Source organism: Candidatus Dependentiae bacterium, from assembly GCA_040878395.1.
Taxonomy (GTDB): Bacteria; Babelota; Babeliae; order Babelales; family Vermiphilaceae; genus JAKBEL01.
This window is the reverse complement of sequence record JBBDMI010000005.1, coordinates 18,851-134,193: the sequence shown is the minus strand read 5'-3', so window position 1 is coordinate 134,193 and position 115,343 is coordinate 18,851. Positions and strand designations below refer to the sequence as shown.

85 protein-coding genes and 1 tRNA gene (1 of these 86 cut by a window edge) are annotated in these 115,343 nt (G+C 35.2%); 47 read left to right on the top strand and 39 right to left on the bottom strand.

Annotation, left to right across the window (positions count from 1 at the left end; translation table 11 throughout):
• Both WD055_02030 and WD055_02025 read left to right on the top strand, forming a co-directional pair.
• On the top strand, positions 1–1,759 hold the 3' portion of the coding sequence (locus WD055_02030) for a M3 family metallopeptidase (GenBank protein ID MEX0848980.1). 329 nt of this gene lie to the left of the window's left edge; the window shows 1,759 of its 2,088 coding nt (coding positions 330–2,088); its start codon lies off the left edge, out of view; the stop codon is at positions 1,757–1,759.
• Positions 1,760–1,851: 92 nt separating this feature from the next.
• Positions 1,852–3,195, top strand: coding sequence for a hypothetical protein (locus tag WD055_02025; protein ID MEX0848979.1), 1,344 nt, complete (start codon positions 1,852–1,854; stop codon positions 3,193–3,195).
• 12 nt (positions 3,196–3,207) lie between these two features.
• On the opposite strand, the gene WD055_02020 is transcribed toward WD055_02025, so the two are convergent.
• Positions 3,208–3,897, bottom strand: coding sequence for an HD domain-containing protein (locus WD055_02020; GenBank protein MEX0848978.1), 690 nt, complete (start codon positions 3,895–3,897; stop codon positions 3,208–3,210).
• Positions 3,898–4,102: 205 nt separating this feature from the next.
• On the opposite strand from WD055_02020, the gene WD055_02015 reads away from it, so the two are divergent.
• Positions 4,103–4,672 carry an RING finger domain-containing protein gene (locus tag WD055_02015; protein MEX0848977.1) on the top strand — a complete coding sequence of 190 codons (570 nt, stop codon included), beginning with the start codon at positions 4,103–4,105 and terminating at the stop codon, positions 4,670–4,672.
• 490 nt (positions 4,673–5,162) lie between these two features.
• Here the strand turns inward: WD055_02015 and dps are convergent, their stop codons facing one another.
• Positions 5,163–5,651 carry a DNA starvation/stationary phase protection protein Dps gene (dps, locus tag WD055_02010; GenBank protein ID MEX0848976.1) on the bottom strand — a complete coding sequence of 163 codons (489 nt, stop codon included), beginning with the start codon at positions 5,649–5,651 and terminating at the stop codon, positions 5,163–5,165.
• Positions 5,652–5,699: 48 nt separating this feature from the next.
• Positions 5,700–7,355: an alkaline phosphatase family protein gene (locus tag WD055_02005; GenBank protein MEX0848975.1), complete on the bottom strand. Its 1,656-nt coding sequence runs from the start codon at positions 7,353–7,355 to the stop codon at positions 5,700–5,702.
• Positions 7,356–7,524: 169 nt separating this feature from the next.
• Between WD055_02005 and WD055_02000 the strand changes: the two genes are divergently transcribed.
• Both WD055_02000 and WD055_01995 read left to right on the top strand, forming a co-directional pair.
• Complete coding sequence (locus tag WD055_02000; protein ID MEX0848974.1) at positions 7,525–8,100, top strand: hypothetical protein; 576 nt, start codon at positions 7,525–7,527, stop codon at positions 8,098–8,100.
• Positions 8,097–11,699, top strand: a complete 3,603-nt coding sequence (locus tag WD055_01995; GenBank protein ID MEX0848973.1) for a mechanosensitive ion channel domain-containing protein — start codon at positions 8,097–8,099, stop codon at positions 11,697–11,699. Before WD055_02000 ends, WD055_01995 begins: the two co-directional genes overlap by 4 nt.
• Before the next feature lie 44 nt (positions 11,700–11,743).
• Here WD055_01995 and WD055_01990 read toward each other — a convergent pair whose 3' ends face one another.
• Positions 11,744–11,959 (bottom strand): hypothetical protein, encoded by a 216-nt coding sequence (locus WD055_01990; protein MEX0848972.1) that lies wholly within the window; start codon positions 11,957–11,959, stop codon positions 11,744–11,746.
• A 162-nt stretch (positions 11,960–12,121) separates the two neighbouring features.
• On the opposite strand from WD055_01990, the gene WD055_01985 reads away from it, so the two are divergent.
• From WD055_01985 to WD055_01970, 4 genes are all read left to right on the top strand, one after another.
• Complete coding sequence (locus WD055_01985) at positions 12,122–13,195, top strand: hypothetical protein (protein ID MEX0848971.1); 1,074 nt, start codon at positions 12,122–12,124, stop codon at positions 13,193–13,195.
• Between the two features lies 1 nt (position 13,196).
• Entirely contained in the window at positions 13,197–14,522 is a 1,326-nt protein-coding gene (locus WD055_01980) for a metallophosphoesterase (protein ID MEX0848970.1), read from the top strand.
• Between the two features lie 46 nt (positions 14,523–14,568).
• Positions 14,569–21,714 (top strand): ABC transporter substrate-binding protein, encoded by a 7,146-nt coding sequence (locus tag WD055_01975; protein ID MEX0848969.1) that lies wholly within the window; start codon positions 14,569–14,571, stop codon positions 21,712–21,714.
• 105 nt (positions 21,715–21,819) lie between these two features.
• Positions 21,820–28,773 carry an ABC transporter substrate-binding protein gene (locus tag WD055_01970; protein MEX0848968.1) on the top strand — a complete coding sequence of 2,318 codons (6,954 nt, stop codon included), beginning with the start codon at positions 21,820–21,822 and terminating at the stop codon, positions 28,771–28,773.
• A gap of 49 nt (positions 28,774–28,822) precedes the next feature.
• Here the strand turns inward: WD055_01970 and WD055_01965 are convergent, their stop codons facing one another.
• Entirely contained in the window at positions 28,823–29,248 is a 426-nt protein-coding gene (locus tag WD055_01965) for a hypothetical protein (protein MEX0848967.1), read from the bottom strand.
• Positions 29,249–29,689: 441 nt separating this feature from the next.
• On the opposite strand from WD055_01965, the gene WD055_01960 reads away from it, so the two are divergent.
• The 3 genes from WD055_01960 to WD055_01950 all read left to right on the top strand — a co-directional run bounded on the left by WD055_01960 (position 29,690) and on the right by WD055_01950 (position 34,352).
• On the top strand, positions 29,690–32,074 hold the full coding sequence (locus WD055_01960; protein ID MEX0848966.1) for an ABC transporter substrate-binding protein: 2,385 nt from the start codon (positions 29,690–29,692) through the stop codon (positions 32,072–32,074).
• Between the two features lie 189 nt (positions 32,075–32,263).
• Complete coding sequence (locus tag WD055_01955; GenBank protein ID MEX0848965.1) at positions 32,264–33,661, top strand: prolyl oligopeptidase family serine peptidase; 1,398 nt, start codon at positions 32,264–32,266, stop codon at positions 33,659–33,661.
• Between the two features lie 283 nt (positions 33,662–33,944).
• Positions 33,945–34,352, top strand: a complete 408-nt coding sequence (locus WD055_01950) for a hypothetical protein (protein MEX0848964.1) — start codon at positions 33,945–33,947, stop codon at positions 34,350–34,352.
• A gap of 25 nt (positions 34,353–34,377) precedes the next feature.
• On the opposite strand, the gene WD055_01945 is transcribed toward WD055_01950, so the two are convergent.
• From WD055_01945 to WD055_01905, 9 genes are all read right to left on the bottom strand, one after another.
• Positions 34,378–35,238 carry an IS982 family transposase gene (locus WD055_01945; GenBank protein MEX0848963.1) on the bottom strand — a complete coding sequence of 287 codons (861 nt, stop codon included), beginning with the start codon at positions 35,236–35,238 and terminating at the stop codon, positions 34,378–34,380.
• Positions 35,239–35,406: 168 nt separating this feature from the next.
• Positions 35,407–36,729 carry an ankyrin repeat domain-containing protein gene (locus WD055_01940; protein MEX0848962.1) on the bottom strand — a complete coding sequence of 441 codons (1,323 nt, stop codon included), beginning with the start codon at positions 36,727–36,729 and terminating at the stop codon, positions 35,407–35,409.
• Positions 36,730–36,739: 10 nt separating this feature from the next.
• Complete coding sequence (locus WD055_01935) at positions 36,740–37,186, bottom strand: hypothetical protein (protein ID MEX0848961.1); 447 nt, start codon at positions 37,184–37,186, stop codon at positions 36,740–36,742.
• 219 nt (positions 37,187–37,405) lie between these two features.
• Complete coding sequence (locus WD055_01930; protein MEX0848960.1) at positions 37,406–38,668, bottom strand: ankyrin repeat domain-containing protein; 1,263 nt, start codon at positions 38,666–38,668, stop codon at positions 37,406–37,408.
• Positions 38,669–38,813: 145 nt separating this feature from the next.
• Positions 38,814–39,113: a hypothetical protein gene (locus WD055_01925; protein MEX0848959.1), complete on the bottom strand. Its 300-nt coding sequence runs from the start codon at positions 39,111–39,113 to the stop codon at positions 38,814–38,816.
• Positions 39,114–39,133: 20 nt separating this feature from the next.
• A complete protein-coding gene (locus tag WD055_01920) occupies positions 39,134–43,426 on the bottom strand; it encodes a hypothetical protein (GenBank protein ID MEX0848958.1) in 4,293 nt (1,430 codons plus the stop codon).
• 57 nt (positions 43,427–43,483) lie between these two features.
• On the bottom strand, positions 43,484–45,562 hold the full coding sequence (locus WD055_01915; GenBank protein ID MEX0848957.1) for an AAA family ATPase: 2,079 nt from the start codon (positions 45,560–45,562) through the stop codon (positions 43,484–43,486).
• Positions 45,563–45,591: 29 nt separating this feature from the next.
• Entirely contained in the window at positions 45,592–46,188 is a 597-nt protein-coding gene (locus WD055_01910; GenBank protein ID MEX0848956.1) for a hypothetical protein, read from the bottom strand.
• Positions 46,189–46,227: 39 nt separating this feature from the next.
• Positions 46,228–46,560 (bottom strand): hypothetical protein, encoded by a 333-nt coding sequence (locus WD055_01905; GenBank protein MEX0848955.1) that lies wholly within the window; start codon positions 46,558–46,560, stop codon positions 46,228–46,230.
• A gap of 320 nt (positions 46,561–46,880) precedes the next feature.
• Between WD055_01905 and WD055_01900 the strand changes: the two genes are divergently transcribed.
• Complete coding sequence (locus tag WD055_01900) at positions 46,881–49,304, top strand: ABC transporter substrate-binding protein (protein MEX0848954.1); 2,424 nt, start codon at positions 46,881–46,883, stop codon at positions 49,302–49,304.
• Between the two features lie 361 nt (positions 49,305–49,665).
• Here WD055_01900 and WD055_01895 read toward each other — a convergent pair whose 3' ends face one another.
• Positions 49,666–50,931 carry an ISNCY family transposase gene (locus WD055_01895; GenBank protein MEX0848953.1) on the bottom strand — a complete coding sequence of 422 codons (1,266 nt, stop codon included), beginning with the start codon at positions 50,929–50,931 and terminating at the stop codon, positions 49,666–49,668.
• Between the two features lie 281 nt (positions 50,932–51,212).
• Here WD055_01895 and WD055_01890 point away from each other — a divergent pair, with 281 nt between their 5' ends.
• Together WD055_01890 and WD055_01885 are read left to right on the top strand one after the other, a co-directional pair.
• Positions 51,213–52,634, top strand: a complete 1,422-nt coding sequence (locus WD055_01890) for a prolyl oligopeptidase family serine peptidase (GenBank protein MEX0848952.1) — start codon at positions 51,213–51,215, stop codon at positions 52,632–52,634.
• Positions 52,635–52,705: 71 nt separating this feature from the next.
• Positions 52,706–53,080, top strand: coding sequence for a hypothetical protein (locus tag WD055_01885; GenBank protein MEX0848951.1), 375 nt, complete (start codon positions 52,706–52,708; stop codon positions 53,078–53,080).
• Positions 53,081–53,171: 91 nt separating this feature from the next.
• Here the strand turns inward: WD055_01885 and WD055_01880 are convergent, their stop codons facing one another.
• Positions 53,172–54,350, bottom strand: coding sequence for an ATP-binding protein (locus WD055_01880; GenBank protein ID MEX0848950.1), 1,179 nt, complete (start codon positions 54,348–54,350; stop codon positions 53,172–53,174).
• A 12-nt stretch (positions 54,351–54,362) separates the two neighbouring features.
• A complete protein-coding gene (locus tag WD055_01875; GenBank protein MEX0848949.1) occupies positions 54,363–54,788 on the bottom strand; it encodes a hypothetical protein in 426 nt (141 codons plus the stop codon).
• A 159-nt stretch (positions 54,789–54,947) separates the two neighbouring features.
• Here WD055_01875 and WD055_01870 point away from each other — a divergent pair, with 159 nt between their 5' ends.
• On the top strand, positions 54,948–55,373 hold the full coding sequence (locus WD055_01870) for a hypothetical protein (GenBank protein ID MEX0848948.1): 426 nt from the start codon (positions 54,948–54,950) through the stop codon (positions 55,371–55,373).
• 347 nt (positions 55,374–55,720) lie between these two features.
• Here WD055_01870 and WD055_01865 read toward each other — a convergent pair whose 3' ends face one another.
• Positions 55,721–57,064 (bottom strand): TolC family protein, encoded by a 1,344-nt coding sequence (locus WD055_01865; GenBank protein ID MEX0848947.1) that lies wholly within the window; start codon positions 57,062–57,064, stop codon positions 55,721–55,723.
• On the bottom strand, positions 57,065–58,297 hold the full coding sequence (locus WD055_01860) for a copper oxidase (protein MEX0848946.1): 1,233 nt from the start codon (positions 58,295–58,297) through the stop codon (positions 57,065–57,067).
• Between the two features lie 498 nt (positions 58,298–58,795).
• Between WD055_01860 and WD055_01855 the strand changes: the two genes are divergently transcribed.
• The gene (locus tag WD055_01855) at positions 58,796–59,854 is read left to right on the top strand and encodes a leucine-rich repeat domain-containing protein (GenBank protein MEX0848945.1); all 1,059 of its coding nucleotides are present in this window, start codon (positions 58,796–58,798) and stop codon (positions 59,852–59,854) included.
• On the opposite strand, the gene WD055_01850 is transcribed toward WD055_01855, so the two are convergent.
• From WD055_01850 to WD055_01815, 8 genes are all read right to left on the bottom strand, one after another.
• A complete protein-coding gene (locus WD055_01850; GenBank protein ID MEX0848944.1) occupies positions 59,851–61,371 on the bottom strand; it encodes a hypothetical protein in 1,521 nt (506 codons plus the stop codon). The two genes, WD055_01855 and WD055_01850, sit on opposite strands and share 4 nt — an antisense overlap.
• Positions 61,372–61,383: 12 nt before the next feature.
• On the bottom strand, positions 61,384–63,036 hold the full coding sequence (locus WD055_01845) for a hypothetical protein (protein ID MEX0848943.1): 1,653 nt from the start codon (positions 63,034–63,036) through the stop codon (positions 61,384–61,386).
• 15 nt (positions 63,037–63,051) lie between these two features.
• Positions 63,052–64,452, bottom strand: a complete 1,401-nt coding sequence (locus WD055_01840) for a hypothetical protein (protein MEX0848942.1) — start codon at positions 64,450–64,452, stop codon at positions 63,052–63,054.
• Positions 64,453–64,527: 75 nt separating this feature from the next.
• Complete coding sequence (locus WD055_01835; GenBank protein ID MEX0848941.1) at positions 64,528–65,040, bottom strand: hypothetical protein; 513 nt, start codon at positions 65,038–65,040, stop codon at positions 64,528–64,530.
• Entirely contained in the window at positions 65,037–65,744 is a 708-nt protein-coding gene (locus WD055_01830) for an N-acetylmuramoyl-L-alanine amidase (GenBank protein MEX0848940.1), read from the bottom strand. The genes WD055_01835 and WD055_01830 overlap by 4 nt, the downstream gene beginning before the upstream one ends.
• Positions 65,735–67,918: an ATP-dependent RecD-like DNA helicase gene (locus WD055_01825; GenBank protein ID MEX0848939.1), complete on the bottom strand. Its 2,184-nt coding sequence runs from the start codon at positions 67,916–67,918 to the stop codon at positions 65,735–65,737. Before WD055_01825 ends, WD055_01830 begins: the two co-directional genes overlap by 10 nt.
• A 15-nt stretch (positions 67,919–67,933) precedes the next feature.
• On the bottom strand, positions 67,934–68,656 hold the full coding sequence (locus tag WD055_01820) for a hypothetical protein (GenBank protein MEX0848938.1): 723 nt from the start codon (positions 68,654–68,656) through the stop codon (positions 67,934–67,936).
• 33 nt (positions 68,657–68,689) lie between these two features.
• Positions 68,690–70,312, bottom strand: coding sequence for a hypothetical protein (locus tag WD055_01815; protein MEX0848937.1), 1,623 nt, complete (start codon positions 70,310–70,312; stop codon positions 68,690–68,692).
• Between the two features lie 304 nt (positions 70,313–70,616).
• On the opposite strand from WD055_01815, the gene atpE reads away from it, so the two are divergent.
• The 8 genes from atpE to WD055_01775 all read left to right on the top strand — a co-directional run bounded on the left by atpE (position 70,617) and on the right by WD055_01775 (position 75,219).
• Positions 70,617–70,859: an ATP synthase F0 subunit C gene (gene atpE, locus WD055_01810; GenBank protein ID MEX0848936.1), complete on the top strand. Its 243-nt coding sequence runs from the start codon at positions 70,617–70,619 to the stop codon at positions 70,857–70,859.
• Positions 70,860–70,902: 43 nt separating this feature from the next.
• On the top strand, positions 70,903–71,247 hold the full coding sequence (locus WD055_01805; protein MEX0848935.1) for a hypothetical protein: 345 nt from the start codon (positions 70,903–70,905) through the stop codon (positions 71,245–71,247).
• The gene (locus WD055_01800) at positions 71,234–71,728 is read left to right on the top strand and encodes a hypothetical protein (protein ID MEX0848934.1); all 495 of its coding nucleotides are present in this window, start codon (positions 71,234–71,236) and stop codon (positions 71,726–71,728) included. The genes WD055_01805 and WD055_01800 overlap by 14 nt, the downstream gene beginning before the upstream one ends.
• A complete protein-coding gene (gene atpH, locus WD055_01795; GenBank protein ID MEX0848933.1) occupies positions 71,725–72,261 on the top strand; it encodes an ATP synthase F1 subunit delta in 537 nt (178 codons plus the stop codon). Before WD055_01800 ends, atpH begins: the two co-directional genes overlap by 4 nt.
• An 8-nt stretch (positions 72,262–72,269) precedes the next feature.
• Complete coding sequence (atpA, locus tag WD055_01790) at positions 72,270–73,772, top strand: F0F1 ATP synthase subunit alpha (GenBank protein MEX0848932.1); 1,503 nt, start codon at positions 72,270–72,272, stop codon at positions 73,770–73,772.
• 25 nt (positions 73,773–73,797) lie between these two features.
• Positions 73,798–74,493 carry a hypothetical protein gene (locus WD055_01785; protein ID MEX0848931.1) on the top strand — a complete coding sequence of 232 codons (696 nt, stop codon included), beginning with the start codon at positions 73,798–73,800 and terminating at the stop codon, positions 74,491–74,493.
• A gap of 77 nt (positions 74,494–74,570) precedes the next feature.
• A tRNA-Arg gene (locus WD055_01780) sits at positions 74,571–74,647 on the top strand.
• Between the two features lie 356 nt (positions 74,648–75,003).
• Positions 75,004–75,219, top strand: coding sequence for a GIY-YIG nuclease family protein (locus WD055_01775; GenBank protein ID MEX0848930.1), 216 nt, complete (start codon positions 75,004–75,006; stop codon positions 75,217–75,219).
• Positions 75,220–75,416: 197 nt separating this feature from the next.
• Here WD055_01775 and WD055_01770 read toward each other — a convergent pair whose 3' ends face one another.
• Positions 75,417–76,061: a hypothetical protein gene (locus WD055_01770; protein MEX0848929.1), complete on the bottom strand. Its 645-nt coding sequence runs from the start codon at positions 76,059–76,061 to the stop codon at positions 75,417–75,419.
• A gap of 232 nt (positions 76,062–76,293) precedes the next feature.
• On the opposite strand from WD055_01770, the gene WD055_01765 reads away from it, so the two are divergent.
• The 4 genes from WD055_01765 to WD055_01750 all read left to right on the top strand — a co-directional run bounded on the left by WD055_01765 (position 76,294) and on the right by WD055_01750 (position 80,717).
• Positions 76,294–77,190 (top strand): SAM-dependent methyltransferase, encoded by an 897-nt coding sequence (locus WD055_01765; GenBank protein ID MEX0848928.1) that lies wholly within the window; start codon positions 76,294–76,296, stop codon positions 77,188–77,190.
• 102 nt (positions 77,191–77,292) lie between these two features.
• Entirely contained in the window at positions 77,293–77,613 is a 321-nt protein-coding gene (locus WD055_01760; protein MEX0848927.1) for a hypothetical protein, read from the top strand.
• Between the two features lie 411 nt (positions 77,614–78,024).
• Positions 78,025–79,023, top strand: coding sequence for an IBR domain-containing protein (locus WD055_01755; protein ID MEX0848926.1), 999 nt, complete (start codon positions 78,025–78,027; stop codon positions 79,021–79,023).
• A gap of 245 nt (positions 79,024–79,268) precedes the next feature.
• Positions 79,269–80,717 carry a hypothetical protein gene (locus WD055_01750; protein ID MEX0848925.1) on the top strand — a complete coding sequence of 483 codons (1,449 nt, stop codon included), beginning with the start codon at positions 79,269–79,271 and terminating at the stop codon, positions 80,715–80,717.
• A gap of 37 nt (positions 80,718–80,754) precedes the next feature.
• Here the strand turns inward: WD055_01750 and WD055_01745 are convergent, their stop codons facing one another.
• On the bottom strand, positions 80,755–81,423 hold the full coding sequence (locus WD055_01745) for a ribulose-phosphate 3-epimerase (GenBank protein MEX0848924.1): 669 nt from the start codon (positions 81,421–81,423) through the stop codon (positions 80,755–80,757).
• Between the two features lie 252 nt (positions 81,424–81,675).
• Between WD055_01745 and WD055_01740 the strand changes: the two genes are divergently transcribed.
• The 4 genes from WD055_01740 to groL all read left to right on the top strand — a co-directional run bounded on the left by WD055_01740 (position 81,676) and on the right by groL (position 85,166).
• A complete protein-coding gene (locus WD055_01740) occupies positions 81,676–82,335 on the top strand; it encodes a hypothetical protein (protein ID MEX0848923.1) in 660 nt (219 codons plus the stop codon).
• Between the two features lie 120 nt (positions 82,336–82,455).
• Positions 82,456–82,935: a VOC family protein gene (locus WD055_01735; protein MEX0848922.1), complete on the top strand. Its 480-nt coding sequence runs from the start codon at positions 82,456–82,458 to the stop codon at positions 82,933–82,935.
• A 242-nt stretch (positions 82,936–83,177) separates the two neighbouring features.
• The gene (locus WD055_01730; protein MEX0848921.1) at positions 83,178–83,468 is read left to right on the top strand and encodes a co-chaperone GroES; all 291 of its coding nucleotides are present in this window, start codon (positions 83,178–83,180) and stop codon (positions 83,466–83,468) included.
• 51 nt (positions 83,469–83,519) lie between these two features.
• Entirely contained in the window at positions 83,520–85,166 is a 1,647-nt protein-coding gene (gene groL, locus WD055_01725; GenBank protein ID MEX0848920.1) for a chaperonin GroEL, read from the top strand.
• A 478-nt stretch (positions 85,167–85,644) separates the two neighbouring features.
• On the opposite strand, the gene WD055_01720 is transcribed toward groL, so the two are convergent.
• Complete coding sequence (locus WD055_01720; protein MEX0848919.1) at positions 85,645–87,135, bottom strand: hypothetical protein; 1,491 nt, start codon at positions 87,133–87,135, stop codon at positions 85,645–85,647.
• Complete coding sequence (locus WD055_01715) at positions 87,128–88,693, bottom strand: hypothetical protein (GenBank protein MEX0848918.1); 1,566 nt, start codon at positions 88,691–88,693, stop codon at positions 87,128–87,130. Before WD055_01715 ends, WD055_01720 begins: the two co-directional genes overlap by 8 nt.
• A 152-nt stretch (positions 88,694–88,845) precedes the next feature.
• Between WD055_01715 and WD055_01710 the strand changes: the two genes are divergently transcribed.
• Both WD055_01710 and WD055_01705 read left to right on the top strand, forming a co-directional pair.
• On the top strand, positions 88,846–90,093 hold the full coding sequence (locus WD055_01710) for an urea ABC transporter substrate-binding protein (GenBank protein ID MEX0848917.1): 1,248 nt from the start codon (positions 88,846–88,848) through the stop codon (positions 90,091–90,093).
• 2 nt (positions 90,094–90,095) lie between these two features.
• Complete coding sequence (locus WD055_01705; GenBank protein ID MEX0848916.1) at positions 90,096–91,139, top strand: cache domain-containing protein; 1,044 nt, start codon at positions 90,096–90,098, stop codon at positions 91,137–91,139.
• Between the two features lie 600 nt (positions 91,140–91,739).
• Here WD055_01705 and WD055_01700 read toward each other — a convergent pair.
• Positions 91,740–92,633 (bottom strand): aldolase, encoded by an 894-nt coding sequence (locus WD055_01700; GenBank protein ID MEX0848915.1) that lies wholly within the window; start codon positions 92,631–92,633, stop codon positions 91,740–91,742.
• 107 nt (positions 92,634–92,740) lie between these two features.
• Between WD055_01700 and WD055_01695 the strand changes: the two genes are divergently transcribed.
• Positions 92,741–94,720 carry a copper-translocating P-type ATPase gene (locus WD055_01695; GenBank protein MEX0848914.1) on the top strand — a complete coding sequence of 660 codons (1,980 nt, stop codon included), beginning with the start codon at positions 92,741–92,743 and terminating at the stop codon, positions 94,718–94,720.
• A 293-nt stretch (positions 94,721–95,013) separates the two neighbouring features.
• Positions 95,014–95,682, top strand: coding sequence for a class I SAM-dependent methyltransferase (locus tag WD055_01690; protein MEX0848913.1), 669 nt, complete (start codon positions 95,014–95,016; stop codon positions 95,680–95,682).
• Here WD055_01690 and WD055_01685 read toward each other — a convergent pair.
• Together WD055_01685 and WD055_01680 are read right to left on the bottom strand one after the other, a co-directional pair.
• Positions 95,675–97,306, bottom strand: a complete 1,632-nt coding sequence (locus tag WD055_01685) for a penicillin-binding protein 2 (GenBank protein MEX0848912.1) — start codon at positions 97,304–97,306, stop codon at positions 95,675–95,677. The two genes, WD055_01690 and WD055_01685, sit on opposite strands and share 8 nt — an antisense overlap.
• Entirely contained in the window at positions 97,299–97,571 is a 273-nt protein-coding gene (locus WD055_01680; protein MEX0848911.1) for a hypothetical protein, read from the bottom strand. Before WD055_01680 ends, WD055_01685 begins: the two co-directional genes overlap by 8 nt.
• A gap of 114 nt (positions 97,572–97,685) precedes the next feature.
• Between WD055_01680 and WD055_01675 the strand changes: the two genes are divergently transcribed.
• Together WD055_01675 and WD055_01670 are read left to right on the top strand one after the other, a co-directional pair.
• Positions 97,686–98,714 (top strand): phytase precursor, encoded by a 1,029-nt coding sequence (locus WD055_01675; GenBank protein MEX0848910.1) that lies wholly within the window; start codon positions 97,686–97,688, stop codon positions 98,712–98,714.
• Positions 98,715–98,807: 93 nt separating this feature from the next.
• Positions 98,808–99,452 (top strand): dienelactone hydrolase family protein, encoded by a 645-nt coding sequence (locus WD055_01670; protein MEX0848909.1) that lies wholly within the window; start codon positions 98,808–98,810, stop codon positions 99,450–99,452.
• A gap of 416 nt (positions 99,453–99,868) precedes the next feature.
• Here WD055_01670 and WD055_01665 read toward each other — a convergent pair whose 3' ends face one another.
• Positions 99,869–100,651 carry a beta-1,6-N-acetylglucosaminyltransferase gene (locus WD055_01665; protein MEX0848908.1) on the bottom strand — a complete coding sequence of 261 codons (783 nt, stop codon included), beginning with the start codon at positions 100,649–100,651 and terminating at the stop codon, positions 99,869–99,871.
• Between the two features lie 180 nt (positions 100,652–100,831).
• Between WD055_01665 and WD055_01660 the strand changes: the two genes are divergently transcribed.
• Positions 100,832–101,248 carry a hypothetical protein gene (locus tag WD055_01660; protein ID MEX0848907.1) on the top strand — a complete coding sequence of 139 codons (417 nt, stop codon included), beginning with the start codon at positions 100,832–100,834 and terminating at the stop codon, positions 101,246–101,248.
• Between the two features lie 57 nt (positions 101,249–101,305).
• On the opposite strand, the gene WD055_01655 is transcribed toward WD055_01660, so the two are convergent.
• Positions 101,306–101,692, bottom strand: a complete 387-nt coding sequence (locus WD055_01655; protein MEX0848906.1) for a hypothetical protein — start codon at positions 101,690–101,692, stop codon at positions 101,306–101,308.
• 74 nt (positions 101,693–101,766) lie between these two features.
• The gene (gene bamA, locus WD055_01650) at positions 101,767–104,520 is read right to left on the bottom strand and encodes an outer membrane protein assembly factor BamA (protein ID MEX0848905.1); all 2,754 of its coding nucleotides are present in this window, start codon (positions 104,518–104,520) and stop codon (positions 101,767–101,769) included.
• Positions 104,521–104,860: 340 nt separating this feature from the next.
• Between bamA and cysS the strand changes: the two genes are divergently transcribed.
• Positions 104,861–106,195, top strand: coding sequence for a cysteine--tRNA ligase (cysS, locus tag WD055_01645; protein ID MEX0848904.1), 1,335 nt, complete (start codon positions 104,861–104,863; stop codon positions 106,193–106,195).
• Positions 106,196–106,244: 49 nt separating this feature from the next.
• Positions 106,245–107,396, top strand: coding sequence for an ATP-binding protein (locus tag WD055_01640; GenBank protein ID MEX0848903.1), 1,152 nt, complete (start codon positions 106,245–106,247; stop codon positions 107,394–107,396).
• Between the two features lie 37 nt (positions 107,397–107,433).
• Here WD055_01640 and trxA read toward each other — a convergent pair whose 3' ends face one another.
• The gene (gene trxA / locus WD055_01635; GenBank protein MEX0848902.1) at positions 107,434–107,754 is read right to left on the bottom strand and encodes a thioredoxin; all 321 of its coding nucleotides are present in this window, start codon (positions 107,752–107,754) and stop codon (positions 107,434–107,436) included.
• 77 nt (positions 107,755–107,831) lie between these two features.
• Entirely contained in the window at positions 107,832–108,347 is a 516-nt protein-coding gene (locus WD055_01630) for a hypothetical protein (protein MEX0848901.1), read from the bottom strand.
• A gap of 169 nt (positions 108,348–108,516) precedes the next feature.
• Here WD055_01630 and WD055_01625 point away from each other — a divergent pair, with 169 nt between their 5' ends.
• From WD055_01625 to WD055_01605, 5 genes are all read left to right on the top strand, one after another.
• A complete protein-coding gene (locus WD055_01625; protein MEX0848900.1) occupies positions 108,517–109,209 on the top strand; it encodes a Bax inhibitor-1/YccA family protein in 693 nt (230 codons plus the stop codon).
• 9 nt (positions 109,210–109,218) lie between these two features.
• Positions 109,219–110,862: a cache domain-containing protein gene (locus WD055_01620; protein ID MEX0848899.1), complete on the top strand. Its 1,644-nt coding sequence runs from the start codon at positions 109,219–109,221 to the stop codon at positions 110,860–110,862.
• A gap of 24 nt (positions 110,863–110,886) precedes the next feature.
• Positions 110,887–112,437: a hypothetical protein gene (locus tag WD055_01615; GenBank protein ID MEX0848898.1), complete on the top strand. Its 1,551-nt coding sequence runs from the start codon at positions 110,887–110,889 to the stop codon at positions 112,435–112,437.
• Positions 112,438–112,463: 26 nt separating this feature from the next.
• Positions 112,464–114,194 (top strand): Ig-like domain-containing protein, encoded by a 1,731-nt coding sequence (locus tag WD055_01610; GenBank protein ID MEX0848897.1) that lies wholly within the window; start codon positions 112,464–112,466, stop codon positions 114,192–114,194.
• Between the two features lie 149 nt (positions 114,195–114,343).
• A partial coding sequence (locus tag WD055_01605) for a hypothetical protein (protein ID MEX0848896.1) occupies positions 114,344–115,343 on the top strand: 1,000 nt, incomplete at its 3' end.

Sequence of the window (115,343 nt, the reverse complement as noted above, 5' to 3'; positions counted from 1 at the left end):
TCCACAAGAAGATATACGAGAAGCGGCTCATGAAGCTTCAGCTAAAATAAAAGCATATGTTGTTGATGTGATGAGTAATAAAAAATTGTATGAAGCATTCAAAGAGTATATTGATGGCAACATGCAACAAGAAACATTAACAGATGAGCAGCAGTACTTTTTAGATGAAAAGATGAAAGAGTTCAAGCGCAATGGCCTTGAATTGTCTGATGATCAATTAAGTCGGGTTAAACAATTAAAAAAAGAGATTAATCAATTAAGTCAGGATTTTTCAAAAAATATTGCTGCCGATAGCAGTGCTATCATTGTTAGCAAAGATGAACTTGCCGGCCTATCGGATGATTTTATCCATGGACTTAAAGTAACAAGAGATGGCAACTATATTGTCGGTGTTGATTATCCTACATATCATAATGTAATGCAAAACTGCACCAATGCACACACTCGCAAAAAACTGTATCTTGCATTTTCAAATCGTGCATATCCTGCAAATGAACTTATTCTTAAAGATATCATTGCAAAGCGTGATCAATTGGCAAAGTTGCTTGGCTTTGAAAGTTATGCACAACTTGATCTTGAAAATCAAATGGTACAATCGCCTGAACGAGCACAATCATTTTTGAATCATTTAATTATGCGTGCTTCCAAAAAAGAGGCGCAAGAATTTGCCGATATGACTGCCGCATTGCCTGCAAGTTTTGAGCTGGTTGAAAACAAACTTTATCCGTGGGATATTGCATTTGTAAAAGAACAGTATAAAAAACAAAAATTTGCTGTTGATGAACTTGAAATAGCTGAATATTTTCCTGTGGAAAAAACAATTGAAGGGCTGTTATCTATTTATGAATCATTCTTTTCATTGCGTTTTGAAGAGGTGGTTGTGCACAAGCTATGGTCCAATGATGTGCGAGCTTTAAAAGTATATGATGTCAAGACAGATCAATTGTTGGGTTATATTTTAATGGATCTGTATCCTCGTAAAAACAAATATTCTCATGCATGTAATATCACTATCGTACCAACAGTGTTTGGTAAAGATAATAATCCGAATGTTGGTGTGAGTGCTATTGTTGCAAATTTTCCAAAAGCACAGGGTGACAAACCGCCATTGCTTAAACGTGCAGATGTGCAAACTTTTTTTCATGAGTTTGGTCATGCATTACATGGTATTTTGGGTCGTACTCATATGGCAAGTTTATCCGGTTATGAAACAAAAGTTGACTTTGTTGAATTGCCATCTCAAATGTTAGAAGAATGGCTATGGGATAAAGATATGCTCACATTAGTCAGTGAACATTATCAAACGGGTGAACCGCTATCAGATGATTTAATTGATAAGATTTTAGCAGTAAAGCATATCGATACCGGTCACTTTGTGCAAAGACAAAGTTTTCTTGCTCTACTTTCTTTAGCTTATCACTTGCCGGGTGAGGATAAAGATGTGCAAGAAATACAAAAGAAATTGCGTGAAGAAATTATAGTACATCAGCATGTAATTCCTGAAGCACATTTTTTTGCATCTTTTGGTCATCTGACTGAATACGCAGCAAAATATTATGGTTATTTGTGGTCAAAGGTTTTTGCGCTTGATATCTTTGCTCAAATCAAAAAGGATGGTTTGCTCAATCCTGAAATAGGACAGAAATATGTCAACTGTGTTATTGGCCGTGGCGGCAGTGTTGATCCGAATGTAATGCTTCGTGATTTTCTTGGTCGTGAACCGAATGATACAGCATTTTTTGCCGATATGGGATTATAGAAAATAACCTGATTTTACTAAAGCTTTATTTTTGTTTTATTTTTGCCTAGTATTGGGTGCGAATAAAAAATAATCTTAAATAAGGGTTTATCATGCAAAAGAGAAAATACAGTTTGCTGTTATTTGTATTCATTGCATCGGTTTCATTTGCTGCCGATACACAGCTTGATATAGTTGGTGTTGAAAAAGTAACTGATGATGAAGTTAATATTACCCTTGATGGTGATGCATTTAGGTTACATCGAAATCATTTGACATTAAGTGAAACATTTGAGCATATGTTCAAGGATACAAAAGGAGTAGATTTAAAAGATAGTTTGCAACAGTTTGTTTTGGGTATTGACAGTAACAATACAAAAAATACTATTCGTGCCTTGTCCTTATTGACTAAAAGCAGTTTTTTAAATGCGGCATTGCGTTCAGAAGAGTCTCAAGGGTGTTTGCAATCAAAAGAGCTTTTAAATCTGATAAAGAGTGAGTTAATGGGTGCTTTGGATTTTCATTGCCGGACTGATGATACTTTAATCGTTCCTTTGTTGGGTGCGGATTATTTGCATATCGGTTTACTTGTTGAAGCTTGTTCATCCTTGTTTGCTCATAGAATTTCATCTAAGTCTCATATGCAAAAATATGTAGATAAAGATATTGATGCAAAGTTTGATCAGTTGCAATTGGTTAATGCATTAGCACCGGAATTACAGACGTTAATTGCTCAGAATATTCTTGAGATAGATGGTGATTCAAAAATAAAGCTGTATAGGAAAACCGGCCTAAGATCTTATATTGCATCTTTTCCATATTCTCAAATAACATTAAATCCGGATAGTAGCTATTTTATGTCCTCTTCTGAAAATGATGAAATGAATATTTTGAGTCCGGAATATAAAGATGTAAAGCATGTAAAAGTTAAACCAGGTGATCTGCATGTTTGTGAAAAAGGGCCATTTATATTTAAATTTTCTTGGGATTCGGTTGATGTCTGTACTAAAAGCGGCAAAGTTATAGGCGAGTTTAATCGAAATTCAACGCGATTTTTTCCAGATATTGTTTTAGATAAAAAGATAGATTTGAGTTCAGCAGATACTTTAATTATTGCAATGCGTGATGATCAAGATCATAGTGCTGATGGTCCTGACTCTCGGGCTTCTATTAGAGGTTTTACTCTTAATGAATTAGGTTTACCTAATATAGGTACTATTATTGATGTTTCAAGTTTATTCGATATTGAGTCTGTATTGCATACAAAATGCAGTACTATTTTTGCAGCAATGAATTTAATAGCTCTTTTGAAAAAAGATGCAAATCCTATTACTACTCAAGAGGATTATGCATTGTTTAATACACTTCCTGAAGAGATACAAAGGTATTTCAGAATTGATCCATCTTTAATTGATGATGAAGATCAACCGGAAAGAAAGCGAGTGCGCACTGAATAAAGAAATGATCAGCTATTGTTGTTCAATGGCTGATTTAAATTGATCTAATTGCGCTTCAAATTCATCTATCAATTGCGCAATACGTTTATCAGTTTTATGTTTTTTTGCTAAATTTAATACGGAACTATAAAACCATATTTGTTCTTTTGGGTCAGCTTTAAAATGTGTAACGCCATGGTGCATTCCTTGATTAAAACTCCATAAATTATGAATTTTATCAGCTAAACTAATAGCAAGTACATTCAGTGGTGCGGAGCTTAATTTTTCAAGGTACTCATCTTTACGTATTTTCCATGATAATTTGTTGCCATCGTTATCTGTTTTAGTCTCTGAAAGATTCATAACTATGTCAGCAATTTCAACACCCATATGTTGTTTGAGCTGTTCATAACTGAATGTTTGATTGTCTTTATTGCCATCTTCAATGATGTCATGTAAAATGCCTGCTGCAACAGTTACATCATCGAATCCTGCTCGTTGTAATATAAATCCTACTGAAGTTAAATGCATTAATACAGGTGTTTTTGGTTGCGTATTATCTTTAAAGTTAAATGGGGCAGTGCGCCATTGATCACGGCGATAAGTGTTTTCATGCCATTGGGCAGCAAGTTCGAGAGCTTTTTCGATTAATGGGCTGAACAGTTGATTTGACAGGCTAATATTTGAAATAAGTGTCATGATAAGTAGGCCTTTTTTATACATACTATTTCCTTTCTTCTATGTTCAAAGAAATTTTAATTACATATGTAGCATATGCGATATCATGTGGCAAATTATATTGTTTTAAAGTATTGGAAATTCAATTAGAATTTTATCTATTTGTATTACTATACATCCATTTGATTTAATCGTTTTTCAGGGATAACTTGAGAGTATCATGAGGTTATTAACTTTGGAGGTTTTTATCATGTTAAAAGAGACATTCTGTGCAATGCTGATAGCGTTGTCTTCGTTATATCACCAGTCGATCGAATTCATTAAGCCGAAGTATGAACAAACAGTACAAATGGTTAAACGGTATATTAATCAAACAAAATTGTGCGGTGTGTGCAAAGGCGAAATGAGTAAAGATGAACAAGATATAATTGCAACCGGTTGTAATGGTGATTTTCATGTGTGTCATACGAACTGCATGAAGAAGTGGGTTGAGCAAAATCGTTTTGATTGTCCTACTTGTAATGTTCAATTAAGTTCAACAGATATAGATCATGTTTTATCAATTTTGAATGATGGTGATGCAGATCCTGCTACTATTGAAACGGTTGAATGTTCAATATGCTTGGATTCATGTGACGGTGTGTGGCCATATAAAGTTACCTTGCATTGTACTCATGGTGAACATAATTTTCATGCTGACTGTCTTTATGATGCAACGCAACATAACTTGAACAGCTGCCCAAATTGCCGATCAGATATTAATGATGAAGATATGCAGATGCTAAAAGATGCTTATCAATTTAAACATTCTGAACTATAAAAATATATAAAGTTATTTATCTTACGCACTCACAGATTTAATAACTTATTTTAGAAGAAACTCTTTTTAAAATAATTATCACATAGCTTTTGAATAGTATGTGATAATTATCTAAGTAAAAAATAAGTAAATTTGCCCATTTTGTCATCCTCGAAGGGGATCCAGCGGAAACCGGTGTGATCTAGAGGAATACTTGGCAAAAAAAGTTTGTTCATTTAAAAATTGAATTGGTTTCTAATGTTTTTAAATTTTACTTTATAATATTCTTTAGACAATGCACATCATTAACCAAGACTTTATTAACATTAGGCCGGTCATCGCTGGATCCTCTTCGAGGATGACAAAATAGGTAAATTGCTTTGTTTTTTGCACTTGGATTATTACATTCTATTTAAGAATTGTTTGAACATACTTGATGACAAAATGGGCAAATGTATTTCATCTATAGTGATCATTGCTATACAAAAAATTTTTAAAAACTGTTCACATATTATTTTTGTAAATGAGCTTCTAAGAACCAAAGATTCTTGTCAAGAAGTCTTGTCAAGGCGATATAGATATCAGCAGTGGCTTCATCACCAAGGTCCATAGCTTCTTGAGTATTTTTTCGAGCTAATTCGCCAAGAATAGCAAAGTTGTGTGATAGATGTTCAAGGTGATCTTTTGCAGCATAAATATCAATTGGATATGGACGTAATTGACTGTTTTTTACTACTTCCGGCAATGTACCCAAAGCAGTACCTCCCAATGCGGTAATGCGTTCTGCTACAATATCAACTTGATCTTCAACCTCTTCTGCTATTTCATCAAACAGTTTATGCAAGGCGATAAAATTCATTCCTTTGACATTCCAATGAGCATTTTTTATTTGAGCATACAAATCAGAGAGTGATGCTAATGTTTTATTCAAAACCGCTGTCAATTGAATGCGATTTTTGTCAGAAAGACTATTGCTGCTATGATGTAATGGTAGCGCCATAAGATTTTCCTTTAGATTATTATGGATTTTATAATATATAAAATTTATTTAAAAACAGGGGTCCTCTTTGAATATAATGCCGGGCAAGATATCAGCAGTAGATGCAGATGGTCTGGGCGCTTCAAGAATGTGTGCTAATGTCGGTGCAAATTGTGTATTGGTAACACGTTCATGAATTACTTTCCGTTGATAGTTTGCTCGTTGATAAATGATTAATGGAATATGTGTATCATACTCATATGGGCTTCGATGTCCGGTTCCCTTTGGGTGACGTGTGACATAGTTATATGGATATGACTGCACAATAAAACTGCTGCTGCGACCTGCAAAAAGTTGATTTTTAAAATAAGATTCGATGCTTCCCGGAGGTAGGTATAGTTTTTGTAATTCTTTAAGTGTCCAAATTTGTTTGATGCCCGGTTGTTTGCAAATAAATGATTTAATTTCTTTTTTAATCTCTTTGCGTTTCTTTTTTTCAAGTGATTTGAGTAATGGATCATTTACGTATAAATTGCTGCCATTTAAAAAGATAGCGACATTTTCCAGATCAAATTTCGCTTTTATATGTGTATTCAGTTGTTTTATAATTTCCGGTCCCATGATGCGGCGAGCGCTGAAGTAACCTTCGTCTCTGAGCTGTTCGGGTATTGGGCAAATACCATGATCAGAAGTCATAGCCCATAAAATATTTCGTTTGCGTGTTTTTGTATTAACGCAATCCATGAATTTTTTCAGTTGTCTGTCAAAGTGATATATCATATCAATCACTTCAATGCTATCGGATCCATAGCTATGGCCCAGTTTATCGAGTGCGCTTGGCAGTACCCATAACAACATTTTTTCATCTGAATTGCATTTGCAAAAATGTTCATCAATACATGCAAGTGCGGCATCAAATACCAGTTGATTTGCTTGAGGTGTTTGCATGAACTCTTCGTGTTGTTTGTTTTTTTCACTCAAGCAAAAGGATCGGTTTATCATTGTTTTGCCCGCTTGTGTACCTTTATAGTTGTGTGCATTTGCAAATCGATATGCTGCAGGCAAACATCCATGTTGCAATTGCCAGATGTATTTTTGATTTTTAATTTTTTTGCGTGCATTAAAATTTTTTAGCCAAGATGGCAATTCATTATAATACGCTTTACTTGAAGTGAACATACCGGTTTTGGGATCAAGCCAAATTGCTTTTCCTAATTTATTTGCAGCACAAATAGCAGATCGACTTTTACCCGAAACGGCAAAAACATTATAGTTTTTGTGTTGTTGTTTTTGCATAACTAATTGGTCTGAAATACCATCGACCATGATATAATGTGGTGATTTGCCATAATCAAGTAAGCCATTGGGCCCAAAAACAGCAGCACGTTCTGCTGTATCATCATCACAATTCACACGTTCATATTTTTGGTTTGCCCATGCATTATTAATAATGCCATGTGTTGCCGGCACGGTTCCTGTGTTTAATGTTGCATGTCCCGGTCCGGTTGCAGGCCATGCATAAGGTGTATGTGCTTGTGTATAATATATTCCTTCATCGACTAAAAATCGTAATCCTCCTTTGAGGTATGGACGTGTTTTTTCTAAGTTGCGCAATGCGCATTGATCAAACACCACAACAATGGTCAGTTGTGGTGCTTCGGCACATATTGCTGTAATGTAGGTGAGTAAAATAAGAAATAAATAAGGCACATTTATTTTCTTCATAAAAATATCCTTTTATATGGGTAATTATTTTTAAATCTATGGTAATTGCTTGATAATAATCAATGATTTGTAATCAGAGATTTAATTTCACAAAGTACTAGCTTCTCTGTTCTGGTCACGTTAAGATGGTATAAAAGATTGTTACTGCAATAAAAAATAAGAAAAAGAAATGAATAGACATTTTGGTATTATTTTAAAACATTATGCACCCAAAAAAAATAAATGTGCGCTGTTGGATGAGAAATTGGGACGTATAACCGGTATAGTTATGCATGATAAATTGAGTGCCGGTACCATACTTCAGTATGAACTTAAACAAAAACAACAATGGTATATAATGGAACAGGTTGAGATTATTGATATGCCATTTGCGCTAGCGTCTCACGATATGCTTTTTTTGCATTATATTTTGGAGATGTGTTACCATTTTCTTCCTGAGGGATCCGGCCAAAGTCGTTTGTATGATTTGCTTATTTTTATGTTTAAGCATCAACGGTTTTGTTTACAGCAAAAAAAGCGAGTTTTGTGTGTGATGTTAGCTTTGCTTGATTTATATCCAGAAGATGCAATTGTGTCTAGTGCGTATTTATATGCTTTAGCACAAGAGCCTTTGGAGAGGATGATTAATGCCAAGATTGATGTAAATGTTGAAAAAAATATCTCTGGATGGTTATATCAATGTGTACGGGTGCACACGGATGCACAACAATTTAAAACAATTCATTTTCTAGATGAGATTAGATGATGATAAAATTATTTTTTTTATTAACCAGTTTGCTTTCGGTATTAGTATCGCCAACAGTTTATGCTGGTAGTTTTTTGAAAACGACGGACAAACTTTTTATTTCAAAACGTGAAGCCAAAGAAAAAGAGCTTGAGGATACAAAAGAGCAATTAGGGTTACTCAATAAAGAGATTGAAGAACATAGTCCTAAAGTTGATGATCTACTGCAGGAGATAAAAACTGATATTACCAAGACTAAAGATGAGTTGGCAAATGAGCCGGAAAACGAATTTTATTCGCAGAAATTGGTGTATCTGAATGATCGTTATCAGGCATTAAAAGATTATCGTCAAGCGCGTGAGCAGTTGGTTTCAGATTATCAAGAATTAATACAATTGTTACAGGGTTTTATTAATGACCCGGATCTTGATAGATATCGTCAAGAGTTGTCTGTTGCAGAACAGATAGCATTTTCATTTGAAGATTTGCGTAAAATGAAAGAAAAGATAGATGCAAAAAAAGATTCAATAGAGCAATTGCAAAAAAAAGAGATCAATACGCAAACTGAAATCAAAAGTAGAGAGCAAGCTGCAGCAGCATTGGTGAAAGAGTATAACGAAAAAAAAGAAGAACAAGAAAAGGCTGAAAAAAAAATTGATGCAACGTTTGATTTAAGTGTGCAGCAAAAACGTGAGCTGACCAATTTAGAGTTTGCATTATTAGGCACCAAAAAAGATGTTGATAAGCTGCAATTAAAAATATTGCAGCTGCGTATCAAGTTCTTACGCATTAAGATTGAGTTAGAAAAACAGCAATTGAATATTCTACAAGAGCTGTTTACACGCATAAGGCAATCTTCAATTCGTATTAGTGAGGCAGATGTTGCTTTTGCTCGTGATGAACTTGAGAAAAAAAGGCAGGAGCTCAATGCGGTAAAAATTGACACATATGAGCCTGAAAGAGAGGAAATTAAGCAGCATATAGCAGAAAAAAATGAAGCTGTTGTATCATTGAGTAAGCAGTATAACATTCCACTGAACGAAGAGCTTGACAGCTGGTTGATATTTCCAAAACAAACGAGTGCTGCTTATATTGCTTTCTTAACTGTTGCTCGTGCTAATGAAGCAGCTAGAGCTTCAAAGTTGCGTTTGGAAAATTTAGAAGCTCAAATTGATTTAAAAGATCAGACATTATTATTAGAACGTATAGAAACAGATATTAAATCTTCATTTTATAAAATGTATGCCGGCAAATTTGTATCAGAAGAAAAGATTTTTGAGGAAATTAAAAAATATGAAGTTAAATTATCTGATATAATGGCAGATTTGTCTCAATTAGAAAGTAAAAAATCGAACGTTGAAATGTTGCTTGGCACTGCGAAAAAAGCTTCGGATAATATTGCGCAAAAACGTCAAGAAATTACAGAGCAAAAAGATGTATTATTTAAGAATAAAATAAAAGAATATTCACAGGCTCTTGAACTTTTGAATGCATCCGAAGATTTAGTCAAACAGCAAGTGAAACGTCTGAATGCAATACGTGGCATTTATAACGATACCGTGTTGAAGTTATTAAAAACTGAACAACAGATTAAATTCACGATAGAAGAGTTGCGAGCCTCCTCACGTAGCATTATTTGGGACAGGCCTGAGGATGCAATTTCCTGGCAAGGAGTAAAGAATGTAGTTCCTGATCTTGAAACATTTATTTATGATGTGCGTTCATATGTTATGCATTTTGATATTGCTTCATTGATTTATAAAGTTAAAGGGCTCTTTAAAGAGCAATATAGTTTTGCCTATTTTGTTGTTTATATCATTTTGTGGATTGGTCTGCTTATCTTGTTGTGGATTTTTCTGCCAAGAGTTCGTGACACATTTTATATGTGGGCTAAGGGTAGAAGTTTTCCGCGGTTATTCTTATTTTTAGCTGATTTTATTGCCTTTATTCTACGCTATTTTGTGCTTATTACTTTTTGGGTTTCGTTATTCTTGGTATTAAATTTTTATGTGATTCCTGATCCATACCCATATATTATCTTTTATTTGTCATCTATTCCGTTGTTATTGTATATTGCATATCGTTATGTTCATTATTTTGTTTCTAGAAATGCTGCGCATAATTATACCTTTATCACAAAAGAATATATAACTCGTTTTATCAATTGTCTTTCTACATTGATATATGCAACTATTGTTATTTTCTTTTTCCGTGAAGCATTTATTTTGGCAAACTATCCAAAATCAGAATTACCTAATATCTTGAAAGCGCTTAATATTATTATTTTGCAAATTTCAGTTATATTCATGCTCACCAAGGAATTGGTTCTTAGTTTTATTCCGCGTGTTAATGATATATGGATTTGGCTTCGTGATAAAGTAGATCATTACTATTACTTTATCCTTATTGCTTTGATTACGATTATTGTAATGATGAATCCTTATGTTGGATTTGGTCGACTAGTGTTATTTATCCTTTCACGTGTTGTATATACATTTCTATTGATAGGTGTTTTATTTTGGCTCCACGGATTGGTTAAACGTTGGTCCTCAGCATTTTTCTTTTATACAGATCAAGAATTGGTAAAAGAGCGTTTTCCTGCTGCCAAGACATGGTATGGTGTTTCAATTATCGGCATTTTGTTCAGCTTTGTATTTATTGCAGCTCTTGTTGTCGCTAAAATTTGGCAATGGCCGGAACAGTTACAAAAAATAAAAGAATTTAATGATATTATCAATTGGCTACAAACGCCGTTATTGCTTTCACAAACTGAAAGTCCTATCTCGATGTATACGGTTTTGCAGTTTATCTTTTTTGTATTGGCCGGCTTTTTGGCTGCGGTTGCAATTAAGCGTTTTGTACTAAGCCGTATATTTGATGTCTTACTTGTAGATTCGGGTGTTCAAAATACGGTCAATAGTTTGATGCGCTATTTGGTAATGTTAATTGCAATTCTACTTGGACTGAATGCTGTTGGTTTAGGAACACAAATAAATGTAATGCTCGGTGCATTATTATTTGGTTTAGGTTTTATAATTAAAGATCCGGCAGCAGATTTTTTTGCTTATTTTGTGATTTTAGTACAGCGTCCAATAAAGATTGGTGATTATATTAAAATTGATGAAGAAGTAGCTGGCGTAGTGAGAAAAATCACACCTCGTTCAGTCGTTTTACGCCGTAAGAATAGTACTATGGTTATCGTCCCTAATTCATATGTTACGAGTCGTAGTATAGTTAACTGGAATTATATTAGAGGCTTTATTGCGTGTAATGATATATATGTAACGTTGGCTTATAGAGAAGATCCGGTAAAAGCAAAAGAAATATTTGAGCGCATAATGGAAACGAGTCCATATATTTTAAAAAATCCTAAACCTATTATTCGCTTAGATGATTTTGGTCCGAATGGTTATGAGTTCATGTTGCGTGGTTTTGTGAGTTCAAATTATACTCTTGATCAGTGGGATATTGCTAGTGGTATTAGATTTCAAATCGTGAAATCCTTACGTGAAAATAAAATGCAGATGGCCTTGCCAATTCGTTTGATGGTTAACTATCAAGCAAGTCAATATGAGCAAGGTGAAATGCCGGAAACAACACCTGAGCAGATGAAAGAATAACGTGAATTTGCCTATGGCAAAAACAAATTCACGTTTAATATTTTTTATTCAGGTTTTTTGCGTTTAAGTAATTTTTGGATAACTTGTGGGCCACCGCACAATATAAAACCATATCCAAGCATTGCAATAGAAATAATGATAATAATTATTCCCATTCCTTGTGTTAAGACCCCCAAAGTATGTAAGAGTAAAATGGTACCGGTTATGATAAGTAATATTCCTTTACATGGACCTGAAACTGATCCCCAGCAATTAAGCATATCAACTCTCCTTTTTTATATGCGAATAATATATTAAAAAGTACAACGTTTAATTGTCTTTAGACAATAGTTTTTAGATTTACTATGTACCATTGACTTTGTTTTGTAATACGTATCATTCTTATTGGTGACCTACCAATGAGATGTTAAAGGAAAAAAAATATGGTAATGCGCGATAGAGTGCTGAAATTTTTTGCCGAAGTCGTGACTCTTAAGTATCAAATTGTTGCTTTGATAATTACATCATTTATGATTGTATTATTTGCTGTTACGCCATTTTTGCGATTTGTATCGTTTGAGCCTAGTCCTGCAGTTTTTTCTGTTACACCAAAAAAAGTAAAAGAGTGGGGTGGGAACACAACTGAAGTTGCGGTTGGTTTGCATATTACTAACTTTCCTGAATTTGATCTAACAAATAATCGTTTTATGTTTGATGGTATTATTTGGTTTGAGTTTGATCCTGCACTTGTTTCTTTAGAAACAGTTGAAAAGTTTTCATTTGAAAAAGGGGAAATTATAAAAAAAACTACCTCCGACACAAAGGTTATTGAAGGTAAATTTTTTGCGCAATATAATATTACGGTAAAGTTTACCACTAACTTATCATTTGAATATTTCCCCCTTGATGACCATAGAGTATTTATATCGCTCATCAATAAATTTGTTACTCCAAGTGAAATTGTTTATTCATCTTATATTTCAGGTTTCACCTTATCCGAGGATATTTTTGTAGCAGGTTGGAGAGTAGTTGGGCATAATGTGGTAACCGGATATTCACAAGCGAATTTGGATACCAGTGATAAACGTAAAGTTGTGTTTAATCCAAAAGTTATATTTTCAATGGATTTTGAGCGATCCGGAGTTTCGCAGGTATTCTTTATATTTTTACCACTATTTTTGATGTTTTTTATTGGGATTTTTTCTTTTTCATTCGATGCTGTTCAAGAGCGTCGATTGGTTTTGCCTCTTTCATTGGGTAGTGTGACTGCAATTCTTTCGTATCGATTTGTTATTCAAAGAATGTCTCCGGTTGCAGGTTATTTTTTATTAAGTGATCATATATTCTCTCTTTTTTTAACTTTTGCTTTTATTGGATTTTTATTAAATATTGTAATGATTACTTATGGAAAGATTGAACCATGGGTGATAGTACTACGTGCAATGGTATTAATATTTTTCCATGTATTGTTGATTGGTTGGTGGTATTATTTGTTATACGTTTGGGCTAGGGTTTAAGATGAAACAAATAATATACCTTTTATTAATATCGGTATTCCTATTGAGCAGTGTATTCTATTTTTTGCCTATTTTTATTGATACTTCACCGAGCCATATTTTTAATACATTAACCGAAGCGCAACAATATGCAGAGCAATTGGATGAGTATCCTCCTATTGACAATACTACCTGGGCTAATCCAGATTATGGTAAGTTTTTAAAGCGGTTGGTGCCTACAGGTTTGGATGAATTCATGTATACATTTAAAATTAAACCATGGCCTTTATGGCATATACAGGGATTTGATGAGTTGCTTTCTAAGGTGGTAAATGAACGAGAGAATGATGGGTACATTGGACGGTTTATTTTAAAAATGAATCCTTTAAAAGGTAGCTCGTTTATTATTTGGGGTGATCTTCAAGGAGCATTTCATTCATTGATACGTACGCTAGTGGAATTAAAAATAAATAATGTTATTAATGATCATTTTGAAATTATGAAACCGTATGTATATTTTGTGTTTAATGGTGATGCAATAGATCGATCGCCATTTTCTCTTGAAGTATTATCAGTTATTATGCGTCTAATGGATCGAAATCCAAATAAGGTATTTTATATTCGCGGTAATCATGAAGATCGTGAACATTGGAAAAATTTTAATCTTAAACGTAACTTAATTATTCGTGCGGCATCAGTTTCTGATGAAGGAATTCCTCTCGGTACCAAAATAAGCAAATTTTTTAATACGTTACCGCTTGCTTTGTATTTAATTGGTCAAGAAGATGAAGAGAGTATGAATATTGTGCGCATTTCACATTTTGATCGAAGTTCAACAGAACTAGATGAGGAAAATTTTAGTGGTTTTTTTCAAAGAAGTGGCGGTAGAGAAGTAGCTACTTTTAAATTAAGCAATGAAATAAACTCAGGTGAAAAGAAGATCAATGTGCGCGCTATTATAAAAGGTGAAAGTCGTTCTACCACATATCGTCCAACATTGGGGTTGTCGCAATTGGAAGCAGACAAAGGTGCAACGGCTTGGACAATGCTTTCAAGTCCAACAGAAACTTATAGGCATTTACAGGATTTTTATTTTGATACATTTGCAGTGCTCGATATTGGAAAGAAATTAAACGAATGGATGATTACTTTATATAATCAAGATGTTCGTGAACTTCTTGGTTTTAAAAAAGTCGCAATGTATAATTTGGTTACCGGTTTGAGGGATTTTAAAACTGAAAGATCTCAGGTTGTAGATGATTCATTTATTCAAGTAAAACGAGAACTGCAAAATGTTGCTGAAAAACAACAAGAGTTGCGTGATATGTGTCCGGCAGCAGCTAAATAGGTAAAAAAAGATAAAGCGGCGTTGTCGATAAAGAAATGAGAAAATAATGAAAAAAATATATACTATTATTTTATTGCTATCCTTTAATGTAGCTGCTCAGTTTGATTCATTGTCAGATATTATTACTTATGCAAAAGATCATGAAGAATACCCTTCAATTGATAATGATGATTGGAGGCATCCTGATTATACCTCTTTTTATAAGCAACAAAAAAAATCGATTTTTTCACGTTTATTTTCTTATTTAGGTTTTGAACGTGACGTTGAGTTGGTCAGTACTTTTGAGCAGTTACTCAAAACGGTTACAGATGAACGCATTGCGCGCAATATGAAGGGTGCATTTGTACAAAAAATAACTCCGGATCCGCAAAATAAATTTATAATTTTTGGAGATCTGGACGGGGCATTGCATTCATTTGTTCGTGACCTGCAAGAGTTAGTGCGCTTAAATCTTATAACAGAAAATTTAATTATTAGTGACAATAGTTATTTGGTATTTAACGGAAATGTAATTAATTCGTCTGCTTATAATATTGAAACATTAACGGTGATCCTCACTTTGATGGCAAGAAATCCTGATCGGGTGATATATATTCGCGGTAAGCATGAAGCGCAAAGAGAATTGCGCAATATAGTCTTGTATAAGCAATTAGAATTTCTGAGCCCTTTAAACTCAGAAGATGTTATGCAGACTGTTTTTTCATTTTTTGATACCTTACCTTTAGCTTTGTATGTAGTGCAGTCAAATCGAGCATTAAAGATTTCTGCGCATATGGATACATACGATGAAAAAACAGTATCCCAATTATTAGTAAATAATGTGGATTCTGAGATTATGCATGTGCAAAAGGGGCAACAAAATGCGTCACAAGATGTCGTGCCGATTGCTATTGAAGCTACAATTGTGCCATCAGACTTTTCACGCAGTTTGGGTCTGAAACGTTTGATCGGTCCACCTTTGACATGGACAGTGCTTTCAAGCCCAACAGGAGCACACCGGAGGTTGGACTCTTTTTTTAATGATGCATTTGCGGTGGTTGAAACGGCATTACGTTTTGATAGTTGGACTATTGCGCTTTATTTTAATGATCTGCGTAAAAATAAAGGATTTCAAGTATCCGGTTTGTATAATATTTCAACAGGAATGCTTGTCTCGGGTGATGCTATAAATTTTTTTGATGATGAACAAATAAAGGATCTCCAAAAAAAACTGAATGAGCAAAAAGATGTTTTAAAAAAAATGGAAGATGAGTGCAAAGAGGGCGGAAAAGAGCAAAAAAAAGAAAAAACAGCAGCAAAAAATGATGATATTGCAGTTCAAGATGGCGTGCTTGTTCTGGGTTCTACGCTGGATCTTTCAAAAGGGTTTAAAGATGCAGGGAATAACTACAAATCAAGTTTAGTCGCGGCATTTAATGATGTAAATGAGGAAGGAGGTGTGCATGGTCTGGAGTTTAGAAATGTGATTCTTGATGATCATTATGAACCAAAGCGTGCGCGTCAAAACATGCTCAAGCTTCTCAATGATATAAAAACCGATATCATCTTTTTACCCGCAGGCACACCGACGCTTAAGGCAAGTTTGGATCTCATTAAAGATGGTAAAATTCTTGCTTTATTTCCGACAGCACAGTCAAGTATTTTTCGGCAGCCGGATTTAAAATACATTATTAATGCTACGGTATCTTATTTTGAACAGGGAAAAGCTTTAATAGATTATGTGTTTAAGGAGAATAAACCTAAAAAAGTGGCTGTTTTTTATCAAAATGATGACTTCGGTAAAGATGTTTTAAATGGGGCAAAAGAGGCGATTAAAAAATATACAACCGACGCAATGGTTGAGCTGCCTTATAGTCGTAATCAAGTTGGTTTTTCTGAACAAAAAGAGGTAATAGTCAACGAGGATCCTGATGTTATTATTTTTGCAAGTGTCCCAATTGCAGGATTGTCTTTTATTAAAGAATTGGGCACAAACTTTTTATCACAAAGACGTTTGCTTGGCATATCTGATATGGGTGAGGCTGAAGTTCAAGATTTTGTTAAAAGCAAAGGTTTAACATTCACGCATTCAAGTGTGTGGCCCAGTCCGCGAAAAAGTGATCTGCCGTTGATGAAAGAGTTCAGAACATTTGCAAAAAATAATAATTTGGAAGTAAGTAACAGTTCATTGGAAGCATATGTTGATGCACAGATTTTTTTCTATTTACTCAAACAGATTGATGGGCCAATAAATAAAGAAAATATTATTAAAGCAGCTGAGAATACGAAAAATGTTGACTTTAAAGGATTTAAGCTGAACTTTAATCCACAAACAAGAGTGCTTGAGAATTCATTATGGATAAATCCGGGCGATGGATCAGAGTGGATTTCAATACAAGTAGAAGTTCCTGAGACAGAAGATGTGCCGGATAGTTCCGTGCCGGATGATTCCGTGCCGGGTGATTCTGTTTTTTCAGAGTCAGATAAAAAACCTTCTATAGCGGTTCGTAGTGATGCGATTGTTTTGGGTAATACGTCTGATTTTTCAAAAGGGTTAAAAGCTTTTGCAGAAAGTTTAAAGAGTGGTATTCAGCTGAAAGTTGATCAGATAAATAAAGAGGGCGGTATTAAGGGAAAAATATTGCAAATGATTTATTTAGATGATGAATATTCTCCGCAAAAGGCGCTTTCAAATGTTGAGACATTTATTAAAGAGATTAAGACTGACCTATTGCTGCTTTGTTTAGGGACGCCAACATTAAATGGTTATCTTGATTTGATTAAAAAGCAGGAAGTATTGGCACTGTTTCCATATACCGGTGCAAGTGCATATCGTAAGCCTGATTTGACTAATATTATTCATTATAGGCCTTCATATGCTCAAGCGATGGCAGAAGTCGCAAAATATATTGCTCAGAACTATGAAGCTCGAAGATTTGTTTTATTTTATCAAGAAAGTATTGGTACTGAACCGCCTGATGCTATAAAAAAAGTGTTAAAAGAAAATTTTGATATAAGTGATGTTCTAGCGATTTCTTATGTAGAAAATGATCTTGATTTTTCATCAAAACTACAAAAAATAAAAGATTTTAATGCGGATGCTTTTGCCTTTATTGGTCCTCCTATTTCTGCTCAGGGATTAATTCGCCAAATTGGCGTTACAGAGCTTGTAGGTAAAAAACTGTTTGGACTTGCTGCATTAGAAGAAAAAAGCTTTAAAAGGTTTGTAAAAGAAAAAGGTTTACATTTTATTTTGCCAAATATAGTGCCTGATGCTCAGAAAAGTGATATACCACTTGCTCAAGAGTTTAGACAAGCTACTAAAAATAAGGCGGTGAAAGTTGATCAGGCAGTGTTCGAAGCTTATCTTTATACCGCATTGACCGGGTATTTATTAGATCAAGTTGAAGGTGAAATAACCAAAGAAAAAATAATAAAAATGGCAGAGGGATTGCAGAATTTTGACTTTAAAGGTATTTTACTTACTTTCGATCCGCAAACTCGTACGTTATCTAATAACATTTGGATTAATACCGATGATGGTACGCCTTGGAAAAAAATTGAGTTAGAGCGTATTGAGCAGGTGTCGGAAGAGGAAGCAAAAAAAGAGATCGGGCCTAAAGAGAAAGAAAAAGATTCAGTCGGTTCGCGTGAAGCTTTAGGTGTAAAAGAAGATGTTATTGTATTTGGGTCAACACTTGATTTGAGTAAAGGAATAAAAAAGATTGGACGTGCAGTAAGATTGGGCACAGAAGCACGACTTAGCAGAATTAATGAGCAGGGTGGTGTTAAAGGAAAAAGATTTCAGGTTGTGTTTTTAGATGATGAATATACGCCAGGTCTTGCTCAAAAAAATATAAATACATTTTTGCATGAGATAAAAACTGATTTAACGCTGAATTCTTTGGGAACGCCAACGCTTGTTGCTTATCTTAATTTAGTAAAAGAGGGTAAAATTTTAGTGTTGTTTACCCCAACAGGAACCGCTTTATTTAGAGATCCGGAATTAACACATATTATTAATTTTAGGGTTTCATATTCTCAAGAAATTAAAGCAACAACCGATTATATGATAAAAAAATATAATGCAAAAAAAGTGGTTCTATTTTATCAAAATGATGATTTTGGTTTGCAGACCAAAGAAGCTGCCAGAAAAGTATTAGAAAAAAACAATATCAGCGATGTTCTTGAAGTTCCTTATAATCGTAATGATGTGATGTTTAAAAAGCATGTAAAAACAATATTGGAGTTTAAACCTGATACTATTGCATTTATTTCGACGCCAATTGCAACTCAAGAGTTGATGCGTCAAATGGGAGTGACTTTTCTTTCGGATAAACATTTGTATGGAACTTCAGACTTAAGTGAAAATAGTTTTCAAGATTTTCTGAAGGAAAAAGGTATAACAGTACTTATTCCTAATACTGTTCCTGATCCGGCCACCAGCGATATACCTATTGCTCAAGAGTTTAGAAAAGATGCCCAAAAAAATGATGCTCCAATTACCGGCTTTGCATTTGAGGCCTATATAAATACTGCTTTGATTGCGTATATTATAGACCAAATTGAGGGTGATATTTCAATTGATGCGATTATTAAAGCTGCTGAAAGCATTAAAGATGTTGACTTTAAAGGTTTAAAGTTAAACTTTAATGATAATACGCGTGAGCTTTCATCTCAAATATGGATATCAAAAGGTGATGGGTCACCGTGGACAGAAGTGGCTGTTGAACCGGAAGAGATTGAAGCGAAGGTTGATAAACAGGAAGTTGCTGAAGTAACTCCAACTGATAAAAAGGTTGAAGAAAAATATGAAACAGAAGTTTCAGAAAGTAAGGAGTTGCCGTCTGTTGTTACTCCTGAACAAGCAGAACAGGCTGCTATTGCAAACAAAAAACCACTCCTTGCGGTTCATAAGGATAAGATCATATTCGGCTCAACGATGGATTTGGAAAAAGGGGCAAAAAATCAAGGTAAAGCTATACAGCAATCATTAAAGATTGTTGCCGAACAGATCAATCAACGTGGTGGCATTGATGGCAAGCAGCTTGAGATGCTTTTTTTAAATGATGATTATGAGCCAATCAAAGCACGTGCAAACATAGATATGCTTTTGAATAAAGATCAAACAGATCTTATTCTAAGCTCGCCTGGGACGCCTACGCTAGAAGCCTATTTAGATCTAGTAAAAAACGGGACGTTGCTTGTTCTGTTTCCACTTATGGGATCGGGAATATGTAGACATCCTCAACTTAAAAATGTTATTAATTTCCGCATTTCTTATGCACAAGAGATAAAAGCTGCGACACAGTATATGATAGATCAGGGTGCAGGAAGGTTTGTGTTGTTTTATCAGGATGATGCTTTTGGTAAAGATCTTTTGAAAGCCGCACGTATAGCTTTGAAGAAGAATAATGTTTCAGAAGTTCTAGAGCTCCCTTATAGTCGTAATAATTTAAGTTTTAATGAACAAGTAAAGCAGATCAAAGCGTATAAGCCGGATACTATTGCGTTTCTTTCGACTGCTGTTGCGTCACAAGGTCTGATTAGGCAGATTGGAGTAAAAGGTCTTACCGGCAAAAGAATATATGGAAACTCTGATTTAGGAGAGGTGCCGTTTCAGAGCTTTATTAAATCCAAAGGGTTAAAGACTTATGTGCCTAATGTTGTTCCTGATCCTGAAAGAAGCAATATTGAGATTGCTCAAGAGTTTCGTGAGGCTGCAAAAAAAGAGAGTATGTCAATCGACACGGTTGGTTTTGAAGCATATATCAACGCCTTTTTAGCGGAGTATTTACTTTCAAAAGTTGACGGCCAGTTAACGAAAGAGAAAATTATTAAGGTTGCAGAAAGCATTAAAGACGAAGACTTTAAAGGGTTGAAGTTGAACTTTAATCCGCAAACTCGTGAGCTGTCATATCATATGTGGTTATCAAAAGGAGATGGCTCGCCCTGGACTAAGGTTGAAGTTAAACCGGAAGAAAAATCTGATGAAGAAGATATACAAGTTGAAGAGCCCAAAGATATGCAAGTTGAAGTGCCAAAAATTGAAGAGTCCAAAGATATACAAGTTGAAGTGCCAAAAATTGAAAAGCCCAAAGATATAAAAAAAGTTGAAATGCCGAAAGATGATAAACCTGCATTGGGTGTAAGTGCTGATAAAATATTATTTGGATCAACACTTGATTTGAGCAAGGGAGTAAAAGATTTAGGTATGGCTATAAAGGGTGGCACTAACATGTTCTTTAACCGGTTGAATGGGCAGGGTGGTATTAAAGGTAGACAATTTCAGGCTATATTTTTGGATGATGAATATGTACCAAGACTTGCGCGTGATAATATTGAAAAATTTTTGAGTGAGATTAAAACGCAGCTCATTTTGAGTCCTTTAGGAACGCCTACATTGACCGGTTATCTTGATTTGGTCAAGGAAGGAAAAGTTTTAGTCTTTTTCCCGACAGCGGGTATTCGCGATCCGGACTTAACGCATTTGATTCATTTTAGAGCATCATTTGCGCAAGAAGTTATCGCAACGACTGAGTATATGATCAAAGAGCAACAGGTACAAAAACTTGTAGTCTTTTATCAAAATGATGATTTTGGTATTCCACCCAAAGATGCCATATTGAATATATTGAAAGAAAATAGTTCGGTGAAACATTTAGAAATTCCTTATAATCGAAATGATGTTGCTTTTCTTAGGCATGTAGAGCAGATTAAAGCATTTAGTCCTGATGCAATTGCTTTAGTAGTGACACCTACTGCAGCAAAAGAGTTAATACGCATCCTTGGGGTAGCATTCCTTTCTGATAAAAAAGTCTACAGTGTATCGACTCTGTGGGAAGAAAGTTTTCAGAAATTTTTAAAACAGAAGGGATTGCATCTCTTTCTTACGAGCGTTGTTCCTGATCCTCATACAAGTGATATTGAAATAGTTAAGGAGTTTAGAAGGGATGCAAAAAAAGCTAATATTCCTATTGATACGGCCGCTTTTGTAGCTTATATTAATGCTGCTTTAATTGTTTATATTATAGAGAATATAAAAGGTGAAATTTCAGTTTATAACATTATACAGACGGCGCAAAATATAAAAAATGTTGATTTTAAAGGACTACAGCTAAACTTTAATGATCAAACACGGGAGCTTGCTACGCAAGTTTGGTTATCCAAAGGTGATGGATCACCGTGGATTGAGTTGAAGTTGAATCGTTAAAAGTTGTAAAAAGATAAAAGAAAACTATTGCTAAGCATTGCTCTTTTGCGTTTAAATTACCTTTGTATTGTTACAGTTTGTTAAAATGCACACGGTGGATCTATTATGCGTCGATTGTTACATACCATTGTTTTAGTATCTTGTTTGATTCCGTTTTTTGCATTTGGATCATTCGATACATTGTCTGAATTGATTGCTTATGCACATCAATTGCCGGAGGCACCGGAAAATGAATATATAGATCCTTATAAACCGCAGTATAACAAGTTATATAAATCACTGAGCTCTCGGGAAGAATCTAAATTATTTTCTGAATTGCAAAAAAGATTAAAACGTTTGGCAAAAGATCGTGAACTTAAAGGTTTTTATGGTGATTTTGTTCAGAAATTTTATATTGACGTAGAGACAAAGTGGTATATTTGGGGCCCTTTACACGGTGCTTTTCATTCGTTGATTCGATCGTTAGAAGAAATGCGTGAACAAGGTGTGATTAATGATAATTTGCGTATTATTAAGCCTAGATTCAATGTAGTATTTAATGGAAATATATTAAATTATGCACCATATCAGTTAGAAACATTGTCTGTTTTATTGAGCTTGCTTGAAAAGAATCCGGATCAAATGTTTATCATTAAAGGAGCATTTGAACAAGTCGATAGATGGCGAAAGAGTAATTTTAAAGATGAGTTGATTAATCGTATTGGCCATGAAAATGAGATCTCTTTTTCAAAAGAGATCGATACCTTTTTCAATACCTTTCCACTTGCTTTGTATTTAATTTCAACAGAAAATGATGTGGTACGTATTTCTTTTTTTAAAGATCATCCATTATTAACAGAAGAAAAATGGAATTTCTTTTTTAATCAAAAAGTTACAGAGAGCAAGAAGATTAAGGATATTCCAGTTTCGGATGAAAAAGTAAAGATAAAGGCTCGTATTATTGGTCATGCGGTTAAGGAGTACCCTTATGAAATTCAGAGTTTGACCTATGCGCAAGAGGATGGTATACACACATGGCAGCTTTTTTCTAGCCCATTGAAACTATTTCAGCAAATGTTTAATTTTTACGAAGATGCAGTGGCTGTTTTGACAACAGGAAAATTTTTTTTCAATTGGAAGATTGCATTGTATCGCCATCAATTAGGTGGTCTTAAAGGATTTATACGAGCGCGAGAATTTAATCTTGCTACGGGAAAAGAAGAGTTCACTGCCGATCAAGAAGAACGGATCGCCAATTTGAAACAGAACATTCAGCTTGCAGAACTTGAGCAAGAACGATTAGATAAGCTTTGTCAGGAAACGGTATCTGAGCAAGCAGATGTTGAGCTAAAAAAAGAGCTATTGGAAGAAGAAAAAATTGTTCGAGTAAAAAAAGAAGAACCAAAAAGCACAGAAATGGCTTTGCAGGGCAATACTTTAGTGGTTGGGACGCTGCAAGATTTAAGTAAATCGCTCAAAGATCTCGGTGTGCCGTTTCGTAACGCAATGTTATTGGTGATTAATGATTTTAATGATGAAGGAGGCGCTCATGGTTTAAAAATTCGTATGGTGTCACTTGATGATCAATATAGTTCTAAAAAAGCACGAGCGCTTGTAGAGCAATTCCTTGATGTGTATAAAACAGATATCATATTAGGCGCGCAAGGAACGCCAACGTTAACTTCATATTTAGATTTGATAAAAGAGAAAAAAATTCTTTCAATTTTTCCTTTTACCGGCGCTTTTCATAATATGGTTTTGCCTTATTTTATTAGATTGCGAGCTTCGTATGTTGATGTTGGAAATGCGGTAACCACATTTATGATTAAAAATAAAGGAGCAAAGAAGTTTGCTTTTTTCTATCAAGATGATCAATTTGGAAAAGATAATTTAAATGGTGCATTGAAAGCATTAAAAAAAGCAGGAATAAAGGAGTATTTAGCGGTACCTTATGATGCGCATAAACCGAATCTTGAAAAGCAAGCGAATGATATTAGGCAGTTTAATCCTGATGCGCTCGGCTTGTTGAGTGTTCCATTTTCTTCAGAAAAGCTGCTTAATAGATTTGATATTAAATGGTTGCTTAATGTCATGTTGTTTACCAATGAGTTTCACGGTATAGAACAATTTAAAACATTTATACAAAAAAAAGGCAAAACCGTAACATCTGCACATGTATGGCCGAATCCAAAAACAGCTGATATGCCCATTGTCAAAGAGTATAGAGCGCGTATGAAGCGCGCAGGTTTTCCTCTGAATGATTCCACATTAGAAGGATATATAACGTCATCGGTGTTTTTAGATATATTTAAAAAGATGGAAATGCCGTTTACCAAAGAACGTTTTATAGATCAAGTGCATAGTGTCAAAGATTATGACTTTAAAGGTTTAAGGTTAAACTTTAATCCAAAGACAGGTCAGCTATTTAATACTATCTGGATAGACACCGGGGAAGGACAATGGATAAAACAAGAAAAGATTGATGATCAAACAACATCGGAACAAAAAATTGAAGAACAAGTAGGGGTTGCGTCTGATAGGTTAGTACAAAATGGTGTACTGGTTTTAGCTAATACTTCGGACTTTAGTAAGGGGCTTAAGCACATGTCAGATGCGTTAAGAAGAGGCATGGATTTAAAGCTTAATGAAATAGCTGCACAAGGGGGTATTAATGGTGTTAAATTGCGTATGTCATATTTAGATGATGGTTATGTTCCCAAACGTGCATTGAATAATGTAAAGGTATTTTTAAATGATGTTGGTACCAATCTTTTGGTTGCCTCAGTTGGTACACCAACACTGGAAGCATATGTCGATTTGGTTAAAACAGGAGAAGTTGCAGCTATTTTTCCTTTTACCGGTTCAAGTACATTTAGAAATCCTACATTTAAGTATATGATTCATTATCGATCTTCATATGATCGTAATGTTTCAGAGATAACAAAAAAAATTGTGGAGAGATATAGTCCGAAAAAAGTTGCATTATTTTATCAAAATGACACTTTCGGTATTGTGCCGGCACAGGCAGTAAGAAAGGTGCTGAAAGAGAAAGGAGTCACTGATATTTTAGATGTTTCTTTTGAGCGTAATAATGTAGATTTTGGTGAACAGGCTAATAAGATTGAAGCATTTGATCCTGATGTGATTGGATTCTTTGGTCCGTCGATTTCTGCTGAAGAGCTTATCAAACGAATGGATTTAAGAAAAGTATCACAAAAAATCCTTTATGGACTTTCTTGGATGACCGGTGATTTGTTACAAAATTTCTTGAGAAGTAAAGGCCTGAAAATGATCATTCCAAATTTAGTGCCTAATCCTAAAACAAGTAATGTACAAATTGCAAGAGAGTTCAGAGAGGCTGCCGATAAAGCAGGCGTTTCTTTAGATCCGAATGCTTTTGAAGGTTACATTAATATTTCACTTTTGGCTTATTTAATTAAGCAAGTGGAAGGTCCGATTACCACTGAAAAAATAATAAAAGTAGCTGAACAGATAAAGGATCTTGATTTTAAAGGAATATCATTGACCTTTGATCCTAAGACGCGGGTGCTTTCTCATCACTCATGGATTGATTTTGGCCAAGATGAATGGGAAAAGGTGCAAAATAACATCCCAGAGCCATCAAAAGAACCGGAACAGGATGTGCAACCTGATATAAAAGAAGATGAAATAGTAGAAGTTCAACAACTTGAGGCTCAACCTACGATTGAAACAAAGGTAAAGGCTGGTGAACAACCGGAAATGGCATTGCAAGATGGTATATTATTTTTAGGAAATACGTCTGATTTTTCCAGAACGTTAAAAAGTTATTCTGAGAATTTAAAACAGGCAATGCTATTACCAATTAGAAAGGTTAACCAAGGGGGCGGCATTAATGGGATGCGTTTGCGCGTTGTATTTTTAGATGATGGTTATGATGGTAAATTAGCGCGTGAAAATGTAAATAAACTGTTGAGCGATTTCAAAACCGATATTCTTCTTGGTGCTATGGGAACACCGACATTGCAAGGTTATCTGGATTTAGTTAAAGATAAAAAAGTGCTTTCTGTTTTTCCTAATACCAGTTCATTTCGTGATGCCGATCTTCCCTATTTAGTGCATTTGCGTGCATCGAACTATGATATGGGTTATGCAGTAACCAACTATGCACTTAAAAATAGTGAATCAAAGCGTTTTGCTTTTCTGTATCAAGATGATTCTTTTGGTAAGGAGATGCTCAGGGGAGCGCAATCTGCATTAAAAGAGGCCGGCATTACTGAATATGTAGCACTACCGCATGAGCGCCATGATGCTAACTTTAGGTTGCAAGCGCAAGAAATAAAAAAGTTTGATCCTGATGGGATCGGTTTTTTCACCAATCCATTGCCGGCTGAGCTGTTGATTAAAGAGCTTAGAGCGGAGTTTCTTCTTGGTAAGATGCTCGTAGGTAGTGAACTTATTAACTTACTGAATGAGTATGGAAAAAAAAGAGGAATAAAGTTTGTATTGCCTTCAGTTGTGCCTAATCCGCATGAAAGTGACCTTGCATTTGTACGGGAATATAGACGCTTGATGAAAAGAAACAGTTTGCCGGTTAATGTTGCAACGTTAGAAGGGTACATGAACGGTATAGTGTTTATTGAATTATTACGTCAGATGGATGGACTATTCAGTAAAGAGAAGTTTTTAAAAACGGTCAATAACATTAAAGATTATGACTTTAAAGGATTAACATTAAATTTCAATCCAAATACGCGTCAGCTTATGAATACTTTGTGGTTAAATACCGGTGGTGATGAGTGGATAAGAAGAGATTTAAATGGTAAAGAATCGATTGCAGAAAAAGAGGTGGAATCACCGTCGCTAAGCGAACAACCATTGCCTAAGACAGAAGAAATTGCATTACAAGATGGTATATTGGTCATTGGAAATTCATCGGATTTTTCAAAAACATTGAAAGATTGGTCTGAGTTCTTAAAAAGTGGTTTAATGGTGCCAATTAATGAAGCCAATAAGGAAGGTGTTAACGGGATGCGTTTTCAGATTGTTGCCCTTGATGACGCTTATGATGGTGATAAAACACGCGAAAACATAATGACATTATTAAATGATTTCAAAACAGATATCGTGATTGCCACTATGGGAACACCGACATTAACCGGTTATATTGATTTAGTAAAAGATAAAAAAGTTTTTTCAATTTTTCCACACACTAGCTCATACCATACCGATGCATATCCATACCTTCTGCATTGGCGAGCATCCAATTTTGATATGGGCTATGCAATGACAGATTATATAATTAAAAATAAAGACATTAAACGTTTTGCATTTGTTTATCAAAATGATCTGTTTGGCAAAGAACTGTTTGACGGTGCAAAAAAAGCATTGGAGCAAGCAGGAATTACGGACTTTTTAGCGCTGGCGCATGAACGGCATGACGTTAATTTTAATACGCATGTGCAGGAAATAAAGAATTTCAATCCGGATGCTATAGGATTTATGACGAATGATTTCCCCACAAAATCGATAACAAGAGCATTGGGCGCACCGTATCTTTTTGGAAAAACGATTTTTGGTGATCTGGTGCTGAGTAATTTAGATGATTATTTTAAAGAGATCGGTATTACAGCAATATATCCTTCAGTGGTTCCTAATCCGAAAACCAGTGATCTTGATATAGTCAAAGAATATCGTGAGCAGATGATAAAAAATAAACTTCCTTTGAATTTAGCAACGTTGGAAGGATATATAAATAGCGCAGTGTTTCTTGAAATAATTTCAAAAATAAATGGTCCATTTACTAAGCAAGCATTTTTGAATGTTTATGAAGGATTTAAAGATTATAACTTTAAGGGTCTGATCTTTAATTTTAATCCAAAGAAACGTCAACTCATGCAAACTATTTGGCTCAATACGGGTGATAATAATTGGATTAGAAAAGATTTAAATGATATAGAGCCGGTTGCAAAGGAAGATGATAAATCGTCATCATTGGACAATCAGTCAGTGCCCCCTGAAACCAAAGATATTGCATTACAAGATAACGTGTTGGTGGTAGGAAATATTACAGATTTTTCCAAAACATTCAAAGGTTTTAGTCAATTACTCAAGCAAGGAATGGAAGGTCCGATTAATAAAATAAATAGCACCGGCGGCATCAATGGTATGAAAATTCAAATGGTTTATTTAGATGATGCATATAATCCAAAAAAAACATTGCAAAATGTTAATACATTATTGAATACGGATAAAACTGATATTTTATTAAGTGCTCATGGCACCTCAACATTGGATGCTTATATTGATTTAATTAAGCAAGAGAAGATTCTTTCGATTTTCCCTATAACCGGATCATTTCGTGATGCCGGATTAAAAAATCTTATTTTCCTGCGAGCATCTTTTGTTGATGAAGGGCATGCTTTGGCAAAGTATATCTTAAAAAGAGATGAACCATTGCGACGGGTAGCATTTTTTTATCAAGATGATCAATTTGGAAAAGATCTTGTGAAGGGCGCACAAGAGGTGCTGCAAAAATACGATACTATAGAATTCAAAATGGTACCGTATCATCGAAACATTTCTCAACTGAAAGAACAAGTAAAAATGATTGCCGATTTCAAACCGCAAGCATTGTCACTTTTCGGTTCTGATGTTGTTGCGCAAATGCTCATCAAAGAGCTGGGCACAGATCTGCTTTTTGATACATTATTGTTTGCAAATCGCAGTATGGGTAAAAAAAGTTTTAAAAAGTTTGTTGCCGATAAAGGATTGCATTTAGTCGTTACTCAAGTGGTTCCTAATCCTGAAACGAGTAATCTTACAATTGTGCGAGATTTTCGCCAATATGCGCAAGATGCAAATGTCCCTATCGATTCAATTGCGCTTGAAGGTTATATAAATGCGGCATTGTTTTTGGATCTGCTTGAAAAAATAGATATGCCGTTTACTAAACAAAAGTTTATTCAAGCAGCTGAAAATATTAAAAATTATGATTTTCAAGGATTGTTATTAAACTTTGACCCTCAAACTCGCCAATTGCTGCACAGCCTTTGGATAGATAATGGAGAAAAAGAGTGGGAACAAATCTCTGTCGATTAATATGAGAACAAAACTATAGTTTTGTTCTCATATTGCATAATAGCTTTTGTTATTTGTTTTGTCGTTCAGATCGTTTGATATATTCTTGAACTGCTAGCTCAAGTTCGTTTACTTGTGCGTTGGTATACTGTGATGTTGCCCAGCTTGCAAAGAAAATAGTAACAAAGAAACATGATAGATCTCCTGAAATATTAATGCTACCAGGGATTGGGGCTGCTATGCTATGTTCGTATTTATAACGAAATTCTGGATTAACAGCAACGGCACCGAATAGTGCTGCAATTGATAGAGTTGATCCTATTATACTCCATTTTTCAACAGCGCTGACAGCATTGTGACGCGTTTTCCAAGTGGCTAAATCATATTCTAGTTTTTCAGCTACATTGCCGAAATTAATATTAGGGATTTCATGTGTATAAGATAGAGGGGTTATGGCGCAGAGTGTGACTAACATATATGCTTTGCATGTTTGCATGGAATTCCTTTTATGAAGCTAATTTAAATATGTAAATAGTGTAAACGTAATTTATATGAATGCAAGATGGAATTGAGTATTTAACCAATGACATAAATATTTTGAATGATATTCTGTATGTTATATATGGTTACATTTTTTAATTACAGGAGTTTCTATGCGCAAAAAATTTCACGTCTTTTTTTTAAGATTTTAGTCTCACATGTATCTGAACCAGAACAGCGGTATAGAGAACTTTTTTGTGTTCAGTCGCCCAGATGTTTTCTATTTGAATACTTTAGTTGTTTTGACAGGGAAAGGCAGATGGAGTGCTGTTTTTTGTTGACTCTTTGTATCAAAAACAAAACTCTTGCTTAATTATCTTATTTTACGTTTAAATTACACTATTGAGTAATGTAGCAAGAGGTTTCGGAAATGATAATTTTGTATATATTTTTGGCTATGTTGACGTCTGGTGTACAAGCATCTTTTACAACACTGAATGAATTTTCACAGTATGCGGATGCGATGCCGGAGTATCCTGCAAATGATATAGAAGATTGGCATAATCCTGTATACAGTTCGTTTCATAAACAGATGCTGCCTTCATTAGTACAAAAAGTGGGGGATTTTTTTGGGTTTTCTACCTATAAAGTATTTCCTATTGAGACATTTAAGAAATTACTTGATGAGGTAGAGGAGTATCGCCAAAAAACCTATTCACGTGGAAGATTAATACAAAAAATGACGCCACTTCCTGACAGTTCATTTATTATTTGGGGTGAATTGAATGGAGCTTTTCATTCTTTTGTGCGGTGCTTGCAAGAGTTGCAACAACAAGGTGTCATCGATAATGAATTAAATATTGTGCAGCCGGTTACCTATTTTGTATTTAATGGTGATGTGGTTAACAAATCGCCGTATATCATTGAAACGATGACATTGATTTTACAGTTAATGAAAAAAAACCCAAAAAAGATTTTTTATCTTAAAGGGGACTATGAGGATAAACAACAATGGATGCAAGCAGGGCTTGGGCGTGAATTGACCGTACGAGCACGAGAATTTTCAACTGAAAAAGTTCCTTTTGCCGACACATTGCGTAATTTTTTTGGGACCTTGCCACTTGCATTATATCTCATTCCACCTGAGCAAACAGATAAAGAAAAAAAAGTTGTACGGATTTCATTTTTTGGTCCGGAAGTTAATGAACTTGATGAATCCGATTTTCCTTTCTTTTTTGATCTGTATTCCAAGCCGATAATATCTTTATTGCAAAAGACGCGCCAAGAAACTGATGTAAGTGCACAAGTTGCAGCATATATTTATGCAGAAGATCGTTCTACAAAATATACACATTCAAATGGTTTGGCTTTTATTAGTAAAGATAAACAGAATACACAGTGGTCAGTCGTTTCCAGCCCCACCGCAAGTTTTAGACGTTTATATCAATTTTTTGATGATGCATTTGTGGTACTAAAAACAAAAGAGCAACTTTCTGATTGGACATTGACTTTGTATCATCAAGATGTGCGCACTTTTGATGGTTTCAAAAAAGAACGTCCGTTTTATCTTATTTCCGGTGAGCAGATTCCTGATAAGCAGCAGCTTGAAATTACTCAGTTGCAAGATGAATTAGTAAAAATTACCAAAGAAAATAATGAACTCAAAGAAGGGTGTGTTCTTGTGCAGCAAGAGCAGCCAAAACAAGAAGAACTGAAAAAACAGGAAGCTTCATTGATGCCAAAAACAATCTCTGCTTTACAAGATGGCAATTTAGTTATTGGAAGTACTATGGATTTATCAAAGCAGCTTAAAAGTTATTCAGAATTACTTCGACAAGGATTGGATTTGTCGATTGATAAGTTCAATAAAGATGGCGGTCTGGACGGCGCTAAAATTCAGATGATTTATCTTGATGATGGTTATGAGCCTGAACGTGCGCGTACAAATGTTGAGAAGCTTTTGAATGATTTTAAGACTAATGTGATTTTGGGTTCTATGGGTGCGCCAACTTTAGGAAGCTATATTGATTTAATAAAGAATCAAAAGATATTTGATATATTTCCTAATACAGGTTCGTTTCGAGATTCTAGTTTAAAAAATTTATTACATCTTAGAGTGTCTTATTTTGATGCTGGTCGTACAATCACACAGTATGTTATTGAAAAAAATTCAGCAGCAAAACGTTTTGCTTTTCTTTATCAGAATGATGAATGGGGCCAAGATCTTTTAGATGGTGCAAAAACAGCATTAGCTGATGCTGGTATTGCAGATTATCTTGCAATTGCATATCATCGTAATGATGCTAGTTCATATAAAAAAGCTTCGGAGCAGATTGAGGCGTTTAAACCAGATGCTGTTGGTTTTTTCGGAGCTCCTAGGGTTGCAAAAGATGTAATAAGAAGTATGAGTGGAGATATTCTTACAAATAAAATTTTATTTGGTGATACAGCTCTTGGCAAGAAAGATTTCATTAATTTTATTAAAGAAAAAGGATTGAATCTTATTATTGCACAAGTAGTTCCAAATCCGGAGACCAGTAATTTGGAGATAGTCAAAGAATTTCGTGAGGATGCAAAAAGTGCTGGAGTTCCTATAGATGTAGTAAGCTTAGAAGGCTACATTACAGCAAAAGTATTTTTGGATTTATTAGGGAAAATAAAAGGTAAACTTAGCATTGAAAATTTTATTAATGAAGTGGAAAACTTAAAAAATTATAATTTTAAGGGGTTGAAGCTCAACTTCAACCCTCATAATCGTCAAATATTGCATACCGTTTGGATGAATGACGGATCAAAAAAATGGACGAGTCGAGATGTTAAGTCATTTGAAAAATATCAGTGAATAAATAAAAAATTGTTTTTTTAATAGCAAGTTGTTTCCTTTACTTAAAAAACGTGATTATATTCCTTTATTCTTTTTTAATTCTAATTGACATGAAACCCTGTTCTTTGTTATTATTAATTATAATAATATAATAATATGAGTTATAGGGGTATTATAGTATATTATAGTCACAGTAAAGGGGCTTTTATGAGTCAATTATTACTCACTTTAGCTATTTTTATAATTTCTCCTATACAGGCTGCTGTGAATGCGAGAACATTATTAGCTAGAATTGCGCCTGTAGTTAGTGCATCAGGGCGTTCGTCTATGCCTGTGTTACATTCTACAGTGTCATCTCGGGTAAAATCAACTTTGGCAAATTCGGGGCTTAATTTATCTATGCAAAATCAAAGGCAGCCTTTGTCATCGCATTCGCAACAGGTTAGTTCATTTAACCAGCAAATACCTATGATTAGTTCAGATATAGGAGCAGCTTCAGCTGCTCATCAGAGGTTGGCTAAAAGTGGGCAGGTTACTCTTCGTCAAGAAAAACCCAGTTTTTTAGAAAGATATCAAGAGCAAATGTCATCTATTAGTGATTTTTTTAATTTTAAAGATGATAAAGATTATGTTTTGGATGAGCTTGTACAGGCAGAAGATTATGATATTTCTCCTAAAAAAGAAGTAGAATATATTAAGACACTAGAGGAATATGTTCCTGATAAATATGAAGACTTAAACCCTTTGCAAAAAAAATTAGAAACATCTGAATCGTATCAAAATTTTTTAGAACAATTGAAAAAGACAAAAGATGTGGCATTCAAAAAAATTACTTATGAAGTTGATGGCCAGCCAGTTGTTGGATTTGCCTTGTTGCCAAAAAAAACAAGGGCGAATGGAGAAAAGCATCCATTAGTTTTAAGCATGCGGGGTGGATTCAATGGTGAAGGAGTTTTTCATGAATGGGCAAAAGTAGATTTGCCTTGGATTATGAGACACTATGCTTTTCTTGCTCAAAATGGGTATGCAGTATTGGTTTCACAATACCGAGGTGCTGAGGGTAACACTAATAAGGATGAATTCGGTGGTGCTGATGTTAACGATGTATTAAAGCTATTTGATGTTGCAAAAGAGATGGGAAATATTGATCTTGATAATGTTTCATTAAATGCATTTTCGCGTGGTACGGTTATGTTGTATAAAACTTTGCAAGCGTTAAAGGGTAAAATTCCAATAAAAGCAGCCATTATAAAAGGTGGAATTTCTGATCTTCCCACTTTTTTAAAAGATGATCCAAAATATATCAAACCAATTTTAGAACAAGCGCGTCCTGATTTTAATGAAAATGCACAACAAATAGCAGAAGATATTTCGCTGGTTCATGGTGCAGAAGTCCTAAAAGATATTCCGACATTGGTAATGCATAATGAAAATGATAATGTTGTGCCTATAGGCTTATCTCAAAATTTGGTGACAAAGCTTAAAGAGCAAGGTTCTGAATATGCCTTTAAGTTTTTCCCAGGTAAACATCACCAAATTTTAGAGCACAATGACGAAGTTCAAAAGTTAACACTCGATTGGTTGAAAAAGCACGCATCTGAGTAGATTAATTAATTTAAATAATGGTGGTTGATATGAATATACAAATATTTTTTACGTTATGAGGATTAAGCAAAGAGTTTTGGAGTCTCGGTAATGATAATTTTGAAGAATCATTGTGTGAATCTCAACGTTTAGGTACTGCAATGAACTGGTTCGATCGCGAATTGAGGGAGTAGGCTACTAAATTTAATGATGAAATGCAAAGTTTAACTAAAGAGTGGTTTAGGAAGAATGCTAAATAGATAGTTTAATTAAAAACAATGTATAAATATTTAAAGGTTTTTTTATGAATAAACAGATAATTTTTACAGGTACTTTTTCATTACTAATGATTTCATGTGTACAAGCAGCATGGAGAAGCCCAGCTGTGTTTTTGGCTAAAGTTCCTAAAACATCACAAGCTAATGTTGCAAATTTTTTACGTTATCGAAAAGGATTGAGCGAAAAGTTTTTGGGTCTCGGTAATGATAATTTTGAAGAATCATTGCGTGAATCTCACAGTTTAGGCACTGCAATGAACCGGGTCGATCATGTGTTAAGAAAACAGGGTATTGAATTTGATGCAACTAAAGATTCACCAGATGATTTTGTTAAAGCGCTTGAACCAAAAAAAGTAGAAGCGCTAGATAAGCATCTTCGTGGTGGAGATAGGCATCTTCGTGGTAGTACGCAATTAGAGAATTCAGCTGATTAGTAAATAACGTGAGTTCGATAATTATTTAAGCGCTTATTTCAATAAATCTTTCCTTGAAGATTGCCGGTTTATTTTCTCTAAAAGAATAAGCTGAAATAGTTGCACATACATGTACAACAAGAGACATTGGACTTCTGAAGTTAACATTTTCTAAGTTATATTGGGCCTTTAAAATACCGATTACAGATTCAATCACCCCTCGCTTTCTTAAAAGAAGTTTATCAAATAGATCCATCAATTTATTTTTCATGTTTTTACGAATTCGATGTATTAATTGTATTCCTTTGCTATAAAGTCTTTTGAATCCGCCGATATAGCCCTTGTCGCCTACCAATTTGCCGTACACTTTATTGTCTGTAAGTTTGTCCAAAACGTCCTTATTGTTGTCAGCCACATTTCCAGGCGTAATAAAAAATGACAAGATTTCACCTTTGCTGTTAATTACCAAATGAAGCTTGAAGCCATAGAACCACCCAGTGCTCGTTTTACCTTTTGCTGCAATTCCCTTGAATGTTTTGTGTGAATACTCTCGTCTGGAATGGCAAACTTCAAGTTTGCTGCTATCAATAATGGATATACCATTACATCTTCCTAAAGCTCTTTTTTGTGAAAAGAGAATTAAATGCATAGCATATTTTTGTCGCAATTCAATAAACCGATTATAACTTACAACGTCATTAAAAGCGTTGCGTAAAAAACCTTTAATCATCGTCTCATAGTAAGTTTTGAAGTCTTTAAACCGTGAACAATGAAAAAAGATCGCTATTGTTAACACTTCGCTTGCACTTAGTTTTGGCTTTCGGCCAACTTTTTTAGTTGATCCAATAGATTTTTCTTCAATAAGCTTGCAAAAATCATCAATTTCACAGAAAATATTTACTAACATTGCGATATCTCCTTTTCTTTTTTTGTAGTAAATCAAACAAAAGGTTATCGCAATGTTGCTTTATTTCAAATCATTTGTATTTTCGAACTCACGTTAAATAAGTTTAAATAGCAGTTGATAACAAATAGGGCTCACAATCGTGGGCCCTATTTGCATTTTGAAGATGAGTTATGTTGGTTGTATGGTGATTATTCTTGTGAAAGTTAAACCCTGCTTGCAACAAGCACAATCATACTGATGCTGGTTTAGTTGTTCAAAACATTCTGTGCAATATATAGAAAAGCAACATTGAGGTAATGTTAGTTGAGATCCGTTGGCGATACCCTCAAGGCATATAGGGCATTTTGCTTTTTGTGCTTTTGATTGTTCAATTAATTTACTTGATAATATCTTCCATCGAGGGTCTTTTTTGATAAGAAGCATTTTTAGCGCTGGAATAATACTTGCTCCTGATTGTATTAATTTTTCCATTGTATCTTTCTGATCTTTGTACATTGATATTGCTAATGGGGTTCGGCCGGAATTCGTACGAGCATCGATATTTGCGCCATGTTTGAGTAGTTCCGGTATGAGTTCAACGTTATCTGAGTCTGCAACTGCATGCATTGGTGTTACATTGTTTATATCAGGAATTTTAGGATCTGCGCCTGCATCTAAGAGAACTTTTGCTATTTCAAATTTATGATTAAATAATGCGCCCAAAAGCGGGGTCCGTTTTGATGTGTCTTGACTATCTATGTTCCAGCCTAGATGCAATAATGTCTGCATTTTTTTCAGTTGGCCATCATGTGCAGCATTATGTAGCCATGTGTGGGTCAATGGATATGTATCATGTAGTTTTTGTAATGTGGATGTGCATTTATTGAGTAAAGATTCATCAGTAACTTCTTGATCAGATTTTACACATTCATCTAGTACATCAAAAGCAATATTGGTAGTTTCATTTAATATGCTTTCAAGTTGTTCTACCTTATTTTTCATGCCGAAAAGATCACCGTTAATCTGTAACATATTAAGTTCAGCGTCTTCGAGTTTATCTTGAACTTTAACTAATTTCGATTGAGCTTCAACTAGTTTGGATTGAGTTTCTAGCAATGCTCTATGTTCTTGATATTTTTTGTCTATTTCATTTTTTAATGTGTGTGCTGTTGTATTGAGAGTTTCATTTGTTTGGTTGAGTTCGTTTTCAGTTTTTCTTAATTTTTGATAGAGGTAATAAATAGTTGCGCTTAATCCGATAATAGCTGTTGTCAATACGCATATTTTGATGTTAAGTGAATCAATGCATTGTTCAAGGAATGATTGAGATGGCGATTCAAAGGTATGTTCTTTAAGTACTTCATTGATTTCAGGTGTTGCTAACTTTATTGTTTCTTGTGCTGTTTGAACAGATGCGGGAGGGGTTTGCAGGCCCCATTTTTTGATGAAGTCCATCGTATATGTTGATGATGTTAGAATAGTCAAAATTAACATTAATTTTTTATAGCGCATATGTTTCCAATTAAATATTTTTTTTTGTTTGTTTTTCAAGTATACACAATTTTCTTTTGATTGTTTTGATATGATGTTCATTATATAATCCATATATGAGTGAACTGATGAAAGATGGCAATGCAATGTATTTACTTAACAATAGTAGTTTGAGGCTGGCAAATATAATGCCTTGGGCATTTGAAATATCATCTGGATAGAGCCATTTTTTTTGTTTTGTCGTACAAACATAATTGAAATATTTGTTATAGGTAAATGTACTTATTATCGATATTATGGATAACAGTCCCGAATAACGTATAAAAAGTTTGATGTGATGTTCTCTTTTTTGTCGTAAAGTAAGTTCTTCTTTTTTTTTTACTTTTATTAAGTCATCAAAAAAATCTTGCTTATAGTCGTTTGCACGCACCTGTGTGTTTAAAAAAAATGTGAATAACAGTAATGTTGTTTTTTTCATGATTTTTTATCTTTTTGTATTGAATCTTAGTTGTCTTTCAATGTGATAATGCTTTGTGTTTTAATTAATTTTTGCTCATTATTTTATTGTATTGATTAGAAGCATTATTGCAAGGATATGTTGCTAAAAGTATGAGATTTTTAATACAAAGTAAAGCGCCCATTTGAGCGCCTTATAAAAAACTGAAAAATAACTTTGTAATTTTGTGCATTAGATTCTTTATGAATTTATTTTTGAGCCTGCTGAAATTAAGATGTCAATAATTTCGCTGTGCCCGTAGAAAGCTGCACTTTTCAATGCGGTGTTTCCACTTGTAGTTGTGCTGTTGACATTGGCACCGGCTTTTATAAGAATATGTACGAGATCTAAATGTCCTTCAGCAGCAGCATTTATTAATGGTGTGAATCCGGCATTGCTTGCAAGATTTAAATCTGCACCTGCTTCAATTAAAATTTGCACAATTTGAGTATGGCCACTAGAAGCAGCAATATTTAAAGCGGTAGCACCATTGTTGTCTGCAGTGTTTACATTAGCTCTGTGTTTAATAAGAAAGCAAAGAGTTTCGATTTGATTATTGTAAGCTGCGCTATATAAAGGTGTGTAACCGTCATTAGTTGTAGCTTCTATATTTGCGCCTGCATTGATTAAGGCTTGGGCTATATCACAGTGACCAAAGCGACTTGCATCTATTAAAGGAGTAATTCCATTAATATCTGCTATATCTAAATTGGAAATCATTTTAATACAAACAAGTGCTAGATCTAAATGACCATACTCCGAGGCACAATGCAAAGCGGTAGTACCGTTATTTGTCATAGCGTTTATATTTGCACCAGCTGCAACTAACATGTTAAAAGTTTCTAAATCGCCGCTTAAAGATGCACAATGCAGAGGAAGAACTCCTTCGTCTGTTGCCAAAGATACATCTCCACCAGCTTTTAGTAAAAGGTAGACTATTTGTGAATATCCTTTTTCAGCGGCAATATGTAATGGCGACAGACCGTATTTATCGGGTATGTTTACATTGGTGACTTCATTAACAAGTATACGGACAACTTCGAGATAGTTTGAGATCGATGCGCAATGTAAAGGTGTGTATCCATAATTATCTTCGGTTTGTATTTTTGCACCAGATTGAATTAGAATGTTAGTTATATCCGTTTGTCCGTTCAAAGAAGCGCAATGTAAGGGGGTAAGTCCTCCTTTAATTACAGCATTTATGTCGGCACCAGCTGCAATCAAGATATTTAACATCTCAATACTTCCATTTATAATTGCACAATGTAGAGGGGTAAATCCGTTTACGCTTGAAGCGTTGACATCTGCACCATTCGCAATTAATCTACGTACAATTTTTATGTTTCCGTTATAGCAAGCATTAATTAAAGGGCTAAAGTTATTATTGTTTGTTGCGATATAGGATTGATAAAATAAAGCAATGCAAATTGATAATAATAGAGAGAAATTTCTTTTCTGTAACATATGGAGCCTTGTTTTTGATAAAATAATAAATTTTAGCTGATATTACTTTTGTGATTCATTAAAGTTTATCAGTTTATCCATATGATGCCAAATACTACGCTAACTAATACATTATGTTTTTTTTGTAGGTATAAATAATTGCAGGTTATTCGCCTTCAAATTTTAGTAATAAAAAGCCTTTAGATACCTCTAATGCTCCTTTTTCCAAAATATCTATTACATGACTTGGAATATCATATTGTTTTAATTTTGGAATTTCTTTTAATATTTGATTAGCTTGTAATTCATTATAATAAGTATATGAATATGGATCGAGAAAAGGCAAGCATTTTAGATCCAGAAGTTTAGCTGATTTTGCAATCTTGCTAATTTCGACATCTTCTAACAATCCTACTTCTTTAACTAATTCTCCATCTTCTTCTATGATAGATACTACAATTGACATGAAGTTCCTTTATTTAAATATCATAAACAGGTGGGATAAATTGTTCTAAAGCGATCTTGAGAATCGGCTAATACAACTTTAACTTTAGTTGTATATATACCATCTTTGGTAACACCTATAATTTTGTTAAAATCATACACTTTTACTCCGGGTTCTACAAGTACGCCATTTTCCCATGCTTTAGTTGCTATCTCTATCAGGTTTGTATCTCTAAGGAAAATAGACTTTTTCCCAAGTATTGCATTAGGACCTTTAGGCATGTGCTCGTTATAAATATGTTTAAAGAATTTCTTTGAAGGCGGTTGTAGTCCTAACTTTTGTAATTGATGGTTAACCGGTTGTATAAGAGATTGCTGATAGGTTTCCGTTGAATAAAGTGATTGTTTAAAAGGTTCTTTATCACAAATGATTTGTTTTCTTATTTCTGTTTTTAGATTTTTAACAGCTTCTTGGCAATGAGTTGCTGCTTTATATTCAACTTTTCCCGTTCGTTGTGCAGGTTCTTGGGTTGCACCTTTGAATTTGCTTTGATCTTCAACAGCAGCAGTCGGTTCGTTTGCCGGATATTTCCCTTTATCAATTGTTGATGGACCTGCTTGTTGAGCTGCTTCTCCTGCAATGCCGGCACCTTGAAGCGCTCGAGTGGCTCCAGTTGATTTAGATGCAGAATCAGCAGTTTTGAACAATGTTCCTGTTTTTTCTGCTGTTTTAATGACAGCATCTTCGACTACAACTGCTGCTTTTCCAACATCGGCATATAGGCCTGAGATTTCAGCATCACCTAAAACACGTCCGGCTCGCCCAGCAATTTGTTGTTCGGTTTTTATAGCCATGCGTGCAGCAACTTCAGTTGGTGTTGGATTTTGCAGGTTAACGTAAATCGTTCCTTTTTGAACGGTGTTTTTTAATTCGTTGGAAAGGACTCTTCCGGCTTTTGTGAGGCCTTTTGCCAATGCACCATGCGCATATATGGTAGCAGTCTCACGCCCGGCAAATTCACCAACTTGATGGCCAAAAGCTTCCCAATCTTGTTCGGTCATGTTTGGCATGTTATCTATAAATGTTTGCACATCTTGTGACAGTTGTTCAAACTGTTGTGTTAATCGTTCTGCGCGTTCTTGATTTTCTTGCAAACCTGCGCGAACATGCTCAAAGTCTCCCGTATCAAAAGCGTCATTAAGTGCGTCTTGTTGAGCCATGTAATATGCTAAATCGCGCATGCCTTTAAATGAATTGCATATATTATTAAAAATTCCTTTAATGTCAGTAACTCCTGCGACTGCTCCTTTGACAACTCCGGTTTTAAATGCTTGCTCGTTTTTAGCAGCTGCAATCATTTCGGTAGTAACGGTCTCGAGTTTATTGATAATGTCGACCATGTTTTGCTTGGTGTATTCAATGCCTTCCGATTGTAAAAAATCCTCAACGTTTTGTGCAATTTCAAATACCGATATTGCCTCTTTAATTAACCCAAGTTCTTGATAAAGTTTACTAGCCTCAAGACAGGCTGATGAACTTTCTTTAAAAAGTTGATATTGTTCAGCAGGAATTATGCCAAGATCAGTCGCCACTTCGTTGGTTTGTGCAGCAGATGGCGTTTGATCAGAAAGAATGATTTCATCTACTTTTCGAGTGCTGTCTGATGCAGTGGATGGACCAGCTTGTTGAGCAATTTGTTCTTCAGCTTTTTGCATTAGTTCGTTCATCATGTCTGTATATTCTTGCATTTGGACTGAACTATCTGCTTGAGCGTTGTATTGATCAACAATGTTTTTTATATATGCTAAGTTGCCTTTTTCCATTGCATGTTCACATGCTGTATAATCTTTATCAAATTGTTGTGCGTTACGTTGTGTGAGAACCTGTTCTTTTGTCGCGGTACTGCCAAATAACCAAGATTTTGCGCGTAAATATCCATATCTTATATGGGATGCTCCAGCTTTGGCAGCCGTCCATGGGCGACCTTCACGTTTTTTATCGATTGGATTAGTAACTTTGCCAACTTTAGCTTTAGCGATAGGTTCAAATGCATCGACGTCGTATTCATGACATGCTCGTAAAAAGATTTCTAACTCTGCTCGATTTTCAAAAGCATGCTTTTCAGCGAAGTTGGTAATAAAACGTGCTAAATCTTTGCGATCAGTTAGTGAAAGTGCTTCTTTTGTGTAACCGTCTGGGCTCATAATATATTGAGAAACTTTTAACTGAAATTCTTTTATGTCTTTAAAAAGTAGCTCAATATCGTGAGCATTTTCAGCTTTAAGTTCTTGTGCATTATGTGCAACTGCTTGCTCGAAATGCAATTTGTCGTCTTTTGCAACGAGTCTATGTATTTTTAAGATGCATTTTTCCAGTTGTTCAATAGATGCATCTGGGTGTAAAGCTGATGCAAACTCGTATACAAGCCCTTTTTTGAGTTGTTTGTATTGTTGTGCCAAGGCCGGGTCATGTTTTTCCATGCGACTTAATGCATAGTGTGCAGATTCTCTGGTTCCTTTGCCTTCAATCAGTTTAAGTTTTTCATCTACAGACAGTTTTGAATACCATGCACGAGCTTTTTGATTGAAGACTTCGACTAATGCATCCTGTTGGGCAGGGGTTGAAGTATTTCGGTGCTCGCCTACAGTTTGACCACTTTGGGTGCCGCCGTATGGATTGTGACGAGAGTCATTTATATGAGCGGGTTCACCAGAAACAGTACCTTTATTGCGATAATCGTTTAAAAGTTCAGCCTCCTCAGCTTTTGTTAATAGTGCGCCATCGGTATCTGCGGACACGGTTGGTTTTCCAGTTGTTGAGTTGTTGCCACGTATGCCATCCACTTTTTTATCTTGTACTCTTATTTGATTGCCATCTTTATCAATAGTGTATATCGGCGACTTTTTGGCAGCTTGAGCCACTTGTTCTTGTAGTTCAGCGAACGTTAGTTCTTTTTTGGTTAGTTCACTTGAAACGTTCAGTTTTTTTTGCGTGTTAGCGTTACCTGTTGTGCCTTCATTTTTTCCATAACGGGAACATCCTTTTTTTGCATCAGCTTGATTTTGCACTGAGCTTTTCGATGAAGATACTCCGGATGTTGATGCTGAGTTATTTGATTTTACTGACCCGGCTGCTGCAGGTGCGGTATTGACAACTGCATGAGGCATTGCCGCAGCAGGTCGTTCAGTTAAGTCACTTCTTGCATTACCAAAAGGAATGCGGAATGTTACCCCGGGAGCTGTTGATGGGTGAGATGTGCTTGATGTAGATGCTGCTTCGGTTGTTTTATCTACGGGCATTAAGAATTCCATTTTTACGATAGGTGGTGTGGCTATTAAGTCTGCTCCTGATTTGATGTATGCCTGATGGAGCTTATTATAATGTTCACATGTTATCAGTGATGAATCATTTTTGTATGTATCGACAATTGATTTTGCATTTTTATAATCTTTGTTATGTAGTGCTCTGTTTAATTTGATAAAATCTTGTTCAAATCGAACCGATTTGATTTTTTCTATTGTTACCGGATTTTTATTGCATTGGCCGAATAAAAAATAGCTTTTTTTAGAGATTTCTTTCTCTTTTAAAAATACTTCCAGTTCTTTTTTTTCAGTAAATACATTATGTTCAGCAAATTTGGCGATAAGGTTTGTCCATTCTTGTTTGTCCAATTCTGAACTAAATCCTTTATAAAAACCTTCTGAGTCATAAACTATTTTTGCAAGATTTTCTTGTAATTCAATAATTTGAGCATTTAATTTCGCTAGTGTTGAGGCTGGAATGCCAATGAATTTTCCATTTTGATCAAAGAAGGCTTTTTGCGCGAGCTGGTCTTGTAAGTTATGGATAAAAGCCGGATTGATATTTTGTAATTTGAGATCTTTAATAATACATGCTTCAATCATATCTTGTGTTGTATTAGGATGCATAGATTGAGTAAATGAGTTCAAAATTTGTTGCATCTGACACTGAAGATTATTTTTAACTTCAGGAAAGTGCTTAAGGTGATTTATTAAATCTGAAAAATTTTTAACATTTTTTAGATCATTAGGGTTTGACATGGCATAACTGAAAGCTTTGTTGACGGCCATTCCTTTTAGGAATTTATCAGTACCATTGTCTGCAGGGTGAGACAGGCTTTCTTTAATAGGATCTGTGGCAATATCTACAGCAACAGCTTTAGCGGTTTCTTCAGCAACAACCTTGGTTGTTGCTGCTACTTTAGCAGCAGCTGCAGTTACTGTTGCTATTATAGTTTCTGCTGCATGTATATTATTTAAATAAAAACAGAATAGAGATAAGAGTAGTGTGAATACAATTTTATTTTTTAACATTTTTTTCTCCATTTTTGCATAAGGCATCAAATTTGATGCCTTATGCAGTAAATATTATTATTTTTTTTCAAGCATACATTGAGTAGCGGCGCGTTCGGCGAGTTTATTAATATATGGATGAAGCATATTTTCCTGGTCTGTATATTCAGTACGTTCACTCAGTGACCACCACCTCCATGGCAAGTTCCACCACGAATTAGATTGAACTTTATTATCGCCTTTCACTGATCGTACGCCTTTTCCCCAAAATGTTTTTTCAGTGTATTCTTTATCTTTTTTGTCTTTAAATAAAGTGATTAGTAATTGAGCATCGCTATTTTCAGCTTGTTGTTTGCTGATGTCAAGTTGTTGAGATGACATATGCATGCCATAAGCACCTTGAATGAAGGACCATACAAGTCCAGTATAGGTTGCGCCTGCATTTACTGCTGGCCAGAAATCAGGTGATTCTCTAAATTCTTTCCATTTTCTGCCTTGGATTGTTAATGGTTTTTTGCCAGCAGATAGTTCACCCTTTACTTTTTTTATGGCGAGCTGTGTTAACTCTTCAGTTGCAATGCGAGGCATTTCTGGAGGAATACCTTCAAGGTGCTTTTTATAAAGTTTGTCACAAATAGAAAGGTGAAGTTCATTTACAATTAATCGAATTTCTCTTCCTGTAAGGCCGGTTGTTCCTGGTATGAGGCCACCGGTTTCTTCTGCAATAATATGTACAATGTTTTTATTGTATTTTATTTCGTTTTCATTCAGATATGCTTGAGCAATTACTGATCGAGCGTTATATTTTGGCAGTGGTACATGGATGATGCGTACGCGACTTGAAACTGAATCTGGAATCTCTTTGAGATAATTTGAAGTTCCTACTATTATTAAATTAGGATTTTTACTTTCGTCCATCCAGCTTTGAAGCAGCGTAAGGGCATTTGAGCGTCCATCGGAATCGGCGCTTTTAGTTTTTTGGAGTGCATCTAGCTCTTCAAGAACAATAACCCAAGGATCATTACTTTGGATAATTGGTGCTAATAGCTTATCAAGATTTTCAACGGAAGAAGCTTGCCATTTTGTTTGTATGGCTGCACAGTTAATTTTGACAAATGGGCGTTGATAGAGCATGGCGAACATTTGAGCTGCACTTGATTTGCCTACTCCCGGATAGCCATGCAATAGATAGCCTTTGCTCAAAGCGAGCTTTTCTTTAGGGCAGTGCATATATCGCTTATGGCGAATCATTTCAGTAATTAAATTAAGTGAGTGGCTAGCAGAAGCTACTTGTTGCCAAGTGTGAGACATTTGCGGTTGAGCTATAATGTTACAGCACATTTTGGTTATGTTCGCTTCTTTGGCTGTGTTTAATTCTTTGATGAAATCTTTGTAATTAGTTACATATTGTGGTTCTTTGCTTAGCATTTGTAATGCTGGTAAAGGCAAAGTAATACCAGGAAAAGTAATACTGTAAGCGCATGCTTCTTCAAATTTGTAGTTTTCAGTTTCGATTGCCATTTCTAAGAAATTACAAGATTGTTCTAAGGCTTCCATGCATTTACTTTGAATGTTTCTTTCGAATCTGTTTTTTAACGCTGTTTTCATTTGATGTGTAAGAATGAGGTTGCAGCATTCGATAAATCTACATTCGGGGTCAAGTTCTAGGCAAATTTTATGCCATCTTTGAAGTCCCTCTGTTACAGATTTAATATTATTTATAGATGGCCATAATATGCTTTTTGAGGCATTAGGATGTTTTAATATTTTTTGTGCGTCTTTTGTTGTCGTTTGATGATCAAGTTTTTCTAGTAATAATGCACAGGTATCCTGAGGCTTGCAAAGTAGGTATGTTTTTTCGATTGCGTCATTTTCTTGTTGTAGGCATTGTACATAAGCTTCTAAGGGGACATCTGTAGTCTCATTACTAGATGCTGCAGGGGATGAGCTTGTAATTTCTAAAGGCAGTTTGCGATGTTTTAATATAAGGGCACAAGCTTCTAACATAGTGCATCTAGGAAACAATGTTTTACATGTAGAAAGCCAACTGTTAAGTTCTGAAATGTATGATCTAGCGTTCCAAGGACCTGTGTCAGCTGGATAGATGCTGTGTATTAAAAAAAATACACAGAGTAATATCGGAATTTTAAATTTCATAGTTATACCTTTTGATAAGTATTTTAAATTTATTTATTGAAAACAGTTCTTTTAAGTATAAAAAAAGCTATAGCTCCAACGGTCGCGTAGCCTATTCCTGGTTTTATGTCTGTGTGCCAAATAGAGAGTTCTTGTTGTGGCCCATCTAAGTTTTCGGGATTGAATTCCGAGGGATCTTCTTTTGGATTATTAGATGACCATTTAATGGCACGTTCAATCATTTCAACTGTTATTCGTTTATCATCTTTGCTTTGGTTAACAAGGATAGTAATGAGATCTCTGATTTCAGATTCTGACAGCTCTTTGCTTAATTGCGATAAGCTCATTACAACATTTAGATCAGTAATTATTCGTTCATGTTCTTTTAGTTTTATTAAAATTTCGGCAGTTAAATGAGATGCGATTGAATAAGAACTCGGTGGTTGAGTGCTATTTGTATCGGATGATGTAGATGCGCTTTCTCCATGAGTTTGTGTAGCGTTGGAGGGTTCTTTTTGCTCTTGCTTTCCCTTTCCTTTTTCTTTTTTTTCTTGCTTGCTTGTAGGCTTGCTAAAAGTTTTGGTATCTGCAGCTTGCAAACAGCTAGCAAATAACATGCTTGTTAAGATCATACATTTAGGTTTCATTTTGATTCCTCAATTTTAGTGAGTATAAAAAATTGTTTTTTATTTTTTTGCGTTTTCCATTTCAGCTTGTTTTGCTATATATTCTTCAACGGCTTTGTTTATTTTTTCAGATTGTTTGATCATTTCGTCTTTTGTTTTGTAATTTTTGTTCTCTTGCAAAAGGTATTCATTTGATCTCTCTAGTGCATTGTATTGTTCACCGACGAAATAGCCTGCAAATGCTCCAAGAGCAAACATGCTAGCCTTAAAAATAGATCCGCTATTTTCTGCCCAAAAGTTCTTGCCGCCATCTGCAGCGTGCATTGGTTGAGATAAACTGATTAACACTGCTGCTCCTAAGAGCGCTTTTAAAGATTTGTTGTAACTTAACATAGTTACGTCCTCCATTTTGTAAAAAAAAATATAATTAAAAATTAGTTAAAAAAATAACCATAACTAAAATTAATTATGACAGATATGATAAAAAGCGCAAGCGGTATAGAGAACTTTTTTGTCTTCAGGCGTCCAGATGTTTTCTATTTGAATACTTTAGCTGTTTTGACAGGGAAAGGCAGATGGAGTGCTGTTTTTTGTTGACTCTTTGTATCAAAAACAAAACTCTTGCTTAATTATCTTATTTTACGTTTAAATTACACTATTGAGTAATGTAGCAAGAGGTTTCGGAAATGATAATTTTGTATATATTTTTGGCTATGTTGACGTCTGGTGTACAAGCATCTTTTACAACACTGAATGAATTTTCACAGTATGCGGATGCGATGCCGGAGTATCCTGCAAATGATATAGAAGATTGGCATAATCCTGTATACAGTTCGTTTCATAAACAGATGCTGCCTTCATTAGTACAAAAAGTGGGGGATTTTTTTGGGTTTTCTACCTATAAAGTATTTCCTATTGAGACATTTAAGAAATTACTTGATGAGGTAGAGGAGTATCGCCAAAAAACCTATTCACGTGGAAGATTAATACAAAAAATGACGCCACTTCCTGACAGTTCATTTATTATTTGGGGTGAATTGAATGGAGCTTTTCATTCTTTTGTGCGGTGCTTGCAAGAGTTGCAACAACAAGGTGTCATCGATAATGAATTAAATATTGTGCAGCCGGTTACCTATTTTGTATTTAATGGTGATGTGGTTAACAAATCGCCGTATATCATTGAAACGATGACATTGATTTTACAGTTAATGAAAAAAAACCCAAAAAAGATTTTTTATCTTAAAGGGGACTATGAGGATAAACAACAATGGATGCAAGCAGGGCTTGGGCGTGAATTGACCGTACGAGCACGAGAATTTTCAACTGAAAAAGTTCCTTTTGCCGACACATTGCGTAATTTTTTTGGGACCTTGCCACTTGCATTATATCTCATTCCACCTGAGCAAACAGATAAAGAAAAAAAAGTTGTACGGATTTCATTTTTTGGTCCGGAAGTTAATGAACTTGATGAATCCGATTTTCCTTTCTTTTTTGATCTGTATTCCAAGCCGATAATATCTTTATTGCAAAAGACGCGCCAAGAAACTGATGTAAGTGCACAAGTTGCAGCATATATTTATGCAGAAGATCGTTCTACAAAATATACACATTCAAATGGTTTGGCTTTTATTAGTAAAGATAAACAGAATACACAGTGGTCAGTCGTTTCCAGCCCCACCGCAAGTTTTAGACGTTTATATCAATTTTTTGATGATGCATTTGTGGTACTAAAAACAAAAGAGCAACTTTCTGATTGGACATTGACTTTGTATCATCAAGATGTGCGCACTTTTGATGGTTTCAAAAAAGAACGTCCGTTTTATCTTATTTCCGGTGAGCAGATTCCTGATAAGCAGCAGCTTGAAATTACTCAGTTGCAAGATGAATTAGTAAAAATTACCAAAGAAAATAATGAACTCAAAGAAGGGTGTGTTCTTGTGCAGCAAGAGCAGCCAAAACAAGAGGAGCTTAAAAAACAGGAAGTTGCATTGATGCCAAAAGCAATCTCTGCTTTGCAAGATGGCAATTTAGTTATTGGAAGTACTATGGATTTATCAAAGCAATTTAATATGATGACAAGGCGGTTCATAAAAGGATTGAATTTGCCTATTGATCAACTGAATAAACAAGGCGGATTGAATGGCATTAAACTGCAGATGATTTATCTTGATGATGGTTATGAGGCAAAACCAGCCAGAGCTAATATAAAAAAATTACTAAATGATTTTAAGACTAATGTGGTATTGAGTTCGTGGGGGACTCCAGTTCTTACAGGATATTTAGATTTGGTAAAAGAAAAAAAAGTACTGAGTATTTTTCCGTATACCGGAGCTTTTCATTCGAGTGAGCTTGAATATTTGGTTCATTTACGAACTTCATATTATGATAATGGACGGATCCTTGGCGAATATATAGCTAATATATTACAAAATCCTGATAAAAAAATTGCATTTTTTTATCAGGATGATTTATGGGGGAAGGATTTAATAAAAGGCGCAAAAGAATCATTTATTAAATCTGGAATTAATAATTTTCTGGAAATATCATTTATTCCAAATTCTTTGGATTTAGAAGGAAGTGTTCCAGAGATAAAAAACTTTAGTCCTGATGCCATAGCATTGTTTGGTACTCCTCGAATTTGCCAAGAACTACTCAATAAATTAGGTGCTGATTTTTTACAGAAAAAATTGTTGTTTGGTGATACCATTCTTACTCAAAAAGAGTTTGATGAATTCATTAAAGAAAAGGGGTTAAGTGTGATACGAGTTCAGGTTACCCCAAATCCTGAAGCAAAAAATCTTGAAATAGTGCAAGATTTTAGAAAATATGCTGAAAAAAATAAAGTGCCGATAGATACGGTGAGTTTAGAAGGTTATATGAATGCTACAGTTTTTATAGAAATACTGCAAAAAATTGATGGGCCACTTTCAATTGAAGCTTTCTTAAAAACAATAGAAGGCATAAAAGACTATAATTTTAAAGGGTTAAATCTTAATTTTAATCCGAATAATAGACAGTTATTACATACGGTGTGGATGAACACAGGATCTGATGATTGGAAGCCGGTAAAAGTTCACTATGATGAAGATTCTGTTATAAGTAAAAAGCCCGATATAGTAGATGAAATTGCATTGTAAGATGGTAAATTGGTTTTGGGAAGTGCGATGGATCTTTCAAGAGCACTGAAAGATTATTCAGAATTGTTACGCAAAGGCTTGAATTTGCCTATTGCCTAATTTTAATTGGTTAATCAAACTTTAAAATTATCGTTGTATGTTCGAAAGCTCGTCATATTTTACACACTATATGGATGAATACGGGCATAGAGGATTAGAAAGCGTATTTGGTAGAAAGCTCTTAAAAGTTATGTAGGGCTCATGCTTATTTCCTGCTATAATATCACAATTTCCCCCTCTTTTTTAGCCATTTTTCATGTGTGACATTTCTATGGAGTTACAACAATCTTTTTAATTCCAATGTTGCGACTCTTTAGAAATATCACTTTTTTAACTCGATAGAAATGTCACACTTCTTAATTCTTTTAGTTAAAGAGCCTAAAGATCTCCAAGGATGATTTTTCTTAGGAGGATGCCCATAAACACGTTTATCCGATGTATTCTCAATAAGTTTTTCTTGTCGAGGCAATTCTTTTTCTTTAAATATTTCTTTAAATAAAAGTTTGTTATCTTTAAATTTCAATCGAATAGTGCCATCAAATGCTCTTAACACTGTAATAGTAGCTCTTGATTGTAAGGTTACTGACTGTTTTTTTTCAAGTTGAAACCATCGATTGTTATACCTGATCGTGTAATCATTATTTAATATACGCTTTTCTTTGATGCAGAAGATAGAATCAAGATCATAATCACTAAAAGGCCTGTGTAAATCAAGGTTATTATAAGGCTTTTTCCCAAAACGTTCATTATGAAGACTCATATATCTTTCTTTCAAGAACTTATTTGCTTGTTCAATTGTTTTGATACCTTGTAATGACAGTTCTTTGCATAGTCGATCTTGCAAAGTACCAAAAAGCCTTTCGACTCGACCTTTAGCTTGAGGACTATAAGCATGAGAAAACTCTATTCCTAATTCGTCGCACATTCTTTCATATTGAGTTTTTTTCTTTCCTTTCGCATTATGTATATTGACTTTAAACACTTTACCCCGGTCAGTATAAAGTTTTCTTGGTATGCCATGTTTTTTTATATAGGTCTTTGTAATTTCAGATAAACTTTGTATTGTTTCTTGGTCTGCAAACATTAATTCTACCTTTCCTGTTGCATCATCAATTAAAGCTAATAATGTACTGTAAGAATCATTGAACCATTTATGATATGATCCATCAACTTGTAACATCTCTCCAAAGCAATGCTTGCGCTCACGCCACACATGCCTCTCTTTTTTCTTTCTACGAACATACCAAATATCCCATTTAATCATTAGTCTACGTAACGTTTCATGATCAATTTTAATTGAATGGTATTCTAACAACTTTTCTGCTGCAAATGTTGGCCCAAATCCTTTATAAGTAGTCATCAGTAAATTTTTAATTTTTTTAAGCGTAAGATCACTTATTTTTCGATTACTCTGCCTACCGCGCCCTCTATGGGCTAACGTTTCAGGGCCACCTTGTTTATATTTTTTGAATTTTCGACATACCTGCTCTCGAGTTAACCCTAAAAACTCTGCAGCTTTTTTTTGCGTTATTTCTGCTTTTTTTATAGATTCAAACAGAGTGATTTGGTCTACTTCCTTTCTACTCATACGAATTTCCTCCTGTAATATCACAATTTTCCCCTCTTTTTTAGGTATTTTTTGTTTTTTGTTATTAAAAAATCCTAATACAAAGAGGGGATCTCTTTACACCTTTTTTAGCCATTTTTCATGTGTGATATTTCTAAAGAGTTTTGATGTGACATTTCTATGGAGTCACAACATCTTTTTAATTCCAATTGACACAAAACTCTTTTTTTTGGTATCATTAGTGGTAGCAATATGAGTTATAGGGGTATTACAAAATATTGTGACAGATAAAAGGGACTCTTATGATACCAATACTGCTTGTTTTAGCTATTTTCATAGCTTCTCCTGTACATACGGCTGCGCAGCATGCTAGATCATTATTATTGACTGGTATTGCGCCTGTAGTTCGCACAGCAGGGCGTTCATCTATGCGTGTTCCATATCCTATGGTTCAATTACGAGCAAAATCGGCTTTGGCTGCTTCAGGTCTTCATTTGCCGGTGCAAACGCAAACGTATGGACCTAGATCGCAGTTACAACAAAGTAGTTTTAATCGACAAATGCCTATGACCAGCTCATACGTAGTCGTAGGTTCATCTGCTTATCAAAACCCGGCTCAAGGTAGCCAAGTCCTTAGCCCGGAAGCGCCTAGTCTTTTGCAAAAATATCAAGATCAAAAATTATTTCCTTCTTATGAAAACTTTCTTTTAAGTCCTGAAGAGTCTATCTTAGATGAGGTTGTGCAAGCAGAAGAAAATAAAACATCTAATGAAAATAAAAAGTATTCTTCTATGTTGGTATCTAAAAATAAATATATTCCGGAAGCGTTTGACGAGCTTGATGATCTTCAAAAAAAAATGGTTAGATCTGAAGAGAATTATCAAAAATATCTTGAACGGTATAAAAATCTTAAAGATGTTGATGTGAAAAAAATAAAGTACAAAGTTGATGGTCATGAAGTTGAAGGTTTTATTTTATTGCCCAAAAATACAGATGCAAAAAAACATCCATTGGTTCTTTATAGTCGTGGTGGGCACAGAGATTATGGAAAAATAGATTTAATGACCGTTATGGATCAAATGATATATTTAGCCCAAAATGGTTATGCCGTACTAGCTTCACAATATCGTGGTTCTATTGATAAAAAAGTGGCAGATGAATTTGGTGGTAAAGAGGTTGCAGATAACATAAAGTTGTTAGAATTAGCAGAAGAAATGGACGTAATTGATATGTCAAATATTTTCTTAGTTGCATTTTCTAGAGGAAGCATTATGGCCTATCGTACCATTCAAGAATTAAAAAATCGTTTGCCAATAAAAGCTTATGTTGGCATTGGCGGAGCAAGTGATGTGAAATCTTGGGTTGAAGAGAATCCTCGGATTGTAAAGCCTTTATTGGAGGACGCGCTAGGACAAAATTTTACTGATAATTTTATTGAAGAGTCTGAAAAACGTTCTATTTCTGAGTATCCGGAGATAATGGATGAAATTCCAATGCTTCTCATGCATGCAGGAGGACAAAGGGATGGACAAAAATTTGAAGATCCTATTGTTCCGACAAATCAATCTATAAAATTAGATAATTTACTCACAGAAAGAAAAGAGAGTGGTGATAGAAAAGCTGAACATGAATTAATTTTATATCCTGAAAGAGCACATGTATTGAATAAATATAATGATGAAGTGAAGGAGCAAATATTAAAATTTTTGGCAAAATATCGGTAAAGCAAGAAATAATTTGACTGTAGTATGAATAAAGAAACCTATTTAATTAATATATAATATAAGGAATGTTTATGAATTTAAGTAATAAAGTATTCGTAATCTTTTTTTCATTGATGACAGTAGCAGTAGAGGCTGCGTTTAGTGGTCCCTTGTCAAAGGTAGCTCGTACAGCAGGAACAGCTTCAAGACAGAATGTTCTTGGTTTTTTACAATATAGACAATCATTGAGTCAAGGACGTCCGTTTGTGAATAGTGATAAAAAGGGTGATCCTGTATATGTTTCAAGAGCATCTCGTTTTGTAGATGGCCAATTGGCAAAACATAATGTCGCATTTGATCCAAAAAATGACTCTCCTGAACAAGTTGTTAAAGCGCTTGAACCAAAAAAAGTAGAAGCGCTAGATAGGCATCTTCTTGATATGCAATTAGATTATTCAGCTGATTAGTAAATAAGTTTAAATAGCAGTTGATAACAAATAGGGCTCACAATTGTGGGCCCTATTTATATTTTGAAGATGAGTTATGCAAGATTGCATGTTATTCCGATTCTTTTGTTTTTAGTAATAACATCGCACCAATAGCTAGAGCGCCAATTGTAGTGCATGTAACAGTTGGATAAAAATATTCAGAATCTAAAAATTCTTGTAAGTGATATTCTCCGATACCGCTCAAACAACCACGATTTCGAACTTGTGCTCTATATTTTTGAATGCTTTTTAGGGCATCATTATGTGTTGGTTTTAGGTGGGGATGAGTTAAGTAGTAAAGTTTCCTTATTAAAAGGTCTAACTGTTTGCCAGCAAATCCTTTGGTTCGCTTTGCTATATAACTTGGTAAGGTAGCTGGATAATCTAGTTTGTGTTCTTTTAAGTAAAGTTCAATTATGTTTTTTCTTGAGTTGAAATCTGGAAGAGGTATTTCATATATACCTTTGGCAAAAAATCGTTGAAGTGCTGGAGAAATAGCAGCAAGGTCATCTGTCGTGCCGATGATGATCACATTTTTGTTTTTGTTTTTACGCAATTGAGCAATCAGTTCATGCTCAGATGATTTTTTAATATTTTCAATAAATTCGAATATAATAACCCAAGGGTCTTGGCTTGTTACGATAGGACGAAGTAATGATGTAATGTTTTCAGTTTCAGAGTCTTTCCATTCAGTTGGAATAGATAGGGGATAACTTCTTATCATTGGTCTTTGAGTGAGTATAGCGCATAACTTTGCAGATAATGATTTACCAACACCGGGAGGACCATGCAATAAATAAACATTTGAACGGACTTTATCAAATTCACCGTGAATATGATGGAGAAAATCCTCTCTTAATGCAGGCGGTAAATCGGCGAATAGTTGCCTTTGGAGATTGATCTTTATTTCGGGGTTAAGATCAACATTTCTGCCACTGCGCATGAGTTTTTTTGCTTTTAAATAATCTCTGTGCAATCGGACGTACATCGGTTCGCCTTCGATGGTAGTTATACCGGCATTTTCTAACTCTTTCCTTTTTTGAGCAAATTTTTGGTCAACGTATTTAGGGTAGCGTGGATCCTTATAAGCTAAACAAAGAACTTTTCTTCCTTGATACCATTCACTTAAAGTAACGGTTTCATTGCTTGGCGCTTTGTTTAAATCTAATCTGTAGTCAGCGCAGATGAGGTTTTGTGTATATAAAATGTTTAGAAAAAAAATGTAGAAAATATTTTTATAAGATCGCATGGATATCCTTGGTTACTTGTTTTGTTGCTCAGATTTTTTGATATATTCTTGAACTGCTCTTTCAAGTTCACTTACTTGTGCATTGGTGTACTGTGATGCTGCCCAGCTTGTAAAAAATATGGGGCTAAAAAAACACATTGCTTTTACTGTAGTTACAATTACGTCAGGAGGTGTTGTTGTAGGATTGCGTCTAATTTCATAATAAAACTCTGGATTAGTATATTGAGTTCCTATAAATGCAGCTAGTGATAAGACCGACCACACACAGCTCCAATTTCTAACGCTTCTGACAGCGTTATCACGTGTTTTCCAAGTTGCTAAATCATATTCCAGTTTTTCAGCTACATTACCGAAGCTGATATTCGGTATTTCATTTGCATAAGATAAAGAAGTTATGGTACAGAGTGTAACTAACATACATGTTTTAATTTTGTGCATGGAATTCCTTTGATAAAAACTAAATTTAATATGTAAATAGTGTAAACGTAATTTATATGAATGCAAGATGGTATGGATCATTTAACCAATGACATAAATGTTTTGAATGATATCCTATATATTATATATATTTATATTTTTTCTATTACAGGAGTTTCTATGCACAAAAAATTACTTTTCATATTTTGTTTCATGTTTTTAAGCCAAACAGCTTTTGCACATGATGTGCGCCCGCAAAATTCTCAGGCGATCGATTTATTGGAATATGATTTAGCACGATTAGAAATAGCAAAACAGGATCATCAATATGCAATTGATTATATACTTGAATGTACTGCGGCCGGAGTATTGTGCTGTTGGTTATCTTATCGTTTTGGCTCATATTGTGCTAAAAACATGGATGGTGTTCCTAGAAGTGATCCTCGCGGAGGACCGTTTTGTGTAGGTTTAATGGGTTCATTAATGACAGGGGCTTGTGGAATCGCTGCTATTATTAAGCCTTGGGCAAGTATGCTTAATAAAATGATAATTGAGTATCGAATTGCACAAATTAACGAACGCATTGCATTGTTGCAAAAAAGATAACGTTATCTTCAAAATCAAGAAGGGCTCTCAATCTGAGGGCCCTCAACAGGTACAATATGATTTCGCACAGATTAAAATACAAGTTTTTTTATTGCATGCAGCTCATCAAGCGAGATATTAAGTTCATTTTTATAAATAGTAGAGATTGATCATTTTTGGAAGGTTAATATATAAAAAAGGAGAATTTTTATTAGTGGATTCCTGCCTTCGTAGGAATGACAAAAAAGGTATTAAGTTCTCATTCTGCTTGTCCTGATCCTGTCGAAAGGCATCGAAGGAAGCAACATGAAATTATTTGTATTATTTAAATTTATCCTTCGATACTTCGCTGTAGTTAAACAATGTAATCAAATCTGTTTGCCTATGGCTTTTTCGAGCATGGTGAAGTTTTTGTGTGCTTCAAAATGTTTTTCCATGTAGGCGATGCGTTCTTCAAGAAAATCGATAGTGGTTTGGAAAATTACTGTGCGAGAATACATCATTTTATCTGCATATTGTTCTGCAAATGCGATTGCTTCTTGGTAGATTTTCAATGCCTCGTCATGCAGTGCAATCTCTTCAAGCCCTGCAAGATATGAGCGATAGTGCATTTGCACTTCAGAAATCACATTACGTTTTGTTTGCAAGAATATCTTATCCTGCATTTCAGCTTCCACTTTTGCACGTTGAATTTGTGCTTGATTCCAGTCGAAAAATGGAATTTGCATATTCAAACTTGGGCCGGTACCCTGTTGTTTTTCAAAGTCTAATTTATAACTGACGCCAACGCGTACATCTTTGAGTGCCAATGCACGTTGCAAAGAAATGTTGTGATAGGCTTTTTTGACTTTCATCTCTTGCATTTGGATTTCGGGGCGATTGCATAATGCAAGTTGTTCAAATTTAGGCAATGGTTGGATTTTATGTTTTTCAGTTTCCAATTCATCAGTTAAGGTGAATGGTTCAGGGCTGATATCGGTGCCGATTAATGTGGTTAAATGGGTAAATGCATTATGCAATTGTGCATGATATGCAAAACTGGTTGATTGCCAATTTTTCAGTTTTATCTGTGCGCGTTTTATATCAAGTTCAGTTTCATAACCGAATTCATAGCGATATTTGATCCAGTCGAACATTTTTTGAACGGTCTCTATGGTCTGCAATACGAGATCATATGCTTGTTGTGCAAACAGGCATTTGTAATAGGCGATTTTTGTTTCAGCGTAAACATGTAGTATATTTTCTAAAACATCTTTGGTTATTGCTTCAAGTTCATCTTGGGCAACTTGTTTGGCAAGCGGCACATGCCACATATCTGCAAGATTAATTAATGGTGCATCAATTTCGATATTCATATCATCTTGTTGGCGATGAGGAAATCGGAAGAGAGCTGACAGTTCAGGATTGGTAAATAAACCTGCTTGTACCAAATCCGCTTGTGCAATGCCTAAATCTTTGAATGTTGCTTGCAGTCCCGGATTATTTTTGAGCGCCAATGAAATCGCTTGTTGTAGTGATAATGTGGTCACTTGTGTATCTTCAATTGCCAAAAGGGTGTAATAAGATTTTTCTTGTAATAACGTATCAGGTGCTAAATTGATACGGGTTGTTTTTTTTACTTTATTGAATGATTTTCGTGTGCTGAATTGATGGCATGGTTGACTGCAACCGGATAGTACCCCTAATAGTATAATGGTGATAAACAGCATCATTTATTTTTCCTCATTAGTTGGTGGTTGCCACGGAGCTTTTGGATCTTTTGGTTCAACATATAGCATGGTGAACATACTTCCGTGTGCCATTAACCCCATCGGAACTTCAACGTGTGCATTGACCACATGATGAATTTTATGACAATGGAAACGCCATAATCCCGGATTCCATGCGATAAATTCAACATCACGTGTTGTGCCAGGTGGCACATTTATGGTTGCCCCTTTGCGCCGTGCGGATTTTGCAATTGGGCCCCCTTCAGTGCCAACCTCTTCCCACACAAATCCATGTATATGAATCGGATGACTATTCATACTGATATTTGCAAGACGAATTCTAATGCGTTCACCTTGTTTTGCAAACATGTGTGGAATAAGTGGTGCAGAAAGTCCATTAAAGGTAAACCAATTAAAATCCATTGTTGCAATGTTAATGTAATCACTACCGGCAGGAAGCGCCCATTCTTGTAGTAAAATTGCGTAATCACGATCGATCTTGTGTTCAGGAACTTTTGGATGAATAACGAGTATACCAACAACACCCATTTGATCTTGTTTCATAATGTTAAAGCCGGAATGATACATGTATGTGCCCGATTGATATAAGGTAAATTCGTAGGTGAATGTTTGGCCGGGAAAAATAGGTTTTTGTGTTACGGGTGCTGCGCCATCTTGATCATTGGGCAACAAAATGCCATGCCAATGAATGGAGGTTGGTTCAGGCAGTTCGTTTTTTACCACAACGCGAATGCGATCACCTTCGGTGCATTCAATTGTCGGGCCGGGCATTGAGCCATTAAAGCCCCAACATTTTATATTTTTTTTAATGTTGTGATGATGCATCATAAAACCTTCAAGGTTTTCTTTGGGAATCAAATGTTTCCATGAAGGTGTTGCAGTGCCATCGGCAAGTTGTTTTTCGATCGGTTGTGCAATAAGATGAAAAACTTTTACGTTGCCATCTAAGGTATAGCCAAGTGGTTTTGCTCCAAGTGTGGTAACCGTTCCCATTTGTGTGCCCATTAATGGTGGTGGCAATGAAAGTTTGATTTCAGGGTTTTTCCATTTTTTTGTAAATTGTTGCATGTGATTTTTTTTTATGTGTGTATCAAATGCAGCCGGTTTTTCTTTGCTACTATTAGATGAAGAATGTTGATTAGTTGTGTGCATGCCATTGAGTATGTGTATGAAAAAAAGGGGTAATATTACTATTTTTTTGTTGTTGAAAATCATTAGTTCTCCTTGTGTTTTTGGTTATAGCATAGTGAGTTCTGTAATGTCATCATTTTGTTTGTCTGTGGCTAATTGAGTATGCTTACGCACCATAAAAGTTTTTTTATGTAGACTTTTTCTTTGTCATCCTAGTTAAAGCCCTATGCATTATCCACAACTTTGTGTAATATTTTAAGCAATTGTTTTAGATGAATTTGATTTAAGAGCTGATTTTAGAAAAAATTACTTTCAAAATAATTATCACACAAAACTATGAAGTTCTTCCTCTCTGTCATTCCCAGCCGTCGCTAAAGCTAAGGCGGGCAGGCTGCGAAGGCAGGAATCCATAAAAAATTTGTACAATTAAATGGTATAGATGTTGTAAATTATATAAAAAATATTTTCTAATGAATTTATTTCATTTACTGTGGATTCCTGCCTTCGCAGGAATGACAAAAGGATTGTATCTTATGCATTTAATCTGCTAACTTTTTTTAAACTAAAAAAAAGGAATGTTTTATGAATGTTAAAACACGCATTGTTGTTATTATTTCTCTTTTTACATTGGTAATTGCAGCATTTTTTTTCTTGGGCATGGATCGTGAAGATGGATCAGAGCAATTAATTACACTAAAAAGTAGTGATGGTGTTAAAGTTGTATTACCAAGAAAAGTTGCAGAACAATCTAAAACGATAAAAACTATTATTGATGGTTTTCAAGAAGGGCAACCACCCGAAATATCATTTCGCTATATTTCGGGTGAAACTTTGCAGCAAATTACAGATGATATGAATCAATTGTACAACACTACTAAATCAAGAAAAATATTGCAGCAAAGAGTTAATATAAGGTCTTTAGAGAAATTGTTTGCTTTGTTAAGCGCTGCAGATTTTTTAGATACTCATGATTTATTGCTTATGTATGCAGGTGCTGTTGGTGATTATTTAATCAGTCAGGAAGATCCGAAAGAGTTCTATCAGTTATATAAAGATAAATTATCACAAAATATTTGGGATGAAATTGCAAAATATGTATATAAAGTTGGCGGAATACCTTTACCAATACAATCCATATATGAAGGATTGAATCGTGGTTATAGTTTTAGAATAAACACAATGCCCTATGGTGTTGGATACAGTTTAGTCTTAGATGATTTAGGTTTGAATAGTTTGCATGGTTTAAATTTGATTAGAGACGTTGCATTTACTACATATCTTTTTGTTAAGAACAATAATATCAAAAATATAGATATGCGATGGTTTAAAGGCTTAAGTGAGCTTGTGCGGCTTGAATTAAAAAATAATAATATTGAAACATTTCAGACTGATAGAGCAAAAGTTATACCTCGAGTACGATATTTGGATTTAAGAGATAATAATATAACTGATTTGCCGATAGAGTTGTTTGATATATTTCCAAGGCTTGAAGAAATTATATTAACAAATAATCCAATTACTAATGAACGTATTGCAGAAATTCAGCAAAAGCTTAAGGCGCAAGGTAAAGATATTGAAATAGTTAAACATAGAAGACGGGATGTTTCTGCTGCATTAGCTGCTGCAGGATATGAAGACTAAAAAAAGTAATATGCTGCAAAAATTAAACGTGTATTTGAGACAGGAGCACTATTTTGAATGCGCCCATAATCATCAATGCAGCCATAGGTTGCACGTGTGTAGGCAATTTCGGTTGCAAAGTCTATGGGAAGAATATGCCAACGAATGCGCGGTGAGCATTTAAATAATGTATTGATGCCTTTACCAAAATAATACAACGTTTCTTCCGGTGTATCGGTTTTTGGGTTGGGTAAACATTGAATAATCGTGCTGTTTGCGCCTAAATTTTTTGCAATGCCGATAAAGAGTCCCGGTTCAATTTTGCGGTTAATATTTATATCCATCCAATAACTTAATGTATTTAAATTAGTATAATGGCGTTTATCGGTTGCAGGGTCAACACTGCTGACAGCAAAACCGCCAAGCATTGCAATGTTGCTTGCGTTTTGTGCGTAGGTTATTTGTTGTCTGATTTCCAAGGGTTCAAATTTTATGGTGGCAAATGCAGTCGCTTGTGCATTGTTAATATATTCATTAACACTGAACCCTTTATTAGATTCGATGCGTGGTTTTAAACGTTCAAATAATACGGCAGCTCCGGCATATATATGTTTAACATCATAAGCAGCGCGTATTATGTACATTGGCATTCTTGAGTTGCGTATATAGATTGAACTGAATCCTTCAGGGCCGGTATCGGTAAATTGCAATTGTGTTAGTGCTGCAAAAAGTATTTCATAGTTATTTTTAAAAATGGTGTAACGTATTTGAGGGTTTCGACCGAATGGTGCAATCGGAGCTCCGGCTTCGATCGAGATGTTCAAAGGAAATGTTTTGATGATGAATATAGGATGGTAAAATTGACCGAGTAATATTTTTGATGCTGACCAGCTCAATTGTATAAAAGCGTTACGCAATCGCATACGGTTTATAACAGAATTGCGTGAAAGATCGGATATTTGATCGAAACCGAAGAAATCTGCTTCAATATACGCAAATGATTCTGCACCCAAAACTTCCGGACCGAAAAACTCTGCACGGACTCGTGTTTCGAGAGTTGTCATATTTGAAGTTCCTTGTGCATTTACATCACGACAATCGGCATCAAACTCTCGATCTTTAGGAAAAAAATATATAAAACCGGCACCGAGAGATTCACCTTGCCTACTATCCCACCAACTTGCATATTGTATGTAACCAGAAAATTTCGCTTTTATGGGTAGGTCGGTTCTGAATGTTTCGAACGCATAAGGATCATTAAAAAAACTGAAATCAACATCAGCCGTTTCAGAAAGATCGACAACCGGGGTTTCAGCATCCGGTGCAATGCCATCAGATGAAATTCCCAACTGGGTTAAATCATATAATGGTTGTTTAGCATATTGTTCAAATAGATAGGGATCATTAAAAAAAGCGAAATCAACATCATGCGTTTGGTTTAAATGAACCAATGGTTGTTTGGATATTTCTTGATTAGCAGAAGCACAACAGGCAGAAAAAAAACAAAGGAGTATGAATCTTTTTTTTAAATGATGCATTAATTACTCAAGTTAGAAATAATAATATGCGGTAAATATTAAGCGTGTATTGGAAACAGGATCAATATTGTCTATGCGTGCGCGATTATTGATGCAACCGGATGCTGAACGTGTATATTCGATTTCAGCTGCAAAATCTATAGGTAGAACATGAAAACGAACGCGTGGAGATATTCTAAAAAGTGTATCAACTTGATCGCCAATTTCAGCCAATCCATAGAGCGTGCGTTCCTCTTGTCCTGTTGCAGGATCAATAAGGCATTGAATAATATTTCTGTGTGCACCTAAATTTTTGGTGATACCGATAAACAGGCCAGGTTCAATTTGGCGATTTATGTTTATATCCATCCAATAACTTACGGCATTTGTATTTGTGTAACGGCGTTCATCAGTTGTTGGATTGACACTGGTTACGGCAAAACCACTCAGCATGGAAAGATCATTTGCATTTTGAGCGTAAATGAGTTGTTGTCGTATTTCGACCGGTTCAAGTTTAATGGTAGCAAATGCAGTTGCTTGTACACTGTTGATTGATTCATTTACACGAAAACCTTTATTCGATTCAAGACGTGGTTTTAAACGTTGGAACACAAGGCCACCACCACCATAAACCCGTTCAGAATCATAAGCCCCACGTATCATCAACATGGGCATGCGTGAGTTACGTAGATAGGTTGAACTAAAACCGATGGGGCCATTACTGGTGAATTGTAATTGTGCAATTGCTGCAATGAGCAATTCTTTATTGCCGCCATAGTAGGTATAACGAATTTGCGGGTTTCGTGAAAAAGGGGCTATTGGAATACCACCATCAAATGAAACGACAAGTGGAAATGTTTTGACTAAAAACATAGGATGCCAAAATTGTCCAAGCATAACTTTTGATTCTTCAGGCCAGGTCAGTTGTATGAAAGCATGACGCACTCTAAATCGATTGATCACAACACCGCTGCCAAAAATATCAGATTCGATATAAGCATATGACTCAGCACCTAAAATTTTAGGACCAAACAGTTCAGCACGCACACGGGTTTCGATCATACTCATATTAAATTCACCACGAGCATTTATATCTTGGCAATCAACATCGAATTCACGTGGTTTAGGAATTATAAATACATAACCATCACCAGCTTCCAGCGCTTGTCTGCTATCCCACCATGATGAATGTTGTACGTATCCACCGAATTTTGCTTTTATGGGCAGGCCAGTTCTAAATTTTTCAAATGCATAAGGATCATTAAAATAACTGAAATCTACATCACTTGTTTCGGAAAGATCGACAACCGGTTTTTCTGTATCAGTTGTGCCAGATGGAACTTCCAACTGAGTTAAATCATGTAATGGTTGTTGTTCATATTGTTCAAAAAGATAAGGATCATTAAAGAATGAAAAATCTGCATCTTTTGCTTCCGATAGATCCACAAGTGGTTGTTCTATTGCAGGTTCTTCTTTTGTTGATCTGTCCAATGGGGTAATGGTAGATTCATCAATTGTAGGTTTTTCCGGATGAATAAGTGTGTCATGTTTTTCTGTTACATAAGATGATGTATAAAATGATTGGCCAAGTGGGTTTTGCTGTTCTTCTGAATGTATTTTTATTGTTGTTGATATCATACATATATACATGAGTATATTCAACAATGTATTATTCTGTTTAATCATGTGATTCCTGTTTATCTAAAAGAAGAAATAAGATGCTAAAATAAATCGAACGTTGCTTACGGGGACAACATTTTCAATCTGTCCGGATGGTTTAACCGTGCCATAGCCTGCGCGTGTCCATTCTATTTCGGCACCAAATACAATTGGTCTGAAATGTAAGCGGATACGTGGATTAACTTTGGCCATATATTTAATATCTGGTCCGCGTGCATATACTAATGATTCAGTTTCACCTTTGGTATTTGTGATAGATGGAATAATTGGTGTACTGGTTCCTAAATTTTTAGTGAGTCCTCCAAAAAGACCTGGGGATATTTTTTTATCAAGGTTAAAATCTATCCAATAGGTCATAACATTAATATTTGCATAGGTGCGTTCATCAGTGCGCGGGTTGATAGTCTTTACTGCATAGCCACCAAGCATGCCATAGTCGCCGGTGTTTTGCCCCCATACAAATTGTGTTCGTATTGAAAGTGGTTCGGCGGTTATTTTTGCATATATATCAAAGGCGGAGCTGGTAATAGTTTCACGTGTTCTTACACATTTATTAGTGACTAATCGTGGCATCAACCTTTTAATATCAAATCCAACGCCGAATACATATTTAGTGCTTTGTGGCCCGAGCCACAGCTGTGCATTGAAAACCGGCATCATTGAGCGTCGTAAATATATACTGCTTCTTCCCTCAGGACCTTCACTGCGTGCGCGTAATTGCGTAAGGGCCGTTAATACTAAATTCAGTTTATTTTTCCATCCTTTGGTAAAACGTACTTGTGGGTCGCGCACATTTGGATGAACCGGTGCGCCACGATTACGGCCGATAATTTTTGGATCCAAGTCAAGATGCGCTAGTCGAATAGGATGGTAATATTGACCTGCCCAAAAGGTGATTTCCGGTTCTTTCCAAGTTAATTTCATATAGGCGTGTCGTGCACGGGCGCGTGCTAAAACTTCATTTGATCCTATAAAGTCAAATTCAATCAAACCAAATATTTCAGCGCCATTAAAAAATTTTAGAGGAACGGGAGCATTTTCAATTATTGGTCCATAGAATTTTGCACGTCCACGTGTTTCGAGTGGTGACATGCTAAACTCGCCAACCGCGTTTATATCTTTGCCACGTGGATCGCACTCTTTTGGTTGCGGTGCAAAAAGTTGCAAGCCGGATACGCTTGCATCAACTTGACGACTATCCCAAAATGGTTCATGCATGACATAGCCGCTAATTTCAGCTTTTACAGGATATTTACCTAAAGCTAATTCTTTACGGGCATAGAGACTGCGAAAGAATGCTGTCCAGGGAAAAAATTCTTTCTTGTCTATAGTATAGGGATATGCAATATCAAATATGGCGGAAAAACAGTTGAATGTGTAGCCGATAATTAGGATACAACAAATTTTGTTTTTGAATTTCATTACTAACCTTTTGTTGCTTCTTACTTGGAACGATAACGTTAATTTACCTGGATTGCATAACTTGTAAAGATTTTTTTAAAATAGATTGGTTGGCCAGCTGTGAGAAAAATCCAGATGAGGATCATGAAATTGCTTATGGCGAAGTAAAAAACGTACTTTGGAAACTGAACAGCATTGTGCAACTGTTTTTAGTAGGCTTTGTATAAAATCTGTTTTTTGTTGTATTGATTGTTGTTTGCCGAATGGCTGACGATCGAATGAAATAAACAGTTCAGTTTCTGATCGATTGAGCATGGCAGTTTCAATATGTAGTTTTTTATGTAGTCCTTCTTCATAGAGATACATGAGCCAAGAGTTGAGGACATAGTGCAGATTTTTTTGCATATTATCAGTCCAAATTATTGTTTTAGTTTCTTGTTGCAATGCATGAGCGCTCCAATAGAGAATGTATTCTTTTTGTTCAGTTTTTGTGGTTGTTGCTTCAGTTGTCGGTATTGGCCTTTGGATGATTATCCATTCTTTTTGTAATGAAAAAAAGAGTAAAGCTGACATGACACTGCATATAATGATAAAAGGCAGGCGTCTCACTTTTGTTCCTCTAGGCATGTATATAGTGCATCGGAAATGAGTGAAATAGTGTTATGCAGATTATGGGCAGAATTGCATCCAATTTCTATGCATAAAGCGGGTGCATTAATTCCTTTAAGTGGGATGCAGGCAATGCCTTTTGGCGCATGTGCATCGCAGATGCGAGTACAAGGGGAGATAGAGGTGTATATTTTGTTTGCATAGATTGTTGTTAGGGCACTGTGTGATTGATATGCATTTTCCAAAGGAATCAAGCAGTTGTTGTCTGTAGTCGTTTGATTTGTATAGTAATACATGTAGATTTGAGGTTTAATATGTGTGCTTTGATATGCGCAAAGATTGATGAACAGATGAGGTGCACATCGATTTGCAAAACGAGTTTTTTCTCGTTGATCGTTTTGTTCACCGGGTAGACGTGTGAAGAGTACCATAATATTGTTATCTTTTTTTTCTAAAATCTCTTTGAGTTGATGAGCAATGCGTGATGTATATGTACGTTCATAATTGTCGCCAATTAATCGGCCGGGATTGCGTGCATCTCCTGCAGGATCAAGTATGAGTGTTATTTTTTTTTTACGTGCAGGAAAGGTAGTGATAACAATAAAGAGTGTAAGCAGGATGATCCTTCGATACACTGCTAAAGCAGTACTTACGTCTATGCTAAAGCTACGACGCACAAGCAGGATGAATTTTGTTATCGACATGTTAAATCGCTTTTTAAATAGTGATCTAAGAAAGTAACACGTTTGATATCTTTTGTGTTGTTAATTGCCATACCGATTGCTTTCGGTTGCCCAATAAATATACACAATTTTTTTGCACGTGTAATAGCGGTATAGATTAAGTTTCTGCGTAAAAGCATAAAATGTTGCATAAATATAGGAATGATTGCAGCATCAAATTCAGAACCTTGGCTTTTATGAATTGAAATTGCATAAGCTAAAACCAGCTCGTCAAGTTCACTAAAATCATACTCTACAGTTGTGCCTAAAAAATTTACGTACATAATGCGATCGGTTTTATTAATTGCATCAATCACACCGGTATCACCATTAAATACGTTTTTATCATAGTTATTTCTGATCTGCATAACACGATCTTTAATCTTAAAGTTGTTTCCACCGTGTGAAATTTGCTGATCGGTTTCTATGTTATTGAGCATATGCTGGATGTCGTAATTTAATTTTTGTGTGCCGACCAAACCACGATTCATAGGAACCAAAGTTGTTGCATTATTTGGATAAATACCGAATTTAGCCAAACCTCCTTTATAGATTTTTTCAAGATGCTTGATAACATTAGTCGGTTCATTTTCTTTGATAAATATGAAATCTTTTTTTGCACCGTCAATCGGTGCGATAGGAAATTCACCTTGATTGATTCTATGCGCATTGACAATGATCATACTGTTTTGAGCTTGTCTGAAAATTTGTGTTAAGCGCACATGTGCTATTTTTTCACTTTCAAGGAGATCGTGCAATACATTGCCCGGTCCAACTGAAGGAAGCTGATCAACATCACCGATAAATACGACATGTGCATGATGAGGTACTGCACGTAAAATTGAATACATTAAGAAGATATCGAGCATTGATGCTTCATCAATAATTAAAAAATGTAATTTGAGTGCATTATTTTCATTTTTAGAAAAACCGAAACTGCTTACATCAAATTCAAGTAAACGATGAATGGTGCAGGCAGTTTTACCGGTGCTTTCGCTCATACGTTTTGCAGCACGTCCGGTTGGAGCAGCAAGTTTATATGATACATGATTATCATCTAAGGTTTCGATCAGTTTTTTTATCAATGTTGTTTTACCGGTTCCGGGGCCACCGGTAACGATTGATATTTTATTTTGAAGACAGGTCAATATGCCTCGTTGTTGAGCTTCGTTGAGCTCAACTTCACCAGGTTTTGATACACGCAGTTGTTGATAGACTTCATCAATTTTAAACGGAATGTCACTTGGATAACTTTGTAGCTTTTCAATTTTTTTTGCAGTGCCAAATTCGGTAAAGTAATGTTTGGTGAGTGCAATAAAATGTTTGTTTTCATGACTTACGATTTTTATTTTATCACTATTGTAGAGATCGTGAAATGATGCTTTGAGCAGTTGATCTTTTTGTTCAATCTCAAGTTCAAGAAGCTCGGCGGTTTTTTCTTTGAGCTCATCGAGTTCACAATAGAGATGTCCTTGACCGCTTTGTTCAGTTAATGCATATAAAATACCTGCGCGTACTCGTTTGATTGAATGCTTTTCAAAGTTAAGTTGCAATGCTATTTGATCGGCAGTTTTGAAACCGATGCCCCAAATTTCTTCTGCTAAACGGTAGGGATTTTCAGAGACAGTTGCAATTGATTCTTGGCCATATTTTTTATAGATTTTTGTAGCATAAGCGGGAGAAATTCCTTTGTCTTGTAGAAAAACCATGACGTTGGAGATCTCTTTTTGATCATGCCATGCATTGATAATTTGTTCGATCCGTTTTGGGCCGATACCTTCAACTTGTGACAAAAGATGTGGTTTTTTATCAATGACTTCTAAGGTTTCGGTGCCAAATGCATTGACCAATTTTTCTGCATATTTTGGACCGATACCTTTTATCATGCCTGAGCCTAAATATTTTTTTAGGCCAAGAACGCTTGTTGGAGCACTCGCAGTGCATGATTTTGCTTCAAATTGTCGTCCAAACTTTGGATGCATAACCCAAGCGCCTTGTATGGTGACCTGTTCACCAGGTTGAATTTGAGGCATGTGGCCGCGGACAATAGTTGATTTATCTTTACCAAAAACTAAAACAAATACGGAAAATCCATTTTGTTCATTTTGATAAATACATTTTTCAATAGTTCCGGTTAATTCTTCTTGCTCGATCATAAATCTATTTTTTCGTTATTGTTGTCGAGAGTAATTGTTTATTTTTTGTTTTTGGCGTTCAAAAACCTGTGCAAACTGCTGTGCGCGCATTTTTTTTTCGCGATCAGTTTCGAGTGAATTAATAAATTGCTTAGTTGCTTTTGGGCAACTTGAAATAAGATCATCTAAGAAATTGAGTAGGTCTTGAAGAAAATGTACCAAGTCATCAAATGTTTGTACATTTTCTTCGAAAGCGACCATATCTTGACCTTCAGCTTCTCCTGCCCACAAATGTAAAATGCTATTTTCCCGTTTATGTAGGCGCAATGATTCTTCAATTAAGATAAGCATTTGCGGTTTAAATCCTCGTCCTAATTCTACAAATGGATTGATTTGTATGTTGAAATCTTTTTTTACTTCTTTGAGTCGGTTGTACATGATTTCATGATCAACTTCGCCTTGTTTTTCAACAGTGTATAATTCTTGAATGGTGTATTGTGTATTGTCAAATGTATAAGAACCTTGGTGTGATCCATCTTTTTGTAGTGTGCCTTGTAGCATGCGCACAAGACGTGTGCGAATTTTTAATATCGCACGAATCGTTTGTCCGTGCAGGCCAAATGATCTACCATCAATCGCTTTGAGTAGTTTTGAGATGAGTATGGTGTTTCCGGTGATCATACGGCGATAGACTTCTGCATTGTTATTGATTGCTGTAAGCAAACAGATGCTCATTAAGATTGTTTTTTTGTTAAACATAATTTTTATATTCCTTATATTTTTTCAACATTATTAAAAACTTTTTTCAAAATTAAAGCTGAGTAAAAAATCGCTTCCGATGCCGGTAGAGGTGAAATCGTATTGGCCATTAAGTGTGAGCAACCATCCACTTGGTCGTTTCCAAAAAAGATTACCCATAAAGCCAACTTGATAACCAAATGGTTTGCGTGCAATCTTGCAATTGAGTGGTGTTGGAAATCCTTCAGGAACACGGATATCAGATAAGCGTTCTTTTGTGGTGAGCCATGTATCGGTACCCACAAAATATCCCCATCTTTGATTTGTTTCATATATATATTTGGTCATCCAACGGAAAATAATACCGGGTTGAACTTTGGTAGATAATGAGAATGGGAAAACTTTATCGGTTAATTGTGATTCTAAAAAGCCTAGAACTGCGCGTGCATAAGCAGGATCATTTGTTACTTGATCAGTAATTACGCTTGTAGCACGATCGAGTCCGAGTGCTGCAAAACGTGCTTTGTTATCACCTTCAATAAAATAACGATTTTGCCTGTGTGGGAATAAATATTCAACTGACATACGACTGCGCATGGTAATGTTATCGGCCCATGGACGTTTGATGACGGAGTTAAGGGGCGTTTTTGATCGTATATATGCACCAACACCAAAATGTCCGCCATTGCCCATAGGGAGTTCAATAAGATTTGCATTGAACTGTTCAAGTGCATCTTGGCCAAATTGAGTGACAATGTTTTGAATTGCATCAAAATCCATTTTTTCAGTTGCTAAATCAAATAACTTGCAAAAGTCTAGTAATGGACCACGGCAACGTTTTTTGAATGTAGAACCATACAATCCATTTTTTATTGAAAAAGCGGTAGGTATCGTTGCTTGTACACCAATTTTAGTGGTCATTCCGGGCATATTTGTGAAAGGGAAATCAAAGTTTAAACGCAAATCACCAAGGCCGACTTTATCTGCAATGAGATTATTACGTGCAAATTCCATATCATCGGTCGGGTCGGTAATACCTAACGCTGCTTGAATAAGATCGATTTCTTGTGGCGTTAGGAATATATTTGACTCAAGATAATAAAAAGGAAATAGAAATCTAAAGCGATATTGGCCCCATCTGCGCATGCCATGAAACATTGCGCCGGTTCTGCGTTCTTGCACTGTTGTATTTGCAAATAAAGGGAGGACTTCACGTAATTGAAATGGCAATTCGGTCAATTCTTCAGCTCGTCTTTGAATTTCATTTAATAAGGTTTCATTGAAAATTGCTAAATAAGAGCATAGGGCGGTGCTTTTTCGTGTGAAATTGTCACGTGTAGTTTGATTATAAAAAATGTGTGCCCCAATTTCCCAATCACGGGCATAAAATTTTTGTGGTAAAAAAAGCCCATAATCTAAAAGGCTTCGTTGGTTAAGTTCGTTTGTCCGTTTATAAAAGTCTTGTTGTAGAATACACAATGCATCTAGATCATCTATAAGAAGCATGACGACATCCGCAGGATCAGCATTAGTGCAGACCGGCTCTAAAGCAAGATTCGGATTATCGTCAAAGAAATCAAACGCAAGATCATCAGCTGAATGTATAGGAATGTGTAGCTGAGTAGTAACGAAAAAAAAGAGGCTATAAAGTAGCCGGTGTTTGTTTTTTAAATACATTTTATTTTTCTAATGTTTAATTGGGTCAAATTAATACAGTATTGTTTTGCATAACTATTCATATAACTAAAAGATAATTTTACTTTATTTTGCAAGGAAACACAAAAGCATGACCTTGATTATCTTTAAAAAAGCATTATTCCATTAACATTTTCAAGAGTTTGTGTTGTTTTATTTTGTGCTTGTGTAATGATTATCAGATATAGATGAATGTGGGGTTGTAAATGTTGGTTATTATGAGTTAAACTGTTATCAGTTAAATGGTTGAATTTAAATTAAAAACTATTAAAGAGAAAGGCGTATTATGGATGGTATGTTTTACGCTAAAGCAGCGGCATATTTTGGAGCTGCAATTGCTATGGGTGTTGGAAGTGTTGGGCCTGCAATAGGTCAGGGAATGATTGGCGCAAAAGCTTGTGAGAATCTTGGCAAGTATCCTGAAAGTTCGGGTCAAATTCGTACTACTATGATGATTGCAATGGGTATTGTAGAGAGTTCTGCGATTTATTGTTTGATTATAGCATTTGCATTAACATTCATGGTGTAATTGAGATAGCTACATGGAAGTTAATATTACTTTATTTGTTCAGATGATCAATTTTCTTGTGGCATGGTTTTTGTTACGGAATTTGTATTTTAAACCTGCACTTGTTGCATTAGATGGTGAACAGCAAAAGCATAATGCTGTTGTTGATACAAAGCACAAATGGCAAGGGTATGTGCATACAAAACAACAAGAAATTGAAAGTCACTGGCATATGCTTAAATGTTTTTCTAAAAAAAATAAGCCGGATATTACCCATCCGGATTTTTTTATATTTAAAAATATTGCACCAAAGCTTATGCCTATTGATTTTGAACAAGAACAGTTAGATGATTTATCTGCTCAGATTACCGATAAAATAGTTTCGGAGGTTGAGCATGTTGACGTATGAGATGGTTGTTTGGTTACTATTTCGCTTTGTTGATTTGTTAATCATTATAGCTTTGTTTTTGTATGGTTTTATCAAATGGGGTCTTCCGCTGCTGCGTCAAAATGTATTGAGTGAGCGCAAAAAAAAACAAGATTTGGCCAATGATGTAGAGCAGTTGCATAATAAGGCACAGATTTTAGATGCAAAACTTGTCCAAGATGATGCACATATTTCATTACTTGAGCATCAAGTGCGTCTGTGGCAAGAAACTTGTAAGCGTAAGCATAACAAGCGTTTGCTCGAAAAAGAGGATATTCAAGTCCGTCTGGAAAAATCTTATATCCAACAAATAGAAGAAATTGCTCAACAAAAATTGTATGACAAAGTGGTTCCGGATGCTATTGCTCGAGCAGAAGATGCATTGAAAAAAAAATTTGATAATAATGTAGATGAAGCCTTTGTAGATGCATTGCTTATGAGTATGCAAAAGGAAGATATATGACCGCATCAGAACAGATTTTGTCCCGTCGCTATGCAGCAGCATTTATAGCTGTGTGTCCAATATCATATGAAGATTTTTTGTTTATAAAAAAAGCATTAAAGTATTTTAAGAAGCATGCAAAGCTTGTTTATTTTTTATCTCTTCCTACTATGGATAAAAAACAAAAAAAAGAGCTCATGCATACACTATTTATACAACTGAAGTTGCCTCATTGTTTTAATGATCTTTTGTCATTGCTGGTTGAGCAAAAGCGTACAAAACTAATTGCTGATGTTTTGTATTATATCGTGCAGTTGTATCAGGAAAAAAATAATATCATGGAATTTTCAATCGAAAGTTCTTGCGCATTAGATAAGAAAAAATTGGATGCGATTCAACAATTTCTTGCGCATCGTACGGGTAACGATATTATATATACATATCGAGAAAATAAAAATTTAATAGCTGGTATTCGTTTGCAAAGTGATACTCTTTTGTGGGAATATTCAGTGCGCAAAAAATTACGCGCCATCAGCTTGTCACTCATGAGATAAGGTACAAAATGAATGTGAAAAGCACCGATTTAGTTTCATTGTTTGAAGATGCATTAAAAGGAGCACCACGTCCTGAGTTGGATGAAACCGGTGTGGTGGTTCAAGTTGGTGATGATGTATGCAGTGTGCATGGTTTGCGTAACGCAGTGTACGGTGAATTGGTTACATTTGAAGGTGGAAATAAGGGTATTGTATTTAATTTAGATGAATATTCTGTTTCCGTATTTTTATTATATAACAGTATTCCTGTTGCAGAATTAGAGGTAGTAAAACGAACCGGTGGCGAATTTAAAGCACCGGTTGGTGATGCATTAATTGGTCGCGTGATCAATGCTGTTGGCAAGCCACTTGATGGTCGTGGTGCAATTGATGCAACGGATTATCAATCAATACAGCCTGAGATCGCATCGATTATCGAACGAAGCCCTATAGATGAATCACTTGAGACCGGGATTATTGCAATTGATGCATTAGTTCCAATTGGAAAAGGTCAACGTGAACTGATTATTGGTAATCGTAATACCGGAAAGACTGCAGTTGCCTTAGATACAATTTTACATCAAAAAGATAAAAATGTTATTTGCGTGTATGTTTCTATTGGCCAGCGTCAAGCAAATCTTGCGCGTATTTTACGTTTGTTAGAAGAAAATAGCGCAATGGATTACACAGTTATTGTTAGTGCTGATGCAAGTGAAGCGGTGCTCAATCAATGGTTGGCTCCTTATGTTGGTTGTACCATTGGTGAATATTATCGTTCACAAGGTAAAGATGCGCTTATTATATATGATGATTTGAGTAATCATGCAATTGCTTATCGACAAATGTCATTGTTGATGCGTCAATCGCCGGGGCGTGAAGCATATCCCGGTGATGTATTTTATTTGCATGCACGTTTACTTGAGCGCGCAGGAAAAACAATTAATGGCGGTTCATTGACTGCCTTGCCTATGGTGCAAATTCAATCGGATGATATTACTGCATATATTCCAACTAATTTAATTTCCATTACTGATGGGCAAATCTTTTTAGATACCAAATTATTTAATCAAGGTATGCGACCTGCAGTGAATGTAGAGCTTTCAGTTTCACGTGTTGGCGGTGCTGCACAAACAAAAGCAATTAAGCGTATGACAAAAGCGTTACGTTTAGAATTAGCGCAATATCATGAACTGTTAAGTTTTGCGCAATTTGGGACCGAACTTGATGATGTTTCACAAAAAAAATTACAACGTGGGGCATTGGCCGGTGAATTGCTCAAGCAGCCTCAGTTTGTTACGTATAATTTTGTTGATCAATCATTGATGCTCTTTTTATTAAAAGAGGATTTTTTAGATAAGCTTGACCTTAAGAACGTGCATGCATTTGCAACGCAGTTTGTCAGTTTTGTTTCATCGGTGCATAAAGAGTTGTATGACAGTATCTTTAATTCACAAGATATAACTGACGAACAGATCAAACAGCTTAAAAAGATTGCTCATGATTTTGAAAAACTTTTTGTTGCGCCTGAGTAGTAATTTTTTTTAAAAAAGGCAGAAAATGATGAAGCATCTCTTTTTAATGCTACTTTTTATGATATATCTATATGCATATTCTATGGATGTAAGTTCAAAGAAAAACTTTAGTTGGTGTAAGATTGCGCTTGATTCTTCTAGTCTTTTATTTTCTTCGGGTCTTGTACGTGTTGATAAAAGTTCAAATCAATGGTTGTCAGCTTTAATTCGTGCTAAAAACAAAAGGGTGCTAGAGGCTACTTGTGTCGCATTACAGCAATTTGATTTAGAGGCGTCTATTATTAATCGTAGGAAATTAAGAGGGATTGAAGCTCGTCAATTGAATGAAACAACCCCTGTATTTCTTTCATACTACTCTCTTGATAATGAGGATTTTATTGCACAAATTAAAACTTCAATTGGTGCAAATGATGATGTTGAGCTCCTTATTGCGCGTGGTTCTCTAGAAGATAATGCGGTCACTATATATGCTCCTGATGGTGCAATTGAGCTGCAAAAGCATATATTGTGTTTTTTTTGGCCTGAAAATAAAGAGGAATTTAAAAAAAAGAGAGGATTTAATAGAAAAGTTAAATCAATAAGTTCTAATTTAGATATTATTGCCCATGATAGTGATGAGCCATGCTCAGGTTTGATTATTGATTTATTGAAGTTATTAGAAGATAAAGATAAAAAGAAGCGAGATGCAGAATTACATTCATGTGGATGCGTGATATCTTAATTTTTTCGTTGTAATACCTGATTATTTGCGATATACTACATTTTGTCTATCTTTTCTTTTCATTAGACATTTTTTATGTGCCCGTAGCTCAGTTGGATAGAGCAACGGACTTCTAATCCGTAGGTCGAGGGTTCGAATCCTTCCGGGCACACCAGTCTTCGCTTATCCGGGCCTTCAGGCTCGGCAAGCTACGCCTGGCTATCGCCATTACTAAATGTCTTAAAATTAAAAAATAAAGCGAAGACTGCCCGCCGAAGTGTGCCGAGCCTGAAGGCCCGGACAGACGTAGGCTGGGCCAAACACGGCGATTCTATAGAGACTTTTTTCGCATAAAGCTTCGGCTGGCAGGCCATTTTCTTAACGGAATAAATTTGATAAAATAAAAAAACTTAATCGATAATAAGCGAAGGCTGCCCGCCATAGTCTTGGCGACGGCTGGGCTAATCTGTGATCATTTTTCCAATAATTATAAAGATATAGATTATGTATTATGTATATATAATTTGATCGATCAACTTTCCAGAACAAATATATGTTGGGCGTACAACAAATTTAGCTAAGCGAATATCAAACCACAACGCTGGAACGACTCCTTATACCAAAAAATATCGCCCCTGGGAGCTTCAGGTTCAAATAGGATTTAAGGATGAGGCCAAAGCAATTGAGTTTGAACAATATCTTAAGTCAGGTTCGGGAAGATCTTTTAGAGAACGAAGGTTGATATAACCTTCGCATAAAGCTTTCTACTTGGCTCTTCGAGCTACAAAGAACAAGTCAGCTGGCATGGCCTCTGTCCTTCGAAGCTTGAAGAGCGAAGTAGGAGTTAATCGTTTTAACGGAATAAATTTTAATAAAAAAAAGATAGTTGCGTATTTTATTACACAACTATCTTTTGTTACTTTAACTGTTTTTATTAAACTACATCAAAAAAGCAAACATGAGCTAAGGCTATTTCCCTCTTTTTGAACAAGGTCATATTTGCCATGGGCTTTAAGCCATGCTTTTGCTTCTAGCATTCCTTTTTGTAGAATACCAAGATCAATACAATGAAAAGGTATTATGCTGAATAGAACTTCAGATGACTTATCTTGCACATTATAGTTCAAAAGAGCAGTAACGATGAGCCATTTGAAAGCTTGGATAATATGATTTTTTTCTTTTTTATCTGATGGATTATAACGAACTGAGCTTATTGTAATTAATGTAAAACCTCGTTCCCACACATTGGTCGTCTTCATTGCCTGATCAAGTAGTTTCATCTTTACCGGATTGTGCATGTATTCCAGGTCTTCCTGCCTAAGAATTGTTTGGTTTTCTTTTAAAAAAATCTCAAAATTATCCTCAAAAAGACGTCTATGTGCAAGACTCAATAGCCATGCATTAGACCAGTTGTCTTTATCGCTCTCAAGATTGCTCTCAAGTGTGCGTTTGAGTGATGCTATTGCTTCAGGAACTGAAGACAATTCCATAAAAAGTAAAGCATCTTGAGGGCAAGGAGCTTTCAGGATATCTTCTGCGTGACATGCCACTGAATAGATTAGCAACATTGATAATACATATTTGAACATTTTGTCCCCTTGAAAAAAGATATTATAACTATAAAAATAGAATAAAAGATATTATGGTAAATGTAAAACGCTGTTTGCCTTCAAGAAGGGTATAATGATCAAACTACATCCATCTTTCCTTCGTAGTTTTAATTTTCTTTATCAATCAAATGAATTTTAGCTTAAAAATTGTTTATTAAATTATGACTGTTACAATCAATTGATTACTATAACTAACCAAAGGGATTAAGCTATGCATATTTCATTGGCCATTTATAATCTTGAATATGAACTTGAGCGAGAGCTAAATTATAGAAATATAGATTTTGAAAAACATGATAGGCTTTATTTTTTTGATGCCGATTATCGGCCGCTTTTTGCGCAAGTGACGTGGATAAATTGCAAGAGGTTGCCTATTGTATCTATTAATGATGGTATAAAACAGTTGCGTGCATTGGGGAAAAATTGGGCTCTGTTCTCTATAGATTATCATCGCAGAGCTCAGTTAATTCAGGATGGCTTGGCAAAAGTTAAAAAATCTCCAATTGCATTCTTGGCAGACCGGCCAAAACATTCGATGGGTGGATGGACGCTTTATGATAAAGATACCATTATATGTTCTGCCCAAACGACATCACAATATCCGCTAGGTGTGTGTGAGTTTATTGAAAATAAAACAACACCTCCTTCGCGAGCATATCTTAAGTTATGGGAATTTTTCACTATACATCATCAGCCGCCGGTTGCCGGAGCTCATGTGCTTGATATGGGTGCATCTCCCGGTGGATGGAGTTGGGTATTGGCTTCATTAGATTTAAAGGTTACTGCTGTCGACAAGGCACCGCTTGATCAAAAAATAGCTAAATTGCCCAATATCACCTTTCTGCAAGAAAGTGCTTTTGCCTTATCGCCTGATAGCCTACCACAAGTAGATTGGTTTTTTTCTGATATTATCTGTTATCCTGAACGATTGCTCAATCTTATTACAACATGGATGCATAAAGGTGGTGTGAAGAACTTTATGTGTACAATTAAATTTCAGGGAGAGGCTGATTTTGCTGTAATTGATCAGTTTCTTGCGGTACCTAATAGCCAAATTGTGCATCTCTTTCATAATAAGCATGAACTTACCTGGTGGGTGAGCCAATGATTATTGGTATTTTTAAGTTAGTAATTTTGACATATTTCAATTATGTTAATATTATGAAGTAGGTGTATCTTATTTCTTATCTTAATTTGGGGGCTTTTCTTTATGAATAGCATGCGTTTTTCTATGTTGTTAGCCATTGGTGTGGCTTTTGGTGGATATAATTATGTTTCAGCTGATGTTGCAGCAGTAGCCGGTGCGGCGCACAATTTTGCAAAAGAGGCTGGTGATACAGGGGCAGAGGCATTAGACAAGTTTGGGGCTTCTCTTGGTATTGATATAGATACTAGTTGTAAGCTAAAAAATAAACTAAGAGAGCTTAAGGAGGTTATCGGTTCAGATCTGGGTAAACTTCTTATTTCATTGGGTTTTGGAGTAGGTTTCGCTGTGAGTACTTTGTGTTGGCGTTTGCACAAATGCACTTAGAGTTATCAGTGAGTCTTTTCTAAAGGCGCTGAAAGTGTTATAGCGCTTAATTTAGCTAATTTTACAAAAAAAATAACAAAAAAAAGCGGTTCTTGAAAAAGGGCCGCTTTTTTTTGGCCTTTTGACCTAATGAGGTCATTTTGGCATTCTGAACATAAATACATATATAACTTGGCTGTTTTAGCTGTTTTAATGGGTGAAAATACCTAGGAGCACCCCCCCCCTTCTTTGTATTGCCTATTTGCAAAATATAAGTTTATTTTTTAAATAGTTAATTGACAAAAAGATGTTTTTGTCTATATTTGATAGTAAGATGAAAAAACAGATTTCGCTTAGTCAAAAAATAGTTTTTTGAAAAAATGGGTGAAATGTGAGGTTATTTTTAATATCTAATGGAGGAGGTCTTTATATATGAAGAGTTCAAAAATTACAGTTGTAGCATTAATATTAACTGTTCTAAATGTCAGTTCAATGTTTGCTGCGGATTATAGTCCATCTGAGTTAGGTCAACTACTAAAACGGGTTACACATGACAATGTTGCATTATCTCCAGGAGCACGAGCTTATTTGAATAAATTTGCAAATATTAATGCTTCGCGTGGTTCATCACCAAGAATTGCAGCTCTTATTTTAGAGCGTGCTCATCGTGCCAATAATATGACAACATCAAGAAGTTTTCCTGCAGCGACAACTGTTGCTCCTGTATATCAAGCAACTCATGTGCCTATAGTTCAAGCAGATGTTTCATCATTGATTGAATGTTCTATCTGTTTAGAAGATTGCAGACAAAGTGAATTTCCTCAAATACATTGTGGTCATAATAGTGTTTGTCGTCAGTGTTTAATGAGGCAAGTAGGGTTGGCACTGAAAGAACGTTCAACTGAAGAGCTTAAATGTTCAACTCTAGATTGTGCACAAGAGTATACCTTGGAAGATATTCGTTCAATTACACAAAACAATCGTAGAAGTATGGCACAATTTGATGATATTCAAATGCAAGAATATTTAAGAAAGAATCCGGGGACTAAGTTTTGTCCAACACCGGACTGTCCATTTGCCTTTTTTGTGCAAGATGAAAAAAGAGAATCAATTCAGTGTGATGCGTGTCATCAAATTTATTGTTCGCAATGTTTGTATAATCATGGTGACGGCATAGGTTGTGAAGATGCAAAGCATGAAAGAGAGTTGGCAGCAGATCCAAAAAGTGCGGATAAAGCTTCGCAAGATTGGGTGAGTCAAAACACAAAGTCATGCCCGGGTTGTAAGGCGCATATCCAAAAATATGAAGGATGTAATCATATGACGTGTAAAAAATGTTCCTTAGAATTTTGTTGGTTATGTTTTGCACGGTATTTTCATGATGGTGAGGGATATTCTCGTGCCAGATGCCGTTGCCCTCTATATGTGTAGAATATTGAGAAAGGGCAAGAGCTCAAATAGGAGTTCTGTTGCATGTTCAGTGAACTTACTATAATTGGTAGTATTTCATATTGAAATTTTATTGTGTTAACCAATATATTTATTGACAAAATGATTTTTATGTTTATATTTGATAGTAAGATGAAAAAACAGATTTCGCTTAGTCAAAAAATGGTTTTTTGAAAAAATGGGTGAAATGTGAGGTTATTTTTAATATCTAATGGAGGAGGTCTCTTATGAAGAGCCCAAAAAATACAGTTGTAGCATTAATGTTTAGTGCTTTGACTGTGAGTTCAGTTTTTGCATTTGATGATTATGCGCCCGATGCATTTGCTTTAGTAAATGAATCATCTTCAAATGTAGTTTCGTCAGTTGTTCCAGCATCAGGCTACTGGAATACAGCTAAAGAGTATGGTCAATCAGCTCTAGACGTTGTTGTTTCAGCTAAAGATACTGTTGTTGATGCAGCAAAAGAACATCCAAGAATAGCTTATGGTGTTGCAGGTGCAACAGGATTAGCAGCTTTGGGTGGTCTAAGTTATGGTGCATATAATAAATGGAGAAATCCATCAAATGCAACAGAAGTTCAAGAAGAAGCTTCTGTAGTTCCTGTAGTTAATGATTCTACAGATGTACAACCGGGATATTTTGCACGTTTGTTCAATTTGGTACAAAATAATAAAGTAGCAACAAGTGCGATAGCTCTTGCTGGTGCAGCAGCAGCTTATGCTGGTGCAAGTTATTTTGATAAATTGCCGGAATCTTGTCCGTCAACAAGTTCTTTAGCATCTTCTGTATGGAATATGATTAAGCCTTTTGGCGATAAAGTTACTGATACAGTAACTGCCGGATGTGCTTATGTTCCTGCGCAAAGTGGAGCTATAGTTGCCGGTGAAGCAGCTGCGGGTGCCTTGGCACTTGTAGGTGGTGCTTCAGCTTATGCTAAATATAAGCATGATCTTGGTGTTACAGATCAACTGTTTATAGTAAAAGATAAGGCTACAGATGCAGCTAAGTATGTTAGAGGTACTATTGTTGAACATAAAAATATCAGTGGTTCAATTGCGTTAGCTGTTGCAACTGTAGGTGTTGTCGGTGGTATTGAATATTACCTTCCTGGTACATTTGAAAAAGTTGCCGGTCCGGTAAAAGATTTTGCTGGTAAAGCAGCTTCAAAAACTGTTGACATTGCAAAAGCTGGTTATGCTTATGTTCCTGCACAAACTAAAACTGTAGTTGCTTGTGAAGCAGCTGTTGGTGCATTGGCACTTGCAGGTGTTCATCGTAAACCAATTACAAATGTAGCAAAAGCTGGTTATGACAAAGTTGCGACTGCAACTAAATCTGCAGCTCAATCAGTTCGCACTAGATTGCCTTGGAGTGCTAAATCAGAAGCAACTGAAGATTCATCTTCAATGATAATTGATCAAACTCCAGCAGTAGTTGAAACTCCAGTAGTTGCTCAAGAAGAAGCTCCAGTAGCAGTTGAAAATCCATCGGTAGTTGAAATTGCTAAAATTCCTGCAAATGCAGCTGAATTAGGTCAATTACTTAAAACAGTTAAAAACGACGATGTAACTTTGTCTGCAGAATTGCAAACTCACTTGAATGAAATAGCAGACATTAATGCTCCACGTGGTTCACAGAAAAGAATTGCAGCTCTAATTTTACAAGCAGCTGTTTAAACTACGATAGTTAAATAAAAACTGAAAAAGGAATCCTTTATAGGGTTCCTTTTTCTTTTGCGTATAATTGATATAAATATTCAAGTTCTTGTACCGGATTTGGATAACTGAAAATTCCCGATGCAATGCCAAATTGACCAACACCTAAATTGGCTATTTCAATAATGTTGTTGCGGTTTATGCCGCCATCCATTCCGATGTTTATAGACACATCTCTTTTTTTTATTTCATGTTTAAGTGGAGTGATTTTTTTGAGTACTTCCGGTATAAAACTTTGACCGGAAAAACCGGGCTCTACTGACATTAATACTATTTGATCTATTTCGTCCAAGTATGGAAAAGCATTTGCGATAGATGTTTTTGGGTTTATTGCAATACTGGGCTTCCATTTTCTATTTTTTATTTCTTTAATTAACGTTTCAATATTTGATTTTGTTTCGACATGAAAGGTGATATAGGTGCCTTCTGGAACAGACAATGTATCAAGAAAATTCTCTGGTTGTTCAATCATTAAATGTATCCACAATGGTTTTTTTGTGTTTTGTGCGATTGCATTCATGAACTGTGCCCCCCAGGTTAGGTTGGGTACAAAATGATTGTCCATAATATCAAGATGGTATCCATGGCAATGATTATCAAGTTCTTGTATAGTTTTTTGTAGATTCAGTAAATCGGCTGAAATTAATGAGGGCCAAATTTCAAACATGAGCAGTTCCTTATTTATTTTTTTCTTTTTCTTACCCTACCAATTTCTTTTATTAGATGCTACTCGATTGCTTATTTGTAATATGTAAAGAGGGAAGGAGTGCAATATTTATCAATGAAACTCCTATAAGAATAATAAATATTTGTTGCAAAAAGGTAATAAAAAGAGGGCCTAAAGAAGGGCCTTTTGACATAGACTTGTTTTTGATTAACACTGGAAGAGAATGTTAATCTTAAACAATGGGGGTCTGTTATGACACGTTTACATTCATTGGCGTTAGTAATGTTGTTGGCTGTTTCATCTGTAGCTCAATCAGTAACTTTTTTGAGTATGCCGAGTTTGCCAAGTTTACCCACATGGGCTAATTGGAATACGGTATCTGGTTATTGCACAGCTGAGGCATGTCAAAATGGTTGGAAAAATACGCGTGATTTCACAACACGTAATGCAGCAATGTTGCAAAACGCGATTGTTCAAAATCCGTATATCGCAGCAGCGATAGCAGCAGGTTCGATAACTGTTGGTGGTTTGGCATATATGCTCAAAACAAAATATGCAGCGCGTAAAATGCGTCAACAAGAAGTGAATGACTTGGTATATGCAATGATGCTTGAGTTAGAATTGCAAGATGCTGAGTATGCACGTCAATTACAAGAAGAACTCAATGGTGGTGTTGATCAAGATCAAACAACCGTTGATGAACGAGATATTGTTGCATTGGTTAATCAGTTGTTAGCTGATGAACAGTTTGCAGCTTACCTTCAAGATCAAGAAGGACAGTTGCATGTTGAGATCACGAATGAGGACTTGGCAGGACACCTTATGCGCGATGAAGAAGATCTTTATCGAGAAAGACAAGCACAAATTGCAGCTGATGAACAGTTTGCTCGTGAGCTTGAAGCACAGGCATAAGATAGTACAATAGATATTTTAGAGGCGCTTATTTACATAGGCGCCTCTTTTTTTTGATATTTTGTAGTTTATTATGCATATGATAAACTAATAATAAAAGGTACAAATAAAGGATAATACGTGAGCGAGACGGTTCAAAAAGTTCATATGTTAATTGTAATGCAACCTGATATTGCAAAAGCAATAGCTTTTTATCAAAAACTTGGTTTAAAGCTTGTTTTTCATATAAAAGATAAATGGGCAGAAATGCAACTTGGCGATATCAAGCTTGGCTTGTGTCCCACAAATGTCTCATCAGAAGGTACGCGCACCGGTATTGTCCTGCAAGTTGCAGATGTAAAAAAAGCATATAATGAACTCAAAGATTCGGTTGAGTTTCTATCAGAGCCAAAAGAAGCGGTTCATGGCATTATGGCCAGCTTTAAAGATGTTGGAGGGAATCTGCTTGATTTATATCAACCAACGCCTGAAAAAGTAACAGAGTTAGTCAAAAAAACAGCTGAACAAGATGTTGATAACAATAATAATAATGCAAGCACTTGTGCTAAAAGAGGAGCGCAATGCTGTAAAAAAAAGATCAATGAGGTTGCTCTGAGCTAAGAGGCTGTCAATTGGTTTTTTGAGTAATTGTATGGTAAACTAAACGACATCATTAAATGAGTTTTTAACTTTCAATTTTCGACATGAATCATACAAAAATATGAGTGTATCTATATCAAAAAAAGTTCATTGCATTTTGCATATATTTTCTTATAATTAAGGTTACTAGGACATTAAGCAAAGTTTTATTATATTCAAAATAGTCATATTAAACTATCTGTTTTTTAACCGGAGAACACGCTATGTTTGCGAAATTCAAACCATTAAGAGATCGCGTTTTGGTAAAGCGCATTGATGAAGAAGAAAAAACTGCCGGTGGTATCATTATTCCCGATGCGGCAAAAGAAAAAGCTCAAACCGGTTCAATTTTAGCTGTAGGGTCAGGACCTAAAGATTCAGAGGGTAATTATATTCCTTTGGATGTAAAAGTTGGTGATATTGTTTACTTTGGTAAATATGCCGGCACCGAAGCCGGAAATGATCATTTGATTATTCGTGAAGAAGAAATTTTAGGAATTGTTGAAAAATCATAATACAGATTTTTTGAAAAAACTGCTTCATTAAAGCACAGGAGTTGAAAACTTATGTCATCAAAAAGAATTCTTTTCGGTTCAGATGCGCGAGAGCGTATTCGTAAAGGTGTAGATACACTTGCCGATGCAGTAAAAGTCACTTTGGGTCCAAAAGGTAGAAACGTTGTTTATGAACGTTCATTTGGTTCACCAAGTATCACTAAAGATGGTGTAACCGTTGCAAAACAGATTGAGTTAAAAGAGCCTCTTGAAAATATGGGTGCACAAATGGTGCGTGAAGTTGCAAGTAAAACTGCTGATTTGGCAGGTGACGGAACCACAACAGCAACCGTTTTAGCTCAAGCTATTTTTCGTGAAGGTAATAAATATGTAACTGCCGGTGCAAATCCTATGGATCTTAAACGTGGGATTGATAAAGCAGTAAAAGCTGTAGTTGAAAATATCAAAAGCCAAGCAAAATCGGTAAGCGACAAAAAAGAGATTGAACAAGTTGCAACTATTTCAGCAAACTCAGACCTTGAAATTGGTAAACAGATTGCTGAAGCAATGGAGCGGGTTGGTCAAGACGGTGTGATCACTGTTGAAGAAGCAAAAGGTATGTATGATGAGCTGGATGTTGTTGAAGGCATGCAGTTCGATCGTGGTTATCTTTCACCATATTTTGTTACCAATGCAGAAAAAATGGAAACCATTATGGATAATCCATTGATTTTAGTATGTGACAAAAAAATTAGTAACATGAAATCAATGTTACCGGTTCTGGAACAAACTGCAAAATCAGGTCGTGGTTTGGTAATTATCGCAGAAGATGTTGAAGGTGAAGCGTTAGCTACTTTGGTAGTAAATAAATTGCGCGGCACCATTAATGTTGCTGCAATAAAGGCTCCCGGCTTTGGTGATCGCCGTAAAGCAATGTTGGAAGATATTGCTGTATTGGTTGGAGCAGAAGTTATTTCAGAAGAAAAAGGTTTGAAACTTGAAAATGTAACTATGCATAGTTTGGGTAATGCAAAACGCGTTGTCATCACTAAAGAAAATACAACTATTATTGAAGGTGAAGGCGATAAAGAAGCGATCAGAAATCGCGTTGCACAAATTCGTATGCAAGTTGAAAATACAACTTCAGATTATGACAAAGAAAAAATGCAAGAACGTTTGGCAAAGCTTGCCGGTGGTGTTGCAGTTATAAAAGTTGGTGCAGCGACTGAAGTTGAAATGAAAGAGAAAAAAGATCGCATTGATGATGCATTAAGTGCAACTCGTGCAGCTGTTGAGGAAGGCATTGTCGCCGGTGGTGGTATTGCATTAATCAGAGCGCAAAAATCAATTGAAGCATTACAACTTAAAGGTGATCAAATGCTTGGCGCACAAATTGTAAGCAAAGCGATTGAAGAGCCGTTGCGCATCATTGTAAAAAATGCAGGATTCGAATCTTCTGTTGTGGTTAATAAAGTATTAGAATCAACAGGCAATATGGGATTTGATGCAAAAAATGGTGAGTTTGTAGATATGGTTAAGGCCGGTATTATTGATCCGGCAAAAGTAACCAGATCTGCAGTTCAAAATGCAGCTTCAATTTCCGGATTGTTATTAACAACTGAAGCTTCTATTTATGAAATTCCTGAAGATAAAAAAGAAGCTCAAGCTCCAATGCCTGGTGGTATGGGCGGCATGGGTGGAATGCCAGGAATGTATTAATCGCATTTTAAGACTATTATATTTTTTAAAGCTCGATCTTTTGGTCGGGCTTTTTTATTGTATCGTTTTGTTTGTTTTATACTGTGAACATTTTTAATGTCTAACTCTGCCGAATGAATGCATATTTCTATAATCAAGATGTAATTAAATTAATACTTGCTCAAATTCAAACAATTTTTAAACAGGATGTGATAATAATCTAAGTAAAACAAATAAATTTGCCCATTTTGTCATCCCTGAAGGGGATCCAGCGGTAATCGGTGTGATCTAGAGGAATACTTGACCAAAAAGTTTGTTTATTTAAAAATTGAATTGGTTTCTAATGTTTTTAAATTGTGTTTTTATGATATTCTTTAGACAATGTGCCTCATTGACCAAGACTTTATTAACATTACACCGGATTTCGCTGGATCCCCTTCAGGGATGACAAAATAAAAAATTATTTCATCTATAATGATCATTACTATACAAAAATTTTTTAAAAACTGTTCACAGTTTTGTTTGTTTTATATGCATAATACTGTTTGAGTATTTCGATACATTTTGTAGCTTCATAATGTAATTCGATTGTTTTAATATGCTGATTGAGCCATTTGCAATCAATAACTTCTAGAGATTTGTATAATAAATTCATTTCATCATTGTTAAATAAGATAGTATTATTTTCTCTACGTTTATCAAGAATCCAGGATAGTTTGAGGCACATATGTTTTATGAGTTCATATGCTTGTTTACTTTCATTGAGTTGATTGCAATTTTTTAAAAAATTATTAGCAGATCTAATAGATTTAAAATAATACTTTTTTGCATCATTAAACTTTTTTTGTGCATGGTGATTATTTCCTATAATGCTATATATTTGAGTAGCATAAAAGTGAACATAGTCAGGATTATATTTTGATTCTTTAAATCTTTTTTCCCACAAATCTTTTTGAGACTTTGTGAGATTATCATTATTACATTTCTGTATGAGTTGACAAGCAATAGAAAGTAAATGTTCTTTTTCGTCTATAGTATAGGTTGATTCTTCATAAATAGCATTTAGCATGTTTAATGTATGAGGGTTTATCAGGGTATCTTGTTCTTCAATTAATGGTATATGCAAATGCACGAGCATATCTTGTGTGGAAACAAGATGGTGAGTCCATAGATTTTTCAATGTATACCACGATGGTTTATTTAGACACAAGCTGTCTATAAAAGGAAGCAGGAGGGCGATGTTTTTTGAAATTTGATAGCGTTCATATAGGTTTTCAATATGTTGATATGCATACCACATATTCCACAGGTCATGGTAATATTGATTGGCAACTTCTGATAAAAAACGATCAGGTAAATTTATTGATGTTGTGATTGGTTTACTATGTTCAATCAATTGTTTTGATTTTTCAATTATAGGTTTTGCATCTATAGATATATTTAGATTATTTTTTTGTGATGTTGAGTTTGCCATACACAAAAGATGTCCGGCAATTATCTGTTTGTTATAAAGATCTTCAGTTTGATGGTAGTATTTTTCAATAGATGATATTTCTTTCGAACTTATATTGAGTATTTGTTGTTTAAGAGCTTTTTCGTGCAATTTTTCAAATAGTGGCTTTGTTTCCATAGGTGTATCTAAAATAGTCCGTACTGATGTGTCTACAAAGTCCCATTCGGGCGATAAAATATAATCAGATGTTTTATCATGTTTTTTTATTTGTTCAATTATAGTTTGAGTCTTATGATGAAGTTGTTTTATTTTATCGTGCATCGATATTTTTAAGATAGGGCATTGTTCTTGATGATAAGTGGTGGTATAGAATGATAAGGCGCCATAATACAATTCCAGCGTTTTAATGGGTTTTTTTTGTGTTTTTTCAGCTGCATAAATAAGTCCATTGGCAGAAGATAAAAAAATGGGTGAAATCGAAGCGCTTTTAATAAAGAATGGCGCAAAAAAGATAAAGCAAAATAGTCTATTATACACTTTTGCCCCTTGGTTTTTTACGCGAACGCATTATACGAGATCTTTGAGCATCATTTTTTAATTTTTTTTGCGCTTGAATTATTAACGCTTGTATTTTTTTGTTTTCTAGTAATAAAGGAAATTGATGAATCATTCCATTAACTTTTATTAAGTCGTCAATTCTTGTGGTTCTTTCCAGTAGTCGTATGGCAGCTTTTTGAAATGTTTTATGATTGATAATTTTTTCTTGCCATACATCTTTATGCCAAGTTTCCATTTTTTCTTTATAAGAAAACTGTTTTTCTTTTCTGAGTAATTTTCGACCGGTTTCAAGAAATACTTCTTGCATTATAGTCAGTTCCCGGCTCTTACGATCTTCATTTCGTGGTTTTTTTATACCCTCGACAATGATGTGGCACCTATCAATAGATAGCTGTATATCTTCCGGAATGATAATAGAATAGTCATTTCGTTCAAAATGAGCAATTAGATCGGAGGCCTTGAGAATATATGTTTCTATTGTACTGCGTTGTGCTGTATTGGTTTCAAGTAGATATGAATTGTATAAGATGTTGAAAACGGGAAACAATTGTGAAAGAGCTTTTTTTTGCTCAATTATTTTCTGTTCATTATCAATAGCTTTTTTTTGTCTGGATTTTTTAAATATATGCATAAGTAACCGAGGAGACCGAGGGGGTCGGTGTGGGCTTTCCAGAGGGGTTTTTGAGGGGAAAATTCGTGTAGAGATATTGTCGATTAAATTATATATAGGCCCTATAAATTCTTTTTGACCATCATATACATTGGTTTCTATTTTTCTATTAAGGTTTGATAAAAGATTTTTAGCTTCTTTGTCCGATAGAGATAGTTTAGTAATTTTACTGTACTTTTTGCGCGGAATTATGCTTTCTTCTTCTTCCGGTTTTTCTAGTTTGAGTCGAGGCACAGTTCGTTTTTTTTGTGGATCTGATGTTGAATCATGTGCAAGTGGGCTCAGATTTTTCTTTTCTTCGATTTCTAGCATTGATTCATATTTATTCCAATAATTCATTCGGCCTGAATTTTGTCGAGCTGTTTCAGGAGGATGGTGTGGTTTGCTCTTATCAAATGATGGATCAAGGATGGAGATATAGAATATTGTTTTTTTTATTTCTTTTTTTACTTGTTCATTTTCTTCGTATCTTTTATCGACTAAGGCAAGGAAAGCTAAGGCCTGATAGCATTGTTTAATACTTTCAGTCAGGCTTAGATTGAGTCTTGGGACAGCGGCAGCCGCAGGTTTTTTTTCGAGTGATTTTTTTTTTGTTTTTTCGGTTAAGCTTATACGTTTTTTTGTTTCTTCATTAAGCATTTGTGCCAAATGAAAATCGGGATCATTTTCCGGTCTTGGCGTTGATTCAGCGATTGCTCTAGGAGATGAACTTGTTAATGGTGATAAATTCAAAATTTCCATGGATCGGGGGCGGTGTGAATCTAATTGTAGGTGTGTTGTGCGGTATGGATCGGAAGAAGGCCTTTTTTTATTGGCAGTAATAGTTGTGCAGTTGACTATAAGGATAATCAATACAAGTTTCGTCATGTTCTAGTGTCCTACTTTTGTATGGTGACAATCTGCATCAAATATATAGTATTTTTATATAAAAAAGCAAGCGAGTTAGTTTAATCATTGTAATGTAGTCGCTTGTAATGATAGTGTAATGTTATAAAAAACCTTATTGAAAAAGTTTAAATATGAAACGAATTATTTTGTATTTTTTGTCAGCATTCTGTTGTGCTGTATTGTTAACTGTGGGTGTGTACAGCTATTTTTTTAGAAACAAAGAAACTATTAAAGTTGGCGTTTTGCATTCAATGACCGGAACAATGGCATCTAGTGAGCGACCTGTTGTTGATGCCGTATTGATGGCTATTGATGAGATAAATGAAAAAGGAGGGCTTTTAGGCTGCCAAATTGAGCCGATTGTTGTTGATGGCAAATCAAATTGGTCAACTTTTGCTCAACAAGCTGAATGGCTGATAACGGAAGAAAAAGCGCAGGTTATTTTTGGTTGTTGGACTTCAGCCAGCCGTAAAGAGGTAAAGCCAATTGTTGAAAAATATAATAATTTGTTGTTTTATCCAGTGCAGTATGAAGGCGCAGAATCTTCATCGAATATTATTTATACAGGTGCTACGTCAAATCAACAGATATTTCCGGGAGTCAATTGGAGCTACGATAATTTAGGTAAAAAATTTTATATTGTTGGTTCTGACTATGTATATCCACGCATTGCAGGAATTATTATGAGAGAGCAACTGAATTCACTGGATGCAGAAATTTTGGGAGAACAGTATTTTGTATTAGGAACACAGGATGTGCAAGATATAGTACAAGACATAAAAATAAAGCAACCTGATGTTATTCTTAATAATATAAATGGTGACACTAATGGTTATTTTTTCAAAGCATTACGTGAAGCAGGAATAACCTCTGATAAAATTCCAACGATGTCATTCAGTATAGCTGAAGCCGAACTTCAACAGATGGATATTTCGTTGACAATTGGTGATTATGCGGTTTGGAGTTATTTTCAAAGTATTGATAGTCAAATAAATAAAGACTTTATTAAAAATTTTCAAGAGCAATATGGTAAAGACAGGGTGATTACCGATCCTATGGAGGCAGCATATTTTGGCGTATATCTTTGGAGCAGGGCTGTTTTTTTGGCTCAATCATCTGATCCGGAAAAAGTGATAGATAAAATTGCTAGCCAAAGTAAAAAAGCTCCTGAGGGGATTATATATACGGATGGATTTAATCATCATACATGGAAATACTCGCGTATTGGAAAAGTAAATAGTCAGGGGCAGTTTGATATTCAGTGGAGTTCGGAAAAAGCAATTTATCCAGTTGTGTACCCTTATAAGTCGAGTGATGAATGGAATGATATTTTGAATAATTTATATCAACAATGGGGGGGCAAATGGGCAAAAGAATAGATATGAAAGCAGTATTTTCCTCATTACGTACAGTGCGGATTTTTTTAATATTATTGCTTCAGATAGTTTTTATAGGTTGTGTATATATTCCCTTGTCTTATTATTGGCCAATAATGAAACAAAAAGAACTTTTTTTCTTGGCTAATGAACGAACAAATGAAATTATATTTTTTATTGAAAAGCAGCGGCGTTATGTTGTTGAATTGGCGCGAAGTGAATATATGCAACAATTAATTGCCTTTGCAGGTGGTCAGAGTGAAATTACTGCACTGCAAGTAAAGAAAATGCAATCATTTGTGCGTGGTTATCAGGAATCTTTTGGTTATAAACAGATTTTTTTGATAGATCAAACAGGAAAGTTTATTTTTTCAACTCTTGAAGGGCTGGTAGGGAGAAACATAACCGAGGAATATCGCGATAGTTCTATTACGAAGTCATTTGAACTTATTCGCATGACATTTACTTCTGAAATTTCTCAGCTTATGTATGATCCTTTAGTCAAGCAAGAGGCTTTGTTTATGACAATGCCGGTTTTTTTTGAAGAAAAATTAATTGGTTTTTTAGTTGCGCAGCTGGATAGTGAGCAGATACAGGATGTAATAAATAAGTTTACCGGATTGGGAGAAAAAGGAGAGTTCCTTATTGCCGAACGGTTAGGTGACAAGCTGTCATTTGTATTGCCTCCACGTATATCGCCGGAGCTTATGTTTGCACGTAAAGAGATTAGTAACGATTTAGAGTTGCCTATTGAAAAAGCTGCGTCCGGCTTTGAAGGATTTGGTATAAGTCGTGATTATCGAGGTATAATTACTGCTTCTGCTTGGTATTTTATTCCACAAGTTAATTGGGGTTTGGTGGCAAAAATCGATTTAGATTCTGTAATGTTTTATATTTATCTATTACGGTATCTTATATATCTCTTAATGTTATGTGCATTAGTTTTAGCAGGCTTTTTATTGAGTCAATTTTTGTATGGTAAGAGTGCTGTTGTTTCTAAAAAGTCTTTAGAGGATAAGCCAAAAAATAAAAGGGTTAAAAAAGGATAATTCCTTTTTTTAAATCCTTTTATTTAAATTATATTTCGTTTTTTGTTTTATTTCGTAAATAAAGATTCTTTTCTTTTTATATTTTTTTTGGCCTGTCGGCCGGCCCTTAAGTGTGTCTTGTCACACACTTAAGAATCAAGACACAAAAGGAGGACCTTTTGAATCCCAATTTCTCACGTAAATGCAGTGGCACACACAGAACCACATTTTTTTCAAAAATGATGGTTTGCTTCGGCCACTGTTACGTTATCGGTCATACGTAACGCTTGTCATTAAGTTACCTTATGCAATAAATACAATATATTAGATATCTTATAGTTACTTGAAATCTATTTACTAACTCGTGCTTATTTCTTCCCCTTTGTCATTCCCAGCCGTCGCTAAAGCTAAGGCGGGCAGGCTGCGAAGGCAGGAATCCATAAAAAAAGGTATCCTTCGATACAATTTTACTTCGTAAAATCACTCAGGATGAAAACTTGTACAATTAAATAGCATAGGCATTGTAGGCTTATAATGTTCACACTTATTGAAAAAAATAAAATATAAGGTCGCAACACCAAATAAACAGTTTTAGAGGAAAAACAAAACATGACAAAAGAGTTATCTCGTATAGATGATACGAGATAACTCTTTTGTCATGTTAATTGCATCACTGAGTGAATGTTGAAAAACATTGCGCCCAACGGCAGCACCGGCAATACCACCTTTATGAACTTGATCTTTAATTCTTTTTAAAAATGAAACAGTATCAACCTGTTTGCCACCGGAACAAATAACTTTTGTGTTTCCGGCAGCTTGTTTAATGAGATGTAACTGTTCAATTGCTGAATGATGAGGAGCATTTGTTGGTGCTTTTATTTTAACCACATCAGCACCAAGTGCGTTTGCAACACCCGCAGCACCGGCCAACATTTCAAGTGTGTCATCTTTTTTGACGGCAAAGCCACGAGGGTAAATCCACAAAATAGTAAGTAAACCGTGTTGGTGTGCTTGCCATATAATTTGTGCAGCTTCAGTTAACATTTCAGATTCAAATTCAGATCCCAAATAAATGGTATAACCTACACCACGAATTTTTAATTGTGATTCATTTTTTAGAGTAACAACATCAGAAACAGACCACATTTGTTTGCTTATTGGATCAGTGCTTTTATATTTTTGTGAAAATAATTGTTGCCATGGAGATGGTTTGTTTTGTTTTATAATGTTTGTTTTACTGTTTAGTTTTGCAATATAATTTACTTCTTTATATTGGTTGCCATAACGTGCAATTAAGCCAAGTTGCGTTGCGAATGCGCCAATGTTACCCTGTTGTGCGATGTTAAAAAGGTGCTTAGGATGAGCAAATTCACTGTGAAAGTCTGCATTTAAATGTTCAATTTTTTGATCACCGGCAAAAAGAAACAGATGTTCAGAGTTGCGTGTGATTGTATTGAGATTTTCTTGGTACAGTTCTTTTTTTTGTGATGGAACATCAGCGGGAATATAGTTCATTTTTTTTATCCTTATATATATTTTTTTTAATATACCTTAGACCTTGTGTTTTATGGAAGTTCATATTTATTCTGTAATAAAACATAATAAATATGAGGAAACAAACCATGATGCAAACTGGTCATCATTATATGATGTTACAAGATTTCAAACGACGTTTTTTTGTTTCATTTTTTCTTACTGTTCCTTTATTAATATTATCACCTACATTACAGGATATATTTGGTGTATCATGGCATTTTACTGGAGATCAATATGTACGATTTATGTTGGCAACGATACTGTTTTTTTATGGAGGAAAACCATTTTTACTTGGTTTGTACAAAGAGGTTAAAAGATTTAAGCCTGGCATGATGACTTTGATTGGTCTATCTATTACCGTGGCGTATCTTTATAGTGCTGCGGTTGTTTTTTTTATTTCAGGGCCAATATTCTTTTGGGAACTTGCAACATTAATTAATATTATGTTGTTAGGGCATTGGATTGAAATGCGTTCGGTGATGGGTGCTTCTAAAGCATTACAAAAGCTGGCAGCATTGATGCCTGTGCAGGCGCATATTGTTCTTGCCAATGGTGCAATAAAAGATATTCCGACTGCGGATGTTAAAAAAGGGAATATAGTTTTAGTGCGTCCTGGCGAAAAAGTTTCTGCCGATGGTGTGATTATTGAAGGTGAATCTGAACTGAATGAAGCCGCATTAACCGGCGAATCAAAGCTAAGGTTCAAGAAGAAGGGAGATTCGGTTATTGCAGGTGCGTTGAATGAGGTTGGTTCATTGACAATTCGTGTTCAAAAAGATCAAAAAAATAATTATATTTCTCAAGTTATCTCGTTGGTCAAAGAGACGATGGCGAGCAAATCACAAGCACAAAATATAGCAGATAAAGCGGCATTTGCGTTAACAATTATTGCTATATCTGCAGGTGTTGTCACATTAATAAGTTGGTTATATATTACCGGCATTTTTTCATTTGCATTGGAACGTATGGTCAGCGTAATGGTTATTACTTGTCCACATGCTTTAGGATTAGCGATTCCTTTAGTGGTTGCCGCTATCACTACAATTTCTGCAGGACGTGGTTTATTGATAAAAAATCGTACAGCATTTGAGGATGCACGAAATGTTACGATGGTGGTTTTTGATAAAACCGGTACATTGACCGAAGGTGCGTTTAAGATAACTGATGTGGTTTCTTTAACAAATATTTCTGCTGATGAACTATTGGTGATAGCAGCTAGTTTGGAACAGCATGCAAAGCATAGTATTGCACAAGCTATTATAAAAAAGACACAAGAAGAACAAATTGACTTAGTTTCCGTGCAAGAGGTGCAAACCATTGTAGGTAAGGGCATTACGGGCAAAATTGCCAATGAAACTTACTTTATTGGTAAGCCGAGTTTGCTTACGGACTTTTTGGTAAAACCGAACAACTTAGATCAAGCTTTGCAAAAACTGAAAGTAATTGTAAAAGAAGCAAAAACAGCATTTTTTGTTTCGACAGCAACAGAAGTTATTGGTATTATTGCAGTTGCCGATGTTATTCGTAAATCGTCATTACAAGCGGTTGATATGTTGCACAAGCAGGGTATCAAAGTGGCTATGATTACTGGGGACAATAAACAGACTGCGCAAATTGTGGCACAAAAATTGGGTATCGATACCGTGCTTGCTGAAGTGTTACCGCATGAAAAAGCATCAGAAATTAAAAAATTACAACAAGAGGGTTTCATTGTTTCAATGGTGGGCGATGGTATTAATGATGCACCGGCTCTGGTTGCTTCAAATGTGGGAATTGCGCTTGGTGCAGGTACTGATGTTGCCATCGAGTCGGCAGATGTTGTCTTGGTTCAAAATGATCCTAAGCAAGTTGTGGATATTATAGATCTTTCGCGCACAACTTATAAAAAAATGATTCAAAATTTACTTTGGGCGACAGGCTACAATATTTTTGCGATTCCGCTTGCTGCAGGTGTTTTTTATAATTATGGCATAATGATAGATCCGGCTTTTGGTGCATTATTGATGACTTTAAGTACTGTGGTGGTAGCGATTAATGCACAATTGCTTTATTTAAAAAAGAAGTAAAAAATTTTTATTGAAAAGTATGGTTTGTTTTGTGTAATTTTTTGATTATATATTAGGTTAGTTTTTACCGGAGAAAAAATATGTCAGTAAATGATTGGATGTTCGCTGCTGTTGATGCCGTTCTATGGTATGCTTTTTTATACTATTTTCTTTTTAGTGTAAAAAATAGTGTGAACCTTTACAAAAGTGCTTTTATACTATTGGTGCTTATGTATGCAGCATTTATTGTTTGTCCTTGGTTTAGAAACACACCAGGTTGGATTGCATTGTTTGGATAATTTTTTATAGAAATTATGATAAAAAATATGCGTGAACAGTCTATTGAATCGCTTTATACAAAACGAGCAGCTTTGTATGATTTTTTGTTTTTACGTTTGCTTGGATATGAAAATGGTCTAAAGGCTCTTTTTAATCAAACAGATGTTATAAAAAAAGGTATCAAGATATTAGATGCTGGTTGTGGCTCTGGTGCTGTTATAAAGGTTCTGTATCAGATTGGAAAAAATGATGATACAGATTTGCAGTTATATGGATTTGACAAGACTGAGGCAATGTTGAAACGTTGCAGAAAATGGATGTATCATAACAATATTTTTGAGGTTACAATCGAGCAAGCTGATGTTTTGCATTTAGATGAATTTTCAAAAAAACATTATGATTTCGATCTAATTGTTTGTTCTGCCATGTTGGAATATATACCAAAAAAACAGATGTTGCATGCACTGCAGAATTTAAAAAAACTTTTGACATCACAAGGAATATTTTTGATGTTTATAACTAAAGACAACTATTTTAATCGTCTATTTATGCATCACTGCTGGAAAGCTGAAATGTATACAAAAGGTGACCTAGCGACTTTGCTTTATAGTGCAGACTTTCATGACGTAACCTTTAAATGTTTTCCATTTCCTTATAATTATTTAAATCTTTGGGGTCATATTGTTGAGGCTAGAATTAAATAATTTTATCATGAATTACCGTTTTTTGTGCAACTTTTTCAAATAATGGTACTGCAACTTGACTGGCATATAAACCTGGCATACTGGCCTCTTTAATATACGTAATAATAATACGTTTATAATCATCTTTTTGTATAATACCTGCACAAGAGTAACTGTTTTTTGTATCAATATATATACCATTTTCCAGTAGGTTTGCCGTTCCGGTTTTGCACATGATGTCGTAACCTTGCATGCGTGCGCGACGGGCAGTTCCTTGTAGTGTTGTTCGTTGTAATATTTGTTTTATATCATTAATTACCGATTGATCATAAAGACGTGTGGAGAATATTGGTTGTTGTTGATTCAGAATAATGCGTGGTTGCACCATATAGCCATCATTTGCAATCACCGAAAATGCACGTGCAAGTTGCAAGAGGGTAGTTGTGATTTCATAGCCATAAGAAAGAGATATCACCGATTGTTGAGACCAATCTTTGGGTGGATTAATAAAACCTTTTTGTTCACCGGGTAAATGTATATCAGTTTTTATGCCAAAGCCAACGCGTTGATAATGTTCATATAGTTTTTCATTTAATCGTTTTGCCACAAGTGCAATACCGATATTATTTGATTTTTCAATCACTTGTGAAAAAGTTAATGTACCATGTGCAATGGTTGTGTTTATACGGCGTCCATCGATGTAGGTCGTTTTGCTATTTTTACAATCAATTTCTTCATCAATATCAACAACATTTTCTTGTAATGCGGCTAATGCAGCAAACACTTTAATAACAGAGCCAAGTTCATATTGTTCGGAAATACAATAATTTTTTGTTAATTTTAGATTTACATTTTGTGTATTGTTTGGATCGAATGTTGGATAATTTGCCATGACGAGAATGTCACCATTTGTGGGATCAAAAACAAGAACTGATCCTTGTTGGGCATTGAATTTTTGTACAGTATTTTGTAGCTCTTCTTGTACTAAGAATTGCAAATCAGCATCTATAGTTACATTTATTGGGTTGCCATTGTTGCCAATACATTTATCAACTTTATCAAAGTAAAAATATCCTGAGCGAGCATCTTTTTGTAAAGTGTATGAGGTTGGTTTTCCTTTTAGATTTGTATCAAATAAATATTCAATTCCTAAGCTGCCTATGTTGTCAATATTGGTAATACCAATTATTGAAGATAAACAGGCAAAAGGATAATGACGATGCGGTTCTTTTATGAATTGAATATGGTCGGTTCCATATGTTTTTATCAAATCAATTTGCTCTTTAGTTAAATTACGTTGTATAAACATAAATGATGCATCAGGTTTTGTTTGATAGCGAATATAGGCTTGTGGAAAATAAAGATGTAAAAATGAAAATAATTGTTCATCGTTCATGCATTTATTTGGGCATATGAATGCAGAAACAGCTTTTTTGTTAAGTGCAATTGGTGTATTGTTACGATCAAATATCAAAGCACGTTCAGGAGTATGAGTTATAGTCGTTTTGTACTGCTTTTCTGCCAAATCATAAAAAAAAGCATGTTGATATATTTGCATGAAAAATAGATTCAAAATGACGACACTATAGCAAATACAAAAAAATAAAAAAATGCCGACAGTGCGTAGTTGTTGGGCATTATCCATGCGTAGTTAACTTTTGCATTTGACCAATTGAGATTGGTGTCATATTCAGATAGGTGCTCGCATAGGTTTTTACCGTGTTGCGATCTTGCAAGTTGCACAGTTCGTGTGTTAATTCATTTTCTTGCTTTGCAAGGAGATGAAGCTCTTGTTCGTAACGTTGTTTTTTATACATCAAGCCGGTAATTGTGCTGCGTTTGTGAATGAGTAATATTACGAACATAACATTAGTTAAAATAACGGTGATTAAAAAGGTTCGCTTTTTCATTTTTATTCCTTTAGATATATCTCATAGTAATAAAAGTGCCTTTAAAAAATAAAGAGTTGCGCTTCGGCATGTATGAGTGTCATTATATATGTACATATTAAAGGAGACTTTGTGATGTTAAATAAGTATATAAAACATAGTTATGTTTTTTTAATTGTGTTATCAGGTTGTTATTCAAATGAATATGTTCCTTGTAAGATTCCGGAATATTTTATAACTGAACGAGATAGATCACTTAATGTTGATTCGGTGGCTGTTTGGCATGGTGAAAATGATCAACATTGGCTGGTGGCAACGGCAAAATCAACTCATAATCTTCCGGTATATGATGCAGTAACGGGTGAATTAATTAAAATAATTGGTGAGCCGGGAGTAAAAGCAGGGCAGTTTCAGCGCCCTAATGGGATTGCAATCGAAGATGATCTTATTTTTATTGTTGAACGTGACAATAAACGTTTACACATCTTGGCATTGCCCGATGGAAATGCTTTAGGTTATACAGACGAATCGATGCAGCGGCCATATGGTCTTGCCGTTGTTGTACAAGAACCATATAAAAAATACATCGTATATGTTACCGATAATTATGGACCGGTTGATCAATTTTATCCAAAGAAAGTGCACCAATATGCAGTTGAGCGTAATGGTGATGATGTTAACATGCAATTTATACGTACTTTTGGAGATGATGCCGGCAAGGGTGCATTATGGAAATTAGAATCGATAGCTGTAGATCCATTTCATGATCGTTTGTTTATTGCAGATGAACATGAACAGCAAAAAAATGTGAAAATATATACGTTAGATGGTGAGTTTACTGGTCAGACAATTGGTGATGGTTTAATTGAGTATGAACCTGAAGGAATTGCATTATATGAGACGACACCTGAGCATGGTTATGTGATTGTCACTGATCAAGATAGAGATGGTAATCAATTTTATCTTTTTAATCGTTCATCCTTGGTGTCAATAAAAGCATTTAAAGGCGCCAGTGTATGTAACACCGATGGTATTGCGATTACTAATCGATCATTTGGTCCATTTAAATCGGGTGCATTTTATGCGGTGCATGATGATGGTAATATTTGTGCTTATGATTGGCACCTATTGGCTACGTTGTGCGGTTTAGGAGAGAAAAAATAGCAGAAAGTTTTTTGTTGAATTTTGTACATAATGTCTGTTACTCTGGAAGTAAAGAGATAATCAATAAAAAATTGCAATTTTAGGCTAAATGAAATGATAAAAAAAGAGGTAGACTTAAGTTTAGGTTATGTTGATCTAAAGGGCGATTTGGCTATTCCTGATGATGCGACTGCATTAGTAATTTTTGCCCATGGTTCGGGCAGCTCTCGCCATAGTGTTCGTAATAGATCCGTTGCTCATTACTTACAAGCGAATGGATTAGCTACGCTATTGGTTGATCTGTTAACTAAAGATGAAGAAAAAATTGATAATGTTACTCAAGAGATTCGTTTTGATATTCCTTTATTAGCGGGTCGATTGATAGCAATTGTTGATTGGGCAAAAAGTAATGATGAAACGAAGAATCTTAAGATAGGTTTTTTTGGTGCAAGTACAGGGTCAGCTGCAGCTTTAATTGCAGCGGCAGAAGTTTCAAGTCATGTACATGCGGTGGTTTCACGAGGTGGCAGGCCCGATTTGGCTGAAACTGCATTGCCATATGTACAAGCGCCAACATTATTCATTGTTGGTGGCAATGATACAGAGGTTTTATCATTTAATGAGTTTGCTCTTGATAAAATACCTGCGGTTCATAAAGAGCTTAAAATTGTGCTTGATGCAACTCATCTTTTTGAAGAACCGGGTGCGATGGAACAAGTTGCAGATTTAGCAATGCATTGGTTTAAAACTTATCTATAATAATATATGAACGAATAGGGCACTTTTTAATCATTCCTTAGTTTATAAGGCTTTATTAAAAAAGTGTTCTGATGCTGTGAAGAATAATTTTTTTGTCATTCTCGAAGAGAATCCAGCTATGTGCGGCGAAGCTTTACGCGAAGACGTAGCAAAATTTTATGGACCCACACGTTTTGTATATAAACTATTTCGGACCAAAATATATTATGGATTCATGCATTACTGGCCTGGATTCTCTTCGAGAATGACAAGCTAAGGTATTTTTTTCGATGAGAAAAGCTTATATCTTAGCTATTTATTGAGTGATTGCCTGATGAACTAACAAAAAAAAGGTTCCATGAGGAACCTGTAAAATTACATTATAAAAAAATATTTTCTCTGTTTTTTGAATTATTTTATTTTTACTTTGATGTTAACTATTTATCTTTAACGATAGGACGATATGCAAGAAAATTGTCGAGTGGCTTTAGTCTACAATTTTCATCTATTTTTCGCACAAAATAAGTGCCATAGGTAATAGCATCAGTTAACGTCTGATATTCTTGCTTTATGTCCAAATCTCTGAAAATATATGGTGGGCACTTGTTTAAATGCCATGCAACAAGAGTACCTTCTTTTTTGTGGACTTCATTAAGCAGGCCATGTAATGCCAAAAAAGTGGAAGGGTAATGTTCATTATCACAGGAATAACAAGAAACAATGCGAATAATTTGTTCATCATTGACCATCATTTGAGCATGTTGGCGGTTTAAAATAATCCATTGTGCATTTTTATATTGTTTCTCTTTCGGTATTGGTTTAAGCACGCGATGTTCTTGATACGCTCCTTTATCCTCGGGATCCATATGGGGATTTTTTTCATACTTAAACATACTTTTACCTATGCTGATCAGTTCATCATAGATAAAATTGAATGATTGCAATGGCAATGTATTGTGTGAGCAAAATATGAACATGTGATTGTCAGGATCTTTGAGAGCCTCTTTGAGCATCCCTATTTGGCATCTCATAGTGCGTTCCCAGCTATTTTCCATTTTATAGGGTAGTTCAAACGGCTTAAACCAGGAGTGAGGATTTAAATTGTATTTAGAATGTACATAAATAGAATATTGTTGCTCATTTCCGCGAAAAAAATCTTGCCAATATTCTTCATGATAAATACCTGATATGGTTAAAAACAGAAAAGCTATTTTTAGCATGATGTTCCCTTTTTTGCTTCATTTTTTTAAATTCAGGCTATTTTACCATGAAAACAGCTGAAAATAAACTTGAATTGAGAGGGGTTTAAAGTTAATAATTTTATTGCTATTTGTATTCAGTTTTTTGTATGATTATTAAGAGAGGTAAAAAATAGCTGTTTTAATAGAAAAAGGGTAAAAATGAATAAAATGTATATGTTGGCTTTGCTAAGCCTATTGGGTGTCAGTATCAGTACTGTTAAAGCTGAGAAAAAAACAGCTTTTTACATTAATCGTACTGGTGAAGATATATCAGTAAAGGGGCCTTATGCTAAAGGTGAACGCTATGTTGATTCTGATCGTGTAAAGGAAGATGACTTTCATCCAGAAAAATTTGAAGCTTCGAATAATGAAATTTTGAATGTTAAATTTTTAGTAGGGCATCGGAGTGATCGAAAGGCAATTGAGTTGAGTAGCAAATTTCCAGAAGATCATAGTGTGCTCATTATTACAAAAGAAGTTACTCAGGATAAAAATGGCAAGGAAGAAACTTCTTATAAAGTTTTAAAATCGGATCGATTTACTGAAGTAAAAACTATGGATGCTAAATCATATTAAATTGGTAATTGTTCTATTGCCCATGCCAGTTATGCCTGGGAATGTCCTGACTTGATATTAACCAATACGGTACCATGTGTCGGTTGAAAGTTCATAAATGTATTGTGCAAATCCATTTGCTGCTAATGTGGTAATTGCGCCATTAATAGTTCCGCCATTTAAAGTTACTGCGGTAATTTCCATATCACTTGCAATGGTTACTGTTTGGCCATTGTCAATGTTTTCACTCGGTAATGTTATGGTTAATGTAGCAAGTACTCCTGCAGGATTTAAAATGAGCATGTCTGTTTCATCGGAAATTAAAACAGTATCGCCACTTGCTGGTGTTTCCAATTGAATTGATGCATCGCGCAGTGCGCTGGCACGAGTAAATGCGCCACCTACACTGAGTGATTGTGCAATGTTAACATTGCTTTTACCATGAAAATATTTGAAAGCAACCACAACATGACCAAATCCCCTTTTTATTTTTAGTTATAACTTTTTTGAGATTTCAGGTCAAATTATTTTATAGCTTTCTATTGCCAATCGTAACCCATTGCAAAGTGTACTTCAAATCCTGGTTCACCTTTTTTAGGATCAAGTTTGAAACCCCAATCGATTTTCATTGGCATTGGATTGAGTACACGCAGACCGACACCGACAGCATGACGATATTCAAAGTTGTTACTTCTTAAGAATGCCGGTGACAGGTCGTCAGCATATGGGTTATCCCAGCCGGTTCCACCATCATAAAATACTAAACCTTTAAAACTGAAATCAGGCATTATAGGGAAGATGAGCTCCGCATTAATAAATGCGGTTTTTTCAGCGCCGATACTGTCGCCACGGCTTGCACCATCTTGAAACACACTAAATTGTGGGCCAATTTGCCCAAAGAGGAATCCACGAATAGATGCCGGGCCACCAATGTGAAACAGTTCACGATAAGGGACAAGGCGATCTCTAAATGGTTTTATAAAACCAAGATAACCGTGTAGACGGAACACTAATGCATTGGAGCCAATGAGTGGTGTGAACCAGTTGGCATCCAGATCCCATTTTGCATAGCCGATGCAGCTGTCGAAACTTGGAAATGCAAATATACCGCGCATCATCCACGTGTGGCCATTGCTTGGATGCATTGGATGATTTTTTTTATCTTGTCCAAGTTGTATATTCATCCAACCGTAATGTATTACTTTTTGTCCCGGGAAAAATAATTTGTCTAGGACAACTTGGTATTCAGCGTTGGCTACGATTTGTTCAGCTTCAGGAACACCGCGCACAGTTGCTTGTGGATTTCGGTCATAAGTCAAGCGGTCAAAACCGATATTATAACGAATATAGGTGTCGTTAAATAATGGTATTTTGCGCCAACCGGTAACCACACCAATGGTACCCGAAAGACTTGTGCGTTGTTCATTCATCGCCAATGCTTGTTGCAATTGATCATAAGCAGCACGTCTGTGGAATGTGTCAAGTGATCCATAGATTGGTTTGTCAAAAAGCCATGGTTGTGTAAGGTTGAGTAGAACATCTTGCTCTTTGGTTGATAATTTACCCGTTAGGTTAAATTTAATACCGGTTCCGGCCACGTTGTTATCAGCAACATTACCTTCGACAGAAACACCGGTCATCAATTGGTTAACCCAATTTCTGGTATGATCATTGCGCAACATTTCAGGACCACCGAATCCGATTTTCATATGTGCGTTTCCTGTTTTCACTTCTTTTACAAGAAGATCAAGATTTGCTTCATCTTCAGAAATTCTGGTGGTTTTCCAATTTACGCCATCACGTGTGTCGAAGTATCCGAGTGATTCAACTTTTGTTTTTCCAATTTCCATTAAACGGTTGGTAATAACATTACCTTCCTCCAAGGGAATGTTCCGTCGGATTATTTTATCGCGTGTTTTTTTGTTCCCACGAATGGTCAATTTGTTTAGAAACACTTTTTGACCTGGGTCTACAACAAACTGAACATCAACTTCTTTGGTGATTTCATTCGGTTGGATTAAAGGTTCAATTTGTGTATATAAAAATCCTAAATCACTAAACATAAATTCAAGAAATTTAATACTGTCTACAATGTCCTCGCGGGAATATAGATTTCCTTGTTGTACAGGTAAGTTGCGCAATAAGAACTCTTCAGACAAAAGATCTGCACCATCAACGCATACAGTACCAAAGTGATATAGATCCCCTTCATCAACATGAACAGTGATATGAATGTGTCGTGATTCTTCGTCCATATCAACATCAGTTGCATATACTTTTGCATTAATAAAACCGTTGTTTTGATAATATTGTTCCAGCACATGTTTATCCCGTTCAAGCCATTCAGGATTATAGGTACCTGCTTTATCCATGAAGCTCAAAATCCAATCTTCACGAGTAAACATGATGCCGCGTAATGTTTTACTGTTTATATTCTGGTTCCCACAAAAATCAATACGTTTGATGATTGATTTATCATTTTCTTCAATATGAAAAACAATATGTGCTTTGCCATTTTCTTCTATCAGTTCCGGGGTGATATGAGTGAGAAGATAACCTTTGTCGATATACACTTTTTTAATGATTTGTACATATTTATTAAGTTCTTGTTCGTCAATTGTAGGGATATCATTGAAGTTGATACGTTCAGAGATCTCTTTTTCAGTAACTTGTGTATTGCCGGTAAAGGTAACACTTAACAGCGGTTTTTTTTCTTCAACAACAATATAAATATCGATTAGCTCTTTACCAATATTTTCAGCTTCAACAGTGATGTTTTTGAATCGTTTTAAATCATAGTAAAGACTGCGAATCATAGAGCGCGTTTTTTGTGGTTGAAATATTTCACCGGGCAAAAATGGAATGCGATCTAAAATTGCTTCAGTTGGAATATGTCGATTGCCAACAATATAGATTTGATTAATGGTACGGAATTCCGGTCCTAAATCTTCTTCCGCTTCTTGGGATAAGTCGTCTTCTTGTAATTCGTCTTCAGTTTCATATTCCTCATATTCATCATTATCTTCTATTTGTTCATCATCATCAAATGTATATTTGCTTTCATTGTTATTTGAATTGTCCGGATCTAGATCTTCAAGTTCATGATCATGTATAAAAGTTTGCTGGCTTTGTTGTTCAGTTATTTGTTCAGCAATTGATTGATCAATTATCTGTTTAATATCATGTTCGTTTGCTGCAGTAACATGTGATGCAATAATAAAATGTGTGATTATGCTGCACCATACAAAGAGGACGGTTGTCCTTGGGTTTCCTTTTTTTCCCATTGATAGCATAGTTGTGAGCTCCTGGGTACCTTTTTTTGCTTTTAATATCATTTGTAGAATATGTAGATATGATACTGTATTTTAAAAAATTGGCCAGTGGATATTGGAATTTCATTTTTTAAATTCTTTTTTTGTCCTTGCCGGACAGGTTCAAAGGTATCCTCGCTACTACCTCTGGGACAAAGTTGGCATGAAATGAAAAATGATAAATAGTGGTACAGCATAAAGTAAAAAAAGAACAATAAAGCCGCCTGGCCAAGACAAAATAAATTATGCTACAATCAACAATAAACAAAAAATGATATGAAATATAAAATAAGATAAAAAAAGTTAAACGGAGCAAAAATAAATGTTGAAACTTACAAATACATTATCGCGAAAAAAAGAATCGTTTGAACCAATAAAAAAAAATATTGCTGATCTGTATGTGTGTGGTATTACGCCATATGATTATGCGCATTTAGGTCATGGTAGATGTTATACAGCATTTGATCTTTTGGTGCGTGTGCTCAAATTTTTAAATTATGACGTACATTATTGCAGAAATTTTACCGATATTGATGATAAGATTTTAAAACGTGCATTAATAGAATTTGGTGATATTAATCGTTATCCTGAAATAACTACAAAATATATTAATGCATTCAATGAAGATGTCAAAAGTCTTAACTGTTTAGATCCGACATTTGAACCACGTGTGACGCAAATGATACCGCATATTATTTCCTTTATTGAAAAATTGATACAAAAAGGTCATGCCTATGCATCTGATGGCGATGTTTATTTTTCTGTCGATAGTTTCGATCAATATGGTAAATTATCAAAACAAAAAAAAGATGATTTGATTTCCGGTCAGCGTGTGGAACAAAATGATAGAAAACGAAGCCCACTAGATTTTGCATTGTGGAAAAAAACTGACGATGGGACTTTCTGGAAAAGTCCGTGGGGATATGGCAGACCCGGTTGGCATATTGAATGTTCAGTTATGGCAGAACAGTATTTGGGAAAAGAGTTTGATATTCATGGTGGTGGTCGTGATCTTATTTTTCCACATCATGAAAATGAAATAGCACAATCAGAAAGTTTGCACGATCTGCCGATGGCGCGCATCTGGATGCATAATGGTTTTGTGCAAATCAATAAAGAAAAGATGTCAAAATCATTGGGTAATTTTTTCACTTTACGTGATATTTTCAAGCAGTTTGATCCTATGGTGATACGTTACTATTTTTTGAGCCATCACTACGGTGCTCCGCTTGATTTTTCATTTGATGATGTAACAGCTGTACAAAAAAGTTATAAACGCTTAACGCGTGTTTTTGATGCTTTGTGTTCGCAAGATATATCTCATCAAGATATGCTCACCAGTCCGACGGTGCAAAAAATGCTTGTATTCTTATATGATGATTTAAACACACCCGGGATGCTTGGTGTTTTGTTTGAACATCTTGATAGATTACAAAAAGATAAAGATGAACTTTGTGTAGTGAAGTTTTTTTTGCAGCAAGTTCTTGGCTTAACACTGGAACCATTACCGGAAAAAAAGGTGACAATTACGCCGGAAATCCAACAATTAATTGATGAGCGCGTACAGGCTCGTGCTGATAAAGATTGGGCAAAAGCGGATCAATTGCGTGATAAGTTGATAGAGCTTGGTGTTGATTTGAAAGATAAAAAAATCTAGGGGCCGTTGTTGGACTGTTGTAACTCCATAGAAATGTCACACGTGAAAAATGGCTGAACAGTTTCCGGTTGTGGCAATTTTAGGGCCACGCCAATCGGGTAAGACTACATTAGCAAAAGAAACATTTGCAGGGTATGCCTATATTTCATTAGAAGATATTGATACCCGTACTATGGTACGAAATGATCCAAGAAAATTTTTTGCATCAGTCGCTCAAGAAAAAGGGATAATCATTGATGAGATGCAAGAGGTGCCGGAACTTTTTTCTTATATGCAAGGTATAGTTGATGAAGCTTATAGGCCGGGTAGATTTATTATTATCGGATCTCAAAATTTTTTAATGCTTGAAAAAATTACACAAACGCTTGCAGGCAGAATTGTATTGCTTACTTTATTACCATTAACAGTACAAGAGTTAAGTGATGCTAAATTATTACCTTCGAGCTTAGAAGAACTGCTGTTTAAAGGGTGTTATCCTCGTCTTTATGTGCAGCCTATTAACATTCAAGCATGGCTTTCCAGTTATATTACTACCTATATAGAACGAGATGTACGCCAAATAATTAATATTAGTGATGTTGTATCATTTGGTCGATTTATTAAATTATGTGCTGCCCGTACAGGAAATTTATTAAATTATGCAGAACTTGCGCGTGATGCAGGCATTAGTCCAAATACAGTCAAATCCTGGATTTCTATTCTTGAAGCGAGTTATATCATTTTTCAAATAAATCCGTACTTTAAAAACTTTAGTAAGCGTATGATTAAAAGCTCTAAGATTTACTTTTATGATACCGGTATTATTTGTTCTTTACTTAATATAAAATCAGCTCACGATCTTTATACTCATCCAATGCGTGGTGCGATTTTTGAATCATTTGTGATTAGTGAAATGTATAAATATCGTTATAATAAACATTTAAAACCGGATCTATACTTTTGGCGAGATGTGCAAGGTCATGAAATAGATGCAGCTTTTGAAAAGAACTTTGATACAATTGTGCCTATAGAGATTAAATCAGGAATGACATTTAGAGATAGTTTTTATAAAAGCCTTAATATTTGGAAAAAAATTGCTGGTTTACAAGATGAAAAAGGATACGTTGTGTATGCCGGTGATAAAAACATGGTATATAAAGAAAATGAAATATTCGCTTGGGATAACATTATAAAGTTAATGGATCAAATGGAAAATAGTTAAGATTGATATTAAAGGGGCAATCCTGCCCCTTTTGTAATTAGCCAAGATAGCTTTGCATTTTTGTTTTTAGATCTTCTTTACTCATATAGCCGGTCTCTTTTCCTTTTATTTCGCCGCCTTTGATAAAAAGGAACGTAGGGACAGAGGTGACACCATATTTGATTGAAATGTCGCGAGCATCATCAACATTTATTTTTGCAAATTTATAACTTTCGCCTAATTCTTCTTCAAGTTCTTCAAAAAGCGGTTCCATTTGTTGGCAGGGGCCACACCAGCTTGCAAAAACATCTATAACAATTGGACCTTGTTCAGATTCAATTTCATTTTTAAAGTTTTCATTTGTTATTGAAATTGCCATAATTTCTCCTTGCAATAGCATGCGAAAATAATATATTTTTTGTTAGTTATACCACATTTGCAAAAAGAGAGCCATGTTTACTTTTTAATTGCATCGATAGTAATTTTCTTAAATCCACGGAATGGTAGCTTGCGATCAGCTACGCGAATCTTTTTTTTAACGCGTGCAGTTAAGCGTCTTTGTGGTTCAATTAAAAAATGTTGTGGAGCTTTTTTTTCATCATGCCAAGTTACTTTGATCAAAAGATATTTATCTTTTCCGCGATGCCATGATGCTTTAAAAACCCAGGTAGCATAAGGATAGGGAATTTCTATTTCTTTAATATGAGCAAGGTTTAGATGTATGATATAATCTTTTGGATTATAAGATAAGTTGGTGACAATAGTATTGGTATTGCATGGTGCGCGATAGACAGGGACACATTGTTGCTTATTGGCTATTGATATATGCGAGATGGGATATTCGCGGTTACGCAATGTACAAAGTGTGCCGGTGTAATCTATAGGATCGGGGCATTTTATACGCTTTTTACTTTCAATAGAGACGACATAGAATGGTATGAGTATAAAAATAATACCTTGATATATGCGCATGAGAGCTCCTCTTTTTTTGTAAATATATCGCAGTTGTAAGTAGTTAGCAAGGGATGCATAATTAAGTCGTGTATAGGGTGATTTCAAAACTATTGCAGATTTACGTTTAGTATTTATAAGTTTAGTATCAAAGTTATAAGTAAATTTTTTAAAAAAAAAGGAGCGAGGAATGTTTCAAGAATTTGGTTATGCGCAAGAGAAAGCACACGCTAATTTCATGTATAAAGTTTATGGATGGATGTGTGCAGCCTTAGCGGTAACTTCTGTGACTGCATTTTATGTAGCATCTTCACCAACATTCTTTTTTTATGTTATGCAAAAACCATGGTTATTGTGGGTTATTTTTGCAGCACAGTTAGTGTTAGTTGTTGTACTCAGTAGCATGCTGCATAAAATGAACTATGCAACTGCGGTTGCACTTTTTATGGTGTATGCCATTTCAATCGGCATTACGATGTCATTGATATTGCGTATTTATACTTTATCTTCAATTGCTTCGACATTCATTGTTACTTCAGGAATGTTTGGTGGGATGTCATTATATGGTTATTTTACCAAAACAGATTTAACCACAGTACGTAATATTGTCACTATGATTTTGTGGGGAGTCATTCTTTCATTAATTGTGAATATGTTTTTGCAAAGTGTTTGGTTTGATTATGCAATCTCTATGGTTGGTGTAGTTATTTTTGCTTTATTAACTGCAGCCGATACGCAAAAAATAAAAGCATTAAGTCAGCAACTTATGGCTGATGTAGAAACAAAAAATAAAATAGCAATTTTGGGCGCATTAATGTTATATCTTGATTTTATCAATCTCTTTTTATTTTTATTGCGCTTTACCGGTAATCGTCGTAAGTAAGGATCTGTAATGAATATGAAAAATAATATATATGTATTTGTGTGTGTAATTATTACATCTTTTGTTTATGCAGGTGAAGTACATCGAGCAAAAAATAATGAGTCCGCGTCTCATTTTAATGAAGGGAATGTTGATTTTGAATCTAAGAGAAAGAAGTCAGTTGATTTAGTTGAACGTGGCATGAACTATTTAATGGCAAATGATGTAGATAAAGCATTTAATGCTTTTAGTCATAGTCGTGATTATGTTGAAGGTGAACTGTATCTTTTTGTGTATGATGTGCAAGGTGTATGTTTAGCCCATGGGCAGCAGGCACAATTAATTTGGAAAAATCTATGGGATTTGCAAGATTCTTACGGTGTGCCCATAGTTCAAAATATTATTAACAAAGCAAAGGATGGCGGTGGATGGATTACCTATGGTTGGCGTAATGCAACAAAAGTTTCATATGTAAAAAAGGTGGTCAAAGATGGCAAAGTTTATGCTATTGGTACCGGTTACTACCCGCATTCAAAAGAAGATTCAGTTGTAAGTTTGGTCAAAGGTGCATCAGCTTTGTTTGATGAACAAATGAAAAGTGGAAATTCAGCAGATAATGTTTTTGCTCTTATCAGTTATCCTCGTGGTCAATTTGTGTTAGGTGATCTGTATTTATATGCACTTGATTTTAAAGGTAAGATAGTAGCGCAAGGAGATCGTCCAGGTCTTATTGGTTCAAACGCTTGGGATTATCAAGATTCAAAAGGGTTAAAGGTAAACCAAGAAATTATTAAAAAATTGAAAGAATCAGATGAAGGTATTTGGATTAAATACAGATCGAAAAAGACTGAAAAACATGCTTATGCTCAAAAAGTAACAGATACTAAAGGTAATCAGTATTTTATTGCGTGTGGATTTTATCCTGATGCCGGTCGTAAACAAGCGATTGATTTGGTACGGCAAGGGTTTAGATTTATGAAAGCAAATGGGCTGTCGCTTTCAGTTGAAACATTCAATGACAAGCGTAATAATCAATTTTTGTATGGAGATCTGTATCTTGAAGTTTATACTTTAGATGGCAAATGTGTTGCGCATGGAAATAACTTAGATTTAGTAGGGAAAAATTTTTGGGACGTTGCAGATCAAGATGGCAAATTTTATGTGCGTAGCATGATTCAAAAAGCACAAAATGAACCGGGATGGGTTGATTATAAGTTGAGCAATTTATTTAGATCTACCTATGTTGAAAAAATTGATTTGGGAACTGAATCATATGTTATTGCATGTGGCTTATATCCAATATCAAAACGAGAAACAACGATTTTGTTGGTAAAGACAGCGTCAGATTATTTAAGAAGTAATCCGCGCCAACAGGTGTTTCGTGAGTTTGTTTTACGCAATGGAAAATTTATTCGTGGTGATTTGACTATATTTGCTTTTGATTTTAGTGGGTTATGTTTTGCTTATGGTGATGACTATAATTTAATTTGGAAGAATCTTATTAATATAAAAGATGAAGATGGTAAAGCATTTGTTCGTTTGTTTGTTAATACGGTCAAAAGTGGTCCAGGACAAGTGAGTTTCCGTTTGAACAATGCACGCAAAATTGGGTATGTTGAACCGGTTGAAAAAGATGGTAAATCATATGTAGTCGGCTCAAGCTATTATTTATAGGTAAAAATTGGAGCAAGGAATAAAATGATGAAGTATAATCGATGGTTAATGTTTTTGAGTATGTTTTGCATATCTGCAATGCAGGCGGCAAGTAATTGTGGGAGTTGCATTCCTTGTGGTAAGAGCAAAACAACCTGTCTCGTGCCAATGCCATGCCGTTCAAATTGTAATGATTCATGTCTTTCCAATAAGGGATGTGATACTGATTGCGATATTGCACATAGTTTTTTTAAAGCACGTCAAATTACGCCAAATAATATGTTACAACATAGTTTAAGTTTATATTGGTGGTATCATGACGTTGTGTGTGAAAATGATGTTGCTTGGTGGACAATGCAAGTTTCTCCATTTTATCAGCGATCAACGAATGGTAAAAAAACTGCAAAATATTTTTTACCTTGTAAGCAATCATGCATTGATGTTAAAGAGGATGGCACCGGAGATGTTGGTTCATTGTGGCTTAACTTAATTGGTGCAGATGGCAGTGATTTTGAATCGTGTGTTTCAATCCGTCCGCAGCGTTCTGTTATTGGTGCCTATTTTAATTTTCGTTTTAATTTTTCACATTTAGTGTGTCATAGCTGGTTTGATATTTCATTTGCAGTAATGCGTGCAAGGCATGACATTCATTTTTGCGAAGAAAATTGTGTCGAAGGTGTTGCTTGTGATGTTGAGGGTGTATGCGAAGCTTTAAATCAACCTGACTGGCAATTTGGTAAATTTAGTCAATGCTCACTCACACGAAAAGGTGTTGATGATATTCAGCTCAAATTTGGTTATGATTGGTTTTATTGTGATACAGATCATTTAAGTCCATATTTTGTTGCAACGGTTTCCACCGGTAAACGCAGTTGTCCGGAATATATTTTTGAACCGACTGTAGGTAGTAAGCATGGCAGTATCGGTCTTGGTTTAATTGGTGATCTGCGTGTATGGGAATGTGACAATCAAGCACTAACTCTTCTTACTGATTTTAAATATCGTTATGTATTGCGTGCATGTGAAGTTCGTTCATTTGATTTGTGTAAAAATGGCGATTGGTCTCGTTATTTACAGGTGGTAGAAAGTGATGCACGTTCGAATGCATTGCCTGGTATTAATGCATTCACCCAAGAGGTCCGTGTGACACCTCGTGGTGTTATTGATTGGTGGGTTGCATTGCATTATCAAAAATGCCAAATAAATGCAGAATTAGGTTATGATCTATGGTGGCGACAACAAGAGCGCGTTGAGCTTTGTTGTTTACCTCAAAATTTAGGTATTTATGATATGGTTGGCGATTGCCAACAAAATCCTGTCTCGGCAAGTTGTGCTCAAATTTGTCAAACCGTAGCTGGTGATAACGTTGCACCATCAGATGCTGAATTTGTTGAGTTATCATGTGATGATTTAAATCTTAATTCCGGCGCGACACCACGTGTATTAAGTAACACCATTTATGCTTCACTCGGTTATGATGGTGAAGTTTGTGAATATCCATCTTTAATTGGTATTGGTGCTTCCTATGAATTTGGTAGTGACTGTGCAGTATTAGACAACTGGATGGTATGGGTAAAAATGGGCTTAGCATTTTAAATTGATAAATTAAAAAGGATAACATAATGAAAAAAGTTCTGGGTTTATTGTTAAGCCTGTTGAGCAGCTTTGCTTATGCTGGTGATTTTGATGGAGCTCTTGATCCTGATTTTGGTACCGACGGACGAGTTATTGCCAATTTTGGTGCTCAAGATATGGATGCAACCAGTTTAGCGGTTGTAAATAGGCATGATGGTAAAATTGTTATAGGTGGTTCTGTCGAAACGGCAACAGGTTCTGATTTTGGGCTTATCATTTTAGATGAAGATGGCACTCTTGAGCAGGCAAAACAGCAGCATATAGGTCTTGTAGGATCAGTAGATGTTATTGTTGGTTTAGCAGTACAACCAGATAACAAGATTATTGCTGTTGGATCAACTAATGATTTGATGAGTACATCAAGTTTTGTTGTCGTGCGTTATACACAAGATGGAGATTTAGATCCTACATTTAATCCGACAGGAAGTACTCCTGGAGTAAAGTTGGTTGATTTTTTTGGTGCTTCTCTTGCGCAAGCTCGTGCAGTTGCATTTAAGCGTGATGGGCGTATTGTTGTAGTTGGTGATGCTCAGGATGCTTCGTTATTGCCTGGTAATCAAAATGTTTTTTATGCCGTTGCTGTATTGAACTCCGATGGTTCATTAGATAATAGTTTTGCGGGAGGAGCTGGGCGTGCTGTATATTCAGATGTTATGCCAGTTGGAGGTATTGCTAATATTTCTAGCACTGCAACATCGGTAGGAATTCAGTCTATTGGAACTACAGATAATATTGTATTGGCGGGACAAGGTGAACAGGATTTAAATACATTTCATTTTCAGATAGTACGCATTACGTGTGATGGTAACTTAGATCTTACGTTTAATAATAATGGTGTAGATCAAGTCGTATTTAATGATGATATTAATGAATTAGCAAGTGGGGTTGATATCTATCCCGATGGTAGAATTGTTGCAGTTGGAACCTCTTTTGTTCCTGCAGGTGAAGAAATTGTAACCACCCGTCGTTTAGTCAATGGTGGTCCGGACAATAGTTTTAATGGAGATGGTGAAGCTTCGTTTGCTCTGACAGATACAAGTTTAAATGGTAATGCGGTCAACATACAGAATGATGAAAAAATATTAATTGCAGGATTACATGAAGATGTTATCGATGGCGATAAACGTTTTGTTCTTGTTCGTTACACAAATGCAGGTGTACTTGATACAACATTTGGTGGGAATCCAGGTCCTGGTTTTGTTGTAACAGATTTTGGAGGTACTCCACCAAACAATGAGGCGAACGGTACAGCATTGCAACAAGATGGTAAAGTTGTTCTCGCTGGTGTAACGCAACTAGCTGATGGCGAGCCAACTGACTTTGCCGTTGCACGATATTTAAATGATAACACCGAGGAAGATGTTTTTGTTGCGCCGACTATTGATAGCCCGCAAAAGTTGAGCAATTGTAATTCTAATCCACCAATTTTAAGTGGTAAGGCGCAAAATCCATCGAATATCACGGTGTATATCAATGGTAATGAAGCTGGTCGTGTTATAACAACGGGTGATCAAAATGAGTGGACATTTACGCCAGCGGCACCGTTGGCCGAAGGACCGAATACCTTTCAAGTAGTTGCAGAATATAAATCTGGTAATATGAATGTATGCTCTGATCCATCATGTTGTGGTGTATGCCTTGGGCCACAGTCATGTATTTCAGAAGCAATACGTGAAAAATATTGTCCATCATGTATCGATTTTCCTATTGGATGTTGATTTTATAAGATATTAAAAAAAAGGTCGACTTCAGCAAAAGTCGATCTTTTTTTTGCAAAAAACAGCATTATTGACTATTTGAATATATTTGTGTTATTCCTTAATATATAGAGTTTGATTATAGGACTTGATATACAAGGGTAAAATAGATGAAGAAAATAATAGCGGCAGCTTTGTTTTTAGTTTCAATTGCCATAGGTGCAGTTGAGCCTCGCAGAGTACCAACATCTTTTGCAGGGCGTAATTTGATCCAAAAAGTTGCAATACAAAGGAAGGCGCCAAGTCAATTACAGCAGCTTTATCAAGAAAGAGGTTTATTACCTAAAACTGCACAAGGGTTCGATATCAATACCTTGTTGCAACGGTTGCGCAATAAAGAACAAAATTTTGCTTCTGACTTTTATTCTTTTTATTTTACGGTGCCTCGTGAGTTGATTATAAAAAAAAGAATATTAGCTTTTTTGGGTAATCAGTTAAGGGCCAAAGGATATAATAATATTAGTAGAGTTTATCAAGAGCCGTTATTGAATTATTTAGGATATGTTACACAAGATAAACCAGTATTAGCGGAATTTAATCCTGAAAAGCTAGTAAATAACAAAACACAAAAGTTATTTCGGCAACAAGTTTTTGGTGTGCCGCGAAGATTGACCCAACAAGATTTTGCAGATATTGCTTTGTATAAACCGCAATCACTTAATGAACTAATTACATTGGTAAATCGTTCAATTCCAGATAATATGGGCGGCCAAATGTTAGTACAGTTGTTTGTGCCAAAAAATATGGTCGATACAATTGCTCAAGGACGTATACAAAATAGAAATTATGCAATTGATCAATTAATGCAATCAGGACCAGGATTGAATAAACGATTGATGAATGCGCAAGTATTTTTAAATTTAAGACCAAATGGGGATTATCGATCGGTTAAATTTTTTGTTTTAGATCTTTTGTCTGCACAAGAAAGAAAGAAACTTGATCAGCAGATTGCACAAAGATTAAAAGAAGTTGCAAATCAAGTTATATATGCAATTGAGCATCAACCATTGCCATCAAAGTATGAAGATCTTGTTCCGCCTCCAGTACCACCACGAGATGATTTAATGGGAGAAGTGGTGCCGCCATTGCCACCGCGAGATTATGAAAATA

What these genes read in the sequence shown, in the direction of transcription:
- WD055_01665 (MEX0848908.1), bottom strand. Translation starts at nt 100,651, where the DNA reads ATGCTAAAAATAGCTTTTCTGTTTTTAACCATATCAGGTATTTATCAT.
- WD055_02005 (MEX0848975.1), bottom strand. Translation starts at nt 7,355, where the DNA reads ATGAAGAAAATAAATGTGCCTTATTTATTTCTTATTTTACTCACCTAC.
- WD055_02025 (MEX0848979.1), top strand. Translation starts at nt 1,852, where the DNA reads ATGCAAAAGAGAAAATACAGTTTGCTGTTATTTGTATTCATTGCATCG.
- WD055_01615 (MEX0848898.1), top strand. Translation starts at nt 110,887, where the DNA reads ATGATGAAGTATAATCGATGGTTAATGTTTTTGAGTATGTTTTGCATA.
- WD055_01895 (MEX0848953.1), bottom strand. Translation starts at nt 50,931, where the DNA reads ATGAGTAGAAAGGAAGTAGACCAAATCACTCTGTTTGAATCTATAAAA.
- WD055_01920 (MEX0848958.1), bottom strand. Translation starts at nt 43,426, where the DNA reads ATGTTAAAAAATAAAATTGTATTCACACTACTCTTATCTCTATTCTGT.
- WD055_01750 (MEX0848925.1), top strand. Translation starts at nt 79,269, where the DNA reads ATGAAGAGCCCAAAAAATACAGTTGTAGCATTAATGTTTAGTGCTTTG.
- WD055_01930 (MEX0848960.1), bottom strand. Translation starts at nt 38,668, where the DNA reads ATGTTACAGAAAAGAAATTTCTCTCTATTATTATCAATTTGCATTGCT.
- WD055_01875 (MEX0848949.1), bottom strand. Translation starts at nt 54,788, where the DNA reads ATGCACAAAATTAAAACATGTATGTTAGTTACACTCTGTACCATAACT.
- WD055_01745 (MEX0848924.1), bottom strand. Translation starts at nt 81,423, where the DNA reads ATGTTTGAAATTTGGCCCTCATTAATTTCAGCCGATTTACTGAATCTA.
- WD055_01850 (MEX0848944.1), bottom strand. Translation starts at nt 61,371, where the DNA reads ATGCATCATTTAAAAAAAAGATTCATACTCCTTTGTTTTTTTTCTGCC.
- WD055_01845 (MEX0848943.1), bottom strand. Translation starts at nt 63,036, where the DNA reads ATGATTAAACAGAATAATACATTGTTGAATATACTCATGTATATATGT.
- WD055_01820 (MEX0848938.1), bottom strand. Translation starts at nt 68,656, where the DNA reads ATGTTTAACAAAAAAACAATCTTAATGAGCATCTGTTTGCTTACAGCA.
- WD055_01885 (MEX0848951.1), top strand. Translation starts at nt 52,706, where the DNA reads ATGAATTTAAGTAATAAAGTATTCGTAATCTTTTTTTCATTGATGACA.
- WD055_01860 (MEX0848946.1), bottom strand. Translation starts at nt 58,297, where the DNA reads ATGATTTTCAACAACAAAAAAATAGTAATATTACCCCTTTTTTTCATA.
- WD055_01660 (MEX0848907.1), top strand. Translation starts at nt 100,832, where the DNA reads ATGAATAAAATGTATATGTTGGCTTTGCTAAGCCTATTGGGTGTCAGT.
- WD055_01965 (MEX0848967.1), bottom strand. Translation starts at nt 29,248, where the DNA reads ATGCAAACATGCAAAGCATATATGTTAGTCACACTCTGCGCCATAACC.
- WD055_01670 (MEX0848909.1), top strand. Translation starts at nt 98,808, where the DNA reads ATGATAAAAAAAGAGGTAGACTTAAGTTTAGGTTATGTTGATCTAAAG.
- WD055_01995 (MEX0848973.1), top strand. Translation starts at nt 8,097, where the DNA reads ATGATGATAAAATTATTTTTTTTATTAACCAGTTTGCTTTCGGTATTA.
- WD055_01935 (MEX0848961.1), bottom strand. Translation starts at nt 37,186, where the DNA reads ATGAAAAAAACAACATTACTGTTATTCACATTTTTTTTAAACACACAG.
- atpH (MEX0848933.1), top strand. Translation starts at nt 71,725, where the DNA reads ATGACCGCATCAGAACAGATTTTGTCCCGTCGCTATGCAGCAGCATTT.
- WD055_01975 (MEX0848969.1), top strand. Translation starts at nt 14,569, where the DNA reads ATGAAAAAAATATATACTATTATTTTATTGCTATCCTTTAATGTAGCT.
- WD055_01710 (MEX0848917.1), top strand. Translation starts at nt 88,846, where the DNA reads ATGAAACGAATTATTTTGTATTTTTTGTCAGCATTCTGTTGTGCTGTA.
- WD055_01715 (MEX0848918.1), bottom strand. Translation starts at nt 88,693, where the DNA reads ATGACGAAACTTGTATTGATTATCCTTATAGTCAACTGCACAACTATT.
- WD055_01785 (MEX0848931.1), top strand. Translation starts at nt 73,798, where the DNA reads ATGATGAAGCATCTCTTTTTAATGCTACTTTTTATGATATATCTATAT.
- WD055_01620 (MEX0848899.1), top strand. Translation starts at nt 109,219, where the DNA reads ATGAATATGAAAAATAATATATATGTATTTGTGTGTGTAATTATTACA.
- WD055_01640 (MEX0848903.1), top strand. Translation starts at nt 106,245, where the DNA reads ATGGCTGAACAGTTTCCGGTTGTGGCAATTTTAGGGCCACGCCAATCG.
- WD055_01685 (MEX0848912.1), bottom strand. Translation starts at nt 97,306, where the DNA reads ATGGATAATGCCCAACAACTACGCACTGTCGGCATTTTTTTATTTTTT.
- cysS (MEX0848904.1), top strand. Translation starts at nt 104,861, where the DNA reads ATGTTGAAACTTACAAATACATTATCGCGAAAAAAAGAATCGTTTGAA.
- WD055_01630 (MEX0848901.1), bottom strand. Translation starts at nt 108,347, where the DNA reads ATGCGCATATATCAAGGTATTATTTTTATACTCATACCATTCTATGTC.
- WD055_01915 (MEX0848957.1), bottom strand. Translation starts at nt 45,562, where the DNA reads ATGAAATTTAAAATTCCGATATTACTCTGTGTATTTTTTTTAATACAC.
- WD055_01970 (MEX0848968.1), top strand. Translation starts at nt 21,820, where the DNA reads ATGCGTCGATTGTTACATACCATTGTTTTAGTATCTTGTTTGATTCCG.
- WD055_01610 (MEX0848897.1), top strand. Translation starts at nt 112,464, where the DNA reads ATGAAAAAAGTTCTGGGTTTATTGTTAAGCCTGTTGAGCAGCTTTGCT.
- bamA (MEX0848905.1), bottom strand. Translation starts at nt 104,520, where the DNA reads ATGCTATCAATGGGAAAAAAAGGAAACCCAAGGACAACCGTCCTCTTT.
- WD055_01675 (MEX0848910.1), top strand. Translation starts at nt 97,686, where the DNA reads ATGTTAAATAAGTATATAAAACATAGTTATGTTTTTTTAATTGTGTTA.
- WD055_01910 (MEX0848956.1), bottom strand. Translation starts at nt 46,188, where the DNA reads ATGAAACCTAAATGTATGATCTTAACAAGCATGTTATTTGCTAGCTGT.
- WD055_01940 (MEX0848962.1), bottom strand. Translation starts at nt 36,729, where the DNA reads ATGCGCTATAAAAAATTAATGTTAATTTTGACTATTCTAACATCATCA.
- WD055_01905 (MEX0848955.1), bottom strand. Translation starts at nt 46,560, where the DNA reads ATGTTAAGTTACAACAAATCTTTAAAAGCGCTCTTAGGAGCAGCAGTG.
- WD055_01690 (MEX0848913.1), top strand. Translation starts at nt 95,014, where the DNA reads ATGATAAAAAATATGCGTGAACAGTCTATTGAATCGCTTTATACAAAA.
- WD055_01695 (MEX0848914.1), top strand. Translation starts at nt 92,741, where the DNA reads ATGATGCAAACTGGTCATCATTATATGATGTTACAAGATTTCAAACGA.
- WD055_01840 (MEX0848942.1), bottom strand. Translation starts at nt 64,452, where the DNA reads ATGAAATTCAAAAACAAAATTTGTTGTATCCTAATTATCGGCTACACA.
- atpE (MEX0848936.1), top strand. Translation starts at nt 70,617, where the DNA reads ATGGATGGTATGTTTTACGCTAAAGCAGCGGCATATTTTGGAGCTGCA.
- WD055_02020 (MEX0848978.1), bottom strand. Translation starts at nt 3,897, where the DNA reads ATGTATAAAAAAGGCCTACTTATCATGACACTTATTTCAAATATTAGC.
- WD055_01925 (MEX0848959.1), bottom strand. Translation starts at nt 39,113, where the DNA reads ATGTCAATTGTAGTATCTATCATAGAAGAAGATGGAGAATTAGTTAAA.
- WD055_01815 (MEX0848937.1), bottom strand. Translation starts at nt 70,312, where the DNA reads ATGTATTTAAAAAACAAACACCGGCTACTTTATAGCCTCTTTTTTTTC.
- groL (MEX0848920.1), top strand. Translation starts at nt 83,520, where the DNA reads ATGTCATCAAAAAGAATTCTTTTCGGTTCAGATGCGCGAGAGCGTATT.
- WD055_01770 (MEX0848929.1), bottom strand. Translation starts at nt 76,061, where the DNA reads ATGTTCAAATATGTATTATCAATGTTGCTAATCTATTCAGTGGCATGT.
- WD055_01900 (MEX0848954.1), top strand. Translation starts at nt 46,881, where the DNA reads ATGTTGACGTCTGGTGTACAAGCATCTTTTACAACACTGAATGAATTT.
- WD055_01680 (MEX0848911.1), bottom strand. Translation starts at nt 97,571, where the DNA reads ATGAAAAAGCGAACCTTTTTAATCACCGTTATTTTAACTAATGTTATG.
- WD055_01830 (MEX0848940.1), bottom strand. Translation starts at nt 65,744, where the DNA reads ATGTCGATAACAAAATTCATCCTGCTTGTGCGTCGTAGCTTTAGCATA.
- WD055_01700 (MEX0848915.1), bottom strand. Translation starts at nt 92,633, where the DNA reads ATGAACTATATTCCCGCTGATGTTCCATCACAAAAAAAAGAACTGTAC.
- WD055_01955 (MEX0848965.1), top strand. Translation starts at nt 32,264, where the DNA reads ATGAGTCAATTATTACTCACTTTAGCTATTTTTATAATTTCTCCTATA.
- WD055_02015 (MEX0848977.1), top strand. Translation starts at nt 4,103, where the DNA reads ATGTTAAAAGAGACATTCTGTGCAATGCTGATAGCGTTGTCTTCGTTA.
- WD055_01960 (MEX0848966.1), top strand. Translation starts at nt 29,690, where the DNA reads ATGTTGACGTCTGGTGTACAAGCATCTTTTACAACACTGAATGAATTT.
- atpA (MEX0848932.1), top strand. Translation starts at nt 72,270, where the DNA reads ATGAATGTGAAAAGCACCGATTTAGTTTCATTGTTTGAAGATGCATTA.
- WD055_01805 (MEX0848935.1), top strand. Translation starts at nt 70,903, where the DNA reads ATGATCAATTTTCTTGTGGCATGGTTTTTGTTACGGAATTTGTATTTT.
- WD055_01890 (MEX0848952.1), top strand. Translation starts at nt 51,213, where the DNA reads ATGATACCAATACTGCTTGTTTTAGCTATTTTCATAGCTTCTCCTGTA.
- WD055_01855 (MEX0848945.1), top strand. Translation starts at nt 58,796, where the DNA reads ATGAATGTTAAAACACGCATTGTTGTTATTATTTCTCTTTTTACATTG.
- WD055_01730 (MEX0848921.1), top strand. Translation starts at nt 83,178, where the DNA reads ATGTTTGCGAAATTCAAACCATTAAGAGATCGCGTTTTGGTAAAGCGC.
- WD055_01990 (MEX0848972.1), bottom strand. Translation starts at nt 11,959, where the DNA reads ATGCTTAATTGCTGGGGATCAGTTTCAGGTCCATGTAAAGGAATATTA.
- WD055_01755 (MEX0848926.1), top strand. Translation starts at nt 78,025, where the DNA reads ATGAAGAGTTCAAAAATTACAGTTGTAGCATTAATATTAACTGTTCTA.
- WD055_01870 (MEX0848948.1), top strand. Translation starts at nt 54,948, where the DNA reads ATGCACAAAAAATTACTTTTCATATTTTGTTTCATGTTTTTAAGCCAA.
- WD055_01760 (MEX0848927.1), top strand. Translation starts at nt 77,293, where the DNA reads ATGAATAGCATGCGTTTTTCTATGTTGTTAGCCATTGGTGTGGCTTTT.
- WD055_01985 (MEX0848971.1), top strand. Translation starts at nt 12,122, where the DNA reads ATGGTAATGCGCGATAGAGTGCTGAAATTTTTTGCCGAAGTCGTGACT.
- WD055_01825 (MEX0848939.1), bottom strand. Translation starts at nt 67,918, where the DNA reads ATGATCGAGCAAGAAGAATTAACCGGAACTATTGAAAAATGTATTTAT.
- WD055_01765 (MEX0848928.1), top strand. Translation starts at nt 76,294, where the DNA reads ATGCATATTTCATTGGCCATTTATAATCTTGAATATGAACTTGAGCGA.
- WD055_01740 (MEX0848923.1), top strand. Translation starts at nt 81,676, where the DNA reads ATGACACGTTTACATTCATTGGCGTTAGTAATGTTGTTGGCTGTTTCA.
- WD055_01705 (MEX0848916.1), top strand. Translation starts at nt 90,096, where the DNA reads ATGAAAGCAGTATTTTCCTCATTACGTACAGTGCGGATTTTTTTAATA.
- WD055_01800 (MEX0848934.1), top strand. Translation starts at nt 71,234, where the DNA reads ATGTTGACGTATGAGATGGTTGTTTGGTTACTATTTCGCTTTGTTGAT.
- WD055_01945 (MEX0848963.1), bottom strand. Translation starts at nt 35,238, where the DNA reads ATGTTAGTAAATATTTTCTGTGAAATTGATGATTTTTGCAAGCTTATT.
- WD055_01950 (MEX0848964.1), top strand. Translation starts at nt 33,945, where the DNA reads ATGAATAAACAGATAATTTTTACAGGTACTTTTTCATTACTAATGATT.
- WD055_01880 (MEX0848950.1), bottom strand. Translation starts at nt 54,350, where the DNA reads ATGCGATCTTATAAAAATATTTTCTACATTTTTTTTCTAAACATTTTA.
- WD055_01625 (MEX0848900.1), top strand. Translation starts at nt 108,517, where the DNA reads ATGTTTCAAGAATTTGGTTATGCGCAAGAGAAAGCACACGCTAATTTC.
- dps (MEX0848976.1), bottom strand. Translation starts at nt 5,651, where the DNA reads ATGGCGCTACCATTACATCATAGCAGCAATAGTCTTTCTGACAAAAAT.
- trxA (MEX0848902.1), bottom strand. Translation starts at nt 107,754, where the DNA reads ATGGCAATTTCAATAACAAATGAAAACTTTAAAAATGAAATTGAATCT.
- WD055_01865 (MEX0848947.1), bottom strand. Translation starts at nt 57,064, where the DNA reads ATGATGCTGTTTATCACCATTATACTATTAGGGGTACTATCCGGTTGC.
- WD055_01980 (MEX0848970.1), top strand. Translation starts at nt 13,197, where the DNA reads ATGAAACAAATAATATACCTTTTATTAATATCGGTATTCCTATTGAGC.
- WD055_02000 (MEX0848974.1), top strand. Translation starts at nt 7,525, where the DNA reads ATGAATAGACATTTTGGTATTATTTTAAAACATTATGCACCCAAAAAA.